The 112,653-nt window shown below is 66.0% G+C and carries 112 protein-coding genes, 1 tRNA gene and 3 pseudogenes (1 of these 116 only partly in view); 83 read left to right on the top strand and 33 right to left on the bottom strand.

Annotated features, from left to right (window positions below):
• The 3 genes in view from MELE44368_RS05535 to MELE44368_RS05525 are tightly spaced (at most 38 nt apart) and all read right to left on the bottom strand, a layout consistent with a single transcriptional unit that may run on beyond the window.
• A protein-coding gene (locus MELE44368_RS05535; protein ID WP_128107575.1) for a heavy metal translocating P-type ATPase crosses the window boundary here: on the bottom strand, positions 1-813 show its beginning. 1,410 nt of this gene lie to the left of the window's left edge; the window shows 813 of its 2,223 coding nt (coding positions 1-813); the start codon lies at positions 811-813; its stop codon lies beyond the left edge, outside the window.
• A 1-nt stretch (position 814) separates the two neighbouring features.
• On the bottom strand, positions 815-1,021 hold the full coding sequence (locus MELE44368_RS05530) for a heavy-metal-associated domain-containing protein (protein WP_128107574.1): 207 nt from the start codon (positions 1,019-1,021) through the stop codon (positions 815-817).
• Between the two features lie 38 nt (positions 1,022-1,059).
• On the bottom strand, positions 1,060-1,656 hold the full coding sequence (locus tag MELE44368_RS05525) for a class I SAM-dependent methyltransferase (RefSeq protein WP_128107573.1): 597 nt from the start codon (positions 1,654-1,656) through the stop codon (positions 1,060-1,062).
• 73 nt (positions 1,657-1,729) lie between these two features.
• On the opposite strand from MELE44368_RS05525, the gene dtd reads away from it, so the two are divergent.
• Entirely contained in the window at positions 1,730-2,164 is a 435-nt protein-coding gene (gene dtd, locus MELE44368_RS05520) for a D-aminoacyl-tRNA deacylase (RefSeq protein ID WP_128107572.1), read from the top strand.
• A 25-nt stretch (positions 2,165-2,189) separates the two neighbouring features.
• Here dtd and MELE44368_RS05515 read toward each other — a convergent pair whose 3' ends face one another.
• Complete coding sequence (locus tag MELE44368_RS05515) at positions 2,190-3,062, bottom strand: AIM24 family protein (protein WP_128107571.1); 873 nt, start codon at positions 3,060-3,062, stop codon at positions 2,190-2,192.
• 48 nt (positions 3,063-3,110) lie between these two features.
• Between MELE44368_RS05515 and MELE44368_RS05510 the strand changes: the two genes are divergently transcribed.
• Positions 3,111-3,314: a hypothetical protein gene (locus tag MELE44368_RS05510; RefSeq protein ID WP_128107570.1), complete on the top strand. Its 204-nt coding sequence runs from the start codon at positions 3,111-3,113 to the stop codon at positions 3,312-3,314.
• A gap of 98 nt (positions 3,315-3,412) precedes the next feature.
• Positions 3,413-3,985, top strand: a complete 573-nt coding sequence (locus tag MELE44368_RS05505) for an ATP-binding transcription factor AbmR (RefSeq protein ID WP_409366103.1) — start codon at positions 3,413-3,415, stop codon at positions 3,983-3,985.
• Here the strand turns inward: MELE44368_RS05505 and MELE44368_RS05500 are convergent.
• The 3 genes from MELE44368_RS05500 to MELE44368_RS05490 form a co-directional block, all read right to left on the bottom strand.
• Positions 3,982-6,144: a molybdopterin-containing oxidoreductase family protein gene (locus tag MELE44368_RS05500; protein ID WP_128107568.1), complete on the bottom strand. Its 2,163-nt coding sequence runs from the start codon at positions 6,142-6,144 to the stop codon at positions 3,982-3,984. The genes MELE44368_RS05505 and MELE44368_RS05500 overlap by 4 nt on opposite strands.
• Before the next feature lie 90 nt (positions 6,145-6,234).
• Positions 6,235-8,181, bottom strand: coding sequence for an ABC transporter ATP-binding protein (locus tag MELE44368_RS05495; protein ID WP_128107567.1), 1,947 nt, complete (start codon positions 8,179-8,181; stop codon positions 6,235-6,237).
• Positions 8,178-9,929, bottom strand: coding sequence for an ABC transporter ATP-binding protein (locus MELE44368_RS05490; protein WP_128107604.1), 1,752 nt, complete (start codon positions 9,927-9,929; stop codon positions 8,178-8,180). Before MELE44368_RS05490 ends, MELE44368_RS05495 begins: the two co-directional genes overlap by 4 nt.
• A 115-nt stretch (positions 9,930-10,044) precedes the next feature.
• Between MELE44368_RS05490 and MELE44368_RS05485 the strand changes: the two genes are divergently transcribed.
• A complete protein-coding gene (locus tag MELE44368_RS05485) occupies positions 10,045-10,611 on the top strand; it encodes a DUF3558 domain-containing protein (protein WP_128107566.1) in 567 nt (188 codons plus the stop codon).
• A complete protein-coding gene (locus tag MELE44368_RS05480; protein ID WP_128107565.1) occupies positions 10,608-11,165 on the top strand; it encodes a DUF3558 domain-containing protein in 558 nt (185 codons plus the stop codon). The genes MELE44368_RS05485 and MELE44368_RS05480 overlap by 4 nt, the downstream gene beginning before the upstream one ends.
• 44 nt (positions 11,166-11,209) lie before the next feature.
• On the opposite strand, the gene MELE44368_RS05475 is transcribed toward MELE44368_RS05480, so the two are convergent.
• Positions 11,210-11,728 carry a SixA phosphatase family protein gene (locus MELE44368_RS05475; RefSeq protein WP_128107564.1) on the bottom strand — a complete coding sequence of 173 codons (519 nt, stop codon included), beginning with the start codon at positions 11,726-11,728 and terminating at the stop codon, positions 11,210-11,212.
• A gap of 112 nt (positions 11,729-11,840) precedes the next feature.
• Here MELE44368_RS05475 and MELE44368_RS05470 point away from each other — a divergent pair, with 112 nt between their 5' ends.
• The 3 genes and pseudogenes from MELE44368_RS05470 (at position 11,841) to MELE44368_RS05460 (ending at position 16,937) form a co-directional block, all read left to right on the top strand.
• On the top strand, positions 11,841-12,989 hold the full coding sequence (locus MELE44368_RS05470) for a metallophosphoesterase family protein (RefSeq protein WP_128107563.1): 1,149 nt from the start codon (positions 11,841-11,843) through the stop codon (positions 12,987-12,989).
• Positions 12,986-15,625, top strand: a complete 2,640-nt coding sequence (locus MELE44368_RS05465; RefSeq protein WP_128107562.1) for an AAA family ATPase — start codon at positions 12,986-12,988, stop codon at positions 15,623-15,625. Before MELE44368_RS05470 ends, MELE44368_RS05465 begins: the two co-directional genes overlap by 4 nt.
• 59 nt (positions 15,626-15,684) lie before the next feature.
• Positions 15,685-16,937 (top strand): annotated as a pseudogene (locus MELE44368_RS05460) (alpha/beta hydrolase).
• Here MELE44368_RS05460 and MELE44368_RS05455 read toward each other — a convergent pair.
• From MELE44368_RS05455 to MELE44368_RS05440, 4 genes are read right to left on the bottom strand one after another with little or no spacing between them, the layout of a single operon-like run.
• Positions 16,927-18,594, bottom strand: coding sequence for an oligopeptide ABC transporter substrate-binding protein OppA (locus tag MELE44368_RS05455; RefSeq protein WP_128107561.1), 1,668 nt, complete (start codon positions 18,592-18,594; stop codon positions 16,927-16,929). The pseudogene MELE44368_RS05460 and the gene MELE44368_RS05455 sit on opposite strands and share 11 nt — an antisense overlap.
• Before the next feature lie 11 nt (positions 18,595-18,605).
• On the bottom strand, positions 18,606-20,441 hold the full coding sequence (locus MELE44368_RS05450) for an oligopeptide ABC transporter ATP-binding protein OppD (protein WP_128107560.1): 1,836 nt from the start codon (positions 20,439-20,441) through the stop codon (positions 18,606-18,608).
• Positions 20,438-21,364: an oligopeptide ABC transporter permease OppC gene (locus MELE44368_RS05445; protein ID WP_128107559.1), complete on the bottom strand. Its 927-nt coding sequence runs from the start codon at positions 21,362-21,364 to the stop codon at positions 20,438-20,440. The genes MELE44368_RS05450 and MELE44368_RS05445 overlap by 4 nt, the downstream gene beginning before the upstream one ends.
• Positions 21,361-22,338: an oligopeptide ABC transporter permease OppB gene (locus MELE44368_RS05440; RefSeq protein WP_128107558.1), complete on the bottom strand. Its 978-nt coding sequence runs from the start codon at positions 22,336-22,338 to the stop codon at positions 21,361-21,363. The genes MELE44368_RS05445 and MELE44368_RS05440 overlap by 4 nt, the downstream gene beginning before the upstream one ends.
• 111 nt (positions 22,339-22,449) lie before the next feature.
• On the opposite strand from MELE44368_RS05440, the gene MELE44368_RS05435 reads away from it, so the two are divergent.
• The 5 genes from MELE44368_RS05435 (at position 22,450) to MELE44368_RS05415 (ending at position 25,917) form a co-directional block, all read left to right on the top strand.
• Positions 22,450-22,746, top strand: a complete 297-nt coding sequence (locus MELE44368_RS05435) for a hypothetical protein (protein ID WP_241566488.1) — start codon at positions 22,450-22,452, stop codon at positions 22,744-22,746.
• A 22-nt stretch (positions 22,747-22,768) separates the two neighbouring features.
• Positions 22,769-22,999, top strand: coding sequence for a hypothetical protein (locus MELE44368_RS05430; RefSeq protein ID WP_128107557.1), 231 nt, complete (start codon positions 22,769-22,771; stop codon positions 22,997-22,999).
• Between the two features lie 124 nt (positions 23,000-23,123).
• Positions 23,124-23,828 carry a response regulator transcription factor gene (locus tag MELE44368_RS05425; protein ID WP_164890032.1) on the top strand — a complete coding sequence of 235 codons (705 nt, stop codon included), beginning with the start codon at positions 23,124-23,126 and terminating at the stop codon, positions 23,826-23,828.
• Positions 23,806-25,362: a sensor histidine kinase gene (locus MELE44368_RS05420; RefSeq protein ID WP_128107555.1), complete on the top strand. Its 1,557-nt coding sequence runs from the start codon at positions 23,806-23,808 to the stop codon at positions 25,360-25,362. The genes MELE44368_RS05425 and MELE44368_RS05420 overlap by 23 nt, the downstream gene beginning before the upstream one ends.
• A 63-nt stretch (positions 25,363-25,425) precedes the next feature.
• The gene (locus MELE44368_RS05415) at positions 25,426-25,917 is read left to right on the top strand and encodes a beta-class carbonic anhydrase (protein ID WP_128107554.1); all 492 of its coding nucleotides are present in this window, start codon (positions 25,426-25,428) and stop codon (positions 25,915-25,917) included.
• Here MELE44368_RS05415 and MELE44368_RS05410 read toward each other — a convergent pair.
• Positions 25,914-26,321: a PaaI family thioesterase gene (locus tag MELE44368_RS05410; protein ID WP_128107553.1), complete on the bottom strand. Its 408-nt coding sequence runs from the start codon at positions 26,319-26,321 to the stop codon at positions 25,914-25,916. The two genes, MELE44368_RS05415 and MELE44368_RS05410, sit on opposite strands and share 4 nt — an antisense overlap.
• 143 nt (positions 26,322-26,464) lie before the next feature.
• Here MELE44368_RS05410 and cysD point away from each other — a divergent pair, with 143 nt between their 5' ends.
• From cysD to MELE44368_RS05390, 4 genes are all read left to right on the top strand, one after another.
• Positions 26,465-27,388 (top strand): sulfate adenylyltransferase subunit CysD, encoded by a 924-nt coding sequence (gene cysD, locus MELE44368_RS05405; RefSeq protein ID WP_128107552.1) that lies wholly within the window; start codon positions 26,465-26,467, stop codon positions 27,386-27,388.
• Positions 27,388-29,280, top strand: a complete 1,893-nt coding sequence (gene cysN, locus MELE44368_RS05400; RefSeq protein WP_128107551.1) for a sulfate adenylyltransferase subunit CysN — start codon at positions 27,388-27,390, stop codon at positions 29,278-29,280. The genes cysD and cysN overlap by 1 nt, the downstream gene beginning before the upstream one ends.
• Positions 29,277-30,005, top strand: coding sequence for a 3'(2'),5'-bisphosphate nucleotidase CysQ (locus MELE44368_RS05395; RefSeq protein WP_128107550.1), 729 nt, complete (start codon positions 29,277-29,279; stop codon positions 30,003-30,005). Before cysN ends, MELE44368_RS05395 begins: the two co-directional genes overlap by 4 nt.
• Before the next feature lie 152 nt (positions 30,006-30,157).
• On the top strand, positions 30,158-30,634 hold the full coding sequence (locus MELE44368_RS05390) for an Rrf2 family transcriptional regulator (RefSeq protein WP_128107549.1): 477 nt from the start codon (positions 30,158-30,160) through the stop codon (positions 30,632-30,634).
• An 18-nt stretch (positions 30,635-30,652) separates the two neighbouring features.
• On the opposite strand, the gene MELE44368_RS05385 is transcribed toward MELE44368_RS05390, so the two are convergent.
• Complete coding sequence (locus MELE44368_RS05385) at positions 30,653-31,045, bottom strand: VOC family protein (RefSeq protein ID WP_128107548.1); 393 nt, start codon at positions 31,043-31,045, stop codon at positions 30,653-30,655.
• Positions 31,046-31,114: 69 nt separating this feature from the next.
• Here MELE44368_RS05385 and MELE44368_RS05380 point away from each other — a divergent pair, with 69 nt between their 5' ends.
• The gene (locus tag MELE44368_RS05380) at positions 31,115-31,645 is read left to right on the top strand and encodes a GNAT family N-acetyltransferase (protein WP_128107547.1); all 531 of its coding nucleotides are present in this window, start codon (positions 31,115-31,117) and stop codon (positions 31,643-31,645) included.
• Between the two features lie 10 nt (positions 31,646-31,655).
• On the opposite strand, the gene MELE44368_RS05375 is transcribed toward MELE44368_RS05380, so the two are convergent.
• The 4 genes from MELE44368_RS05375 to MELE44368_RS05360 all read right to left on the bottom strand — a co-directional run bounded on the left by MELE44368_RS05375 (position 31,656) and on the right by MELE44368_RS05360 (position 35,057).
• A complete protein-coding gene (locus MELE44368_RS05375; protein WP_128107546.1) occupies positions 31,656-32,555 on the bottom strand; it encodes a DUF4097 family beta strand repeat-containing protein in 900 nt (299 codons plus the stop codon).
• The gene (locus MELE44368_RS05370; RefSeq protein ID WP_128107545.1) at positions 32,552-33,220 is read right to left on the bottom strand and encodes a response regulator transcription factor; all 669 of its coding nucleotides are present in this window, start codon (positions 33,218-33,220) and stop codon (positions 32,552-32,554) included. Before MELE44368_RS05370 ends, MELE44368_RS05375 begins: the two co-directional genes overlap by 4 nt.
• Positions 33,208-34,518, bottom strand: coding sequence for a sensor histidine kinase (locus MELE44368_RS05365; protein WP_128107544.1), 1,311 nt, complete (start codon positions 34,516-34,518; stop codon positions 33,208-33,210). The genes MELE44368_RS05370 and MELE44368_RS05365 overlap by 13 nt, the downstream gene beginning before the upstream one ends.
• Before the next feature lie 125 nt (positions 34,519-34,643).
• Positions 34,644-35,057, bottom strand: coding sequence for a VOC family protein (locus MELE44368_RS05360; protein ID WP_128107543.1), 414 nt, complete (start codon positions 35,055-35,057; stop codon positions 34,644-34,646).
• Between the two features lie 90 nt (positions 35,058-35,147).
• Between MELE44368_RS05360 and MELE44368_RS05355 the strand changes: the two genes are divergently transcribed.
• Positions 35,148-36,029 carry an LLM class flavin-dependent oxidoreductase gene (locus tag MELE44368_RS05355; protein ID WP_128107602.1) on the top strand — a complete coding sequence of 294 codons (882 nt, stop codon included), beginning with the start codon at positions 35,148-35,150 and terminating at the stop codon, positions 36,027-36,029.
• 52 nt (positions 36,030-36,081) lie between these two features.
• Here MELE44368_RS05355 and MELE44368_RS05350 read toward each other — a convergent pair whose 3' ends face one another.
• On the bottom strand, positions 36,082-37,536 hold the full coding sequence (locus MELE44368_RS05350) for a hypothetical protein (RefSeq protein ID WP_128107542.1): 1,455 nt from the start codon (positions 37,534-37,536) through the stop codon (positions 36,082-36,084).
• Positions 37,537-38,296: 760 nt separating this feature from the next.
• Here MELE44368_RS05350 and MELE44368_RS05345 point away from each other — a divergent pair.
• The 5 genes and pseudogenes from MELE44368_RS05345 (at position 38,297) to MELE44368_RS05325 (ending at position 40,837) form a co-directional block, all read left to right on the top strand.
• Positions 38,297-38,560, top strand: coding sequence for a hypothetical protein (locus tag MELE44368_RS05345; RefSeq protein ID WP_082933190.1), 264 nt, complete (start codon positions 38,297-38,299; stop codon positions 38,558-38,560).
• Between the two features lie 66 nt (positions 38,561-38,626).
• Complete coding sequence (locus MELE44368_RS05340; protein WP_128107541.1) at positions 38,627-39,547, top strand: SDR family NAD(P)-dependent oxidoreductase; 921 nt, start codon at positions 38,627-38,629, stop codon at positions 39,545-39,547.
• Between the two features lie 49 nt (positions 39,548-39,596).
• Positions 39,597-39,956 (top strand): hypothetical protein, encoded by a 360-nt coding sequence (locus tag MELE44368_RS05335; protein WP_128107540.1) that lies wholly within the window; start codon positions 39,597-39,599, stop codon positions 39,954-39,956.
• A 116-nt stretch (positions 39,957-40,072) separates the two neighbouring features.
• Positions 40,073-40,267: pseudogene (locus tag MELE44368_RS05330) on the top strand (VOC family protein); the annotation flags it as partial.
• 102 nt (positions 40,268-40,369) lie between these two features.
• A complete protein-coding gene (locus MELE44368_RS05325) occupies positions 40,370-40,837 on the top strand; it encodes a pyridoxamine 5'-phosphate oxidase family protein (protein ID WP_206613691.1) in 468 nt (155 codons plus the stop codon).
• Positions 40,838-41,036: 199 nt separating this feature from the next.
• Here the strand turns inward: MELE44368_RS05325 and MELE44368_RS05320 are convergent, their stop codons facing one another.
• Positions 41,037-43,667: an FAD/NAD(P)-binding protein gene (locus MELE44368_RS05320; RefSeq protein WP_241566493.1), complete on the bottom strand. Its 2,631-nt coding sequence runs from the start codon at positions 43,665-43,667 to the stop codon at positions 41,037-41,039.
• Positions 43,668-43,944: 277 nt separating this feature from the next.
• Here MELE44368_RS05320 and MELE44368_RS05315 point away from each other — a divergent pair.
• From MELE44368_RS05315 to MELE44368_RS05305, 3 genes and pseudogenes are all read left to right on the top strand, one after another.
• A pseudogene (locus MELE44368_RS05315) lies at positions 43,945-44,841 on the top strand (VTC domain-containing protein).
• Positions 44,838-45,515, top strand: coding sequence for a DUF4956 domain-containing protein (locus MELE44368_RS05310; protein ID WP_128107538.1), 678 nt, complete (start codon positions 44,838-44,840; stop codon positions 45,513-45,515). Before MELE44368_RS05315 ends, MELE44368_RS05310 begins: the two are co-directional and overlap by 4 nt.
• On the top strand, positions 45,515-46,966 hold the full coding sequence (locus tag MELE44368_RS05305) for a CotH kinase family protein (RefSeq protein ID WP_128107537.1): 1,452 nt from the start codon (positions 45,515-45,517) through the stop codon (positions 46,964-46,966). Before MELE44368_RS05310 ends, MELE44368_RS05305 begins: the two co-directional genes overlap by 1 nt.
• Before the next feature lie 32 nt (positions 46,967-46,998).
• Here MELE44368_RS05305 and MELE44368_RS05300 read toward each other — a convergent pair whose 3' ends face one another.
• Positions 46,999-48,645 (bottom strand): FAD-dependent oxidoreductase, encoded by a 1,647-nt coding sequence (locus tag MELE44368_RS05300; protein WP_128107536.1) that lies wholly within the window; start codon positions 48,643-48,645, stop codon positions 46,999-47,001.
• Between the two features lie 423 nt (positions 48,646-49,068).
• On the opposite strand from MELE44368_RS05300, the gene MELE44368_RS05295 reads away from it, so the two are divergent.
• The 19 genes from MELE44368_RS05295 (at position 49,069) to MELE44368_RS05210 (ending at position 64,352) form a co-directional block, all read left to right on the top strand.
• A complete protein-coding gene (locus MELE44368_RS05295; protein ID WP_128107535.1) occupies positions 49,069-50,277 on the top strand; it encodes a tyrosine-type recombinase/integrase in 1,209 nt (402 codons plus the stop codon).
• A 176-nt stretch (positions 50,278-50,453) separates the two neighbouring features.
• Positions 50,454-50,675: a MerR family transcriptional regulator gene (locus MELE44368_RS05290; RefSeq protein ID WP_128107534.1), complete on the top strand. Its 222-nt coding sequence runs from the start codon at positions 50,454-50,456 to the stop codon at positions 50,673-50,675.
• A gap of 138 nt (positions 50,676-50,813) precedes the next feature.
• Positions 50,814-51,053: a helix-turn-helix transcriptional regulator gene (locus MELE44368_RS05285; RefSeq protein ID WP_128107533.1), complete on the top strand. Its 240-nt coding sequence runs from the start codon at positions 50,814-50,816 to the stop codon at positions 51,051-51,053.
• A gap of 113 nt (positions 51,054-51,166) precedes the next feature.
• Positions 51,167-53,251 (top strand): DNA primase family protein, encoded by a 2,085-nt coding sequence (locus tag MELE44368_RS05280; RefSeq protein ID WP_128107532.1) that lies wholly within the window; start codon positions 51,167-51,169, stop codon positions 53,249-53,251.
• Positions 53,252-53,855: 604 nt separating this feature from the next.
• The gene (locus MELE44368_RS05275) at positions 53,856-54,356 is read left to right on the top strand and encodes a hypothetical protein (protein WP_128107531.1); all 501 of its coding nucleotides are present in this window, start codon (positions 53,856-53,858) and stop codon (positions 54,354-54,356) included.
• Positions 54,353-54,898 carry a flagellar hook-length control protein gene (locus tag MELE44368_RS05270; protein WP_128107530.1) on the top strand — a complete coding sequence of 182 codons (546 nt, stop codon included), beginning with the start codon at positions 54,353-54,355 and terminating at the stop codon, positions 54,896-54,898. The genes MELE44368_RS05275 and MELE44368_RS05270 overlap by 4 nt, the downstream gene beginning before the upstream one ends.
• Before the next feature lie 139 nt (positions 54,899-55,037).
• Complete coding sequence (locus MELE44368_RS05265; protein WP_128107529.1) at positions 55,038-55,625, top strand: recombinase family protein; 588 nt, start codon at positions 55,038-55,040, stop codon at positions 55,623-55,625.
• A 109-nt stretch (positions 55,626-55,734) separates the two neighbouring features.
• Entirely contained in the window at positions 55,735-56,481 is a 747-nt protein-coding gene (locus MELE44368_RS05260) for a hypothetical protein (RefSeq protein WP_128107528.1), read from the top strand.
• 156 nt (positions 56,482-56,637) lie between these two features.
• Positions 56,638-56,919, top strand: a complete 282-nt coding sequence (locus MELE44368_RS05255; protein WP_241566487.1) for a hypothetical protein — start codon at positions 56,638-56,640, stop codon at positions 56,917-56,919.
• On the top strand, positions 56,916-57,602 hold the full coding sequence (locus tag MELE44368_RS05250) for a hypothetical protein (protein WP_128107527.1): 687 nt from the start codon (positions 56,916-56,918) through the stop codon (positions 57,600-57,602). The genes MELE44368_RS05255 and MELE44368_RS05250 overlap by 4 nt, the downstream gene beginning before the upstream one ends.
• 11 nt (positions 57,603-57,613) lie before the next feature.
• The gene (locus MELE44368_RS05245) at positions 57,614-58,420 is read left to right on the top strand and encodes a hypothetical protein (RefSeq protein WP_128107526.1); all 807 of its coding nucleotides are present in this window, start codon (positions 57,614-57,616) and stop codon (positions 58,418-58,420) included.
• Positions 58,417-58,746, top strand: coding sequence for a hypothetical protein (locus MELE44368_RS05240; protein WP_206613690.1), 330 nt, complete (start codon positions 58,417-58,419; stop codon positions 58,744-58,746). The genes MELE44368_RS05245 and MELE44368_RS05240 overlap by 4 nt, the downstream gene beginning before the upstream one ends.
• Positions 58,746-59,303: a M50 family metallopeptidase gene (locus MELE44368_RS05235; protein ID WP_128107525.1), complete on the top strand. Its 558-nt coding sequence runs from the start codon at positions 58,746-58,748 to the stop codon at positions 59,301-59,303. Before MELE44368_RS05240 ends, MELE44368_RS05235 begins: the two co-directional genes overlap by 1 nt.
• Positions 59,304-59,332: 29 nt before the next feature.
• Positions 59,333-59,596, top strand: a complete 264-nt coding sequence (locus tag MELE44368_RS05230; RefSeq protein ID WP_128107524.1) for a hypothetical protein — start codon at positions 59,333-59,335, stop codon at positions 59,594-59,596.
• A 2-nt stretch (positions 59,597-59,598) separates the two neighbouring features.
• Positions 59,599-61,143, top strand: coding sequence for a terminase large subunit domain-containing protein (locus tag MELE44368_RS05225; RefSeq protein WP_128107523.1), 1,545 nt, complete (start codon positions 59,599-59,601; stop codon positions 61,141-61,143).
• A 64-nt stretch (positions 61,144-61,207) separates the two neighbouring features.
• A complete protein-coding gene (locus tag MELE44368_RS26860) occupies positions 61,208-61,852 on the top strand; it encodes a hypothetical protein (RefSeq protein WP_206613689.1) in 645 nt (214 codons plus the stop codon).
• A gap of 3 nt (positions 61,853-61,855) precedes the next feature.
• Positions 61,856-62,530, top strand: a complete 675-nt coding sequence (locus tag MELE44368_RS26855) for a hypothetical protein (RefSeq protein ID WP_206613688.1) — start codon at positions 61,856-61,858, stop codon at positions 62,528-62,530.
• 93 nt (positions 62,531-62,623) lie between these two features.
• On the top strand, positions 62,624-63,679 hold the full coding sequence (locus MELE44368_RS05215; protein WP_128107522.1) for an HNH endonuclease: 1,056 nt from the start codon (positions 62,624-62,626) through the stop codon (positions 63,677-63,679).
• Positions 63,642-64,352, top strand: a complete 711-nt coding sequence (locus MELE44368_RS05210; RefSeq protein ID WP_128107521.1) for an 8-oxoguanine DNA glycosylase OGG fold protein — start codon at positions 63,642-63,644, stop codon at positions 64,350-64,352. Before MELE44368_RS05215 ends, MELE44368_RS05210 begins: the two co-directional genes overlap by 38 nt.
• Here the strand turns inward: MELE44368_RS05210 and MELE44368_RS26850 are convergent.
• Complete coding sequence (locus tag MELE44368_RS26850; protein WP_206613698.1) at positions 64,327-64,473, bottom strand: hypothetical protein; 147 nt, start codon at positions 64,471-64,473, stop codon at positions 64,327-64,329. The genes MELE44368_RS05210 and MELE44368_RS26850 overlap by 26 nt on opposite strands.
• A 304-nt stretch (positions 64,474-64,777) precedes the next feature.
• On the opposite strand from MELE44368_RS26850, the gene MELE44368_RS05200 reads away from it, so the two are divergent.
• Both MELE44368_RS05200 and MELE44368_RS05195 read left to right on the top strand, forming a co-directional pair.
• On the top strand, positions 64,778-65,971 hold the full coding sequence (locus tag MELE44368_RS05200; RefSeq protein WP_065121643.1) for a tyrosine-type recombinase/integrase: 1,194 nt from the start codon (positions 64,778-64,780) through the stop codon (positions 65,969-65,971).
• Positions 65,968-66,948: a hypothetical protein gene (locus MELE44368_RS05195; RefSeq protein ID WP_128107520.1), complete on the top strand. Its 981-nt coding sequence runs from the start codon at positions 65,968-65,970 to the stop codon at positions 66,946-66,948. Before MELE44368_RS05200 ends, MELE44368_RS05195 begins: the two co-directional genes overlap by 4 nt.
• Before the next feature lie 487 nt (positions 66,949-67,435).
• On the opposite strand, the gene MELE44368_RS05190 is transcribed toward MELE44368_RS05195, so the two are convergent.
• The 3 genes from MELE44368_RS05190 to MELE44368_RS05180 form a co-directional block, all read right to left on the bottom strand.
• Positions 67,436-70,069, bottom strand: coding sequence for an AICE element replication initiation protein (locus tag MELE44368_RS05190; protein WP_128107519.1), 2,634 nt, complete (start codon positions 70,067-70,069; stop codon positions 67,436-67,438).
• 79 nt (positions 70,070-70,148) lie between these two features.
• A complete protein-coding gene (locus tag MELE44368_RS05185) occupies positions 70,149-70,823 on the bottom strand; it encodes a hypothetical protein (protein ID WP_128107518.1) in 675 nt (224 codons plus the stop codon).
• Between the two features lie 328 nt (positions 70,824-71,151).
• Positions 71,152-71,424: a helix-turn-helix domain-containing protein gene (locus tag MELE44368_RS05180; protein WP_128107517.1), complete on the bottom strand. Its 273-nt coding sequence runs from the start codon at positions 71,422-71,424 to the stop codon at positions 71,152-71,154.
• A 211-nt stretch (positions 71,425-71,635) separates the two neighbouring features.
• Here MELE44368_RS05180 and MELE44368_RS05175 point away from each other — a divergent pair, with 211 nt between their 5' ends.
• The 3 genes from MELE44368_RS05175 (at position 71,636) to MELE44368_RS05165 (ending at position 75,240) form a co-directional block, all read left to right on the top strand.
• Positions 71,636-72,865 carry a hypothetical protein gene (locus tag MELE44368_RS05175; protein WP_065121622.1) on the top strand — a complete coding sequence of 410 codons (1,230 nt, stop codon included), beginning with the start codon at positions 71,636-71,638 and terminating at the stop codon, positions 72,863-72,865.
• Between the two features lie 10 nt (positions 72,866-72,875).
• Positions 72,876-73,136: a hypothetical protein gene (locus MELE44368_RS05170; protein WP_065121621.1), complete on the top strand. Its 261-nt coding sequence runs from the start codon at positions 72,876-72,878 to the stop codon at positions 73,134-73,136.
• Positions 73,137-73,839: 703 nt separating this feature from the next.
• Positions 73,840-75,240, top strand: a complete 1,401-nt coding sequence (locus tag MELE44368_RS05165; RefSeq protein WP_128107516.1) for a hypothetical protein — start codon at positions 73,840-73,842, stop codon at positions 75,238-75,240.
• Between the two features lie 226 nt (positions 75,241-75,466).
• Here MELE44368_RS05165 and MELE44368_RS05160 read toward each other — a convergent pair whose 3' ends face one another.
• The 3 genes from MELE44368_RS05160 to MELE44368_RS05150 form a co-directional block, all read right to left on the bottom strand.
• Positions 75,467-76,288, bottom strand: a complete 822-nt coding sequence (locus MELE44368_RS05160; protein WP_128107515.1) for a hypothetical protein — start codon at positions 76,286-76,288, stop codon at positions 75,467-75,469.
• Positions 76,285-76,908, bottom strand: a complete 624-nt coding sequence (locus tag MELE44368_RS05155; RefSeq protein WP_128107514.1) for a hypothetical protein — start codon at positions 76,906-76,908, stop codon at positions 76,285-76,287. The genes MELE44368_RS05160 and MELE44368_RS05155 overlap by 4 nt, the downstream gene beginning before the upstream one ends.
• An 86-nt stretch (positions 76,909-76,994) precedes the next feature.
• Positions 76,995-77,204, bottom strand: a complete 210-nt coding sequence (locus MELE44368_RS05150; RefSeq protein ID WP_081282411.1) for a helix-turn-helix domain-containing protein — start codon at positions 77,202-77,204, stop codon at positions 76,995-76,997.
• Between the two features lie 461 nt (positions 77,205-77,665).
• Here MELE44368_RS05150 and MELE44368_RS05145 point away from each other — a divergent pair, with 461 nt between their 5' ends.
• The 9 genes from MELE44368_RS05145 (at position 77,666) to MELE44368_RS05115 (ending at position 84,304) form a co-directional block, all read left to right on the top strand.
• Positions 77,666-78,802 (top strand): tyrosine-type recombinase/integrase, encoded by a 1,137-nt coding sequence (locus MELE44368_RS05145; RefSeq protein WP_128107513.1) that lies wholly within the window; start codon positions 77,666-77,668, stop codon positions 78,800-78,802.
• 151 nt (positions 78,803-78,953) lie between these two features.
• Positions 78,954-79,157, top strand: a complete 204-nt coding sequence (locus MELE44368_RS05140; protein ID WP_128107512.1) for a helix-turn-helix domain-containing protein — start codon at positions 78,954-78,956, stop codon at positions 79,155-79,157.
• Positions 79,154-79,348: a DUF6011 domain-containing protein gene (locus tag MELE44368_RS27480; RefSeq protein ID WP_409366100.1), complete on the top strand. Its 195-nt coding sequence runs from the start codon at positions 79,154-79,156 to the stop codon at positions 79,346-79,348. Before MELE44368_RS05140 ends, MELE44368_RS27480 begins: the two co-directional genes overlap by 4 nt.
• The gene (locus MELE44368_RS05135; RefSeq protein ID WP_128107511.1) at positions 79,345-80,916 is read left to right on the top strand and encodes an AAA family ATPase; all 1,572 of its coding nucleotides are present in this window, start codon (positions 79,345-79,347) and stop codon (positions 80,914-80,916) included. Before MELE44368_RS27480 ends, MELE44368_RS05135 begins: the two co-directional genes overlap by 4 nt.
• 99 nt (positions 80,917-81,015) lie before the next feature.
• On the top strand, positions 81,016-81,207 hold the full coding sequence (locus tag MELE44368_RS05130) for a hypothetical protein (RefSeq protein ID WP_128107510.1): 192 nt from the start codon (positions 81,016-81,018) through the stop codon (positions 81,205-81,207).
• Between the two features lie 216 nt (positions 81,208-81,423).
• On the top strand, positions 81,424-81,693 hold the full coding sequence (locus tag MELE44368_RS05125) for a hypothetical protein (protein ID WP_128107509.1): 270 nt from the start codon (positions 81,424-81,426) through the stop codon (positions 81,691-81,693).
• Positions 81,686-81,856: a hypothetical protein gene (locus MELE44368_RS26555; protein ID WP_164890031.1), complete on the top strand. Its 171-nt coding sequence runs from the start codon at positions 81,686-81,688 to the stop codon at positions 81,854-81,856. The genes MELE44368_RS05125 and MELE44368_RS26555 overlap by 8 nt, the downstream gene beginning before the upstream one ends.
• A 177-nt stretch (positions 81,857-82,033) precedes the next feature.
• Positions 82,034-83,743, top strand: coding sequence for an HK97 family phage prohead protease (locus tag MELE44368_RS05120; RefSeq protein ID WP_128107508.1), 1,710 nt, complete (start codon positions 82,034-82,036; stop codon positions 83,741-83,743).
• A gap of 84 nt (positions 83,744-83,827) precedes the next feature.
• Positions 83,828-84,304 (top strand): phage terminase small subunit P27 family, encoded by a 477-nt coding sequence (locus MELE44368_RS05115; RefSeq protein WP_128107507.1) that lies wholly within the window; start codon positions 83,828-83,830, stop codon positions 84,302-84,304.
• A gap of 743 nt (positions 84,305-85,047) precedes the next feature.
• Here MELE44368_RS05115 and MELE44368_RS05110 read toward each other — a convergent pair.
• The 3 genes from MELE44368_RS05110 to MELE44368_RS05100 form a co-directional block, all read right to left on the bottom strand.
• Positions 85,048-85,521 carry a hypothetical protein gene (locus tag MELE44368_RS05110; RefSeq protein ID WP_241566486.1) on the bottom strand — a complete coding sequence of 158 codons (474 nt, stop codon included), beginning with the start codon at positions 85,519-85,521 and terminating at the stop codon, positions 85,048-85,050.
• A gap of 167 nt (positions 85,522-85,688) precedes the next feature.
• Positions 85,689-86,240, bottom strand: a complete 552-nt coding sequence (locus MELE44368_RS05105; protein ID WP_206613687.1) for an ImmA/IrrE family metallo-endopeptidase — start codon at positions 86,238-86,240, stop codon at positions 85,689-85,691.
• A gap of 236 nt (positions 86,241-86,476) precedes the next feature.
• Positions 86,477-86,552: transfer RNA gene (locus MELE44368_RS05100), tRNA-Arg, on the bottom strand.
• Between the two features lie 102 nt (positions 86,553-86,654).
• Between MELE44368_RS05100 and argS the strand changes: the two genes are divergently transcribed.
• The 6 genes from argS (at position 86,655) to rho (ending at position 95,269) form a co-directional block, all read left to right on the top strand.
• Positions 86,655-88,307 carry an arginine--tRNA ligase gene (gene argS, locus MELE44368_RS05095; RefSeq protein ID WP_128107506.1) on the top strand — a complete coding sequence of 551 codons (1,653 nt, stop codon included), beginning with the start codon at positions 86,655-86,657 and terminating at the stop codon, positions 88,305-88,307.
• On the top strand, positions 88,304-89,722 hold the full coding sequence (gene lysA / locus MELE44368_RS05090) for a diaminopimelate decarboxylase (RefSeq protein WP_128107505.1): 1,419 nt from the start codon (positions 88,304-88,306) through the stop codon (positions 89,720-89,722). The genes argS and lysA overlap by 4 nt, the downstream gene beginning before the upstream one ends.
• Before the next feature lie 3 nt (positions 89,723-89,725).
• The gene (locus MELE44368_RS05085; protein WP_128107504.1) at positions 89,726-91,054 is read left to right on the top strand and encodes a homoserine dehydrogenase; all 1,329 of its coding nucleotides are present in this window, start codon (positions 89,726-89,728) and stop codon (positions 91,052-91,054) included.
• The gene (gene thrC, locus MELE44368_RS05080) at positions 91,047-92,132 is read left to right on the top strand and encodes a threonine synthase (RefSeq protein WP_128107503.1); all 1,086 of its coding nucleotides are present in this window, start codon (positions 91,047-91,049) and stop codon (positions 92,130-92,132) included. The genes MELE44368_RS05085 and thrC overlap by 8 nt, the downstream gene beginning before the upstream one ends.
• Positions 92,133-92,146: 14 nt before the next feature.
• On the top strand, positions 92,147-93,091 hold the full coding sequence (thrB, locus tag MELE44368_RS05075) for a homoserine kinase (RefSeq protein ID WP_128107502.1): 945 nt from the start codon (positions 92,147-92,149) through the stop codon (positions 93,089-93,091).
• Between the two features lie 276 nt (positions 93,092-93,367).
• Positions 93,368-95,269, top strand: coding sequence for a transcription termination factor Rho (gene rho, locus MELE44368_RS05070; RefSeq protein ID WP_128107501.1), 1,902 nt, complete (start codon positions 93,368-93,370; stop codon positions 95,267-95,269).
• A 52-nt stretch (positions 95,270-95,321) separates the two neighbouring features.
• Here the strand turns inward: rho and MELE44368_RS05065 are convergent, their stop codons facing one another.
• Complete coding sequence (locus MELE44368_RS05065) at positions 95,322-95,966, bottom strand: TetR/AcrR family transcriptional regulator (protein ID WP_164890030.1); 645 nt, start codon at positions 95,964-95,966, stop codon at positions 95,322-95,324.
• 58 nt (positions 95,967-96,024) lie between these two features.
• On the opposite strand from MELE44368_RS05065, the gene fadD1 reads away from it, so the two are divergent.
• From fadD1 to MELE44368_RS04985, 16 genes are all read left to right on the top strand, one after another.
• A complete protein-coding gene (gene fadD1 / locus MELE44368_RS05060) occupies positions 96,025-97,602 on the top strand; it encodes a fatty-acid--CoA ligase FadD1 (protein ID WP_128107499.1) in 1,578 nt (525 codons plus the stop codon).
• 137 nt (positions 97,603-97,739) lie between these two features.
• Positions 97,740-97,979, top strand: coding sequence for a 50S ribosomal protein L31 (rpmE, locus tag MELE44368_RS05055; protein ID WP_046752801.1), 240 nt, complete (start codon positions 97,740-97,742; stop codon positions 97,977-97,979).
• Between the two features lie 90 nt (positions 97,980-98,069).
• Positions 98,070-99,131, top strand: a complete 1,062-nt coding sequence (gene prfA / locus MELE44368_RS05050; protein ID WP_128107598.1) for a peptide chain release factor 1 — start codon at positions 98,070-98,072, stop codon at positions 99,129-99,131.
• Entirely contained in the window at positions 99,128-100,051 is a 924-nt protein-coding gene (gene prmC, locus MELE44368_RS05045) for a peptide chain release factor N(5)-glutamine methyltransferase (RefSeq protein ID WP_128107498.1), read from the top strand. Before prfA ends, prmC begins: the two co-directional genes overlap by 4 nt.
• Complete coding sequence (locus tag MELE44368_RS05040) at positions 100,035-100,688, top strand: L-threonylcarbamoyladenylate synthase (RefSeq protein WP_128107497.1); 654 nt, start codon at positions 100,035-100,037, stop codon at positions 100,686-100,688. Before prmC ends, MELE44368_RS05040 begins: the two co-directional genes overlap by 17 nt.
• Before the next feature lie 29 nt (positions 100,689-100,717).
• Positions 100,718-101,908, top strand: a complete 1,191-nt coding sequence (locus MELE44368_RS05035) for a glycosyltransferase family 4 protein (protein WP_128107496.1) — start codon at positions 100,718-100,720, stop codon at positions 101,906-101,908.
• Positions 101,909-102,152: 244 nt separating this feature from the next.
• Complete coding sequence (locus MELE44368_RS05030; RefSeq protein ID WP_128107495.1) at positions 102,153-102,602, top strand: ATP synthase subunit I; 450 nt, start codon at positions 102,153-102,155, stop codon at positions 102,600-102,602.
• The gene (atpB, locus tag MELE44368_RS05025; protein ID WP_128107494.1) at positions 102,599-103,354 is read left to right on the top strand and encodes a F0F1 ATP synthase subunit A; all 756 of its coding nucleotides are present in this window, start codon (positions 102,599-102,601) and stop codon (positions 103,352-103,354) included. The genes MELE44368_RS05030 and atpB overlap by 4 nt, the downstream gene beginning before the upstream one ends.
• A 59-nt stretch (positions 103,355-103,413) precedes the next feature.
• Positions 103,414-103,659: a F0F1 ATP synthase subunit C gene (locus MELE44368_RS05020; RefSeq protein ID WP_046752794.1), complete on the top strand. Its 246-nt coding sequence runs from the start codon at positions 103,414-103,416 to the stop codon at positions 103,657-103,659.
• 8 nt (positions 103,660-103,667) lie between these two features.
• Positions 103,668-104,183, top strand: a complete 516-nt coding sequence (locus tag MELE44368_RS05015; protein ID WP_128107493.1) for a F0F1 ATP synthase subunit B — start codon at positions 103,668-103,670, stop codon at positions 104,181-104,183.
• Positions 104,184-104,186: 3 nt separating this feature from the next.
• The gene (locus tag MELE44368_RS05010; RefSeq protein ID WP_128107492.1) at positions 104,187-105,518 is read left to right on the top strand and encodes a F0F1 ATP synthase subunit B/delta; all 1,332 of its coding nucleotides are present in this window, start codon (positions 104,187-104,189) and stop codon (positions 105,516-105,518) included.
• Between the two features lie 44 nt (positions 105,519-105,562).
• Entirely contained in the window at positions 105,563-107,215 is a 1,653-nt protein-coding gene (gene atpA / locus MELE44368_RS05005) for a F0F1 ATP synthase subunit alpha (protein ID WP_128107491.1), read from the top strand.
• Positions 107,216-107,236: 21 nt separating this feature from the next.
• The gene (locus MELE44368_RS05000; RefSeq protein ID WP_128107490.1) at positions 107,237-108,160 is read left to right on the top strand and encodes a F0F1 ATP synthase subunit gamma; all 924 of its coding nucleotides are present in this window, start codon (positions 107,237-107,239) and stop codon (positions 108,158-108,160) included.
• A 24-nt stretch (positions 108,161-108,184) separates the two neighbouring features.
• Positions 108,185-109,711 (top strand): F0F1 ATP synthase subunit beta, encoded by a 1,527-nt coding sequence (atpD, locus tag MELE44368_RS04995; protein WP_128107489.1) that lies wholly within the window; start codon positions 108,185-108,187, stop codon positions 109,709-109,711.
• 2 nt (positions 109,712-109,713) lie between these two features.
• Positions 109,714-110,079, top strand: coding sequence for a F0F1 ATP synthase subunit epsilon (locus MELE44368_RS04990; protein ID WP_128107488.1), 366 nt, complete (start codon positions 109,714-109,716; stop codon positions 110,077-110,079).
• An 11-nt stretch (positions 110,080-110,090) separates the two neighbouring features.
• On the top strand, positions 110,091-110,537 hold the full coding sequence (locus tag MELE44368_RS04985) for a DUF2550 domain-containing protein (protein ID WP_164890028.1): 447 nt from the start codon (positions 110,091-110,093) through the stop codon (positions 110,535-110,537).
• Here the strand turns inward: MELE44368_RS04985 and MELE44368_RS04980 are convergent.
• The gene (locus MELE44368_RS04980) at positions 110,534-111,112 is read right to left on the bottom strand and encodes a cob(I)yrinic acid a,c-diamide adenosyltransferase (protein ID WP_128107487.1); all 579 of its coding nucleotides are present in this window, start codon (positions 111,110-111,112) and stop codon (positions 110,534-110,536) included. The genes MELE44368_RS04985 and MELE44368_RS04980 overlap by 4 nt on opposite strands.
• Positions 111,113-111,181: 69 nt before the next feature.
• On the opposite strand from MELE44368_RS04980, the gene murA reads away from it, so the two are divergent.
• Positions 111,182-112,435 (top strand): UDP-N-acetylglucosamine 1-carboxyvinyltransferase, encoded by a 1,254-nt coding sequence (gene murA, locus MELE44368_RS04975; protein ID WP_128107486.1) that lies wholly within the window; start codon positions 111,182-111,184, stop codon positions 112,433-112,435.
• Positions 112,436-112,653 lie beyond the last annotated feature (218 nt).

Here is a 112,653-nt window from a genome sequence, read left to right as displayed (position 1 = left end):
CACAACAACGCCATCCGTGGCGATCTTCTCTCCGGGGCGGACCACGAACTGGTCGCCGACGGTCAGCTGATCGAGTGGAATACGTTGTTCGGCACCGTTTCTGAGTACGACGACGTCCTTGGCGCCCAGTTCCAGCAGCGCACGCAGCGCGGCACCGGCGCGGCGTTTGGCGCGGGCTTCGAAGTATCGTCCGGCCAGCACGAACGTGGTCACCCCGGCGGCCACTTCGAGGTAGATGTTGCCGGAGCCGTCGGTGCGGCTGATCGTCAGCTCGAACGGATGGGTCATGCCCGTGACGCCCGCTGTGCCCCAGAACAGCGCGTAGATCGACCACCCGAACGCCGCGAGGGTGCCCATCGAGATCAGCGTGTCCATCGTCGCCGTGCGGTGTCGCAGGTTCACCCACGCCGCGTGGTGGAACGGCCAGCCGGCCCACACCACCACCGGCGCCGCCAACGTCAACGACAACCACTGCCAGTTCGGGAACTGCAGAGCGGGCACCATCGCCATCGCGATCACCGGAACCGTCAGCGCCAGCGCGATCAGCAGCCGGCGCCGCAATGAGGCGGCGGGCTCGTCCTCGGCTGGTTCGGCGGAGGTGTCGTGGGTGGGCAGATGCGCTTGGTATCCGGCCTTTTCGACCGTGCCGACCAACTCCTCCGGGGTGACGTCGTCGCCGTAGGTGACCCGCGCCTTCTCGGTCGCGAAGTTGACGGTCGCGGTCACGCCGTCAATCTTGTTGAGCTTTCTCTCGATCCGGTTCGCGCACGACGCACACGTCATCCCGTCGATCGACAGCTCGATCGTCGACATGTCAGCTCGCCAGCTGGTAGCCGGCGTCTTCGACCGCGCTCTGGATCACGGCGGGGTCCACCGGGTTCTCGCTGTCGATCGTCACCGCGCCGCTGGCGACGTCGACCTGGACGTCCCGAACACCCGCGATCTCGCCGATCTCCTCGCGCAGCGACGCGGCGCAGTGTGCGCAGGTCATCCCGGTGACGGTGATGGTCGTTGTGGTCATGGTCGCCAGGATACTGATACCCCCATGGGGTATGCAAATCAGGTCTTGCGTGCCGCCCCCACGAACAACATCCCGCCGAGGCGGCGCTCGAGACTTCCGCTGCCATGCAAGCCGTGCCGACTCAGCTCGGCAGCGAATTCCTCGGCTTCGAAGCGGTTTTCGCGCGGGTGGACGGTCAGCGTTCGGAACACCAGGCTCTCCAGTGTGCGTCGGGGGATTTCTTCGAAGAGCAACAACCCGTCCGGCCGCAGCACCCGAGCGATCTCGGCGAGCGCCTGCTGCCAATCGGGGACGTGGTGGATGATGCCGAAGTCCACGACCGTGTCGATCGAGCCCGACGGGGCCGCGATGCTGCAGACGTCCCCGACCGAGAGTGACACCGGACGTCCGCGCAGGCGTCGGCGTGCCGACTCGACCATGGACTCGTCGAGATCGAAGGCCGTTACCCGCTCGGCGCCCAATCGGTCCAGGATCACCTGTGAACCCACGCCTCGGCCACAGCCGACCTCTAGGACGTGCTGTCCGCAGAGGTCGCCGCCGGCGAGCCGTCGAAACCAGGCCGCCTCGCGGGTGTGCTGGTGCGCGGCGCGTAGCGGGTTGTTCATCGCTGCACGTTCGATGGCGTTGAGCTTCATGCGACCGAACAGTACCCCCATGGGGTATGTGGCGGAAGGTCTACGTCGCCGCCTACGTGGCACCATCTGGGGCATGCGTGTCCTGGTGCAACGGGTGCTCTCGGCGGCGGTGAAGGTCGACGGCGAGGTGGTCGGGGCCGTCTCGCGGCCCGATGGCCAGAGCCTGCTCGCCCTCGTCGGGGTCACCCACGACGACGACGAGGCCAAGGCTCGGCGTCTCGCCGAAAAGCTCTGGCAGCTGCGCATTCTCGACGACGAGAAATCCGCGTCCGATGTCGGTGCGCCGATCCTGGTCATCAGCCAGTTCACCCTCTACGCCAACACCGCCAAGGGACGTCGCCCCGCCTGGAACGCCGCGGCGCCCCGCTCCGTCGCCGAGCCGCTGGTCGAGGCGTTCGCCGACGCGTTGCGGAAGCTGGGCGCCGAGGTGGCGACCGGGGTGTTCGGTGCGCACATGCACGTTGAACTCGTCAACGACGGTCCGGTCACGTTGCTGCTGGAGCTGTGACCCCTGGCTCTTACTGGGCCGGCTCTTATTGGGACGAGGTCACCGCGACGCCCTCCGAGGGCTGCACGATCACGAAACCCGGCCCGGAGAAGGCCACCTGAACGGCCTCACCGGAGCCGCGGCCGATGAGTGCGCCCGCCTTGAAGCTCATCTTGAGCTGGGTCTGCAGGTTCGCCGACCACGCCACCACCGCGTTGGTGTCGGCGAACGTCGGCGCCTCGGCGGCGTTGAGCACCACCGGCGGACCGTCGGTCGTCAGCGCGACCCACCCGGTGCCGCGCAGCGTGGTGTTGAACAGCCCGCCCGTCGCGATGCTGCCGCCTTTGACCCGTTCGATATTCCAGTCCAGGCTCGACGAGAACGCCAGCACGTTCTTGCCGCTGATCGACAGGCCGGCGTTGGTGAGGTTGAGCAGGTGCACGTCGGCGGCCCGGTCGGCGAGGAAGACATCGCCCTGGCCCTGGCAGCGCATCAACGGCAGACCCTCGCCGGTCAGTGCCTTCTTGAGGAACTTCGACGCCCCGCCGCCCTCGAACGCGAAGTCGACATTGCCCTGGTAGGCGACCATGGATCCCTGCCGGGCCAGGAATGGTTCGCCGAGGCGTACCCGCAGCATCTTGGTGTTCTGGTTCGCGATCGCCTTGGCCTCTTTCTCGCTGAACCGGCCGTCGACCAGCTCACCCGAGATGCCCTCGAACCCATGGCCGACGGGCGGGGCCGCGGGCCCGGGTTGCGCTGGGCCGCGCTGTGGTTGGCTCGGTGGCGCACCGCCCATCGGCGCCCGGCCGACCTGGCCCTGATGGGACACCTGGTCGGTCCAGCGCTGGCCGTCCCACCAGCGGTAGTCGAAACGGCCCTCGGGGTCGGGTCGCCAGCTTCCGGGGTTTGGTGCTGTCATGGCAACAAACTAGGGCAACCGCAGGGGGTGCACTGGCATCCTGGGCACATGGCGAAGGAAATCGACCGGACACGCGCGCGAAGCGCTGTCGCGGTGATCAAGCAGCACCCGCTCATGGTGTTGTTCGCGGTGTCGCCGGTGCTCGTCGCGCTGAGCCTGGTGTGGTGGTTGGTCAGCCCGGGCCTGGCCATCCTGTTGTTCATCGTGGCGGTGGTCGGTGGCGGCGCCGTCGTGCTGCGCAAACGCAACTAGGTCTCGGGCGCCGGCCGGCCGGACCACCATGCTGCTACCTCGGCGTTATGCCGACGGCTGAAACATGCCCACCAGCGATGTAACGGTGTAATCATGTAATCATGAGGCACCATTTCCACGGCCGTCGACGCCCCGGCGGCTGGCAACAGACACAGCAGCCCGACGCGAGCGACGCCGCCGACTGGTTCGCCGGTCGCCTGCCCGAGGCCTGGTTCAACGGCGACCCGACGGTCATCGTCGACCGCGAAGAGATCACCGTCATCGGCCGGCTGCCCGCGCCACAGGGCTCCGACACCTCGGAAAGTGAGGCCCACGCCTCCGGCCGGGTGGCCCGCTTCCGGGAGGAGACGCGGTCGGAGCGCATGCGCATCGCCGACGAAGCCGAGGCGCGCTATGGGCGCAAGGTGGCGTGGGGAGTCGAGATCGGCTCCGACGGCGACGCCGAACGGATCATGTTCACCCACCTCGCCGTGCCGGTGATGACCCGGCTGCGGCAACCGGAACGCCAAGTGCTCGACACGTTGGTCGACGCCGGGGTGGCGCGGTCCCGGTCGGATGCGCTGGCGTGGTCGGTCCGGCTGGTCGGCGAGCACGCCGAGGAATGGTTGGGCAAGCTGCGCGAAGCCATGCGCAACGTCGACGATCTACGCGCCGAGGGGCCGCAACTCTAAACCCGCTCGATTCCCACGTACGACGAACTCAACGGCGCGGTCTGTGACAGCGGGTCCACCGACCCGCCCGCGATGAGCAGGTTGCGGTTCACCCCATAGGACACCGGCTCGGCGTCACCGCGCGGGTCGAAAACGCGTGAGCCCCAACCGTGGTCGACGATCACGACACCTTGACGCGGCGAGTCGTTCACCACCGCCCTCAGTTCGATCGCGCCGACAGGTGAAAACACCCGCACCAGATCGCCGTCGCTGACACCCAGATCGGCGGCGTCCTTGGGATGGATGACGACGTCATTGCCCTTGCCGCCCGGATGCAGCCCGGGCAGCTCGTTGAGCCACGAGTTCATCGAATGTCTGCGACGCCGGTTGCCCAGTTGGTACGGATAGCCCAGAGGCGCCGCGGGGTGCGGTTGGGCAAGCAACTCCCGGGCCCACTCGACGAATTCCGGTGGTGCGGCATGCACCTTCTTGTCGGCGGTGCGCAGCGCTTCCTTGAAGTGGCCGAACTCTCTCGGGCCCAACACCATACCGTGCGGATGTGAGACGACGTCGCGCCACTTGATCCTGCGGCCGTTGAACTTTCGGCCGGTCGCGACCACCAGGCGGTCGATCCAGTGCGGACCGAACTCCAGCGCGGGCCTACCGGTGAGTCGGGCCAGCCTGCGGGTGGCCTTGATGAACCCGTTGAGTCCCTTGGCGCGGAACAGCGGCGCGTTCATGGCGATCGCGAGGTCGGTGAAGATCCGCCACTCCTGCCGCGCGCCCGGCGGCGGTTCCACGGCCCTGGCCCCGTACTGCAGATACGGCTCGTCGTGCATGTTGCTGGTGAACGCCAACAGGTCGTCGCGCTCGAGCCAGTGCACCGCGGGCAGCAGCCAGTGCGCATGCCGATGGCTCTCGCGCTGCACGAAATCGATGGCCACCAACAGATCCAGCTGCGCCAGCGCGTTGTCCAGCCGGTCCCCGTCCGGCCCGGACACCACCGGGTTTCCGCAGCTGATCACCAGTGCGCGGATCTGGCCGCGGCCGGGAGTCGTTATCTCGTCGGGTAATTCGGACAATGCGTGGGCGCCGGCGACCATCTCGCGCCCGAGCAGCCGGCTGCGGTGCGGCTTGGCCTTGACCATGCCCGCCATCCGGATGGCGTCGACATAGCCCGGCTCGTACCTGCGGCCGCCGGGACGGTCCATCCGCCCGGTGATCACGTTGAGCACGTGGCCGAGCCATTCGGCGGCGGTGCCCGCCAGATGCATCGACACCCCGGTGCGGGTCACCACCATCGCCCCGGTCGCGGCGGCGAACTCCCGGGCCACCTGCTCGATCAGCGACCGGGGGATATCGCAGCGCGCGGCCAGGTCGTCGAGGTCCGCGTCGGCGACCAGCGCGCGCAAATCGTCGACCCCCGTGGCGAGTTCGGTGCAGTCCCGGTGATGCTCGAGACCCTCGTCGAGGACGACCTTGACCATCGCCAGTAGCAGCGCCCAGTCCTGGCCGGGCCGCACCGCCAGATGCAGGTCGGCTTTCTCTGCGCTCTCGGTGCGCAGCGGGTCGACGATCACGATCTTGGCGCCCTGCTTCTGTCGGGCCAACGCGCGCCGCCACCCGTTGGGCACGGTTTCCAGCCAATTCCACGCGCTCACTGCGGGATTGGTGCCGACCAGCAGGAAGTAGTCGCAGTTGTCGATATCGGACACCGGTGCCATCAACAGCGACCCGTACATCGCCGACGCCACCACGTGCATGGCGTTCTGGTCGATCGAGCCGACGAAGTACCGGCTGTGGGTGCCGATCGCGTCCAGCCAGCCGTTCATGAAGATGACGTTGGACGACGAGAAGCCCGCCGGGTTGCCGTAGTAGATGCCGACCGCGTCAGGGCCGCCGGCCTCGATGAGCGCGTTCATCCTGGCGGCGATGTCGCTGATCGCCTCGTCCCAGGTGGCCTCGACGTAGCTGTCGCCGACGCGGCGCATCGGGTGCAGGATGCGCCGCGGATGTTCGACGAGCTCGTTCGCGGTGCGGCCCTTGGCGCAGAAGTCCTGCCACGAATGCGGGTTCTGCTTGTCCGGGGCGATCTTGGTGACCCGGTTGCCGTCAACCGTGACTTCCAGGCCGCACGCCGCCAGGCAGTACCGGCAGAACGTGTACACCGTTTCGCTCATGCCGCCATCCTGCCGGACTTCTCCCGCGAGCAGACGTGAAAACCCCTAAAATCGGCTGCTTTTAGGGGTTTTCACGTCTGCTCGCGCACTCTAGACCTGCGTCATCGCCCAATAAGCGCCGCGCTTAGCGAGCAACTCGGTGTGGCTGCCGCGCTCGACGATCCGGCCCGCCTCCATCACCACGATCAGGTCGGCGTCTCGGATCGTCGAGAGCCGATGGGCGATAATGAAACTCGTCCGGTCACGACGCAGCTCAGCCATCGCCTGTTGGATCAACAACTCGGTGCGGGTGTCGACCGAACTGGTCGCCTCGTCGAGCACGAGCAGGCGCGGTTGCGCCAGCACCGCCCTGGCGATGGTGATGAGCTGCTTCTCGCCCGCGCTGATGTTGCCGCCGTCGTCGCTGACCCTGGTCTGATACCCGTCGGGCAGCGTGTGCACGAACCTGTCGACGTAGGCGGCTTTGGCGGCCGCGATCACCTCGTCCTCGTCGGCGTCGGGGCGGCCGTAGGCGATGTTCTCGTAGATGGTGCCGTTGAACAGCCAGGTGTCCTGCAGCACCATGCCGATCCGGGAGCGCAGCGAGGCCCTGCTCACCGTCGCGATGTCAACCCCGTCGACGAGGATGCGGCCGGAATCGACCTCGTAGAAGCGCATCAACAGGTTCACCAACGTCGTCTTGCCGGCGCCGGTCGGCCCGACGATCGCCACGGTGGTGCCCGGTTCGGCCACCAGCGAGACGTCCTCGATCACCGGGACGCCGGGGCGGTAGCTGAAGTTGACGTGCTCGAACTCCACCCGGCCCGTCAGGACGCGCGAACGTTCCTTACCGCTCGAGATTTCCGCAAGTTCTCGCGCGGTAAGGAACGTTCGGCCCTCGCCGTCCGCGGGCTCCTCCTCGGCGTCCAGCAACTCGAAAACCCGCTCTGCGCTGGCGATACCGGACTGCAGCGTGTTGTACATCCCCGCGACCTGGGTCAACGGCTGGTTGAACTGACGGACGTACTGAATGAACGCCTGGATGTTGCCCAGGGTGATCTGGCCGGTCGCCACCTGCAGGCCGCCGACCACCGCGACCGCGACATAGCTGAGGTTGCCGATGAACGTGGTCGCCGGGGAGACCAGCCCGGAGAAGAACTGTGCGCCGATACTGGCCCTGTACACGTCGTCGTTGAGCTCACCGAACTGTTCGGTGGCCTTGGCGCGGTGGCCGAAGGTCTTGACGATGGTGAAGCCGCTGTAGGTCTCTTCGATGTGGGCGTTGAGCCGGCCGGTGTTCGCCCACTGTGCGACGAACATCCGCTGGGACCGCCGCGCGATCGCCCGCGTGGCCCACAGCGACAACGGCACGGTGATGACGGTGAGCAAGGTCAACAGCGGGGAGATGGTCAGCATCATGACCAGCACCGCGAACACGGTCAACACCGACGTCATGAGCTGGCTGATCGTCATCGACAGCGATGTCTGGATGTTGTCGACGTCGTTGGTGACCCGGCTGAGCACCTCACCGCGCTGACGGGAGTCGAAGTAGGACAACGGCATCCGATGCAGCTTGTTCTCGACATCGGAACGCAACGCCACCATCGTCCGCTGCACGGCGACGTTGAGCAGCCGGTACTGCAGCCAAACCAGAAGGGCGGCAATCAGATACAACCCGAGGGCGAGCAGCAGTGTACGGCCGACGGCGCTGAAGTCGACGCCGCGGCCCGGTACGACGTCCATGCCCGACAGCAGGTCGGCGAACGTGTTGTCGCCGCGGGCGCGGGCCGCGTCGATGGCCTGCTGCTTGGTCAGGCCGGCGGGCAGCTGCCGTCCGATCACGCCGTTGAACAACAAGTCGGTGGCGTGCCCGAGGATCCGCGGCCCGATCACGCTGATCGCGATGCCGCCCACACCGAGCAGGATCACCGTCAGCGCCAGGGCGCGTTGTGGGGTCAGCCGCTTGACCAATCGCAATGCCGAACCGGTGAAGTCGCGTGAGCGCTCGGTCGGGGCCTGCACCACGCCCCGGATCGGCCGCGCCGTCGGCGCGCTCATCGCATGCCTCCGACACCGGCGCCCAGCGACTGCGAGTCGGCGAATTCCGCGTACTCGGCGCATTGGGTCAACAGCGCTTCGTGGGTGCCGACGCCGACGACGCGGCCGTCGTCGACGACGACGATCTGGTCTGCCTGTGCGACGGTGGAAATCCGTTGCGACACCAGAAGAACCGTCGCGTCTGCCGACACCTCGCGCAGCGCGGTCCGCACCCGCACGTCGGTGTGCACGTCGAGCGCCGAGAACGCGTCGTCGAACAGGTAGATCGCGGGACGGCGGATGACCGCACGCGCGATGGCCAGGCGCTGCCGTTGACCACCGGAGAAGTTGATGCCGCCCTGGGCGACCCGCATCGCCAACCCGTCGGGGTCGGCGCGGACGAAGTCGTCGGCGGCCGCCACCCGCAGCGCTTCCCACATCTCGTCTTCGGTGGCGACCTGCCCCGGGCGCGCGCCGAGCTGCAGGTTGTCGGCCACCGTTCCGGAGAACAGGTAGCCGCGTTGGGGCACGAGGCCGATCGTCGACCACAGCTGCTCGGGGTCGTAGTCGCGCACGTCGACGCCGTCGATGCGCACCGAACCCCCGGTCACGTCGTACAGCCGGCAAATCAACGCCAGCAGCGTCGACTTACCCGAGCCGGTGGACCCGACCACGGCAGTGGTGGTTCCGGGCCGCGCCGTCAACGAAACATCCTGCAGCACCGGGCGTTCCGCTCCGGGATATTGGAAGGTCGCGCACTGCAACCGGATCTCGCCGTCGATGGTGGCCGGCCGGACCGGATCCGGCGGGCTGGCGATCTGCGGCTGGGTGGACAACACCTCGGTGATCCGCTCGGCGCACACCGAGGCGCGCGGAATGATGACGAGGATGAACGTCGCCAACAGTACCGCCATGAGGATCTGCATGAAGTAGGAGAGAAACGCGATCAGCGCGCCCACCTGCATCTGCCCGGCGTCGATGCGCAGACCGCCGAACCAGATCAGCGCGACGCTGGAGACGTTGATCACCAGCGTCGTCACGGGCAGCATCAGCGCCTGCCAGCGGCCGGCGTCCAACGCGGTGTCGGCCAGTGCGTGGTTGGCCTCCGCGAAGCGGTTGCGCTCGAAGCCTTCCCGCGCGAACGCGCGGATCACCCGGATACCGGCGAGCTGGTCGCGCATCACCCGGTTGATGCCGTCGATCTGGCGCTGGATCCGCCGGAAGATCGGCAGCAGACGCGACACGATCCAGTAATTGGCCAGGGCCAAAACGGGCACCGCGACCGCCAACAGCCACGACAGGCCGACGTCCATGTGCATCGCCATGACGATGCCGCCGACCGACATGATCGGTGCGGTGATCAGCATGGTGCATGTCAGCTGCACCAGCACCTGGATTTGCTGGACGTCGTTGGTCGTACGGGTCAACAGCGACGGCGCCCCGAACCGCGCGGTCTCCTCGGCCGAGAACCCGGTCACGTGGTGAAACATCGCCGAGCGCAGATCCCGGCCGAACCCCATGCCCGCCCGCGAGCCGAAGAACACCGCGCCCACCGCGCAGAGCACCTGCAGGGCGGTGACGGCCAGCATCACCCCACCCAGTTCGACGATGGTGCCCAGGTCGCCCTTGGCGACCCCGTCGTCGATGATGGCCGCGTTGACGGTGGGCAGGTACAGCGAGGCCAGCGTGCTGATCAGCTGAAGCAGCGCCACGACGGCCAGCAGCCCTCGATACGGCCGCGCATACTGCCGCAGCAGCGCCCACAACATCTCGCTACTGTCGCACACCGGCCGCGGTCAGCGTCTGTTGCGAAACACCTGTGAACCCGATAACGGCGCAGGTCACTGGGGATGTCGGTGGTTGACCTCATGAGCTGCCGCTACAGTGCATGACGTGACTCCCACCACGCGCGCGACCTTCCTGCGGCTTGCTGTGGCGGCCGCGGTCATCAGCCCGCTGGTTGCCGCATGCTCGGATTCGGAGCCGACCAACCCCGAGGTGCCGCAGACGACCGCGCCGACGGAGAACGTCTCACATGGTCCGTTCTTCCCGCAGTGCGGCGGTGTCAGCGATGAGGAGATCGGCGCGCAGACCCGCGTGCCCGGCCTGGTCAACACAGCCAAGACCTCGGTGGGCTGCCAGTGGTTGGCCGGCGGCAGCATCCTCGGGCCGCACTTCTCGTTCACCTGGTTCCGCGGCAGCCCCATCGGCCGGGAGCGCAAGACCGAGGAGCTCACGCGAGCGAGCGTGGAGGACATCAACATCGAGGGTTACGACGGGTTCATCGCGGTGGGCGAGGACCCGATTCTGGGCAACAACCTCTGCGAGATCGGCATCCAGTTCGATGACGACTTCATCGAGTGGTCGGTCAGCTACGTGCAGAAGCCGTTCCCCGACCCGTGCGATGTCGCCAAGGAACTGACCCGCCAATCGATTGTGAACTCCGAATGAGACGCAGCCCATTCCGTCGCGCCGCCGCTGCCGCAATCGTGGCGCTGGCCGGATTCTCGTTGCTGGCCGGGTGCACCCAGACCGTCGAGGGCACCGCCGCCAAGTCCGGCTCGGGCGGCGCCCCGAGGAACGACGACTCCGAGCGGCAGTACCCGAACCTGCTCAAGGAGTGCGACGTGTTGACCGAGGACATCCTCGCGGAGACCGTCGGCGCCGATCCGCTGGACATCCAGAGCACCTTCGTCGGCGCGGTGTGCCGCTGGCAGGCCGCCAACCCGTCGGGGCTCGTCGACATCACCCGGTTCTGGTTCGAACAGGGCAATCTGGACAACGAGCGTCAGACGGCGCAACGGCTCGGCTACCGGATCGAGGACCGGCGGGTGGCGGGCATCCAGTCGATCGTGATGCGCCCGGATGACCCGAACGGCGCGTGCGGGGTGGCCAGCGATGCGGCGGGCGTCGTCGGGTGGTGGGTGAACCCGCAGTCGCCGGGCATCAACGCATGCGAGATGGCGCTGAAGCTGATGGAGCTGACACTGGCAACCCGCGCCTGATCAGCGATTTGTGTGCGCTTGGTTGCGGTGAGCCACACAAGTCGCTAGCGCGCGACGTGGAAGGTCACCAGCGTCGCGCCGCCGAGCGTCAGGTCGGCCCACGGCAGGGAAGTGCGCAGCACCGCGATCGCCGACGTCGGGAACTTGATGGAGATCTGCTCGGCCGCATCGCCGTTGCTGCTTTCGTCGTCGGCCAGCCCCAGCGCGACCGAAGAAATCGCGGGTTCGTGCCCGACCACGAGCAGGGTGCGCACCTCTGAGGGGAACCGCGACGACGTCCGGTTGATCTCGTCGATCACGGTGCCCGGCACCGCTTCATAGAGCCGGTCGACGTACTCGACGGGCGCCTCGATACCGGTGCGCTCCAGCGTCTGGCGGGTGCGCACGGCAGTCGAGCACAGCACCGCGTCCACCGCGGGTGCATGCGCGCGCAACCAGTCGCCGGCCAGCGCCGCCTCACGCACCCCTCGCGGCGCCAACGGTCGCTCGTGGTCGCTTACCCCGGGTGGGTAGTCCGACTTGCCGTGGCGAAGCAGGAGCAGCGTGCGGGACAAGTCGCTCACGGTGTCACCGTAGGGCACCAGGCGTCATGGCGCGCCGCGCCTCACCGAACTTGTCGGTGCTCGGTCCTACACTCGCGATGCCCGGGAAAGAAACGAGCAGAAGGGGGCCGGGATGCGTTTCGTGCACACCGCCGACTGGCAGCTCGGCATGACCCGTTATTTCCTCAACGGTGAGGCACAGCCCCGGTATTCGGCTGCCCGCCGTGACGCGGTGGCCGGTCTCAAGCAGGTGGCCGCCGACAGCGGCGCGGAGTTCGTGGTGGTCGCGGGGGACGTGTTCGAGCACAACCAACTCGCGCCCCGGGATGTCAGCCAGTCGCTGGAAGCCATGCGCGCCATCGGTATTCCGGTGTACCTGCTGCCGGGCAACCACGACCCGCTGGACGCGTCGTCGGTGTACAGCAGCGCCCTGTTCACCGCCGAATGCCCGGACAACGTCACGGTCCTGGACCGCGCGGGCGTGCACGACATAAGGCCCGGCCTGCAGCTGGTGGCGGCGCCGTGGACCTCCAAGGCGCCACTGACCGATCCCGTCGCCGACGTGCTCGCCGACCTGCCCGCCGACGGGACGACCAGGATCGTCGTCGGGCACGGCGGAGTCGATATCTTCGTGCCGGACAAGGACCGCCCGTCGCTGATCCGGCTGGCGGCCTTGGAGGAGGCTGTCGACCGTGGGGCCGTGCACTATGTGGCGTTGGGCGACAAGCACTCTCGCATGCAAGTGGGGTCCACCGGCCGGATCTGGTATTCGGGGTCGCCGGAAGTCACCAATTACGACGACATCGAACCCGATCCCGGGCACGTGCTGGTGGTCGAGGTCGACGAGCACGATCCGGCACATCAGGTCCGTGTCGAACCGCACAAGGTCGGTCGCTGGCGGTTCGTGACCTTGCGCCGGTCGGTGGACAGCAACCGCGACGTCGCCGACCTCGACATCAACCTCGACCTGATGCCCGACAAGGACCGCACCGTGGTGCGTCTCGCGCTGACCGGATCGCTGACGGTCACCGACAAGGCCGCGCTCGACGCCTGCCTGGACAAGTACGCCCGGCTGTTCGCGGCGTTGCGGGTGGACGACAAGCAGTCCGACATCGCGGTGATGCCCGCCGACGGGGAGTTCGACGACCTCGGCATCGGCGGCTTCGCGGCGTCGGCGGTCGACGAGTTGGTCACCGCGGCACGCGCCGACGGTGACGAGGCCGATGACGCGCGTGCTGCGTTGGCGCTGCTGCTGCGTCTTGCCGACAGGGGGGTGGCATGAAACTGCACAGGCTGGTGCTGACGAACTACCGCGGGATCACCCACCGCGAGATCGAGTTTCCCGACCACGGCGTCGTGGTGGTCAGCGGGGCGAACGAAGTCGGCAAGTCCTCGATGATCGAGGCGCTGGACCTGCTGCTGGAGGCCAAGGACCGGTCGGGCAAGAAGGAGGTCAAGCAGGTCAAGCCGACGCACGCCGACGTCGGCGCCGAGATCACCGCCGAAATATCCACCGGCCCTTACCGTTTCGAGTACCGCAAACGGTTCCACAGGCGCTGCGAGACCGCGCTGACCATTCTGGCTCCGCACCGTGAACAACTCACCGGCGACGAAGCGCACGACCGGGTGCGGGCCATGTTGGCCGAGACCGTCGACACCGGGCTGTGGCAGGCGCATCGTGTGCTGCAGTCGACATCGACCGCGGCGGTGGACCTTTCGGGCTGTGACGCGCTGTCGCGGGCGCTGGACGTCGCCGCCGGTGAGGCGCAGCCCGAAGGCTCACCGGCGCAGACGGGCGCCGAGGCGCTGCTGGTCGACCGGATCGAGGCGGAGTACCTGCGCTACTTCACCCGCACGGGCAGGCCCACCGGCGAGTGGGCGGCGGCCGCCGGCCGGTTGCGCGCCGCCGAGGAGGCGTTGGCGCGTTCGGCGGCCGCCGTCGCCGAGGTCGACGACGCGGTGCGCCGCCATGCGGAGCTGACCGAGAACCTCGGACAAGTGGCCGCGGAACGCGCGGAGGCGTCGAAGCGGCTGGCCGCGGCGCAGGAGGCCGCCGACACCGTCGCCGCGCTGACGCGGCAACTCAAGGAAGCCGAACTGGTGGCCGCGGCCGCCGAGGCCGGGCACAAGGCCGCGGTCGCCGCGGTCACGGAACGACGCCGGCTGCGTGCCGACATCGACGAGCGGGCCGCCGCGATCGCCGAACTGCAGGCCGCGGTCACCGAGGCCGCCGACGAGCACGACACCGCCGCGGAGGTGTCGCACGCCGCGGAGGCGGCGGCCGAAGAGGCCAGGGCCGCGGTGGAGACCGCCAGGCAGCGTGTCGAGGCCGCCAGGCAGGTCGCACAGCGGCTGGCCGATCGCGACGAGGCGGATCGGCTCGCGGCGCGGCTGGCCAAGATCGACGCGGCCGACCGCGACCTCGAGCGGGTGCACACCGAACTCGCGGAGATCACGCTGACCGACGTGCACATGCGCGCCATCGAGGCCGCCGAGAGCGCCATGCAACGGGCGGCGGCCCAGGCCGAGCTGATGTCGGCGCGGGTTGAGCTCACGTCGGTCGGCGATATCGAGGTGCGGGTCGACGGTGAACCGGTCGGATTGCAGGCCGGTGTGACCTGGTCGTCGAGCTTCGGCGCGCAGACCGACATCGAACTGCCGGGAATCCTCACCGCGCGGGTGGTTCCCGGCGCGACGGCAACCGAGACCCGCGCGAAACTGGTTGCCGCTCAGGAGGTCCTGGCTGAAGCGTTGGGCCAGGCCGGGGCCGCCGACGTCGCCGCGGCGCGGGTGCTGCATCAGCGGCGCCGGGAGCTGACCGCCGAGCGGGACCGGTTGCGCGCCACTGCGGACGCGCTGACCGGTGAGGACACCGTCGACGAGCTGAGGTCGCGGCTCGCCGAGCTCGGCGAGCCCCCCGGCATCGACGCGGACGCCCCCCGTGACGCCGCGCAGGCCCGCGCCGACCTCGCCGACGCGTCGGCCGCCTATCAACAGGCCGTCGCGCAGTGCGAGACACACCGCAAGGTCGCCGAGGAAGCGGCCAAGCGGCTGGGGGAGCGCGCGCTGCGGGCCACGGCCCTACGTGAAAAGCTCACCACCGTCGAGGGCGAAATCGCCGCCGCGCGTGCGCGATTGGCTGAGCAGCGGGCGGCGGCCTCCGATGACGAACTGGCACTGAACGCCGAGACACACGGTGAGGAGGCGCACCGGGCGGCCGCGCTCGTCGCCGAGTTGGGCCAGGAGTTGGCAGGCGCCGCGCCCGACGTCGTCGCGGCGACACTGCGTGACGCCGCACAGCAGGCCGACGAGTTGGCGGCTCGTCACGACGAGACGGCCGACGCCCTGCGGGAGGTGTCCACCCGACTGAAGGTGTACGGCACCGAGGGCCGGAAGGGCCAGCTCGACGAGGCGGAAACCGAACACGAACATGCCCAGGAGGAGTACGCGCGGGTACGTCGGCGGGCGCGTGCCGCGCAGCTGCTGCGTTCTGTGGTCACCCGACACCGTGACGCCACCCGGCTTCGTTACGTCGAGCCGTTCCGCAACGAGGTGGAGCGGCTGGGTCGCATCGTGTTTGGCGACACCTTCGAGGTCGAGATCGACAGTGCGCTGCGCATCTGCAGCCGCACACTGGCGGGCCGCACCGTGCCGTACGAGTCGCTGTCCGGGGGCGCCAAGGAGCAGTTGGGCATCGTCGCGCGGCTGGCCAGCGCGGCGCTGGTGGCCAAGGAGGACACCGTTCCGGTCGTGATCGACGACGCGTTGGGCTTCACCGACGCCGATCGGCTCGCCAAGATGGGCGCGGTGTTCAACGCGGTCGGCGGCGACGGCCAGGTGATCGTGCTGACCTGTAACGCGCAGCGGTACGCCGGCATCGACGGCGCCCAGCACATCGAGTTGGCGGCCTCGGCGTAACGCGTCACGCTGACGACGACCCACCACACGGCGAGTCGCAACCGGGCACAATGAGGGCAATGGCCAAGAACGCGAAGCGTCGCCGCGTCCACGACAAGCTCGCGGCGCTGCCCGGCGTGCGTCCCGTCCGCCGTCCGGTGACTCCCGGCTCCGACGACGGCTTCGACCTGTACTACGTGCGCGCCGGGCGCAAGTCCAGGCATCCGCTGCTGCTCATCCCCGGCGGGCCCGGCGCCGCCTCGGTGGCGCTGTACCGGGGTTTCCGGCGCCGCGCGGCGGCCGCCGGGTTGGACGTGATCATGGTCGAGCACCGCGGCGTCGGGATGTCTCGCCACGACGACTCCGGCGCGGACCTCCCGCCCGACGCGGTCACCATCGAGCAGGTCGTCGACGACCTCGCCGCCGTGCTCGACGACGCCGGCGTCGAGAAGGCCGTCGTCTACGGCACCTCCTACGGAAGCTACGTGGCCGGTGGTTTCGGCGTGCGCCATCCCGACCGGGTGCACGCGATGGTGCTGGACTCACCGGTGCTGTCGGCAGCCGACATCCACGCCGTACGGGACGCCACCCGACGGCTGTTGTGGCACGGGGCCGACCCGGAGACAGCCGACCTGGCGCCGAAGGTGCGCCGCCTGGTCGACGACGGTGTCTTGACGCCGGCCGCCACCAACCTCGCCACCGCGGTCTACGGGTTCGCCGGTCCCGACCTGCTGAGCCGTCAGCTCGACCTGCTGCTCACCGGCCGGCGGTATCTGTGGTCCGCTATGGACCGGGCCGGCCGATTCGTGTTCGACCGCAAGGCGCCCTATCGCAACGAACCGGACCTGGTGGGCCGGATCGCCTACCGCGAGCTCAACTACGGCGCCGACCCGGACGGTCTGCCCCTGAACCCGCCGTCGCGTACCGCGAAAGTTCGCTGAACCCAACCGACTTCGTCGCCGAACCATACGACCTGGCCAGCGAAATGCCGAACTTTCGCTGGCCCACCGTCGTGGTCTCCGGCGGCCGCGACCTGGTCACCCCGCCGGAGGTGGCCCGCCGCGTCGCATCGTTGATACCGGATGCGGTGCTGGTCGCGTTGCCGACCGCGGGGCACAGCATCGTGGACTTTCGGGAGCGCGCGGCACTGGACATCGTCGGCGCGCTCTACGCGGGCAAGGCGGCCGGACTGCCCGCCCGTTCGGCGGCGTTGGACTCCCGGCCCGCCGGGCTGGCGATCCGCGCCTTGAGGTGGGGCGTCGCGGCGGCGACGACGCTGGAAGCGGCGCTGCCCGTCGGGGTTTCGCGAACCACGCAGCGCGCTACTTCATGAAGCCGATCTCGGTGTAGTCGGCATCGGCCAGGCCGAACGCCCCGAAATTGGCCAAATTGCTTCGCACAGCGATGTTTCCGGTCGACTGAGTCAACGGCAGGCTGAACACCTCTTCGAACAGCATCTTGTCCAACTCGTTGGCCAGCGTGCGCGCCTTGTCCGGATCCAACTCGGAAACGGTCTCTTCGATCTTGGCGTCGATCTCGGGGCTGCTGATCCGGCCGAAGTTGCTCTCGGCACCCGTGCGATAGATCTGGGTCAGGCTCGCCAGCGGGAACGCATCACCGCTCCAAGCGAATTGGGCGATGTCGAAGTTGCCGACCGTGATGAAGTCGGTGAAGAAACCGGCGGCCGGCCTGACATCGAGTTCCAGCTTCACCCCGATCTGGGCCAGATTGTTCTGTGCGATCTGCCCGTACTGCCGAGTGCTGAGGGAGTCGAAGAGGACGTCACGGATCACCAGCTGGCGGCCGTCCTTCTCGCGGAACTGCCCGTTGAGCCGCCAACCCAGCCCGTCGAGTTCCTGCCTGGCCTGGTCGGGGTTGAACGCGACGACGCCGCTGTTGTCCTGGTAACCCTTCTGGCCCGCAACGAAGATGTGGTTGTTCAGCGGTACGGGGTTGTCGGCCAACCCGCGCATGGTCACCGCGGCGATCGTGTTGCGGTCGATGCCTTTCGCGATGGCCCGGCGCAGCGCCGGGTCCTCCAGGATCTTGCCGGGCGCACCGTTGAACGTGAAGTGGTACCAGGCCAGGCCAGGTGCGCGTCGGATGCTGATGTCGGCGGTGCGCCGGGCGATCTCCATCTCGTCGAGCGTGGCGAGGCCGCTGGCGTCGATGGTGTTGTTCTGTAACGCGGGGATGCGTGCGGCGTCGTCGAGCACGAGGAAGGTGATGCGGTCCAGTAGTGGCGGCTCGCCCCACCATTTCGGGTTGCGTGTCAACGTGATCCGTTTGGCGCCGCGGTCGAGTTCGGAGATCATGAACGGTCCCGCCGACGGGCCGGGCTGCTCGAGCTGACCTTGGTTGAACACTTCCGGGTTCGCCGTCGTACTCTTCGGCGTCAGCACGGTGGACCCCGCGAACATGCCCTTCCAGTCGGCCCACGGCTCGGCGAAGGTGATCACCGCCTGACGGTCATCGACGCCGCGTTCGACGGAGGCGACGCGGTCACTGCCGTTGGTCGCGGCGATGCCGAACTGGTCGTTCTTGCCGCTGGTGGCCTCGATCTGGGATTTGAGGTCTTCCCAAGTGATCGGTGTGCCGTCGCTCCACACCGCCTCGGGGTTGATCGTGTAGGTGACGACCTGCGGGTCGGTACTCGTCAACTCGACGCTGGTGAAGTAGTCGGTGTTGACGGTCGCGGATCCGTCGGCGGCGATCCGGAACGCGCGCGGCATCGTCGGGCGCATCAGCGCGGCGACATCGCCGGTGTTGCCGTCAATGTGCAACGAGTTGAAGTTCGGCGGGAAGTCGTTCAGCGCCAGCCGGAGATTGCCGCCTTCGCGCAGGTTCTCGCGCGGTTGCGGGTTGATGTCGTTGGTGGTGCCGACTTCTGCGGCCCCACCGGCCGACGGGGCTTCCTCGTTGCCGCCGGTACAACCAGACAGCACCAACACGGTTGCCAGGGTCGCCGCAGCGAAGCGTCGGGTCTTCATGCCGATCGACTCTAGCCGCGATTCACCTCGGGCTGCGGAACCGCGGCAAGCAGCCTGCGGGTGTAGTCGTGGCTGGGGTTGTTGAACACCTGATCGCCGTCGCCCTGCTCAACGATGGTGCCCTTGTACATCACGGCGACCCGATGGGCGAGGTGTCGCACCACGGACAGGTCGTGCGACACGAACAGGTACGACAACCCGAAGCGGTCCTGCAGGTCCAGCAGCAGGTTGATGATCCCGGCCTGGATCGACACGTCCAGCGCCGACACCGGTTCGTCGAGGGCGAGAATCTTGGGCTGCAGGGCCAGCGCCCGCGCGATCCCGATGCGCTGCTTTTGCCCGCCGGAGAACTCCGCCGGATACCGGGCGGCGTCCTGCGCCCGCAACCCGACGATGTCGAGCAGTTCGCGGACCCGGTCCTCGGTGCGCGGCTTATCGAAGCCGTTGGCCCGCAGCGGCTCTGCCAGCACGTCGAACACCGGCAGCCGCGGATCCAGCGAGGCGACCGGATCCTGGAACACCACCTGGAGGTCCCCCCGCAACGCCCGTCGGGCCCGACGATCCAGCGAGGCGACGTCGGCCCCGAGCACCTCGATCGAACCCGATTGCGGCGGAGCCAGTTCCAAAATCTCGTGCAGGGTGGTCGACTTGCCCGAGCCGGATTCGCCGACGATGCCCAGCGTGCGCCCGCGCTGCAGTTCGAAGCTGATGCCGTCGACCGCACGCACCTCGCCGACCTGCCGCCGGAACACCACCCCCTTGGTCAGCTTGTAGGTCTTGACCAGGTTCTGCACCCGCAGCACGACGGGCAGATCGTCGGCGGGCTGCGCCGGAGGCGGCTCGGTGGAAACGCCGTAGAGTTCGGCGGCGCTGCGCCCGACGACGTGTTCGGTGCGGATGCACGCCGCCGCATGAGACGGTCCCACCTCCACCAGTTCCGGCTCGGCGGCGCTGCACTCGTCGATGGCCAACGGGCAACGCGGGGTGAACGGACAGCCGGGCGGCAGTGCGACCAGTGACGGCGGCGCCCCGGGTATCGGAACCAGACGCGCGCCCTGGGCGGCGTCCAGCCGCGGCACCGAGCCCAGCAGCCCGACGGTGTAGGGCATCCGGCGGTCGCGGTACAACTCATCGACGGGAGCCACCTCGACGGCTCTGCCCGCATACATCACCAGCGCGCGGTCGGCGAACTCGGCGACCACGCCCAGGTCGTGGGTGATGATCAGCACGCCGGCGCCGGTGACGTCTCGGGCGGTCTCGAGCACCTCGAGGATCTGCTGCTGCACCGTGACGTCCAGCGCGGTGGTCGGTTCGTCGCAGATCAGCAGATCGGGGTCGTTGGCGATCGCGATCGCGATGACCACCCGCTGGCGCTCGCCGCCGGAGAGCTCGTGAGGAAACGAGCGCGACCGCTGTTCGGGTTGGGCGATGCCGACCAGTTCGAGCAACTCGACCGCGCGGGCGTGGGCGGCGCGGCGGGTGGTGCCGCGCTGGTGGATGGTGATCGCTTCGGCGATCTGGTCGCCGACGGTGTAGACCGGGGTGAGCGCCGACATCGGATCCTGAAACACCGTGCCGATGGTCTTGCCGCGGATCGTCGACATGCGCGCGTCGGAGAGGCCGATCAGCTCGGCATCGTGCAGCCGGATCGACCCGGTCACCTCGGCGTAGTCGGGCAGCAGCCCGACGACGGCCATCGCGGTGGCCGACTTGCCCGCACCCGACTCACCGACGAGAGCCACGACTTCACCCGGGTCGACGTGAAAGTTCATGCCGCGCACCGCGTTCACCGCCGCCGTGTCGGTGGGAAACGTGACCGTCAGGTCCCGGACCCGCAGCAGGCTCATTTCCGTCGGCCCCTTCGCAGGGGCTTGGCGCTGGGATCCAGCGCGTCGCGCAGCCCGTCACCGACGAGGTTGGCGCACAAGATGATCAGCACCAGGACACCCGCGGGAAACAGGAACAGCCACGGGAAGGTGGTCGCGGACTTGGTGCCGTCAGCGATCAGCGTTCCCAGTGACACGTCGGGCGGCTGAATGCCGAAACCCAGAAAGCTCAGCCCGGTTTCGGCCAGCACGGCCACCCCCACGTTCAACGCGGTGTCGATGATGATGATCGACGCGACGTTGGGCAGGATGTGGCGAAGGATGATGCGTCGGTTGCGCACACCCATATACCGTGCCGCGGCTACGAATTCGCGGTCACGAAGGCTCATCGTCAGACCCCGCACGATGCGCGAGCTGATCATCCAGCTGAACACCGCCAGCAGCGCGATCATCCAGACGATGTCACCCCGGGTGCGCTGCACCACGATCGTGATCAGCAGGAAGCTCGGCACCACCAGCATCAGGTCGACGAGCCACATCAGGCTGCGGTCACGCCAGCCGCCGAAGTAGCCGCTGATCGTGCCGACGGTCGCGGCGATCACCGTGGAGATGAACGCCACGCAGACCCCGATGAGCATGGACTTCTGCATGCCGCGCAGCGTCTGCGCCAGCAGGTCCTGGCCCAGCGCGTTGGTGCCGAACCAGTGCTCGGTGCTCGGTGGCTGCCGCAGCGCGTAGTAGTCCAGGTCGTGGTAGGTGTACGGAAGCAAAGGCGGCAGCGCGTAACAGCCGATGAACAGCAGCACGAGCAGCACCAGCGAGGCCACGGCGGCCTTGTTGCGCAGGAACCGGCGCCACACCAGCACCCGCCGCGACGCGAACTTGTGGGCGTCCACGCCCGACTTGGCGGTGGTCGACGACGATTCGGCGACGGATTCGGTCATCGCACCCGCACCCTCGGATCCAGGGCGGCCAGGATGACGTCGGACAGCACCCCGGCGACCAGAACGATGATTCCGGCGAACACGGTGATCGCGACGGTGATGTTGGTGTCCTGGGTGTTGACGCCGTGCACGAACCATTCACCGATGCCGTGCCAGCCGAAGATCATCTCGACGAACACCGCGCCGGTGAACAGCCCCGCCACGCTGTAGGCGAACAGGGTGGCCATCGGGATCAGCGCGGTGCGCAGCCCGTGCTTGAACAGCGCGCGCTGCCGGCTGAGCCCCTTGGCGCGGGCGGTGCGGATGAAATCCTGACCCAGCACGTCGAGCATCGCGTTGCGTTGGTAGCGGCTGTAGCCGGCGATTGCGGTGAGCGCCAACGTGACCGAGGGCAGCACCAGATGCTGCAGCCGGTCCAGTATCTGGTTCCACGTGCCGACGACCGGGTTGGGCGACGTCTCGCCGATGTATTCGAACAGCTGAAATCCCAGCAGGCTGTTGATCCGCTCCGCCGAGAGCATCAGCAGCGGCGCCAACACGAACGTCGGCGTGCTGATCAGCAGAAACGACAGCAGTGTGATGACGCGGTCGCTCATCTGGTACTGCCGGATCGCGCTCCAGGCGCCCGCGACGACGCCGATCGCCGCACCGAAGACCGAACCGATGACCACCAACCGCAGGCTGACCCCGATCCGCCGCCACAGTTCCTCCGACACCGGTTGCCCGCCGATGGTGGTGCCGAAGTCACCACGGACGGCCCCGGACGCCCAGTGCACATAGCGCACGGGAATGGGCTTGTCGAGGTTGAGCTCGAGCCGCTTGTTGTCGATCACGGCCTGCGGCGGTCGCGGGTTGCGCTGCAGCAGGTTCTCCAGCGGGTTGAAGGCCACGGACGCCAGCCCGAACGTCAGAAACGACGCCAGGACCAGCAACACGACGTAGTTGAGCAGCCGGCGGGCCAGATACCGCGTCATGCGGTCGGTCCATCGGTCCGCGTCATGACGCACAGGTTAAGAGATGGTCGCGGCGCTGGACGCGCGACGCGGCCTGATGTCGCCCATAGGCGCGTTTCAGGCGCGACCGAGGTGGCTACCCAAGCACCGGCAGAAGGAGTGATCACGCTGAACCGGACACGGGTCAAGATGCTCGCGGCGACCGTCGGCGCCGGCGCCGTGCTGGTGATGGCGGGCATCACCGCCGTAACCGGTACCAGCCTCGCCCAGGAAGACGACGCGCCGCGGCCGCCCGGGCCGGTGACCACCTCCGAGATCACCACGGGTGAGACAATCACCGAAACTGTGTTGCCCGAGGCGCCGGAGACGTCGGCGGCCACACCGCCGATCACGACGACGCCGACCCCCATTCCCACTGGCGAAGCGTAGTAGTCGAACGGAGTGAGCAACGGTGAAGACCCAGTTGAAGCGCATATTCGCAGGTGTCGGCGTCGGCGCCGTCATCGCCATCGGGGCACTCGGCGCGGTGTTCGCCCCGGTCCCCGACGGTATGGGGACCGTCAGCCAGGAGCCTGACATGACTCTGGGCGAGACCACGACCTCGACGACGGCGGACACCGAACTCGAGACGCCCGTGGCGACGCCCGAGGTCACCGCCGAGCCTGCGCCCACCGCCGACTAAGGCGCCGATCGCCCGGCTACACAGCTGACGCACAGGAATCGCACAGCACACGCTAAGACCGGCGCGAATAATGGCCGTTATGGGGCGATCCTCCGTCAGCGAGCAGGAACCCGCGCGCGTCGTCATGCGCCGGGCTGACGGAAAACCCATCCACGTGCTGGTGGTCGACGACGAGCCGGTGCTGGCCGAACTGGTGTCGATGGCGCTGCGCTACGAGGGCTGGGAGATCGCGACCGCCTGCGACGGCGCGTCGGCGATCGCGTCGGCCCGTCAGACGCCCCCCGACGTGGTCGTGCTCGACGTGATGCTGCCCGACATGAGCGGTCTGGACGTCCTGCACAAGCTGCGTGAGCAGATTCCCGGGCTGCCCTTACTGTTGCTGACCGCGAAGGACTCGGTCGAGGACCGCATCGCGGGCCTGACCGCGGGCGGCGACGACTACGTGACCAAACCGTTCAGCATCGAAGAGGTGGTGCTGCGGATGCGGGCCCTGCTGCGCCGCACCGGGGTCGCCAGTGAAACGGGTGGGGCCAAGATCGTCGTCGGGGATCTGGTGCTCGACGAGGACAGCCATGAGGTGACGCGCGGCGGTGAGTTGATTTCGTTGACCGCCACGGAGTTCGAACTGCTGCGGTTCCTGATGCGCAACGCCAAGCGGGTGCTGTCCAAGGCGCAGATTCTCGACCGGGTGTGGAGCTATGACTTCGGCGGTCGGTCCAACATCGTCGAGCTGTACATCTCGTATCTGCGCAAGAAGATCGACAGCGGGCGCGAGCCGATGATCCACACCTTGCGCGGTGCCGGGTATGTCCTCAAACCCGCGCGGTGAGCGACGGTTGATGCGGCTTCGTTCGCCGCGGACGTGGTCGCTGCGGTCCCGGTTGTTGGCCGCCCAGATTTCGCTGCTGGCCGTGGTGTGCGCGGCCATCGGGCTGGGCACCGTCGTTGCGCTGCAACACTTTCTGACCAACCAGCTCGACGCACAGCTGGCTGAGACCGGACGGCGCTCGGCGGGCATCTTCCAGCTCGGACCTCCGCCGCCGCGAGGGTTTCCCCATCCGCCGGGGTTTCCACGGCGGATGATCATCCACGACGACCGTGGCCCGGGTCCCGCGTTTCTCAACGCGCCCGGCCAGGCCGCACGCACCGTCGGCGCCGTCGTCGCACGTGGCGCGCCGGTCGACGCGGCTGTCATCACCGCGGACGGCACACGAGCCGAAATCAGTACGGAGGCAGCGCGACAACTCGCGCGGATCACCCCCGAGGCCGCGCCGACCACCGTGGAGCTCGACGGGCTCGGGCGCTACCGTGTCGTCGCTGTGTCCGCGCACCGGCCCGGTGAGACGATCGTGACCGGCCTGCCCACCTCGGACGTCGACTCCACGCTGCTGACCGTGACGTTGATCTTCTGCGTGGTCGGGGCTGTTGCGTTGGTCGGCGCCGCCACGGCGGGTGTGTTGATCATCCGGCGCCAACTCGCGCCGCTGGCACGGGTTTCCGAGGCTGCCACACAGGTCGCCGACCTCGAGCTGGATCGTGGCGAAGTCCGGCTTCCGACGCCGATCGTGGAGGTCGACCCGGGCGGCGCGCACACCGAAGTCGGCCAACTCGGTACCGCGCTCAACCGCATGCTCGACCGCATCGCGGGCGCGTTGAGAGCGCGGCACGCCAGCGAAACACGTGTCCGACAGTTCGTCGCCGACGCCAGCCACGAACTGCGCACGCCGCTTGCCGCCATCCGTGGGTATACCGAACTGGCACAACGCAAACGCGACGACGTGCCCGAGGACGTCGCGCACGCCATGGGCCGGGTGGCCTCGGAGACCGAGCGGATGACCCGGTTGGTGGAGGACATGCTGTTGCTGGCGCGTCTCGACACCGGCCGGCCGTTGCAGCGTGAGCCGGTCGACCTGTCGCGGTTGGTCCTCGACGCGGTGAGCGACGCTCACGCCGCGGGTCCCGCGCACCGATGGTCGCTGGATCTTCCCGAACAGCCGGTCGTCGTGGTCGGCGACGAGGCCCGGCTGCACCAGGTGCTCGCGAACCTGCTTGCCAACGCGCGCATTCACACGCCGCCCGGCACCTCGGTCGCGGTCTCGCTGGCGGTGGCCGTCGACGGCGCCGCGGTCCTGTCGGTGCGCGACGACGGGCCCGGCATCCCAGATTGGTTGCTGCCGGAGGTGTTTGAACGTTTCGCGCGCGGTGATTCGTCGCGATCGCGCCGGGGCGGAAGCACCGGACTCGGGCTGTCGCTCGTGGCCGCCGTCGTCAAGGCCCACCAGGGCACCATCGATGTCACGAGCAGAAGCGGCAGAACGGAGTTCGTCGTGACATTGCCGAGTACACCGTTGCGTTCAGGGTGAGTCGCGCTCGCGCAGGGATTCCGCCTCGTTGCTACGATTTACTGCGCATCCAAGGAGGTGTCAATGTCCGTAACCGACGAGTATCTGAAGAACAACGAGAAGTACGCGAGCACATTTCGCGGCCCGTTGCCTATGCCGCCCAGCAAGCACGTGGCGATCGTTGCCTGTATGGATGCTCGCCTGGACATCTACGGCATGCTCGGTATCAGCGACGGGGAAGCGCATGTCATCCGCAATGCCGGCGGCGTGATCACCGCCGACGAGATCCGCTCCCTGGCGATCAGCCAGCGTCTGCTCGGCACCAAGGAGATCATGCTGATCCACCACACCGATTGCGGGATGCGGACGTTCAAAGACGACGAGTTCCAGAAAGCGATCTACGAAGAGACCGGCATCAAGCCGGACTGGGTGCCTGAGGCGTTCTCCGACCCCGCGGAGGACGTCCGGCAGTCCATGCGCCGGATCGAGGCAAGCCCGTTCGTCACCAAGCACGAGTCGCTGCGCGGTTTCGTCTTCGACAACGACACCGGCAAGCTCACCGAGGTCACCCGCTAGCCGATCTTGTACGTCGCGATCGCCTTCGCGACGGCGGCGCCCTCGGCGGTGACGACATCGACGTCGCAGTGGACCAATGTGCGTCCGCGCCGCAGCACGCGTCCGATCGCGATCACATCGCACGCCTGCGCGGGCGCCAGGTAGTGCACCGACATCGAGGTCGTCACCCCGCGCAGTGAGTCGGGCACCTCGGCCTGTGCCCACGCCGCCGCCATCACGGTGACGTCGGCCAGCGCGGCGATCGCACCGCCGTGGACCATATCGCCGACCGTGACGTTGGACCGGTCCCACGGCAGCCGTAGCCGCACCTCCTCGCCGTCGAGCACCTCGGCCACGATTCCGAGTTTGGCGACGAACGGGGACGGGGGGATGAACTGAGCCATGACGTCTGCGCTGGTGGACATGGTTCCAGTGTCTCCAGTGCCCGACGCCGATCAATTACCTCTCAGGTAAGAGCCCTCGACGTTGACATCGCAACCGTCCCGCTGGTTTCATAGTCGGGTATAGCAATTAATCTGGTCATATCTGCCAACTTTACGAGGAAAAGATGGCCGTCGTCGAGCACGCCCCCACGAGCCGTTACGAGCTCAGCCACCTGCGCGCCCTGGAAGCCGAGGCAATTCACATCTTCCGGGAGGTGGCCGCGGAGTTCGAACGGCCGGTGCTGCTGTTCTCCGGCGGCAAGGACTCCATCGTGATGCTGTACCTGGCGCTGAAGGCGTTCCGGCCCGGCCGGCTGCCGTTTCCGGTGATGCACGTCGACACCGGCCACAACTTCGACGAGGTGCTGCAGACCCGCGACGAACTGGTCGCCGAACACGGGGTGCGGCTGATCGTGGCCAAGGTGCAGGACGACATCGACGCCGGCCGCGTGGTGGAGTCGTTCCCGTCGCGCAACCCCATCCAGACCGTCACGCTGCTGCGCGCCATCCGGGAGAACAAGTTCGACGCCGCGTTCGGCGGCGCCCGCCGCGACGAGGAGAAGGCGCGCGCCAAGGAGCGGGTGTTCAGCTTCCGTGATGAGTTCGGCCAGTGGGACCCGAAGGCGCAGCGGCCCGAACTGTGGAACCTCTACAATGGCCGCCACCACAAGGGCGAGCACATCCGGGTGTTCCCGCTGTCGAATTGGACCGAGTTCGACATCTGGTCCTACATCGGCGCCGAGAACATCAAGCTGCCGTCGATCTATTACGCGCACCGCCGCCAAGTGTTCGAGCGCGACGGGATGCTGCTGGCCGTGCACAAGTACATGCAGCCGCGCGAGGGTGAGCAGATCGTGGAGAAGACCGTGCGGTTCCGCACCGTCGGCGACGTCACCTGCACCGGTTGCGTGGAATCGCGTGCGGCGACGGTGTCGGAGGTCATCGCGGAGACCGCGGTGTCCCGGCTCACCGAGCGCGGAGCGACGCGCGCCGACGACCGCATCTCCGAAGCAGGCATGGAGGACCGCAAGCGGGAGGGTTACTTCTGATGACCAGTACTGACGCACGCGTGGCCGAGTCCACCGTCGCGCTGCCGTCGGCCACCCTGCTGCGGATCGCCACGGCCGGATCCGTCGACGACGGCAAGTCCACGCTCATCGGCCGGCTGCTGTTCGACTCCAAGGCCGTCATGGAAGACCAATTGGCCTCCGTCGAGCGCACTTCCAGGGAACGCGGCCACGACTACACCGACCTCGCGCTGGTGACCGACGGCCTGCGTGCCGAGCGTGAGCAGGGCATCACCATCGACGTCGCCTACCGGTATTTCGCGACGCCCACACGCAAGTTCATCATCGCCGATACCCCGGGCCACATCCAGTACACCCGCAACATGGTCACCGGGACGTCGACGGCGCAGCTGGCGATCGTGCTGGTCGACGCCCGTCACGGCCTGCTCGAGCAGTCCCGCCGGCACGCGTTCCTGGCATCGCTGCTGGGCATCCGCCACATCGTGCTGGCGGTGAACAAGATGGACCTGATCGATTGGGACAAAGAGAAATTCGACAAGATCCGCGAGGACTTCCACGAGTTCGCCGCCCGGCTGGACGTCCACGACGTCACGACGATCCCGCTGTCGGCGCTGCACGGCGACAACGTCGTCACCAAGTCCGAGAACACACCGTGGTATGAGGGCCCTTCGCTGCTGACCCATCTGGAAGAGGTGTACATCGCCGGCGACCGCAACCTCGTCGACGTGCGCTTCCCGGTCCAGTACGTGATCCGTCCGCACACCCTCGATCATCAGGACCATCGCAGCTACGCGGGCACCGTGGCCAGCGGGGTGATGAAGGTCGGCGACGAGGTGGTGGTGCTGCCGTCGGGGAAGTCGTCGCGCATCGCGGCGATCGAGGGTCCCGGGGGGCCGATCGAGGAAGCGTTTCCGCCGATGGCGGTTTCGGTCAGCCTCACCGACGACCTCGACATCTCGCGCGGTGACCTGATCGCGCGGCCGAACAATCAGCCAAGGGTGGCACAGGAATTCGACGCTACCGTGTGTTGGATGGCCGACCAGTCGTCGCTGGAGCCGGGCCGCGACTACGTCATCAAGCACACCACCCGCACGACGCGGGTCAAGGTGACAGCGCTGGACTATCGGCTCGATGTCAACACGCTGCATCGGGACAAGTCCGCGACTGCGCTGAAACTCAATGAGCTGGGCCGCATTTCGCTACGCACCCATGTACCGTTGCTGCTCGACGAATACAGCCGCAACTCGACCACCGGATCGTTCATCCTGATCGATCCGGTCAACAACGGCACGGTCGCGGCGGGCATGGTGCTGCCGCAGGTCGGAACGCGCACCTCCAGCCCGAACACCGTGCGCCACGAGTCGCTGTGCACGGCGGCCGACCGGCTCTCCACGGGGCGCACCGTGTGGTTCACCGGATTGTCGGGTTCGGGCAAGTCGTCGATCGCCATGCGCGTCGAGCAGAAGCTGCTCGAAAAGGGCATCCCGGCATACGTTCTCGACGGCGACAACCTGCGCCACGGGCTCAACGCCGACCTCGGGTTCTCGATGGCCGACCGTGCCGAGAACCAGCGCAGGCTGGCCCACGTCGCGGCGATCCTGGCCGAGTCCGGCCAGGTGGTGCTGGTGCCCGCGATCAGCCCGCTGGAGGAGCACCGCGCGCTGGCCCGACGGGTGACCAACGAAGCGGGGCTGGAGTTCTTCGAGGTGTTCTGCGACACGCCGCTCGAGGACTGCGAGCGGCGCGACCCGAAAGGCCTGTACGCCAAGGCCCGTGCGGGCGAGATCACGCACTTCACCGGGATCGACAGCCCGTACCAGAAGCCGAAGAGCCCTGACCTGCGGCTCACCCCCGAGCAGAGCGTCGACGAACACGCCGACATGGTGATCGAACTGCTGGAAAGCCGGCAGTGAGCGACCACGAGGTCGCCGCGCGGCTGGCGACCGAGGCGGGCAAGCTGCTGCTGGAGGTGCGCGCCGAACTCGCCGAGGCCAGCCAGGCCGAGCGTAAGGATGCGGGCGACAAGCGCTCCCACGACTTCTTGATGGCTGCGCTGGCCGCCGAACGGCCCGGTGACGCGGTGCTGTCGGAGGAGGGCGCCGACGACGCGGTCCGGTTGCGCACGGAGCGGGTGTGGATCGTCGACCCGCTCGACGGCACCCGCGAGTTCTCCGAGCCCGGCCGCGACGACTGGGCGGTGCACGTGGCGCTGTGGCAATCCGGCGCGCTGGTCGCGGGCGCGGTTGCCCTTCCGGCGCAAGGGATCACACTGGCCACGCCGACGGTGAGCCCACCGCCGGGCGCGCCGGCCAAGCCGCGGATCGTGGTGTCGCGCACCCGGCCACCGGCGATCGCGTTGGCCGTGCGCGACGCGCTCGACGGCGAACTGGTCGAGATGGGTTCGGCCGGGGCCAAAGTCGCATCGGTGGTGCAGGGGATCTCCGACGTCTACGTGCACGCCGGGGGGCAGTATGAGTGGGACTCCGCCGCGCCGGTCGCGGTGGCCCGCGCCGCTGGGCTGCACACGTCGCGCATCGACGGATCGCCGTTGCTCTACAACCAGGCCGACCCGAAGCTACCCGATCTGGTGGTGTGCCGCCCTGAGCTGGCCGACGCAGTCCTGGCGGTCACCGCCTGACGTCATCCTCCGCCGAACTTTGCGCGAACTTTGCGCGAACTTCCCGCCGAAATGTCCCTTTGGGCGGAAAAGTGCGAGTAAATCCGTCCAAAACGTCGATTTCGGCGTCGTGGTGCCGAAAATTCGGCCGTCTCGCCGACTAGCCTGGCCTGATGCGGATGTCGGCCAAGGCGGAGTACGCCGTGCGGGCGATGGTCCAGCTGGCCACCGCCGAGGACGGCGCGGTGGTCAAGACCGAGGACCTGGCGAAGGCGCAGGGCATCCCGCCGCAGTTCCTTGTCGACATCCTCTCCGCCCTGCGCACCGACCGGCTCGTGCGCAGCCACCGCGGCCGCGAAGGCGGATACGAGCTGGCCCGGTCGGCCGACGAGATCAGCATCGCCGACGTGCTGCGTTGCATCGACGGGCCGCTGGCCAGCGTGCGCGACATCGGTCTCGGCGACCTGCCGTACTCCGGGCCGACCGCAAAGTTGACCGACGTGTGGCGCGCGCTGCGGGCCAGCATGCGATGGGTCCTCGAGGAGACCAGCCTCGCCGACGTCGCCGCGGGCAAGCTGCCCGATCACGTCAACAAGCTCGCCGATGACTACCGCCGCCAGGAGTCCAGCCGCGGGCACTCGCTGGACTAACGCGTCAGGCGTCGCGGATCAACCCGCGCCCGAACCGTACGGCCGGGTGAGGATCTCCAGGTAGTGGCCGGAGGGGTCGAGGAAGTAGACACCGCGACCGCCGTCGTTGCGGTTGATCTCCCCGGGCCGGGTCTGCCGAGGATCGGCCCAGTGCTCCATACCGCGCCGCTGGATGCGCCCGTAGATCTCGGTGAACTCGTCCTCGGAGACCAGAAACGCGTAGTGCTGCGGGCAAATCTCTTGCCCCTCGGGCATATCGGCGTAGTCGAGGCTGACGCCATGGTTGAGCGTCACCGCCATGAAATGACCGAACGGTTGCGGAGCGGGCAGGCCGAACAACTCGGTGAGAAAGTTCGCCGATTCCGTCTTGTCCTTGGCGGCGACGATGGTGTGGTTGAACGTGATAGCCATACGGATGCAGTCAACCACCGCGACATGCGCAGCGCCACAGTGCGCGGACAACGGTGCGAAAATATGCGCATGGCAGATCCGGAGTTGTTGAGCGGACCGCGGGTCAGGCTGCGCCCACCGACGATCGAGGACGCCGAACCGCTGTTCGAACGCATCGCCTCCGACCCGGAAGTGCCTCGCTACATGGCGTGGCGTCCGCACCACGACGTCGCCGAGACCCGCCGCGTGATCACCGAGGTGTTCAACGCCGGTGGCGAAACCACGTGGCTCATCGACCTGCACGACGGCGGCGGCCCGATCGGCGCGTGCGGCTGGCACCGGCCCCAGCCGCACATCATCGAGTTCGGCTACTACCTGGGGCGGCCCTGGTGGGGAAAGGGCTTCATGTCCGAGGCGGTGGCGCTGCTCATCGGCGAGGCCCACCGCGACCCTGCCGCATACCGCATGTCGGCGCACTGCCACGTCGACAACGTGGCGTCCGCGCGGCTCCTGCAACGCAGCGGGCTCACGTTTGAAGGACGGTTGGCTCGATATGCCGTGCTGCCCAACCTCAGCGACGAGCCCCAGGACTGCCTGCTGTTCGCCAAGGCGCTGCGGTGACGCCGCAGAGCTAGTCCAAGTCGTCGATGACGACGTCGCCGGTATCGGAACGGGCGGTGATCACTGCCGTCGCCGCGTCACGCTCGGAGGTTCGCGGCACCCGCACCACGGCATCTCCGCGCTCGCGCCCGGTGCTGGCGTCGACCAGGTACCGCCCGTGCGTGGGCAACGCGACCAGGACGTCACCCTCCTGGCTGCTGACGTCGACGGTGCGCGGAGCGGCATCGGCGAAGTCGACTTTGATGTCGCCGGTAACCGTTGTGGCGGTGAATGATTCGGATACGCTGATCGGGTCGCGGGTCACCACCTCACCGTGGACGTTGTGGATTTCGACACGTCGCGCGGCGCCGTTGAGCACGACGGCACCACGTTCGGTGCGCGCGGTGAGCTGGTCGAGATCGGCCTGGGTGAAGACCACACCGGTCTCCTGCTGCGTGGTGACCGTGAGCCGGCGCGCCAGTTCGGGCGGCAGCACGACGGTGATCTCGCCGGCGCGCGTCCACTGCAGAAACTCCGACGGCTCACCGTTGATGCTGACTCGCGCCCCCGCCTCATCGGCGCTGACCGACAACGGGTTTGCACCGGCCGAGATCGAGTTGACCATGCGCAGGTCGGCCCGTGGCTCGCGGGCTTCGCGATCGGTGGTGATGCGAATGGCTATCGGCACCGATCCCGAGTCGACCACCAGCGACCGCATCGCCGCCGGCAGCGGTTTGGAATCGGTGATGATCCGGAAGTTGCTGATGCCCCAGGCCAACACAGCCATCGTGACGAGCGCCCCGACCGTCAGCGTCGCAGCGGCGATCACCAGGACTGCGCGCATCGCGGTGCGGCCACCCCCGGACAACGACGGGGGCGGATCGGAATGGGGAGCCCGCGGCGCCGGTGGCGGGGGAGCGATGGTGGTCATGGTGAGAATCCTTCCGGCGGTTCAGATTCCAGATAGCGCAGCACCGCCAGTACCCGGCGGTTCTCGCTTTCGTCGGGAACGAGGCCCAGTTTGGTGAAGATCGACGCGATGTGCTTCTCTGCCGAGCCGATCGAGACGTGCAGCGCGGCGGCGATCGCGGAGTTCGTCTTGCCCTCCGCCATCAACTGCAGCACCTCGTGCTCGCGAGGGGTGAGCTGGTCCAGTGCGCTGCGGCGGCGGGAGCGCACAAGAATCTGCGAGACCACCTCGGGATCGAGTACGGTGCCGCCGGCGCCGACCACCTCCACGGCGTCGAGAAAGGCAGGCACGTCGGCCACCCGGTCTTTGAGCAGGTAACCGAAACCCTTTGTATCCGAGGCGATCAGGTCTGCCGCGTAGCGCTCTTCGACATAGTGCGAGAGCACCAGCACCGCCGACTCCGGGTTCTGGCTGCGCAACAGCGCCGCGGCCCGGATGCCTTCATCGGTGAACGTGGGTGGCATCCGGACGTCGACGATCGCCAGGTCCGGTCGCTGCTCGTTCACCAGCCGCAGCAGGTTGCCGGCGTCCGCTACACCGGCGACGACCTCGTGCCCGGAGTCGGTGAGGATGCGTTCGATTCCGGCTCTCAGCAGCGCGGAATCCTCCGCGATCACGATGCGCATGGCAACACCGCTGTCACGATGGTCGGTCCTGCGGCGGGGCTGGAAACAGAGAAGGTGCCGCGGGCTGCGCGCACGCGCTCCTCCAACCCGCGCAGCCCGGTCGCGTCGTCGTCGTCGGTGATCTGCGCGCCGCCGCGCCCGTCGTCGAACACCGTCACCGACAGCTGGTTCGACGACTCGTCGAAGCGGACGGTGACGATGGCCTGGGTGGCGTGTGCGTGTTTGGCCACGTTGGTGAGCGCCTCGGCGACAACAAAATACGCGCAGGCTTCGGCTTCCTCAGGCAGCCGACGCGGCAGGTGGATGTTGAGCGCGGTGGGCACCGGGGATCGCTGCACCACCGAGGACAGCGCCGCGTCCAGCCCGCGGTCGGACAGAATCGTCGGTGCGATACCGCGTACGACGTTGCGCAATTCGACCAGCGCGTTCTTGGCGTCGTCATGCGCCTCGGCGATCAGCGTCTTGGCCGCGGGCAGATCGGTGTCGAGTTTGGTCTGCGCCAGCCCGATCGTCATCGCCAGCGACACCAGCCGGGGTTGCACGCTGTCGTGCAGGTCGCGTTCGATGCGGTGGCGCTCGGTCTGCGCCGACGACACCGCGCCCGCCCGCGCGTCGGCCAGGGCGCTGACCTGGTGCTGCAGCGCCGCCGTGGACGATGGGGACAGAAGCCACCGGTCGATCGAGGCGTCCAGCGCCGGGGCGAAGATCAGGATCGCCGCCGCCGCTGCCGCCGCGATCACGGCCAGCACCCACGCCAGCGGCACCGACAGGAACGGCACCCCGGCGTCGTCGTCGCTCTGCCCGATGGCGATCGCGCCGGCCGGGCCCACGAACGCGAACAGCAGCAGCCCGAACGCAATGCCGGTCGCCAGCATGTCGTAGGTCATCCTCAGGTAGTGGTGGGCGGTGGCCTTCCACAGGCGGGCGCCGCTGATGTCCAGCCATAGCTGGTGCAGCCAGCGCTGAATGCCCTCGTACGGCGACATCCGTCGCGGCGGCACCCCGATCCCCATGCCGAACACCGCTTCACTGCGGATCCGCTCGACCCATTCGACGCCGCGCATCAGATAGACGAAAACCACGACGGCAATGGCGAATCCGATACCGCTGGGAATCGACGAGATGCCGAGAATCAGGATCCCCAACGGGATCCAGAACCACACCAGGGCCAGCGCCGCACCGGTGATCATCGACGCCGTGGGCACGACGCCGATATGGCGCCTCGGCGCCGCGGGCCCGTTCTCGTGGGCGCCGACCGGCGCGGTGGCCTCGGAGCTCGTATCGGTGACTGCGACCATGCCCCCAACCTATGGATTTCGGGCGGCGGACAACACAGCGATTTCCGTAGAACCGGCTGGGGGATAACCCCACCCCCGCGATTCGGCGCGCCGATGCGCCCTCGGGGTCGATGAGCGCGCCGAAATCACTTCGGAGCGGTGAGCTCCAGCGCGATGTTGTCGGGATCGCGGAACTCCAGAATGTACATTGGCCCGATGTCCTTGATCGGCTCGCGGATGATGCCGAGTGCGTCCAGATGATCGGCTGCCGCGTCCAATTCGGCCTTGCTGTCCAAGCGGAACGCCAGGTGATCAAGGCCGGTGCGATCCTCGTCGAACCGGTCTGACCCGACCGGACGCAACCCGACCAGCATGCCGCCGAGGTCATAGATCACGCCGCCGAACAGGAAGCTGAGCGCCTCACGAGTGGCTTCGTCGGCCTTGTGGGGAAGCTCGAAGAGCACACCCCAGCCGAACACGCTTTCGTAGAACTGCCGGGACCGCTCGATGTCGGTGACGGTGAGCCGGACGTGCGCGATGGACCGAGTATTGATCGCCATAGCCGCCATGCTGCCAGCGGGCACGGTTTGTCGAGGTCAATCCCGGGCATCGCGGCCGGCCGTGCCAGAATCGCCGTCGTGCAGATCGGGATGACCATGCCGGTGATGGAAGCCGACCTCGACGCCGGCACGCTCAAGGCGTGGGCTCGGGCCGTCGACGACGGACCGTTCTCGTCACTGTGCTGGGGCGAGCGCATCGCCTTCGACAATCCCGAGAGCCTCACGTTGCTGGGCGCGCTCACGGCCTGGACCGACCGGGTGCGGTTGGTGACGACCGTGGTGGTGCCGCAGTTGCACGACCCGGTCATGCTCGCCAAGCAACTGGCGACCGGTGACATGCTGTGCGACGGCCGCTTGACAGTCGGTATCGGTGTCGGCGGCCGGCACGAGGACTACCACGCCGTCGGGGCGGACCCGGCGACGCAGACCATGCGGGAGATGGCCGACCGCGTCGCGGTGATGCAACGTGTCTGGGCCGGCGAGAAGGTGACCGACTCCGTCGTCGCGGTCGGGCCGCCACCGGTTCAGGCCGGCGGACCGCGACTTCTGGTGGGCACCATCGGGCCGAAGACCGTGCGCAGCGCCGCCCGGTGGGCCGACGGGATGGCGGGCACCACCCTGGATCTCGACGTCGCGAAGCAGAACGAACTGTTCGATGTCGCACGCCAGGCGTGGGCCGAGGCCGGAAAACCCGACCCACACCTGGCCACGTCGTTCTGGTTCGCCATCGGCGACGGCGACGGCCCGCGGGCTCAAGTGCACCGGCACCTGTGCCGGTACATGAACTGGATCCCGGCCGACTACGTCGATGCGATGGCGCCCAGCACAGGCTGGGCCGGCACCGACGACGAGCTGGCCGAGGTGCTGCGCAGGTTCCGCGACATCGGAACCGACGAAATCCACTTGATCCCAACGAGCTCCGACCTCGACCAGCTACGGCGGGTCGCTGACGTGGTGAAGGAATTCGGGTAGACCGGCAACCCCGAAAGGACGCCGGCCTACGCCGCGGTTGATGGGTGAGCGGCTAGTCAGTGCTCGAGCCGCCGCCGGAACCGCTATCGGAGCCTGGGCCCGTGTCGGTGCCTGCGTCGGTGTCGGTGCCTGCGTCCGTGGCGGCGCCGTCGTCCTCAGTTTCGGACGCACCGGCGGTGGATCCCTCTGCCTCGACGGTGTCTGAGTAATCAGTGAGATCCTCCTCATCGTCGGTGTCGACGACGACGACGTCGTCCTCCTCACCACCGGTGCCCAGGTCGCTCGAGGCGTCGTCGACGCCGGCAGCGTCGCCCTCGGCAGCAGCGCCAAGGCTGTCACCGTCGCCAGGACCGCCCAAACCCGTTTCGACAGAACCGTTGTCGACGCTCACCGCGAACGTTCGCGCCCCGAACCCGGGAAGGTCTTCGGGGCCGGGAGCCGCCGAGCGGAACGAGGTGTCGGCCGCCGCCGTGGCAGCGGGTGCGATTCCACCGATGATCGAGGTCACCGCGTCGGTGATGGCGTTGTTGAGAAATGCGCCGACCTCGGTGGCGGCGGTGACGAAGCCATCGAACAGCTCGGCGCCCGCGTCGGCGAGGCCGGTGAGCACTTCGGCGCCGACGGCGACGGCCGCCGCCGCTTGCGCCAACCCGAAGTTGCCGAGCCCCGCGACCTGCGCGGTGGCGAACACCACCAGTTCGGCCAGCGAGTCGACGACGAATGCCCCGAGCTCGACGCCGGCGGCGGTGAGGCCCGCGACGGTGGCGGCGCCTGCCGCGACGAGACCGACAAACGCTTCGGCACCGGACTCCAAACCGGCCGCCGCTGCGGCGATGCCGAAGTTCACCAACCCCGCGCCTTGGGTCACCAGAAATTCCAGTGGAGCCGCCAAGGGCGCCGGCAGGACCGAATTCAAGCCGAACACCACGAGTTCGACGACGTTGTTGTTGAGGAACGTGGCGCTTTCGGCTGCCGCGGCGACCAGGCCGATAAACGCGTTCGCGCCCGCAGCGACCAGTTCGACCAGGGTGGCGCCGGCGTCTGCCAGGGCGACGGCCGCCTGCGCGACGGCGAAGTTCACCAGGCCGGCGGCCTGGGTCACGCCGAAGATGACGAGCTCGGCCAGCTGGGTGCTGAAGTAGGCGCCGGCTTCCGCGGCCGCCGCCACCAGCGCGGTGACTGTGGCGGGCCCGGCCGCGATCAGCGCCGCGAACTGGTCGGCGCCGAAGGTGAGGCCCTCCGCGACGGTGATCAGACCGGCGTTGATCAGCTCGGAGGTCTGCGTGATCAGGAACGTCAGCGCCGATGCGGCGTCGGCGGGATCAATCAACGTCGGGATCGGGCCGATGTCGGCGAGGGCGGCCAACAACTCGTTGTCGGCCGCAAGGGAAGGCACGGACGGGATCGCGATGTCGGGCGCGGGCGCCGCGATCGGGCTGGCGATCAGGGCGGTGGCGCCGACGATGGCGACCCCGGTGGTGACGAGTGGGCGAGCTGCGAGTTCCATGGGATGTTCCTAGGGTGAGGTGGGCCGAATAGCGAACGTGGTATGAGCTCAGTAGCCACCGCTCAGCAAATCCAAACAAATTTATTGACGCGAATTTCTCGGGGATGGACCGACGGGAAAAGGGTGCTTCGTCGGCCCATCAAGATTGATTGCATCCAAACGATCTTCAAGCGTAAAAGGGTTCGAATTACCGCGCGAATCCATCTGCTCCCCGCGCGTGAACTTACTTGCTGTCGTCGATGAAGGAGCCGGAAAAGCCAGTCGAAACTGACGACGACGTAAACCTCGGGCTTGCGCGGATTTGCTGTGTGTGACCACTGCATTTCAGGGTGGGTGACCGTCCCGGCAGTGGAGTGTCAGAGCCGTGGCAATCGGCAGGTGGCGGCGGCGCCAGCCGACAGGCGCACGGTGGGTAGCGGGGCTAATATCTGGCCTACAATCGTGCAATCAAGATCTGGCACGAATGCGCCATACGCCGACAGATCGGCCGGTGGAGTGATCGCATGGCGAGGTATCGACGCCTTCGAATGCCGCAGTCAAAAATCTGTTTCCCGTACGCGTGAGCAATCACGCGGGTCAGTCAATACCTGACGCTTGGCGAACTGGGACCCGCTCGCCTGGGTTCGCGGCGGTCGATAACGCGGTGGACCGGTGGAACGATAGAGGTATCGGAGGCGTTATGTGGTCTTGCCGGGTTGAGCCCAAGACCGGCGGGCCGTTTCCTGATAGCGGCTGGGCAACCAGCCGATTGGAGTTCCCGATGAGCAGAAAAACACTGAAAACGATTGCCGCTGGGGTCGCACTCACCGGTGCGCTGGGTCTCGCGTCCGTCGGCCTCGGCACGGGTCAGGCCCAAGCCCATGACGACTGGTGGTGGCATCCGCACCCGCCGGGGCCAGGCCATCATGTCCTTCCGCCGCCGGGGCACATCGGGCATCTGCCGTTCGTCCCGCCCCCCGGACACATCGCGAAAATTCCGGGTGTGCCGCCGCCAGGCCACTGGGACAAGCCCTGGAAGTGGTGACGTAGCCCCGTTCCCGCAGATGGCCGCCTCGCATCAGCGGGGCGGCCATCTGGTTAATCTGCCAGCGTGTCTACGAAGTGGTCGCCGACCCGACTCGGCAATCTGAGCGGCAAGCGCATCATCGTCACCGGCGCCACCAACGGCGTGGGTCTGGCCACCGCCACGACCCTCGCCCGCGCGGGAGCGCACGTGATACTGGCGGTCCGAAACCTCGAGCTCGGTGCGCAGCGGGCGGCCGAGATGGGCGGCGACACCTCGGTCGTCAAACTCGACCTCGCCGATCAGTCGTCGGTGCGCGCGTTTCCCGACCTGTTCGGCGGCGAGGTCGACATCCTGATCAACAACGCCGGCCTGGTGGCCGAGCGGCGAAGCGACACGGTGGACGGCTTCGAAATCACCTTGGGCACAAACTTTCTCGGCCCCTTCGCGCTGACCAACCTGCTATTTGAGCGGGTCCGGTCAAAGATCATCAACGTCGGCTCCGACGCGCACAAGATGGCCAGCATCGCGTTCGACGATCCGCATCTGCGCACCCGCAAGTGGTCGGCGTTTCCCGCCTACGCGCGCTCGAAACTGGCCGTGATGCTGTGGGGGCTGGAACTCGATCGGCGGTTGCGCGAAGCAGGCTCGCCGGTGTCGAGCTACCTGACGCACCCGGGCTGGGTGGCGTCGAACCTGTCCAACGTGTCGGACACGCGGCTGATGGCGGCGGCTCACACGGTGGTCAAGGCGGTGGCCGTGGTGCTGGCGAACGATCTCGACGCCGGCGCCGCACCGACGCTGTACTGCATCAGCGAACCGATCCCGCCGGGCAGTTACGTGGGCATCGACAGCAGGCTCGGGTTGAAGGGCGGCCCGACGCTGAGCGGGCGTGCGGCCGTCGCCTGCGATTACGAAGACGCCAAGAGGTTGTGGGAATTCGCCGCGCGCGAGACCCGCACCAGCCTGCCACTGGCAGCCGGTGCAGCGCCGGGAGCCGATGGCTGAAGCGCCTCGTTTACGCTGACGTCGATCGCAACCAGCAAAGGAGACGAGGATGGCGTGGTTCCTGGCACTGCAGGGGTCGGCCCACCAAACTCATCAGTCATCGGCATATGAGCTTCAGGACTCAGTGGATATCGACAAGCTCGCCCAGGAACTGTCCAGCGCGGTGACGCTGGACCGAGTCGTTCCCGTTGCGGCGATGCTGCCGCAGTCCAAGGGGCGCCGTCAAAAGGTGACGCTGTATGTCCGGCCGGCGGCGTGGGGAATGTGGACCTTCTACCAGATATCTGAGGAAGACCAGCGTCAGCTCATCAAGGAGAACCCCTTGCTCAACGCGCTCGCCCAAGGCGTCGCGCAACGAGTACAGGGAAACCCCGGACAGAACCCACTATTCGGCCAACAGCTCAGCTGATGTGCCGATTTCTGTGCTAGCGCCCGCTATGGCTGTTGCGCGGCGTGGCGGTGGCAGCAGCCCTCAGTGCAATCTCGCACGTAGCAACCGAAACGCGGTACGGAAACCCCGGATCCAAACGTTTGGAGAGTGCCGGAGCCACCGTGGTCCAGGCGGCCGAGGACCAGTTCTGGGGTGACCGTTACGGGGTGTTGCGGGATCCGTTCGGCCATCAGTGGTCGCCGGCCGAGACCGTGCGCGAGGTCGACATGGACGAGGTGCGGGCCCAGATGGCGAGCGGCGGCCAGCCTGCTACGGCCGTAAGACCCTAAGAGGTGGTCCGGATGGCTCTGTCCGGCCGTCCCGGCACGGATCACCATCAAAGGCAAACCGCTCGGCCGATGCGGTGAGCACTAAGAGAGGGGTCGCCGACCATGCTCGGAACACTCGCGCCAGACGAAATCGAGGAACTGCTGAGCACCGAGGCCGTCGGGCGCATCGGGTGCATTCACGAGGGACGCCCGTATGTGGTGCCGGTCTGCTACGTGTACCAGGACGGCGCCGTCTACGGGCACACCACCGAGGGCATGAAATGGCAGGCGATGAGAGCCCATCCCGACGTGTGCTTCGAGGTAGAGCACGTCGACACTCTGAACGACTGGCGCAGCGTGATCGCCTGGGGCCGTGTCGAGGAACTCGATGGCGCGGACGCCGAGCACGGCTTGCGACTGCTCATCGACCGGCTGATGCCGCTGCTGCGCCCGGTGGGTCCGGCACAACGCCGCCCGCGCACGGCACTGCGGGACATGCCGCGGTGTATCGCATCCGGCTCAGCGAGAAGACCGGACGGTACGAAAGCCCGGATGCCGGTGCCCCCGCCGCGACGTGATTTCGGTAGGTAGGCCTGCAGCCGCGACACCGGCAGTCTGTTCGCGGTGGTGATGTCGCTCAGCGCGGCGATGCTCGCGGGTTTCGGAATGCGTTCCAGTTCCGGGGTTTCGGGGTCGGAACCGTACAGCCGAACTTCAGCTCGTAGCCTTCGGTCCACGCCAGATTGGTTCGGGAACCGTGCGTTGGAGCACAGTGACGGCGATCGGGTTGTCAGTTCACGGCGCCGCGGGTCACCTGCGGCACCGTCGCCGCGCGGTGCCGTGACAGCAGGCGCGCCGCCTGACCAGGCGCGCCGAGTTGAAGCATCGCGGCCAGCGCCGTTTCCAGGACCACTTCTTGTTGCACACGACTACCGCCGATGGACGCCAACCCGGGAAGCGATTCGAGGAGGTAATCGAGGGCGGTGCGCGGCTCGCCGGCCGTCAGCGCGATGAGGCCTTCGCCGATGAGCCGCAACGTCATTGCCTGCGCGTCTGTCGCGCCCGGAACGCGGATCGCGCGGATCGCGGCCGGATCGTTGGCTGCGGCCAGGAAAAGCAGCGCGTGAAAGGCGATGAACGGTGTTCTGGGTGCGTAGGCGAGCGAGCCGACCTCGGCGAGCACGGGCATCGGGTCGGGCGGGGTGACCCAGTCCGGGTGTAGCCGCGCCCGCCATGCGAGTGAACCGGCATCGACGAGGCAGCGGACGTCTTTGGAGTGGGGCGGTGCGAGAAATGCGGCGTACCGGCGTGCAGCGGCGGCGGCATCCCCCATGGCGAGCTCGTGCAGCGCGGCGTGCCATTGGAAGTGCGGGACGTATCGCTGTGTGCTGCCGTCGGTGGAGATCCAGTTGGTCAGCCAGGTGAGCCCGGCTCCGTGGGCGTCCGTCTCGTAGTGCACGTGGGAAAGCGCATGTGCCGCATTGCCGTTGCCCGGATCGAGTTCGAGCGCGGCGTCGGCCAGGTCGGCGGCGTCGTACCAGAGGCCCTGCTCGGTGCGGCCGTAGGCGCGTAAACCGAGATACCACGGTGCCTCGCCGTGCACACCCGTGAATTGCTCGACGTACTGCCATGCGTCGGGCAGCGCGTCACCAGCGCCTGCAAAGGCGATCGACGGCGCCAGCACGAGTAATGCGACGGCGTCGTCCGGGACGCGACCGAGATGGTCAATGAGGGCCGCGGTGCCCGTCGTGTTGCCCTTCTCGCACCACGTTGCGATGGCCTCTACGTGGCTGCGGTCCTCGTCGCTTCCGTACCTCAGCGCCGAACGCGCTCGAGCGAGATGGCCGGTGACCGCGTCGGGACCGCCGGCGCGATCAGGCCGTTCGGTGGCGATCATGGCCAGCGCGACGTGTGCCCGAGCGTGGTTCGGGTCTTCTACGACCGCGGCGGCGAACGCCGCGGCTGCGCCGTCCTGCACGGCCAGCAGGCGACGCACACCCTCGGCATATGAGGCTGCCGCACCGGTCAACTCCGGCGCGGTCCTGATCAGTGTGGGCGCTCGCATGCGACGTTCGCGTACGTTGTTGCCGAGCAACGCCGCGACGGCAGCTGCCTGAGCGCGGATCTCGGGTATCGCAGTGCTCTCCCACGACTCGCCTTGACGGATCGATCCGAGACACACGACGTTGGTCGCCGTGTTCCCGTCCGCGTCGATGAGGTAGCCCTCCGGGTCGACTCGCACACCGATCCCGCTCGGGTGCAGCGAGGCAAGGCCTTTGGCCAGCAGATTGGCCCATAGTGGGCATCGGTGCAGCGACCGCCGATCCCACGTGGTGCCGGTTGCCACCACCACCGCGGCCGCGCGCCGACGCACCGATCGGTCGGTGGTTGTCACCACCAGTTCCACGCCACCGCCGCGCAGCGACACGTCGGCGACCTCCCCGGCCTCGATGGCCAGTTGTCCACGGTCGATGGCTGCATAGACCGCGTCGGCGACGGTGGGTGGCATGCGATGGCGCAGGACCTCCCACTGCCGCAGATCTTCACGCACGAACCGGCGCTGGTCCTCCCAGCCGAGTGACCGCCACAGCCGCGGCGTATGCGGTCGGACCGCATCGATCACCTGTCGCCAGTCCAAACCGGCGGCTCGCGCCTGCGCCAGATCCGCGGCGAGCGCCGCGCGCAACTGCGCAAGGGAAACCGTCGCCGGCAACGCATCGAGATGGGGCAACTCGCACGGCGCGCCGGTAGCACGGAATCGGCGTGGAAGCTCACCGTGCCGCGACAGCAGCGTGACCTCGGCGCCGCGCGCCATAAGGTGTAGCGCGACGTCGACGCCGGTGAGCCCGGAGCCGATCACCAAGGCGCTGCGCGGCCGGCGCGCGCTGAGCGCCGCCAACGCGCCTGGCGCCCAGGGGTCCACCACAACCTTGCCCTCGGTTTCTGCGGCCAGTACCGGGGCGAAGGCCCGTCCCAGCGAATCGGGCAGGCCGCCTTCCGGGCGTCCCGACGCGACGACGACGTGGTCGGCCACCGGCGAACGTCCATCGTCGAGCAGCAGGCGCACTGGCGCGCCCGGCTCCACATCGACCACTGTGGCCGTTTCGATCCGCACGTCGGCGGCGGCGAGTTGGTCCTGCAGGTAGCGGCCATAAGCCAGCCGTGGCGCGAAGCCTTCGAATGACGTGACAGCCCGTTGTTCTAGCCAGCGGCAGAAGTGGTCGGGATCCCCTGGCCACGCTGACATGCGCTGAGCAGGGACATTCAACAGATGGGTGGGGTCATCAGTGCCGTACGCTGCTCCGGTCCCGGGGCGTCCGGACGCGTCGAACAGCGTGATTTGCGCTTCAGGCTGACATCGGCGCAGGTGCGCCGCAGCGAGCACACCTGCGGCGCCACCGCCCACGATCGCGACGCGCATCACGGACGGGATGCTATGTCCCCGGGTTGACGCCACCGGTGAGATTCCGGTCTCGGCGGCGCTGCGCCGGAGGACGAACGCCGACGTATCGCCCCATGGACGGTCGTTTTGTTCACTCTGATTTCAACCGGCCGGGCAGTGGCGTTGCTCACGACGCCCGGCGGCAATCCGCAGCTCAGCGGGCCGTAACCGAGTCCGCACACAGCGGGCACATAGGTTCATCCTGTTAGCTCTACTAGTCATCGAAATCGAGACGGCAGAGAAGACGGGATCGGGCGTGTTCGGACGGCTGCGGCGCAGGCGCCCCGAGGTGGCGACCGACACGGACGCCGGGGCGACCGCCTTCGAGGACGTGCCCACCCGGCCCGCCGGGTACGCACAGACGGCGAGCAAGATGCACGCCTTCAACCGGTACGAGATCAAATACCTGGTCGACGAGCTGCGCGTCCCGGAGTTGCGCGCCGAACTCGCCCGGCACATGGACACCGAATCCGTACTCGCCGCACGGCGGCTACCCGGTCACCTCGGTCTATTACGACACCGCCGACCTGCGGTTCTACTGGGAGAAGATTGAGGGCCTGCGGTTCCGGCGCACCTGCGGGTGCGGCTGTACGGCGCACCCGAGGCTTCCACCGACGAGACCCCGGTGCAGATCGAGATCAAGCAGCGGGTCAACCGGGTGACCCAGAAACGGCGCATCGAACTGCCCTACGCGGTGGCGCTGAACTGGCTGGACCACCGGATCGAACCGGACTGCGCGCCGGCCCAGCAGGGATTCGTCAACGAGGTGAGCACCCTGGTGCAGAACCTGGATCTGCGTCCCGTCGTCACCACCGGCTACCTGCGCGAGGCCTTCATCGGCCGGGACGCCGACCTAGGGCTGCGGGTGACCATCGACCACAAGGTGCACGGCCGCGACCGCGACTTCCGGTTCGACTCCGGCGCCGAGAACCGCTTCATCATCCCGCCCAAGCTGGCGGTCGTGGAGGTCAAGGCCAACCAACGGGTGCCCTACTGGATCACCGACCTGCTGGCCCGCACCGACATGTCCGTGGTGCGGATCTCGAAGTACTGCTAATCGGTGCAGGCCTTCGGCCTGGCCCCGCGCTCCACGCTGGGCGCCCCGGAACTTGCGATGCCCGACCCGCTAGTTCGATCAGGAGATCACCAATGACCATCAATCTGCAGGACCTCAGCGGAATCTTCAGCACCTTCGATGTGATCGCGTCGCTGGCGTTGTCGTTGGTGCTGTCGATGATCATCGGCTGGGTCTACCGCTACACCCACAAGAACGTCTCCTACAGCCAGTCCTATGTGCAGACCCTGGTGCTGGTCGGGATGGTGGTGTCGGTGATCATGCTGGTCGTCGGCTCCAACATCGCCCGCGCCTTCGCCTTGGTCGGTGCGCTGTCGGTGATCCGATTCCGCAACGCCATCAAGGAAACCCGCGACGTCGGGTTCGTCTTCTTGGTGATGGCGATCGGCATGACGACCGGCACCCGGTTCTACGCGCTGGCCGTCGCCGCGACCATCGCCATCTGCCTGGTGCTGGTGATCATGAACAAGTTCAACATGTTCAAGCTGGACGTCAAGCGCCAGGTGGTCAAGGTGCAGGTGCCGCCGGACCCCGAGTTCACCGACCGCGTCGAGGACACCCTGATCCAGTTCTGCTCCGAATTCGAGCTGGTCTCAACCGAATCAGTGCGTAGCGGGGCGCTGAACGAGCTGTACTACACCGCCCAGCTGAAGAAGAACAAGAAGAGCAGCGAGCTGATCGCGGCGCTGAGCGCGGTGAACACCGGCCAGCGGGTGACCGTGCTGACCGGCTACGACCAGACCGACATCTGATGCGGTTGCCGCGCCGGCTGTGCCAGCACTGGAAGTGGGTGGCCGGGTTCGTCGCCTTCGTCGCCGTGGTGGCACTGGTGTTCGGCGAGGCCCGGATCCGTCCCTACATCACCGGTGACCCGACGGTGATCACCTCGGTGATCACCGAGAACATCGCCGGCACAGTCGATCTGTTCGATCCCACGGTTCCGCACGAGCTGACCATCGAGCTCAGCGAGGCCGAGTACGACGATATCGTCGCCCAATTCAAGGCCGACGGCGACAAGAAGTGGGTGAGTGCCGACGTCACCATCGACGGCACCGCCATCGGCGATGTCGCCGTGCGGATCAAGGGCAATTCGACGTTGATGGGCCTGCGCGGCATCTACTTCGGAGCCAAGCCGGGGGAGGGGCGCACCGGCTCCGGTGGCCCCGGCCCCGGACCCGGCGGGCCCCCGGGTGGCGGGCCGCCGCGGGAGTTCCCGGGAATGGCCAAGGTGTCCGCGGACGACCCGACGTCGCTGCCGCTGCTGGTCAGTTTCGACGAGAACGCCGAGGGCCGTGGCTATCAAGGTCGGACCGAGCTCTCGGTGCGCCCCGGCGCACCGGTGCTCAACGAGGCGCTGTCGCTGACCGCGATGACGGGCCAGCCCACCCAGCGCTACAGCTACGTCACCTATTCGATCAACGGCAACACCACCACCCGGTTGGTGCTCGAGCATCCCGATGAGGGCTACGCCAACGGCCTGTTGGACTCCGACGGCTATCTGTACAAGGCCCGAGTCAAGTCCAAGTTGGAGTACCGTGGGCCCGACCAGTCGGCGTATGCCGAGCAGTTCAAGCAGATCAACGCCGCCGACACCGGGAACCTGCAGCCGCTGATCAACTTCCTGGAGTGGCTGAACGGCGCCGACGACGAGGAATTCGCCCGCGGCCTAGGTGAGTGGGTGGACCTCGAATCGCTGGCGTGCTACGCCGCCACCCAGAACCTGTTGGTCAACGCCGACGACATGGCCGGTCCGGGCCAGAACTACTACCTCTGGTACGACCTGGCCGACCGGAGGTTCCGGGTGCTGTCCTGGGACCTGAATATGGCCATGATGATGGCCGATCCCGGCCTCGGCCCGCACGACAAGCTGGAGCTGAAACCGCCGCCGGGCTTCGAACCGCCCACCGGGATGGGCCCCGCCGGACGGGATGCAGCCCGGCGGCAACATCCTCAAGGAACGGTTCCTGGCCGCGCGGCCTTCAAAGAGGTCTACGACACCGCGTACCGGGAGCTCTATGACGCCATCTACGCCGACGGGCAGGCGCTCGCGCTGCTGGACGACATCGCCGAGACGGTGCCGGTGACCGCCGGACTCAGTACCGAAAAGATTGCCGAGCAACGGAATACGCTGCACAAGTGGCTGTCCGCCCGGGCCGCGGCACTGGCCCGGGCGCGCTCAACCGTCGCCGGGGGAGGGCGTTGAGGAGATCCCCGATGTGCTTCAGCGTGCACAACTCAGGCCTTCATGATGTCTCGGCCCGCCACGTATCCCAGTTGGATCCCCTTCATATTGGCAATGCCACTCTGGTAGCCGACGACGTCGGAACGGGCTGCTGCGTTTCCGGCCGCATAGAGGCCGGGCACCGTTCCTCCGCGGGCGTTCAGCACCCGTCCCGCGGCGTCCACCTTCAGTCCCGCGCTGACGATCGACGTGCCGACCGGGGTGAGTTTGATGGCATAGAACGGACCTTCGGTGAGCGGTCCTAGCAGCGGGTTCGGCTGAACTCTCAAGTCCCCCATATACATCCGGCTCCATGGGATGGTCCCCCGCCCGAAGTCCTCGTCAACGCCCTGAGCGCAGAAGGCGTTGAAGCGCTCCACCGTCTCAACGAGTCCGGAAGCGTCGATCCCCGCGGCGACGGCCAACTCCGGCAGATCCTTGCCCACGTTGCCCACTCCCCCGGGGAGGGCTTCTCCCGGCCTGAGCGTCTGGTAGGTCTGAAAGCCGTAGTTACGCAGGTACTTAGCATCGAAGACCAGCCACGCCGGACTGTTGCTCATCCTCTGCTCGCCGCCGTCGAAGTTGTTGTATGCGCCGTTGACATCCGGGTAGAATGACTCGTCGGCAAATCGCTTCCCCCGGGCGTTGACGATGATCGCGCCGGGGCGCAGCGAGGCCATATTCTCGTAGAGAGGCTTCCCGTCATATTCGGCGCCGGGAACCTGGAAGCCCAGGTTCAACGGTGTACTCGAAGGCCGTCCAGAATCCACCCAGCCGCCGATCTCGCTGGCCATCATCAGATGGTCGCCCTCGATAGTTCGCGGCGCCATGCTCGGCAACGACGGCTTGTGCTCGAACGTCTGGACGAACCCGGGGTTCCAGTCGTATCCACCGGTTGCGAGCAGCACAGCGCGGGTGGGGATCACCGCGGAACCCTGCGGATCTTCGACCTCGACCCCCGCAACTCGCCCTTCGCCATCCGTGACGATCCGGACGGCGCGCGTGTCGGTGCGAAGTTGGACTCCCCTCGCGGCGGCAGCGGCGACAAGGCTGGCGGCAAGGGCCGCCCCACCGCACAGTTCATCGCGCTTTTGGTGAATCCTGATGGCTTCTTCGATTTTGCTTGCATCGAGGTCAGCCTCGACGACGTCTGCGGTGTTGATCAGATCGGTGCCATACGGATTTACTTTCCTGAACTTCTCCGCCAGCGGGCCAAGTTGCTCCCGGTCATACGTCGCGACCTCCAAGTACCGGCCCTCCGCCTTGGATCCAGTCCCCTTCGGGTACCAGTAGTCGGGGTGACGCCGAATGACGGAGAGCTGAATTCCGATCTTCTGGTACAGGAAGTCGATGGCTTCCGACCCATCTTCGATATAGCGCCGGCGCAACTCGCGGTCACCCAGGTCGCCCGCCAGGAAGTCGAGATAGGCGACCGCGTCATCCACGCTGTCTGCGATCCCGGCCTCGGCAGCAAGCGAGTTCGCCCCCAACCAGATCTGACCGACCGACAGGGCCGTCACGCCACCTAGACACGAGTCCTTCTCCACGACGATCGCGCGGCCGCCGTGTTCAGCCACCGTGATCGCGGCGGTGAGGCCGCCAGCACCTGAGCCCACTGCCACCAGATCGTATGGTTCGACGGTTGTTGCACTCTCCAGCATCTTCCACCTTCCGTCCCAGACCAGCCGACTTTGGCCGGACCCGAGGCCGAAACTAACCTACTGAGTAGCATGTATTGGGATTTTCGGCAGATTGGTCCCAAATCTGGTGACGACGACGCCTGACGAGGGCGAATAAAGAATCCGACGTGACAGCGAACGACCGAGATGGTTGAAGGATGGCTGTGCCCCCGCCGCCATGGCGGTGGGAAGTGGCCTACCTCGCCTCGTCACGGCCGGTTTTCGGTGTTGTGCCCCCGGCAGGATTCGAAGTAGCTGACGGCTACAATCGTTTGTGCAGCGTGAGCAGCAAAAAGCGGCTCTGAGCTGCGTGAGCAGCAGAAATAACCCTTGAGGCTGTGTGAGGTTCTGTGCTGATGGTTTAGATTCGCTATTGCCCGCTTGTTGCCCAAATAGGAGACGGCCATGCCACGTCCGAAGTCGCCCACGAAGCCCGTCGGCGAGCGCACCCGGCGTCAGTTCGGGCGACTGCGTCAGCGGGCGAGCGGGCGGTGGCAAGCCGGGTATCTGCACAACGGGGTCGTCTACAACGCGCCCGCGACGTTTCCGACGAAGTCGAGCGCGGTCGCGTGGCTTGAGGACGAGCGCGAGCTGATCGAGCTGGACCGGCGCAATCCCGGCACCTGGGCACCGCCCGCTGAGCGTGCCGCCCGCCGACAGGCCGAGAAGCTGACGCTGCACAGCTACAGCACGACATGGCTCGACAACAAGACGAAGCTGGCCCGGCGCACGCGCGATCTCTATCAGTCCCAGCTCGACAGCCTGATCATTCCGGCGCTCGGCGATCACGCACTGGCCGAGATCACGCCCGAGACCGTGCGGACGTGGTTCGCCGGGCTGGGCAGCGAGCACGAATCGCGCAACGCCAAGGCTTACGCTTTGCTCAACGCAATCTTCAACACCGCCGTCGCCGACGAGCTGGTCGAGCGCAACCCTTGCCGGATCAAGGGCGCAGCGCAGGTGAAGCAGACGAAGCGCAGCGTCGTGCTGCTCGACGCCGCCGCGCTCACCGAGCTGGCCGACAAGATGCCCGACGATTTACGACTGACGGTGGTGCTCGCGGGGTGGTGCGGGCTGCGCAAGGGCGAGATATTCGCGCTGCGCCGCTGCGACGTCGCCGTAGACGGCTCGATGGTGCGCGTCGAGCGAGCGGTGACGTACCGGGATGGCCGTTACGAAGTCGGGCCGACCAAAACGCCCGAGTCGCGCCGGGCGGTGGCGGTGCCGCCGCATGTGCGGCCCGCCGTCGTGGAGCATCTACAGCGCCACGTCGCGGACGCCGATGACGCGCTGCTATTCACCGAGCCGAGCACCGGGTCGTTCGCGGGCGAGAAGCGGTTCCGCTCGGCGTGGGAAGCTGCGCGTGACGCAATCGGCAAACCGCAGTTGCACTTCCACGATCTGCGGCACTGCGCAGGCGTGCTCTACGCCCAGACCGGCGCGACGCTGCGCGAGCTAATGGCCCGGTTGGGCCACACGTCGCCCAACACGGCCATGCGGTATCAGCACGTCGCCGAAGGGCGTGCGGCTGCGCTCGCCGACCGACTGTCGGCGTTGGCCGCGCTGGATGACCGTGCGCCGAAAGATGTTGGTAGTTCGCCGACTTCGTCGTAGTTGTGAATTGGGGCTCAATAGCAGCGGTTCTCGCTGATCTGGTGATAGCTATACGCAGCCGTGCTCTGCCTACGCTATGCTGGTCGCTACGGTCATAGCCCCCGACCAACTCACACTCACAATCGCACTCATACTCACACGCCGTGGGGATCGTCACCAGACGACGGAGTAACACAGTGAGTGCCAGGTCAACCGCCACACCACATTTCATTTCGCTGAAAGACGCCGCCGTGCGCACCGGCTTCTCGGTGTTCTCGCTTCGCGAGAAGGTCGCCAGCGGCGAGCTGCCCGCCTACCGCATCAGCGACAAGCCCGGCAGCGCGATCCGCGTGAAGATCGCCGACGTCGATGCGTTGTTCAAACCGGTCATCCTCGCTGAGATCGAGGCTGCGCGATGAGTAGGCGGTTTCGTCGATAGAACGCCGAATCATGCACGCGCACAACAAATGCGACTGCGTCGCAGAACTGCCGGCTCTGCACACTCGCCGCGTAACGTCGAGACACAGGCCAACATTTGCAGGAAGTGAGGCGCACCGATGACCGCAGTCACCTTCGCCAACCCCGACGCGATCTTCACCGCCAAGGACATCGCGGCGTACCGGCACGTCTCCGAGAACGCCCTCGCTGTCGAACGCCATCGCGGCGACGGCCCCCGCTATCTCAAGCTCGGCGGTCGGGTGTTCTACCGGGCCGCTGACCTTGAGGCGTGGATCGCCGAGAACACGATCACGCCGCCGAGATCGGCTGAGCAGCAAGCGAAAGCGACTGTCACCTAGATGCAGCAATGCCGCCCGCTTGCGCGAGCGGCATCACCGATCACCGAGAGCGACTCCGAGCCAGAGAGTCGGCCCCTCCGAGGGCCGAGAGAAACCCGACCGAAGGGAACACCGTGAAGAATACCAGCGACGTCGGCACCGATCAGATGACCGCCGCTCACATCAGCGGCACATACGCAGTCGCGCAGAGCGGCAGCAATTGGGCCGTGCGCGTGCGCGATCTGCTCGGCGACGACGTCGGCGGCATCGTTGTCGAGTGGCACCGCAACACCCTCGGCCACGGTCGCGACCCGATCGACCCCGCGACAGGCAAGCAGACGACCAACCCGTATGTCGATGAGTTGCTGGCGATCCCGGTCACCGAGCACGCGATCGTTGAGAAGCTGGCCGAAGTCGGCGTCAGCATCCCCACGCGACAGCAGATGCGTGAGTTCGCCGAGGCCGACCTGCGCAACGGCGGCGACGGCATCGACCCCGAGGTCGAGCTGGCACGCGCCGCGCTGGTGGCTGACCCCGACCTCAACGCTGCCGCTGGCGCGGGCGACAAACGCATCAACGGCGTGCCCGAGTCGGTGTTCGATCTGCTTGAACCCCACGAACAGCAGAAGGTGATTGCGGGCGATGTCATCGCGCCGCCGCAGTCGCCCACAGCGGTTGCCCGCTGGCTGGTCCGCACTAAGTACACCCACCGCCTGCCGCTGCCCGATGGCTACGAAAGCAACAAGCGCCGCCGCCGCCGCGCCTACATGCGCACGCTGATCCGCGTCGACCAGACGTGGTATCACTACACCCGGCTCACCGCGACCGACCCGCCGCGTTGGGTCCCCCGCACCGACCCCGAGTGGATGCGTGCGCAACTGCGCGGCGTGCTCGGCAGGCTGTGGTACGTCAAGACGCGCCAGCTCAAGGGCGGCGACGAATACTCGCTCAAATGGTGGAATCCCGATACCCGCACGCTGGCGAATGTTGAGGATGCGCTGGCCGACGAACTTAACGTCGGGACGGGCACCCGCGCCCGAGAACTGCCCGACCGATGGGGCCAGCAGCACAACGTCTACAGCGGCGGCACCTGGGCGCTGGTGCGCAAAGGCGTGCTCGACGTCGAGTCTGGCCGTCTGCTGCCGAACACCCCGCTGTGGTTCAGCCTGAGCCGGATCGAGGCTGACTACGACCACGCCGCCGACCCCACCACCGCACACGACTGGCTGCGTGTGCTCGACGCGCAGTGGCACGACGACCCCGGCGCGATCGCCTGCCTTCAACAGTGGTTCGGCTATGTGCTGTCGGGGCGCACCGACCTGCACAAGTTCATGTGGGTCTTCGGCCCGCCCGGCAGCGCGAAGTCGCTCGTCACGGCAGTGCTTGAGGCTCTGGTCGGCGTTGTCACCGAGCTTGGCCTCGACGCGCTCAACAGCCAGTTTGGGCTGCAACATCCCTACGAGACGGGCGCGACGCTGGCGGTGATGAGCGACATGCGGTTCGGCACTCGCGACTCCAATCTGGCGACGAGCCGCCTGCTGGCGATCATCGGCGGCGACACCGTCGACATCCCGCGCAAGTACAAAGGTTCGGTCAAAGACCACCTGCCAGTGCGGTTTCACGGCAGCGCCAACGAGATGCCGAAGCTGTCCGATCACGCGGGTGCGCTGGTCGACCGGATGCTGATCTTGGAGACATCGCGGTCGTTCAAGCGCGGGGCCGAGGGCACCGATCCCGGCCTCGCCAAGCGGATTATCGCCAACGAGCTGGGACTGGTGCTGCGCTGGGCCGTCGAGGGTCTGGCGAAGCTCAACGCCGCAGACGGTCAGTTCACCTTGAGCAAGAACGCCGACGAGCTGTACGACGACGCTGCCGTCGCCATGTCCAACGTGCGCCAGTTCGTCGCCGAGTGCTGCGAGATCGGCACCGCCGAGGACTGCGTCGATCAGGATGCGCTGTTTCGCGTGTGGGGGAAGTGGGCGGCTGAGAACAAGTCGGGTGAGCGCACCAGCAAGGCGGCTTTCCGGCGGTCGCTCAAGTCGATCGGCGATGGTCAGATCAAGCCGGGCCAGAAGTTCAAAGGGCCGCGTGTGGTGTGGGGGATCAAGCGTGCCGAGACGCGCTACGCCGACCGCGACCGTTTCGGCCAGACCGTCGAGCGCACCGTCAGCACCGAGATCGCCGACGGTGATCCGTGGGGCCGCGACGGCGCGGCCTGACACGCGACTGACGGGGACGCGCCCCGCGTCCTACACATGGGCGCGGGGCGCACTCATATCTCGGTCGAGACGCCGTGACACCGTGCCGGGCGAAGTCGGTTATGACCCTGTTGTGGCGGTCAGTTATGCGCTCGGGCAGGCGGTTATAACCGATCAGCAGGGGCGGTGCGGATGTGCGGTGCAGGCGCTGAGCCGGGCAGAACGGCGACAGTGTCGGCGCCGTTCACGCGCTCAAAGCGGTTATATGCGGCACATAACCGGGTCATAACCACCTCGGCGACGCGACACCGGGGGATGTGGCGCGGTGACTGTAAGTGCTGGCTGTGTGGTGTTTTCGGACTCCCTTTCACCTACCCAAAACACACATAACAGACATAACAGCAGAAACTAGGTTGACGGGGAGAAGGGGGAGAAATCTCTATATAGAGAACGCTTTCCGTGTGTTCTGCGCGTTGTGCCGGTTATGAGCCGCTGTCCCGCAGCTCCCCCTCACCCGCACCGCGCCTGATCCCTCGGCGTCGCTCCCGCTCCGTTTCCGAAACATGGCCTGCCGCAACCGAGTTCACCGACTCTGTCGGCACGAAATGTTTGGTACAAGATAGGTATGCCCGGTCCAACCAAGGGTCTGTCCCGAGCCGACAGCCGCGCCCGAGCCGCCGAGGCGTTCTCGCTGCGCTCGGCGCACTGGTCGTGGCGCGAGATCATGCGCAGACTCGACTACAGGTCGGTCGGTGCCGCTCAGGCGGCAGTCAAGGCGCACGTCGCCCGCGAGTGCCGCGACCCCGCCGAGGTCACTCACCGCGAGCAAGTCGAGAGTGTGCGGCTGCGCCAACGGGTGCTCGGTGAGCGGTTCGCCGCAGCCTTCATCGACACCGACGACGACAAGCTGGTCGCGCTCAACCGCGAGCTGGCCCGCAACGGTGACCAGCTCGCCAAGCTGACGGGCACCTATGCGCCCGAGCGCGGCCAGCTCGACGTCAACGTGAGCGCCGACCCGACCGCGATCATCGCCCGCGCCGAGGCCGACCTGCTCGCCTCGCTCAACGAACGGCGGCAGCAGTCGCTGCCCGCCGCACCGATCCTCGACGCGGAGGTAGTCGAATGACGCGCACCGTCAACAACGAAGCCGACATCGTCACGGCGGCGATGTCGGTCGCCCGCGACGCCGCCGAGGGCAAGATCGACCCGGCGGCGTTGGAACAGCAGGCCGTGACCGAGCTGGGCCGGCTGTTCAGCGACGTTGTCGGACAAGACGACCCGCTGTGGCCGTTGCAGCTCGACGTCGCCCGGCAGGTGCTCGCACTCGGCGGCGTGAGCGCCGACGAACTCAACGAGTGGGCTGCGGCGCTGCGTCACCGCGACGCTGAGCCGTCGAGCACGGCTGACCCTGCCACTGACCCGCCCGAGGCCGTTTCGGCCGTCAGCGAGGCGCTCAGCCCCGAAAGCGACGCGCTCGACGCCGACCCCGACGTCGACATCGACCAGCCGGGCGACGTGGAGACGCAGCCCGCGCTCGACGCATCGAGGACCGACGACGGCTGCGGCTGCGCGGGCACCGCCCCGGCGACGGTCACGCTCGCCGACGGCCGACAGGTTCCGGCGCACCGCGTCGCGGCGCGTGGTCGCGGACTGCCGACGGTCTACTGAGCCGAGGCTGTCTCAATTCTTTAGTTCCGCGACACAGGTCGGAGTCACGTTTGGGTGCAACATTCTCCGTAGTCGTGAGTCTCGAAAGTTGTCGCGTATTAAAACAATGTCTCATCGACTTATGAGATAGACTCGGCGCATGACGACCGCGACAGCATCAGCCGCCGGTCAGCTACTCGGCTACGCCCGAGTCAGCACCGGCCACCAGTCCCTCGACGCGCAGACCGACGCGCTCAACGCCGTAGGCGTCGACCGCATGTGGAGCGACAAGCTCACCGGCACATCGACCCGCGAGCAGCGGCCCGGCCTGGCCGCGCTGCTCGATCACGCCCGGCCCGGCGACACGATCGTCGTCGCCGGGATCGACAGGCTCGGGCGCAACGCCGCCGAGGTCATGCTGACGATTCGCGATCTCAACGAGCGCGGCATCGTCATCCGCTCACTGCGCGAGGGCATCGACACGTCGAACGCGACCGGGCGCATGATCGCGGGCGTGCTCGCCTCGCTCGCCGAGCTTGAGCTTGAGCTTGGCCGCGAGCGCCGGGCAGCGGCCAAGGCGTCGCGCAAAGCCCGCGACCTGCCAATCGGCAGACCGCGCAAGCTGACGCCGGGACAGATCAGGCAAGCCGAGACGCTGCGGGCCAACGGCGAGCCGATGCCGGTGATCGCCGAGACGCTCGGCGTCAGCCGGGCGACGCTGTATCGCACGCTCGCCGAGAAAAGCTGACGTTCCCGCCCAATTGAGCAAGTGAGTTTCCCGACGCCGTCGGGTTGTCTTGTGATAACCACGAATGATGTTCAGACATGCGGTCGTCCTCGGTGCGGCCCTTGCCACGGTGCTGGTCGGCTGTTCCAGCGACGAAGATGAGCACCGGAACAGTCCTTGGTTACAGCAGTGGAAGTCCGAGCAAGCCGACATGTTGAAGTCAGCACCCGCGATGGTTGCTCTATACACCGCGATTGACGACATGGAGTTGGTTCCCGCCAGCGCGTCAACCGACGATGTCTCCGATCGGTTTGCCGGGCCGCTGATGGCATGTGCGTTCAATCCGAAGGCCGTGAACGCTGACACCCTCGACACACTCGGTCTCACCGATGAACAGGAAGACAAGCTGCTGCCGAAGTACGAGGCCGCGTGCGCTGAGATGCCCATGGTGGCTGCGAGGGGCATGGCAGAAGGCTCGGACAGCACTAGCGCCGCGCCCGAACCGGGACCGCAATCACCCACAGTGAAGGGTCTGCACCTGCCGAGCGGGTCGATCTTGAGGGCCACCAAGAACTCCGAGGACGGCGACGGCGGCGACGTCATGGAGATGTGGGACGTTCCGCTGAGCTTCGATGACGCCGAACGGTATGTGAACACGGAATGGGATTTCGACTCGATCAGCGGTATGGACCGCCGGTATTCGGGCGACGAGGAAGGTATAGCCGAGGATGGGGCGAGGTTCCGCAAGTGGGAATGGGTGAACGACACCGCACCTGCGCGAGCAATCTTGGTCAGCCTCTACGACAGCGATGACCCCAACCGCAGCCAAATCATTCTCGGCGACTTCACCGATCAGGACGGCGACGGCTCGGTGTGATTCGAGTCCGCCCACAGATCGCGTCTACAGCTTGTGCGCGACAACATGAATCGACCTGCGCCGACCGCAGTCACTAATACGACGCTGTCGGCGAAATACTCTGTGCTGCAACCTCTCTCGTAAGCGGCTTGCACGCTAAAGTGCCATACTGGCGGCATGACGCAAGCAGCCACTGACAGCAGCACAGTCGAGCAGGGACGCGAGCCGCCGCGCCTGCGATGGAGCGACCGCACGATGGAATCGTGGCGTGCCCGGCTCGGCGTTCTGGCCTCGCGTGGCGAGACCAGCGGGCCGCGTGTCGATGAGTGCCGGGCTGCGCTCAGCTTCTGGCGTATGCACGCGACGCTCGTCCGAGAGTTGCACATCAGCGACGACGAGGCGCACAGCCTGCTGACCGTGATCGAGCAGCATGGCAACCGCGAGGCGGTTGCCCGGTGACGATCGCGGCCCGCAACAACACGCCTGCCGCCGGGGCCGGGCAGCGCCCGCAGCCCGCGCCGGTCCACTCGCAGGACGAGCAGCGGCGGCGTCGCCGGGTGTATCTGCCCAACCACTACACCGGCACGTTCGACGTCGCTGCCGAGGTCGCGGCGATCTGCGAGCCGCTGGCCCGCCGGGTCGCCGATCTGCCGCGACCGGGCGCGTGCTGGCGCGAAGTCGACGCGCTGGTCGCCGCTGCCCATGAGCTTGCCCATGTCGCCGTCGGACTGATCGCCGAGCGCGACGCCCGGCGCAAGACCGCGCACCTGTCCTACGACAAGCGGGGCCGCTCGGTTCGCGCACTGGTCGACCTCGCCGAGCGGCCCGCGCTGCCCGAGATCGGCGACCACGCGCTCGCGTCGGGAGACTGGCCCGCGACGCTGGTCGCGCTGGTGCAGCCGCACACCGCGCCGCTGAGCGACGTTCTGGCCCAAGCGATGCCGCCGGGCAGCACTCGCGGCACACGAACGGCGTCCGAGCGCGTGGAAGCGGCGCTGCGTGTCCTTGACGCCGCCGCGCTGTCGCTCGACCGGCTGCTCGACCGCGCCGACCGCAGCCGGGCCGAGCGCAGCCGCCCCGCCCCGATGACCGACACCGACAAGGCTCGCGCCGAACTGGCGGCGCTGGGCATCGACGCATAGGAGACGCCGCGATGACAGCCCCGACCCCGACCATCTACACCGACATGCTGCCGGTGCGCTTCGACGCGCCGCTGCTCAACCCCGCGCCTAACGGGCTGTTCGCGGCGACGCAGTGGGCCGATGAGACCGGGCCGCTGCGCTGGCTCGATTCCGGCGTCGAGGTGCGCAGCGCGGGCAACTACGGCGGCGAAGACGCTTCCGGCGTCTGGGATGCCGAGTGGTGCCCGCCGCCCGACCCGGCGACGGTCGGCCAGCGCAAGGAAGGCGACCGGCCCGACAACCTCGACCCGTTCGCGCCGATGACCGTGTGGGCTTACGACCAGTGCGACCTGACCGCGCCCTCGCAGGCCGAGGTGCGCCAGCGGGCACAACAGATTCTGCGGCTGCAAGAGCAGACCGCCGTCGAGCGCGAGTTCGCCGCCCGGCTGCTCACCGAGGCAGCGGCGCTGCCCGGCGGCATCGAGACGGCGGTGACGCTGCGGCTCGCCGTGGGCTACATCGAGGGCGTGCTCGCGCAGACCAATACGACCGGGTTCATCCACGTCGGGGCGCAGTGGGTCGCCACCGACCCCGACCTGTTCAAGCGCAACGGCGCGGTGCTCAAGTCGCCGGGAGGGCACACCGTCGTCGTCGGCGGCGGGTACGTGGACGGCCTCGGCGACACCCTCGTCGCGACGAGCCAGCCCTACGGGTGGCGTGATCAGCCGACGCTGCGCAAGGCGATTGACGAGCGGCACAACACGTTCGCCGCGATCGCCGAGCGTTCGTTCGTCGTCGGCGTCGAGGCGGTCGTCGCCGCTGTGACGGTGACGCCATGACCGCCGCACTCGCCGACACCGTCGCCGTCTGCTGGGATTGCGGCGGTCCCTGCCTGACCTACAAGGGCAGCAAGCACGGCTGGCGGTGCCGAGCCTGCGTCGACCGTTATCTCGATAAGGCTGCGGCCAAGGCCGACGCCTACGACCGCAGGAACCGAGAGCAGCGGATCGCCAAGGGCCGCAACACCATGACGGCCTACCCCGGCGGCGGCACCGATATGACTCCGATCAGTGCTGCCGATGGTCGGCGTCGGGACGGCGGCATGGGTGCGGGTCTCGCCGTCTCGACGCCGATCTTCTACGACAACCGAGAGGACACCGATTGATGACACTGCGTCTGACCGACCTGACCCCACACGAACGGCAACACCTTGAAACCTGCGTGCATGAGGCCGGGCACGCGGTCGCGGCGGCGCTGCTCGGCGGTCGCATCCACACCGCTGCCGTCGCCGACAGCCGAGTGTGGGGCGTGACTGGCAAGACCGTGCATGACGACGTGCCCGACGGCAGTTGGGCGTCGACCGTCTACGCGGGTCCGTGGGCGCAGGCGCGGTGGCGGGCCGGTAAGCGGCCCACGCAGCGCGAAATCTACGACGTGCTCGCCACGGCAGCCCAGCACGACGACCGCGCACTGCTCGCCAGCGGCGGGACGCAGGCCGTCGATCAGCGGCTCACCGGCCTGCTGACGCGCTGCTGGCCCGGCGTTGTGCGCGTGGCGCAGAAGCTGCACCGCGACGGCGAGGCGACCCACGCCGACGTCTGTGCGGCGCTGGGCATCACCGACGGCGGCGGGCCGGGCAGCGTGCAACTCGCCAACATCCGCGCTGGGTTGCGGGACGTGCCGCCCGTCGAGCCGCGCCGAAAGCGCAAGCACATCGCCTGACGCCGGGCAACACCGAGAGACGAGCCACAATGACGATCACCGACCGCCGCCCCGAGAGCATCGAGTTTCTGCCCGACTACTGCCCGCGCTGCAATCCGCTCGGTCTCTGGGCCGACAGCCGGGTTCGCCTGGCCTCGCTGACCGAGCCGACCTCGGTCACCTGGCGCGGCGGCAAGTACGTCATCTGCCGGTATCAATGCGACGGCTGCGGGCACCAGTGGCGGCGAGCCGATCTGTGGACCGCAGCCGAAGCCGGATTCAACCCCAAGCAACACCGACAAAGGGCTGCGTGACCATGACCGCCGACCCCATCACCACGCTGACCGCCGCCCGCGCCCTGCGGGCGGTGCGGGCACAACGCCGACCGTCCTCGCCCGCCGAGCTGGCGTGCCGGCTCGATCCGAAATTCGTTGTTACACCGACTATTCGGCTGCTGAGTGATCTTGCGGTGCGCTCGGTGACCGAGCCGGATCACCGCGACATCGTGTCGACGCCGCCGCGCACCGGCAAGTCTCGGCTGCTGGCGATCTGGACCGTGGTCTGGGCGCTGATGCGCGACCCCAACATGCAAATCATGGTCGTCAGCTACAGCGACGAGCTGGCGCAGGAACACAGCCGCGAAGCGCGTCGGATCATCAACGAGCACAGCGAGTTCCTCGGCATCCGGCTGTCGCCCGACAAGACGGCGGTGAGTCGCTGGCGGGTCGACGGGCACGCAGGCGGGCTGCTCGCGACCGGCATCAACAGCGGGGCGACCGGATTCGGTGCCAGCGGGCTGATGATCATTGACGACCCGGTGAAGGACGCCGCCGAGGCCGACAGCGCCGCGCACCGCCGTCGGGTGGTCAACGAGTACCGCTCGACGCTGGCGACCCGGCTGCATCCCGGCGCGTCGGTGCTTCTGGTGATGACGCGCTGGCATGAGCGCGATCTTGCGGGGGAACTGCTCGACAGCGAGCCGGAAGTGTGGCGACACACGAACATTCCCGCCGTCGCCGAGGCGGGCATCCCCGACGCGCTGGGCCGCGCACCCGGCGTCGCGATGACCTCGGCGCTGGGCTTCACCGCCGATCACTACGCGGCTGCGCGTCGCACATCGGGCGAACGGGCGTGGTTCGCTCTGTACGAGGGCGTTCCCGCCGCGCCCGAGGGCGGGCTGATCAAACGCGAGTGGCTCGACCAGTGGCGGCTACCGGCAGCGCCGAGTGCGCCCAGCATGACCGTGGTGGGCGTCGACCCGAGCGACAGCGGCTCGGGTGATGCCTGCGGGATCGTGGCCGCGTCGCTGACCCGCGACGGCGTCGTGGCGGTGATCGCCGACGTCAGTGCGCCGATGACCTCGGACGCCTGGGCGCGGGCGGCTGTCGAGCTGGCGGTCGACGTCGGGGCGTCGGAGATCGCCGTCGAGAGTTTCGCCGCCCGCGAGACGTATCAGCGGGTGGTCAACGACGCGCTGCGCCGCTACAAGCTCGACCGGCCCGTTCGCGTCACCGCATGGCCCCCGAAGGGCAGCGGTCGCGGCGGCGGCGACGCGATCGCCCGCAGCTCGGCGCTGCTGCAAGCCCTTGAGACGGGCACCGTGCGGATCGCGGGTCATCTGCCCTCCCTTGAGCAAGCTGCGGTGCATTGGCAGCAACATCAGCATCAGCCCGACGCGCTGGCCGCGCTGGTGGTCGCCCACGACGTAGTCACGCACGCAGCGGGGCAGCAGTGGACACTAGTCAGTCCTCTCGACTTGGAACGCCGACTCGGCGTACGCCGCATCGCACCACCCGATTGGATGGCGCGTCGTATCGCCAATTGCCCGGCGGCGCGGGCTGGCCGCGGAGGTTGGTCTTGATGGGTCGACGTGGTGTGCGTGTCGTGCCGCCCCAAGACAGCGCCGCGAGTGAACGATGGTGTGCATGGCGAAGGTGTTCAAGACTTCAGAGGTGTTCGGCATCAGCAGGGATGAGCCGCTCAACTACTCGTACCGGCCGAGCGTAGATGATGAACTTGTCGAAAATCTGACGCGCGATAAGCACTTGGTTATTTACGGCAGCTCCAAGCAAGGCAAGACCTCGCTCCGCAAGCACCATCTAAAACCGGACGAATACACCGTACTCACATGCGCCAATTCTTGGACCCTAGCCCAGCTAATGGCCTCCCTGCTGAAGCAGGTGGGGTATACGGTCGAACAGACGACCAAGAAGGCGATATCAGGCGAAGTAAAGATCAGTGCAAAAGCAAAGCTGAAGGCCGCTTTTCTCGGAAGCGGTGCAGAGACCGAAATCGGTGCTGATGCCGTCGCTTCCAAAAGCAGTGAGACTACCGAAGTCGCCTTAGAACTCGATCCAGCAGATGTCAACGACATAATCACGGCCTTGAATAAGGTGGGCTTCAAAGGATGGATTGTTCTAGAAGACTTCCATTACCTGCCCGACGAAACACAGCGGCAATTCGCTGTGAGTCTCAAGGCTTTCCACGAAAACTCGAAGTATACATTCATAATTGTCGGAGTATGGCTCCAAGAGAATCGGCTGATTCAGTACAACGGTGATCTGACCTGACGAGTGACGACAATAAATGCCGACAAATGGACCAAGGACGAACTGCTGGAAGCGGTATCCAAGGGTGAAGCCATGCTCAATGTCGAGTTTAGTGACGACTTCAAGAACGAGCTGATCGAAGAGTCCTACGACAGCATTTACGTTGTCCAGGAGACGTGCTACACGGCACTGACCGAGGCCGGAGTGTTCGAAACGCTGCGAGACCATCGAAGGGTGTCGCCCAATGCCAAGGCTCTCATAAAGAGTGTCGTGGACAAACAGTCGGCACGATACATGGAGTTCCTCGTCAGTTTCGCTCAGGGCTTTGGCGCCACCGAGCTACAGATGTACCGCTGGCTCTTACTGCCGATAGTCATGACGCCGGTCACGAGCCACGAAAAGGGTCTTGAGTTGCGCCATATCAATCGGATGCTCAAGAAGTATCACCCGCGTGGAGGAAGTCTGAACCCTGGCAACATCTCACAGGCTTTGTCGGCGTTTGCCAATCTTCAGGTTCAACACCGGATGACCCCCATCGTGTTCGATTACGATCAATCACATCGTCGTCTGAACGTGGTCGATAGAAGCTTTTTGATTTGGCTCAATCAGCAAGACAAGAAGGAGCTGCTCGAAAGTATCGACCTTCCAACCGAAATCGCTGATACCTGGGCCGAAGCTGAAGAAGAAGAAGAAGAGTAAGCGACTCACGCTCTAATCGTTGGACCGACGCTCGACTCATCATGTTTCGTATGTAGGAGGTTGCTGTCGGACACCCGCGCTATCGTCTGCGGCATGGCACTGGCGGACCTGACCGCAGCAGCGGTGAACGCAGCGATCGACGAGTACGACGAGGTGGGCCGTGACGCTTTCCTCGTCAAGTACGGCTTCGGTCCGGCCAAGGACTACTTCGTGATCCGTGATGGCAAGCAGTACGACTCGAAAGCGATCGCTGGCGCAGCGCATAGCTACTTGCCGGGTGGTCAACCGCTCCATGCGGACGAGTTCAGCGGTGGAGAAGCAACCGTCGTGCGGCAACTGCGTCAACTCGGCTTTCACGTTCCGCCGAAACGATCGCCGCCCTGGGTCCGCGACGAGGTGATCCTCGCGTGCGATCTCGTTGCGCAGAACGCCTGGCAGTACATGACAGCCGAAGACCCGCGAGTCATCGAGCTATCAGCCCTACTGCAACGATTGCCGTTTCACCCGATCGAGGTCCGGAGTGACACCTTCCGCAACCCAAACGGAGTCGCTCGGAAGACAGTGGATATCGCTACCCACCACCCTGACTACACCGGGCAACCTACCAAGGGCGGCGCTATAGACGAGGAAGTGCTTCAAGAGTTTCTTGACGACCCGGCCTACATGCATGGGATCGCCGAGGAACTGCGGCGAGCCATCGCAAACGACAGCGTCGAGCAGCTCGTAACGCCAATAGACGAGGAGGACGACGAGGCACACGAGGGGCGCTTGCTTCAACGGCGGCACTTCGTGCGGGAGCGCGATAAGAACCTGCGGCGTAAGAAGATTGCCGACTTCCTCAAGAAACATCCACGCGTCGGGTGCGAAGTATGTGGTTTCGACTTCGAGGCAATCTATGGCGAACGGGGTCGCGAGTACATCGAAGTCCACCACACCCTGCCGCTGCACGCTTCTGGTGAGACGAAAACAAAGCTGAGCGATCTGATACTGCTTTGCGCCAACTGTCACCGGATGGTTCACCGCAGTGCGCCCTGGCTCACACCGGACGAGTTGCGCGGGCTGCTGGACCAATCAACCGCTGCTACCGACCTAGCGGTGCTTTTGCGCCGAGATGTCCGTGCGTCCGCGCACACTCAAGTGCATGACTGATGCGGGCGAAGCCATCACCGACGCGGGGGAGGTACGGCCCTACGACAATTGGGCGAAGTATCGGTCGGCGTGGTGGACGCGCTACTTCACCGGAGACTTGGCGTACTTCTGGCCGTTGCAGCTCGACCAGTCCGAGCCAGACTCGGGCGGTTATCGCTGGATTTCGCGGAGCGGCGTATTCGACATCGCAGCCATCGAATCCGAACATCGCGAGCTTCACACCGCCGTCGCCGCCTATGTGTGGGGCGTCGGCTTCACCGCTCGCATGTCCATTGGCCGACTGGTCCGCGCCTTCACTGCGAACGCCGACACCGTGGAGATGAATCTGCGCCGGGCGGCGGCGATCCTCGCCGACGACGGGCCAGTGGCGGCCTACGAGTCAATGCTGGCGGGTGGCTCTAATCAGACGAAATTCATGGGTCCGGCGTACTTCACGAAGTACCTATTCTTCACCGGCTACCGCGACGCGGGTGCCGAGCTGCGCCCCCTGATTCTCGATAGGCGGGTGGCTACCGCACTGCGCGAACGCGGCGTGTTCGGCCCGAAGGCAGGCAACGCCGACTGGCCCAGCGAGCTTTACCGCCGCTACCTGACCTACTGCCACGAACAGAACCCGAACGACCCTGCGGCAGTCGAGGCCGATCTGTTCAACGAGGGTCGCGGTTTCGATTAAGGGGCGGCTGCATCGCTACGGGGCGCAGCAGTTCGCGGAGACGGGCGCGTTGCTCGGGGGTGAGCGGCGGGGCGGCATCCACGATCTTCTTGAGGTAGTCGTGGTAGTCGTCCGATGTCATGGCTAGACCCCTTATCGCCCGTAAATTGCCCGCCAACGAGAAAAATGTGCGTTGAACTGGTGCCCCCGGCAGGATTCGAACCTGCGGCGACGCGAAATGCGGATTGGCACTCTGAACAGCCAGAGTAGTCGAAAACTGTTGTGGCTCTGTGGCATAGATCCGAGCTGGACGCACCATTTGATACCAACTGATACCAACGGCTCTACCCAACGCATCCGATGTTGGTAGTATGAATGTGCAAATCCCGCTGGTAGGGAAGTACCCCGGCAGGAATCACAGCGGAAACCGATTGGAATTGCACGCCATGGCAGCCAGAAAAGGACACCGAAGCTGGGGTTACGTCGTCCAGTTGCCGAACAAGTCCAAGCGATTTGAAGCCAGCTACATCGGGCCGGACAAAAAGCGCCACTACGCGCCACAGACTTTCACCGTGAAGACGACCGCCGAAGGCTGGCTTGCCAACGAGCGTGCATTCTTAGAGCGCACGATCATGACCGGCGAAACGTGGACCTCACCGAAACAACGCGCAGCCACGCAGCAGGCGCAATCGATCACGCTCGAAGACTTCGCAAAGACATGGATCGAACAGCGCAACATCAAACCGCGGACCCGTCTGGAATACGAATCGCTATCCGAGCACGAAATTCTGCCGGAACTGGGACCGATTGCGCTGCGATCCCTGACAAGCGAAGTGATTCGCGGGTGGCACGCTGGCCTGCCCGCCGACACGCCACGGCGCAACAGCGCGGCATACGGGTTGCTTCACGCGATTTTGAAGACGGCGCTTGAAGATGAATTGATCGACCGCAACCCGTGCCAAATCAAGCGGGCCATGAGTTCCAACCGCAAGCGCGAGCCGGTGATTCTGGAAGTGAGCGAGATTGCCGCGCTGGCTGACGCAATCGGGGAGCGTTGGCGCGCGCTGGTGCTGCTCTCGGCGTGGTGCGGATTGCGCTGGGGTGAGGTCGCCGAATTGCGGCGCAGCGATTTCGGGCCTGGCTGCGAAACGGTGACGGTTTCCCGTGCGGTCAACCATCGCAGTGGGACATGCACGATTGACACGACCAAGAGCGATAAGGCGCGACTGGTGGTGATCCCTCCGCACATACGAGCTGACATCAAAGCGCACTTGGACACTCATACGAAAGCCGGTGCCGATGCGCCGCTGTTCGTTCCGGTGCGTGGGGGCTGCCACTTGGATAACAAGACTTTCGCCGATTCGTATTTGAAACCGGCTCTCAAATCAATCGGGCGTGAGTCGGCCACGCATCACCACTTGCGACACTTCGCGGGAACCATGACGGCGCGCGTCGGTGGATCGATTTCGGAGACAATGGCTCGCCTTGGTCATTCCACGTCGCGAGCGTCGCTGATGTATCAGGCTGCCGTCAGTGAGCGCCAGGCCGTCATCGCCCAAGCGCTGTCAACACTTGCGACGACGACAAAGCCCGTTGCTGATGCGGTGGCCGATGCAATCGAAACGGAGCCGCAAACTTGACGCTCATCGTTTCGGCTGTCGTCGGCAATTGGGCAATCCATGCGAGTGACCGGCTCGTCGGCAAAAAGCGGACGCCCGCAGCTGAGCCAATCGAGCACGACGCGCACAGTAATAAGACCGTCATCGTTTGTGCCCGCGAGTGCTGGGTCGTCATGGGTTACACGGGACTGGCATACCTTGCCGGTAGGCCGACCGATCAACTCATTGCGGAAGCGGTCAGTGGTTACGATGACCTGTCAGACGCAGCATTCACGTATTGGCAACCGCCGACTGATCTGCACTATCGCGAGATTCGTGATCGCGTCGAGGCGAAGCTAGGAAGCGCCTACGCAACGCTTCCGAAATCGGTTGCGAGTAGATACGCGACGACCGTTTTAGGCGCTGGCATACAGCGTAAGGGCGGCAAAGTTCACAAAGTGATGTTCCGAACGACTGCGCGTGGAGACTCCGTGGCGAGTGCAGAGTTAGGGCCAACTGTTGACGATTTCAGAGCCTTTCGCGTTTATGCCGTGGGAATGACACACCGACCGACACTCGACCGGGCACAGGACCGAATAAGAGCACTTCACTGCCCGCCTGAAGAACTCGCAGACACTGTGCGCGATATCTTGAAAGATGCTGTTCTAGAAACCCATTCGCTTGTACCAGCATCTGTGGGCGAAGACGTGATGACGGTTGTGCTGGACAATCAAAATCGCAACGTGCGAACGGCGCTGCATGTTGCCGATCCGGCACGGCAGGCCGCACTGCACCAACAGGCGATGGCTGACGGAGACGAACAGTTCGCGAGCCTATTGACCATATCGACGCCCTTTGCGCTGACACCCGGAATGATCTACGGACCGTCCGTGGCTAATCCGGGAGGGTGGATCATGAACAATGGAATCACCTTTGAATTCAGCGGTTTCGACAATGACCCTCCACGGTGGCAAGGAAACGCATTCTTTGCTGCGCAGCCTCGTAAGCCAAAACCGTGAGGCACCGGAGCCGCGAAAACCGGCCACGGTAGTCGCCACCCCGCAGGATCAACAACTGCCGGATTAAGGCACGTATTCGCAGGTCAGCGACATACTATACCTATGGGTGTCGGATGCGTGTCGGATGCCATCGCGGTGTTCATCTGAAATAGCCTGTGCCACAACAGATTTCACACCCGTTCTCGAAGGCGTAGCCGTTTGCGTACGGCCACCGGAGTGTGTGCGTCGTTTTTCAGCGGCGAACCGGGCCGGGGGGCGGGGGACCGTTGACCATGGGTGCGCACGTCCATGGGTGGCGTTATGGGATGGAGTGACGACCGTCAGACAGGGATACCGGGAACTTAATCCCTGTCTGATTTCCTTAACCTCGACTGCGGGGTTCGCTTGTTCCTTTCCTACCCATGTTCCTATCCCTCTCACCGACTCAAAGACATCAAGTAGAGACAGGGAATATTTGCCTTGTTTCCCTGTCGGTTAGATGAGCTAATCAGCCGGCAGGAGGTCGCAGGGTCCATCGCATCACGCAGGCCAGATTGCGCGCGCCGTCGTCATCGACGTGCCAACCCATCGAGCGCAGTCCAGGCGCATTGCGTTTGAGTGCACTGGTGACCGATCTCGGGGAACGCGGCCAATCGCGCGGTGTCGTGGCGCTCATCGCGACAATCGGCCATCGCTGGTTCACGTCGTTCAAAATCTCGGCTGCGGTCTTGCCTGCCTTGCCGGTGTCGTAGCGCAGATCGATCGCGGCCTGAATGAACGAACTTGTCGACGTGCTCTCCCGCAGTCCGCTTCTGATGCGCTCGCGATACCGTGCCATGCCGGTGCTGCCGGTGATGTGATCCACGCAGGCGAGTACGCGCCCGAAGTCAGCCATGCGGGGCAATGGTGCGGTGTCTGCCAGGTCGGGAAGCATCTTGTGGACCTTCGACGCAAGGTCGAGCAGGCCACCGAACACAACCGGCCAATCGGTCTGCCATGCGGCGTTCAAGTCGGCTTCGGCCTTACGCTTCTCAATGGTGTGCAGCTCGAACGAAATCAATCGGTCTGCGAAGTCGCCGCGCAATCCACCGAGTTCGATGCCGTTGAAGATCACCGACCGGCGAAACTTGATCACCGACAATCCATCATTGGTGTAAAGCGTGCGCGTGGCGCTGCCGCTTCCGGTGGACGCGCGGCAAAACGCATCCGAGAGCCAATCGGGAACGTTGGACATGTTGTCCAGCCCTACGGCCCAACTACCCCCGGCGATGCTCAGCCAGCGTTCTAGATCGGTTGGCGGGCCATGCATCTCGTCAAGCGTCGACGGATCAATCAGTGAAAGGAAACGCTTTGAAGTCGATGACTTGGCCGTGCCGTGTTCGCCGGTGAATCCGGTAATCGGTTTGGCCGTGCCCGGTTGAATCAGCGCATCAATCGCAATCGCCAACGCTAGCGGTCGATCCTCGGCGGCGATGTTGAGATAAGACCACAGTCGATCCACGTCGCCGCCCTGCTTGGGCTCAGGCATCGCCGCTGTCAGCTCGGTTCGCCGGAATTTGTAGCGCGATTCGTAGACGACCCGCCAAGCACCGCCGCTGATTTCGATGACGCGGTTATCGGGGTCGGCCATGTCGATATGAATTCTGCTGACGTCTCCGGCTATTCGAATGTGCAGTGGCTCGGGGATTTGTTCTAGCGCCATGCCTTCCAACACACCCATAGCCGCCAACACCGCTGATTGTGTCGGGGCGGCGTCAAACCGTTTGAAGTAGTCGCGCGCAATCGCTTGACGCAAACCCAGCTTGGTCCCGCGCAGATCCATCACCACATGCGGCGTGTCAGGGTGAAAGCCGAACGGTCGGCCATCGGTGCTCACGCCGAGCCGGTAGGACTCTAGGGCGATGTCCACCAGTCGTGATGCTTGGCTGCGTTGTGCGGGCTGGTCGTGGTCGTGGTCACCAAGTTCGTTGCGTGCGGCATCTTTCGTCTTCGTCGCGGCCTTCGCGAGACCAAAACCGAAGGCATCGGGCAATTCACCGGGCGGCACAACGTTAACCGGTTCACGCGTCGCGCGCAGATGACGAAACGTCGTCTCTAGAACGTCCCTGGCGTGATTGAAGTCGTCTTCTGTAATGCAGCCGCCGAACTTCGCGCAATACAACCGGGTGGCCTGAGCCAACAGCCATTGGTGGCGTCCGGTGCCGAGTTGGATGGTGTCGGGGTCGGCCCATCCGCGAATCATCGCCTGCGCGTAGGCGCATGTTTCGCCAGCGAAGCGCCACGAATCCGGGTCGCTTTTGCGTGCGTTGTCGCGGGGATAGTCGGCAATCTCGCGGATGCCGTGGGCGTCAAGACGCTTGTCGATTTCAGCCAGCGTGAGCGGCCTGCCTCCGTTGGCAACGCAGGTGACTGGTATCGCTCGACCTCCGGTGGCTTCGGGCTTGTGGTTGAAAGTTCCCGGTGCTCGCAGCACCCGCGCTGGATCGAATGCGGAATCGACCTGCGCGCCGCGTTGCCTCGCGACGAGCTTCACCAACCGCTTCCATCGGTTCAACAGGTGCGAAAGGTCGATGTCGTCCGAGCCGTCCACATGGCCGTCAGTGACCGGCCAGTAGGGATGTAAACCGCCGCTACCGCTGTAGGTGATCGCTGCTGGCCCGGTGCCCATAATCACCGACAAGTCGTCAATGATCGCGTTCGCCACGTCGGTGCTGGTGCATGCGCCGTCTTTGACGTCTAGATCGGCATACAGCGACGACAGGCGCGTTACGTCTGCGGTGCTGCCACGCCCAGCATTCTTGCGAGCTGGCCCGCGCGTTGGATTGACGCCAAACCATATGTCAGCGCCACCGGGCAGGCTCGCCAACGTGGCCGCTGCATCGGAAGCGTCACACACCCGCGAGTTGAACCGGCCATCGGGACCGAGCTTGTACCCGAAGGCCACGAACTCGCCTGTGGTGAAGCCGAGCACCCGCAGCAACCCGGCGAGGTCGAGCGGTGGCTGGTGCTCAGAGGTCTCGCCGCCGAATATTGGCCACGCGGCGAAGGCGCGCGCTCTGGCGTCGCTGCACACCAACCGCAGCACCGGCCTTGGTGTTTCCATCGTTTCGGAATCGAGGTTGTCGGTGCTGGGGGTTATCATGGTGTGGTCTCTCTGAACTCGAAGCTGTTGACTGGGACATGACCCGCTCGGAGTAGTCACCGGGCGGGTTCTCCCACTTTCAGCCGTCGTCGTCGTCATCGGCGCAGATCGTTTTGCATGAAGGATCGTCGGTTGATTCGTCGGTGGCCGGCGTCTCGATCACTCGCCACGACAACGTCCCGAATCCATCCGAATAGCCCTGCTCTACGATGCATTTCGCAGGATCGACCGCGTTTTGCCCGAGAAACGCTCCCAAACACCAGCAGCAGACCCGCATCAGGATCACCAGATCGCCGCGCGCTACGGGAATCGTGAGAAAGTTCTGTGCGAAAAAGTCGCGCTCAAGTTGCCTGTTGGGACCGTCCGCCCGTCTCACGGTTTGCAGGCAATGCGCGAACCAATCGACACAACTCGCGTGCCGTTTACGGTCGATGACCACCGGCCCGTTGATCTGCAAATCGCAGTGGATTTCGTTTGCGACGGCCGCGTAAGCATGATCAAGGTCGTCGGCGCTGTGCATCACCCATGGTTCATGCGGTCGGCATGTGGCAAGGATCGCCGGAAGATCGGGAGCGGTCGCAAACCGAAACGCTTCGGCGGCTTGATCGGCGGGACGACGCAACGCATCGGCCACCGGAGTCAGCAGTTGAATCCAGCGCCGTTCGGGATTGGTTTCATAGAAACGTTCTTCTACCGCTTCGGTACCGACCCACGACCGCAGTACGTCTTGCACCTGTTGTTCGGTGGCAATCATGGGCGTGGCATCCGGTGGGCTGTCGATGCAATGACGTGTTGCGTCGTGTATGCGCTGCCTGATTGCGGGGTCAAGCGGTGTGGTGACTTCGGCTAGGTGTGGTCTGCGACTCATGGGATTTCGCCCTTTCGTAGTGGTGGTGTGTCGTGGCTGCAAATCGTCTGTGCGTAAATAGCTTTCATATGCATTGGTATCGCGTCAGATTCAGCCAGTGCCTTAGTGACAGCGGCGAAGCGCGCGGCGTCTTCGCGTTGTATCTGCGCAAGCTCACGGCGAGCGCGCGACTGTCTCGCTCGCGCCTGCGAGTCGGTGACACCGCGAATCGTTGTCATGCGCTGGCCGTGCGGTTGTCGATTTTTCGCACGAGCTTGTCAACGTCGTTGGGATCGAACTTGAGTAGCCGCAACCCGACTTGATGCGCCGGAATCAAGCCGAGCGCGACGTACTTGCGCAAAGTGTTCGGCGAGATTCGCAAGCGATTCGCGGCGTCTTTGGTGGAAATCAATTCAGCGACAGAATCAACAGGATCAGCGTCGGTAGTTGCTGCGGGCCGGTCATGTTGAGAATCGCTGCGCGTCAACGGGGATGATGTGCGAGACATGCGGTGTCACCCTTCTATGGACCATTGGTGGAGGTTCCCGGTGAACACCCGCACGGCTCGCGACCGGCTGTGTCCCAGAATAGCACAATGACGAGCGCGCGCGAACGGTTCAGCATGTGCGGTGTGGTCCGACATTCCGTCTATACCAACAGCATTCGGGGACTCAGACGGCGTAGAATCGAGGCCAAGTCTGCACCGATTGGGGTCACTGATGAACACGACGACACTGCGCGACAACGCCAAGGCTGCTGCTCTGGCCGCATGGCCGATCTACGGGGCCACCGTGCCCACCGGTCAGTACGGCATCACCACGACTGGCGAAGTCGCGCCGGTTCTTTCGACGCTGCGCGACGGTACTGATCTGGCCGCAGTGTGGACGGAATTCTCTGAGGTTCTGGACATCTGGAACAAAGACAGGCGCAAGCTCACCGATCTGTTGGCGTTCCGCACGGTCAACGCAGGCGAAGCGGTACCGCAGAACATCACTCCGGCGCTATTCGAACAGGCAACTGAAATCGGTGTCCCGCAAGCTGCTGGCACGCCCGGTGATTCGCTGATGCTGGGATACCAGTTCACCGACTACGACATCGCGACTCGCCTCACGCGGCTTTTCCTGCGCGGTGCTGACGTTCGTCAGGTCCGCGCGATCATGGACAATATTCTGACCGGCGACACCACATTGACGACCGGTGAAATCCTCAAGTCAATCTTCGGCAAGACGCGGCGAAAGAATCCCGAAGGATTCACCGTCTATGACCTTTACGACGGTGTTGCCCCGGGACCCCCGCCGTACCTTGGTCGGCAATTTCCCACAGAGGAAACGCATTACATCACAAGCGCCACCGAGCAAGTGGACGCAGGGGACGCCGAGCATCTGATTCGGTTGGTGACTCGCAAGGGTTTCAGCAAGGAGACCGGGGCGACGTTGCTTCTGTTGTGCAATCCCGATGAGGCTGAGCACGTGATGAGTTGGCGGGCCAATCAGCCGTCGCGTCCGCCCGAAGGCGCAGAGACCATCGATGATGTTCCCGTGGCGCGCTGGGATTTCGTACCGAGCGAGTCGCAACCGCCGTATCTGTCGGGTGACGGTGGCGAGTTGATCGGTGAACCGGTGCCCGGTTCGTTCCACGACATCCCCGTTCTCGGCTCGTACGGCGAAGCTCTGGTGATTCAAAGCGATTACGTGCCATCGGGTTACATCGCGGCTGTTGCGACTTACGGGCCGAATTCCGACCGTAATGTCGTTGGTTTCCGTGAGTGGCCCGACGCTTCGCAACAGGGTTTGCGTCTGATGCCCGGTAACTGGTCGGGTGTCCCGCTGGTGGAATCGTTCGCAACACGCGGATTCGGTACCGGCGTGCGTCGTCGTGGCGGTGCTGCGGTGTGTCAGATCACGACCGAACCGGCGTACACCGCGCCCGCTTTCATCACGCACCGGTAGGGATCGAACTATGACCGCGCTCCCTCCGTGGGTTGAATCCGCGATGTTGGACGCCCAGCGCGATCCCCGACCGGTTGCGCCTGATGCGCTTGCGGTCGGGCTCGGTGCCGCGATGCGCGGCGAACCTCGGCGCGTGGGTGACGGCGAGTTGTCGGGTGGCCCAGGTCAGCCGCGTCACTACAACCCGATCACATCCGGCGAAACGCGCGTGAAGGTGAATCGGGGCACCGTGGGCAAGCCTGACGGGCCGTCGATCAAGCTCGCTGACTGAGAGGCAACCATGGCTACGAAAAAGCAGAAGGCCGCGAGAGCGAAATTCGCCCGTCAGGCTAGGGCGAAGGGTTCGAGCAGGGTCGGCAAGGCTGCAGCGAGCCGTACGCGGCGCAAAAAGAGGCGGTAGCCGTGGCGCGCCGTCGTCCTGGTCGTCGCAGAGGAAAACGCGTTTACCGTCGTGACGCGCGGGGTCGTTTTGCGCCGACCGGCGGTGTTGCATCCGACCACGACAAGCGCAAACGCAAGCGCCGTCGTGTGGCTGTGGCCGGTTCAGCGGTCGCGGTCGGGGCGGTGGCAGGCAGTCAGGTTCGACCGACCTCGCGCACGCGTACGGGGGTTCAGCGCCGCCGCATCGTGTCCCGCCATGTCGAGCTAGCCCGCACCGATCATGAGCGACTGACCTCGATCCGGGCTCGCGCGTTCCCTACGTCGACCGGGCCGAAGTTCGACGCCAGGACCGCGAGGGCCGAAGGCCGCGCGTTGACGAAGGGGTACCGGAAGGGTGTCAGATCAGTGCGGAAAGCGGCTCGAAACTCTCGATGACACGGTGACCGACAAAGCCGAAATGATGCGACGGGTGTCTGTGTCCATTCGTACGATGGCTTGTCGTGAAGCGATACGTCGCTGGCGAGCCCTACTCAGCCAGAAGAGTCACTGCCTTCCAACGAAGGATCGAGCGGCTAGCCCGTCGCGTGCACATGGTGGACCTGCTCGCCGAGGGTCCCGATGCTTTTATCGGCTTTCAGGACGATCTCGCTCGTCTGCAAGCAGAGATTCAAAGAGATATCGGTGAGCTAAAGAAAACGGTGCGAAAGGACAAAAAAGCAATACCAGCGCTGGATTGGTTGCGTCGGCTGCGCTGGTATTCGCGGTGTTTAGGAGACGCGCTGGCCTGGGAGGTGCTTCTCTTCGATAGGAAGACGATAGCCGCATTAATGACGGGCACCAGACAGCCTATTGCGGCGATAACTACAAGCCACCAGGCCGTTGTTTCAATGGCCGGATACTTGCTGAGTCAGCAGTTCGGCGTCCCGATCATTCACGACATAACCAATTGGTTGCGCATTGGCGACATCACTTTTATGCAGCCAAAGAAAGAGGGAAAGTCGTGGGGCTTCCAAACGGTTGAATTGAAGAGCTCGGTCAATGATAGCGAGACGTTGGATGACGGCGTTATTCAGGCCAACGTCACTGTCAACGTGTACAGCAACGAACCCATGGATCTCTTAAAGGGACTCGAAAATACACCCAAGGCTGAGGCAGCTGCATCGACCACGCCCGAAAATCTCGGTGCGACTGTGCCTGCTAAACAAGATCGCCGTCTCAAGAAGCAATTTCAGCGGCTCGACAAAATGATCGCGCAGCGGGACATGAAAGACAACGCGATTACCACGGTTGACGGCATTCCGAACGTCGTTTTTCGACTGCCCCACGAGGATACGCACCACTGGGCAGACCTTCGACGCGCAATTCGAAATGCTCGGCGCGATGGTTGCGCGTTCTTTTCAATCGATCACTTCATCGGTTACACGATATTCTATCGAAAGGAAGGTGTCACCGAAGAACACATTTCGAAATTCCGCGAGCCGATGGTCGAACATGTTCAAAATGATCTGCTAGCGCACGGAGGGGGCGGCTTTCTGCTAGTTCGCGAGCTGCCCATGGCGGAAGAGTACGACGTAGAAGGTTTCCCTTTCATGCGCTTCTTTAGCTACAAGATTCCGCAAAATGCAATCGCCGACCTCCTGCGGAATCGTCTGCTTATGGTAGCGACGGTTAATTACGGCCTATTGGATGCTGCATTGGCCGAACGGGGCTTTAACGTCACGGGAATGAATGGCGAACCAAGAGACGACGCTTATCCCTATTCTTGTAAAGTTGCTTGGCCTACAGGCGAGACTTTTCGCCTCGGCATGCCGTCAAGTCAGGTGTCTCGCGAGGTTGAACGAGCCCTATACGAGTTCTCAGGCCTCGACGACGTCGTTCAAAAGGTGGCTTCAGTGCAACTTCTGCCAGACCTCATTTCCTACGCAGACTTTGAAGCTTCGCTTGAAGCTCAGGCAGCCCACGGCGAAGCTGTGCAGCAGAACAAACCGGTTTAATCTAACGTCGGCACCATGACGACGAACACAGCGACTCAGCCGGTCATGGCACACGGAATTACGCCCGGTGCGCAGTTGCTCGATACCGACGAACACGGCACCGAAACAACGTGGCGGGTGCACAGCGTCTCTCGGCATCCGCACCACTTGGATCGTGTGTTGCTCTGGGCCGAGGACGGAACCGGTCGGGTAGTCGACGCACACATTAGCGATTGGGTGCGCCGCGTCATCGAGAACTAACGCCACGCGGTAACGCTCGCTGCGGTCGGTGCAAGCGTGCGTGACCGGCAGCGCCCATGTTGTTGATGCGAGCCGCACGGATCACGGCTTCATCGAGCGTCAGAAGTTCGTCAGGTGGCGGGTCGGTCGCTCCGAACGGGCTCAGCGTGTCGGCTAACGGATCGTAAAGCGGTGGACGCTCGCCTGACTGCGCTTCGTCGCCGTCTGGTGAGTTAGATCGACCGTTGCCGTAACCCGGCGCTACGGGCGAATCGCAGTCCGTTTGGTCTGGTTCTACGTCGATCACTTCGGCGTCCATCGGTTGCGTTGGGTCGGTGACCGGCAACGCTTTCGGTGGATCGTCGGGAATGCCTTGGGAGCGGCGCCATTCGGCGCGGCTGCCGCCAACAAGGCTCGCGCTGTCCAACATGCGTTCGTACGGCTTGGCCGTGACTTCAACATCGACAGCGGTTCTCGCCGAGACTCCGGCACGGTCCAAGGCGTCTTTGATCGCGTTGATTCGAACGTGTTCGGGCACGTTGCCGTCGGTTGCCATCTTGAGCAATTCGCGGGCCATCCGGTCAGCGGCTTCCTCAAGACGCTTGCGCGCTGCGCGCTTGGCCTGGGGAGCACGACCACCGTGAGAGCCACAGACCCGTTGGCCGTCCATCGCAGCTTTCCCGCAGCGTTGGCCGGTGCGCGAGCTGTGCGCGGTGCAACGCTGTGTCGTCGGACTTGCCACGGTGGCCCACCAGTCTTCGGACCATTTCGCGGGAACCTTCGCTGTTTTTGTGGCTGTCGTGTGGGGCGTCGTCGCTTCGGTCGTCATGTTGAAATCAATTCGCGGTCGTTGTGTCCGTTGCGGTTGGCGCGGTCTCGCCGCGATTGCTCCGCGTTGGCGGCTTTGCAGCGGTCACACTTGCAGCCGTATTGATAGCCGGTGACTGTGCCGTGTCGTGGATCGTCGGGGTTGTCGTCTAGTTCTCGTTTGCGCCTCTCGGCGCGGTGCTTTCTAGCTTCGTTGGCTTCGGTGCGTCCGGGACTAGCGAGCCGATCCGCATGCTCTTGGGTGTCGGCTAAGACGCGACCGATCAACCCGTGCCAGTTACTTGCGGCGATCAACTCGGGTTGATTGCGCAGAAGCCACGCCGTGCATTGCAGTAGGTCGCTTTCTGTGGGTATTTTTCGCGCTGAGATTCGAAAATCATTCGGCTTGGCGTCGGCATCGCAGTCGGGATGCAAGATCTTCCAGTAAACGCGCAGAGTAGCGGGGTTAATTGCTTCCTGATCGCCGACCGCAATTGCACTCCGCGCCACGGCCTCGCGATTAAGCTTGATGTATCCATCGCTTCTAACCCGTTTGTCGCACTCATCGCAGCGTAATGCCAGCGCATTAGGACCGGTCGGAATACGTGCTCCCATAGCTCTCAATTCTCCCAGATATTGCATTTCCGCGCCGCGAACAACACGCGTCGTCTACCCGCTCCCTAGGGGGTTGCCCGTCGTTACTGCAGGCCAGAGTGCCGATATTGCGCTTACCGCCTGGCCTTGCCCTCCACGAAACGATCAAGCTCGGCACGGTCGAATTTAAGTAACTTCGGTCCCATCCGATGAACTTTTAGGCGTCCATCTGCAATGTAATTACGAACCGTGTTGACTGATACGCCGAGATATTCGGCGGCTTGCGACGTGGAAAGCCAACGGGGCGTGTGTGTGGAAACTGTGGCGGAATCGAGACGCGACAAGAGACACCTTCTCAGAAGAATTCGACTGCAATTCAGGTGCGTTTATACTGAGCCGCCATCAGTGTCTATGTCTGTCGCCAACCGGGGTTGGCACCTATCAATATACCGGTATGTTAGTGCCAAATGCCCCATGCGCTATTCACGTGGTGGCAAGCGCGCGGAGGCTCAGTGGGCGCGGACAAGCTGCGCGAGCCCAGCAAACGAGCGGAGCAGGCACGCATCAGACGCGGATCAGACAAATTCGCGAGAGGTTCGCTAAAACCACCTCTGAGCTGCGGTGATATGGGTGCCCCCGGCAGGATTCGAATTAGCCGTCACGGTCGATGGCGGATCTGTCTGGTACCAGCGTGAATTAGCCTGTTACCTCGTGTGATTCGCACTCTACGATACGATCAGAAGCAAGCACAAGAATGCACACGAATACACTCAGATAGCGCGCAGATAGCACGACTTGGAGGGTTGTGGCAGGCGTCAAAGGCCGACGCGGATGGGGCTGGGTCCGCCGACTACCCAGCAAGCGATACCAGGCGTCCTACATCGGGCCCGACCTCGTCCGCCACAAAGCCCCGACCACGTTCAGCACTCGCATGGACGCCGAAGGCTGGCTAGCACGAGAACGCCGCTCGATCGAGCTGGAGACGTGGGAACCGCCGGCGCAGCGCGCGGCCGAGGTCGTCGCCCAGGCCATCACCGTCGGCGAGTACGCCGAGCGATGGATCGACAACCGCAACATCAAACCGCGCACCCGATCGGCCTACCGCGACACTCTCCGACTGCACATCCGGCCCAAGCTCGGCAAGGTCGCGATGAAGAACCTCACCGGCGAAGCCGTGCGCGCCTGGTACACCAGCCTCGGAAACGACCATCCGCGCCGCAACAGCCACGCCTACGGCCTTCTGCACGCCATCTGCTCGACGGCCGTCGCCGACGAACTGATTGCGGCCAACCCTTGCAACATCCCGCGCGTGATGAATCCGCCACGCAAGCGCGATCCGGTCATCCTGTCAGTGCCCGAGGTCGCCGCGCTCGCCGACGCGATCCGCCCCGAGCGACTCAAGGCTCTCGTGCTGCTGTGCGCCTGGTGTGGTGTGCGCTGGGGTGAAGTGTCCGAGCTTCGCCGCAAGGACGTGGGGGAGGACTGCGAAGTGCTCTACGTCGCACGCGCTGTTACCCGTCGCGACGGCGTCTATCGTGTGGACACACCGAAGTCGGGCAAGGGCCGCCCAGTCGTCATCCCGCCGCACATCCGCGACGACGTCCGTGAGCACCTGGCCTCCAACGTCGGCAAGAGTCCGGAGTCCCTTCTGTTCCCCGCGGCCCGCGGCGGCCACATGAACGATCGAGTGTTCAGCCGCGAGTATTTCGCCGACGCGCTCGCCGCGATCGGACGCGAAGGTGTGCGCGTGCACGATCTGCGTCATTTCGCCGGGACTCAGACAGCGCGCGTGGGCAATCTCGTCGAGACGATGGGTCGCCTCGGTCACAGCACCGTGAAGGCGTCGCTGATCTATCAGCAGATCGTGTCTGGCCGCGATGCGGCGATCGCCGATGCGCTTTCGAAGCTCGCAGAAGGCGACACGCGGCCCGACGCGCCGTAGCGTTTCTAAGAAATTTCGCGCCGATTCGAAACCTAGAGATACCTGGAAGGGACCTGGAGAGACGCGGGCGAACACGGTCAGACACGTTCTATAAGAAGGCCCGATCTTCAATCGTTCAGTGTGTCAACAACTTTGACTACCGTTGGCAGGCATGAGCAAACACACGCAATCAGAACCAGCGCGTGACTTCACTCTCGATGAGGCCGCCAACGAGCTGCAAATCCACAAAGTGACGGTGCGCCGCTGGATCGCCAACGGCACCCTTCCGGCATACCGCATCAAGGGATCTCGCGTCGTCCGGATCCGCCGAGCCGACCTCGAGGCTCTCAAGCAGCCGATCGGCGGTGCGGCATGAAACGAAGAAGCCCGGGCCAACATGCCCGGGCAGCCTCGACGACGCCAATCGCTACCGCCCAATATATCGGCCGCTGCCAACACTGCAGACGAAGGCTGTCGGCCAAGCGGAGCGTGTTGCGATGCGCCGGCCCCGTCTGCTGGCGACGACACAACCACGGCGTTGAACACCGTGGTCCCAGAGCCGCATGACCGAGTACAAAGGCCCCCTCGACAAGCACGGCATCCCCAGCAACATAGAAGAACGCTTTCGGTACTTCGGCCTCCTTCCGCAGAAAGACACCCGAACATTCCTTCAGCGCATCCAGGACCGCCAGCGAATGCCCGAGAGCGCCGCCGTACTACTCGACGACGCCTACGTCGCCGCCGCGCACCGAGCCGAGATCGAACAACTCTCCCGCTGCCCCAACGGCCAACGCAACCACACCCTCAATGTCGCCGCGCTCAAACTCGCCAGGCTACCGATCGACCGAGACATGTTGCGCTCCGATCTCATCAACGCCTGCCACGCCAACAACCTTGTCCACGACGACGGCATCCGCTCGGTCGAAGCCACCATCAACTCCGCCTTCACCAAAGCCGACCACGACGGACCCCGCGACCTGCCCGACCGCCACGACAACGTCCAGGAGGTCAGCGCTTTTTCGTGCGGTCACGAAAAAGATGCCGACGAGATAATCGGAATCGATCTCCACGAACGCAAGATCGAGATCGAGCTCGAGCAACTGCGGATCCGCGACGAAGCCCGACGACGATTCGCCAACGAACAGAAACCCGCTGTCATCTATCCGACAGGCGTCACCCTCGGCGAACTGCTCGCACAACCCGACGAAGACGCCGCCTACCGCATCGAAGGACTATTGCCGACCGGCGGCCGCGTCCTGCTCGCCGCACAATTCAAGGCCGGCAAGACAACACTGGTCGCCAACCTCGCGAGAGCACTAGCAGACGGCACGCCATTCCTCAACCGGTTCACCACGACACCAGGCCGTGTCGTGCTCATCGACGACGAAATGGACCCGCGTCAACTCTGGCGCCAACTCCGTGACCAAGGCGTCAACAACGTCAACAACGTCACGGTGTTCAACCTGCGCGGCCGCGTCCACACATTCGACCTACTCGACGCCGACACCCGCGCATGGTGGGCCGACCAACTGCGCGGAGTCGACGTGCTCATTGTCGACTGCCTGCGACCACTCCTCGACTCGCTCGGCCTGGACGAAAGCCACGACGCCGGCCGCTTTCTCATCGCACTCGACCAACTCCTCGACGAAGCCGAAATCAGCGAAGCCATACTCGTACACCACATGGGACACGTTGGCGAACGATCACGCGGCGACTCCCGCCTCCTCGACTGGCCAGACGCCATCTGGAAGATCGTCCGAGAAGACGAAACACCCGAAGCGGACCGGTACTTCTCCGCCTATGGCCGCGACGTTCACATCCACGAAGGCAAGCTCGACTACACCCACGCCACGCGCTCGCTAATCTACCTCGACACCAGCCGCAACGAATCCGCCGGGCGCGCGGCACTACCAGACATCGCCGACATCCTCACGGCCGGCGACGGCCTCAGCTTCCGCTCACTGCAAGATGGACTCGTCAGCCGCGGACATCCCCGAAAGACAGCCAGAGAAGCGATCAGAGTCGCTATCGCCGACCGCATGGTCTACACGACCGCGGGCCCTCGCAACGCAACCCTTCACCACCTGAATCCATCGAGTGTGCCGGAGTGTGCCGCCAGTGTGCCAGCACAGTGAAAGTGAGTGTGCCAGTGTGTGTATAAGGCACACTGGCACACACACTGGCCGCAGAACGACCGTCACTGTGCCACGGCACAGTCAGCCCGGCGGTGGCCCATGAACCGCCGTGAGCGCCGCCAACACGTGCCCGCCAACGTGCGAGCCCTGGCCGCAGCCAAACGCTGCCCCGACTGCCTCAGCACCGTCGACCCCATCCAGATGCGCCCAGGCCTCTGGATCGTCGAAGTCCGCCACGACCAGACCTGCCCGACACTGGCGAACCTGCGAGCCCGAGGTTTGGCGCCGTGACGACGGGGTCTTGGGGCCTTGGGCCTGCGTCACCCAGAGGGTGCTGCAGGGGGTGTTGCTTTCTGCGCAACGCCCGCCCATGACCTACCGCAGGTCAGAGGGTATAGAGGGGGGCAAAATCTCTGTGACCAGCTCAAACGCCCCGCGCCGCGGTGCGCTTGCTTTCACGCGCTCAAGTTTTGAACCCGTTTTCCGACACCGAGGAGGCAACTCGACATGTCCCAGCCTGACGACGACCGGATACCCGCCGCAGATCAGCGGCGACTCGCTCAAATCCTGCTGGCGGCGTTCGATGGCGACCGTGAGGCCACGGACAAGGCCGGCGACGAGATCGAGGCCACGCCGGGCGGTTGGCATGGCGCGTTCAGTGCGCTTGCCGGCGTCTACGTGAACCTGCTTGTGACGGTGGCGGGTGAAGCGAACGCCCGCAAGACGTTGCAGATGGCTGCGCTCGATGCGTCGTTGCACGAGTCTGATGATGAGTGAGCCGGTGGACCAGGACGCCGCCGAGGAGCAGCGGTCGCGCATGGTGGAAGTGCCGATTCGGCGGGGTGAAGGCCCGTTTGACCGGCCGGAGTACGCCGAGGTTCCCGAGGACACCGCAGCGCAGTGGAGCGACCGTGTGTGGCACGACAGGCCGCCGCGATGAACGCGTGTCGTCGGCATCGGGTGCTATCGTTGCGGTCGGAGAGTCAGCCAGCGTGGCGGCCGGGCCCGAATTGCGCCCCGCCAGCCAGCCCGCAAGACGATCCAGCGAGCACCGCCAGCGTTCGCGGCCGTGTCTCGTTGTTGATCCCTCCAATTCCATTGTCCGAGAGGGCAGCTCATGCAACGTAAGTCTGTTGCGTTGTCGATCAAGGCGGCCGACGACTCTACCGGCACGTTTACCGGTTTGGCGTCGGTGTTCGACAACCTCGACGCGCACGGCGACATTGTGCGCCGTGGCGCATTCACTAAGTCGTTGGCTGGCGGGCAGCCGATTCCGCTGCTGTGGGAACACAAGGCAGACGACCCACGCAACTACGTCGGCGACGTCATCGAAGCCGCCGAGACAGCCGAGGGTTTGCAGATCACCGGCAAGTTCGACCTCGATACCGAGCACGGCGCGGCCGCGTACCGAAACGTCAAGGGCCGCCGCATCGGCGGCTTGAGCATCGGCTATGCCATCCGCAACTCGACCAAGACGGCCGCCGGCCACGAGCTGACCGACCTCGAGCTGATCGAGGTCTCCGTCGTGGCCCGCGGCGCCAACGACCGCGCTCGCATCGGCGCGGTCAAGACGGCGGCCCGGTCCACAACTCACATTCGCTCGGCGCTGGCGCGCGCCGCCGCCGAGCGCTACCAGAAAGAGAACACCATGGCGACCAGCGCTCGACTCGACACCCTGACCAAGGACCGCGACAGCCAGCTCGCTCTCGTCAAGACGATCCTCGACACCGCCGATGGACTGCAGCGCGATCTGACTGCCGAGGAAGCCGAACGCGTGGAGGAAGCCACCGAGAAGGCGAAGGGCCTCGACGCCGCGATCGCCCGCGAGAAGGCCGACCTCGACGTCAAGGCCCAGGCGAAGGCGCTCGCCGCCAGTATTGGCGGGCCGCCCGACGATGCGGCCGGTGGCGACGAGCCCGCGGCCACGCAGCACCTTGCGTTGACCGGCAAGCATGCCAAGGCGTTGGCGCGCAAGGTCATCGGCAAGGGTGGTGTGAAGGCGCTACTGGCGAACGGCGCTGTCAGCACGGGTGTCGTGATGCTGCCCGAGGTTCAGCAGATGGGCAAGCCTCCGGTGTCGATCCTCGACGTGCTGCCGGCGCGCGTGGTCGCGCCGAACTACTCGTTCCTGCGGCAGACGGTGCGCACGAACAACGCTGCGCCGGTCGCCGAGGGCGGCACCAAACCCACATCGGTCTACACCGTCGATGACGTGCCCTCGAAGCTTGAAGTCATCGCCCACGTCAGCGAGCAGATCGGGCACTACACCCTCAGCGACAACGCGAATCTGGAGATGTTCGTCGAGTCCGAGATGCTGTATGGGTTGCGTGTGGCGGTCGAGGACCAGGTGCTCAACGGCGACGGCACCCCGCCGAACCTGACAGGGATCCTCACCACGTCGGGCATCCAAGCGCAGACGTTCGACACCGACATCCTGACATCGGTGCGCAAGGGCATCACGAAGCTAGAGAGCCAAGGGCTCTCGGCCGATGTGCTGATCCTGTCGGCGGCCGACTGGGAGGCGATCGAGCTCAGTGCAGCCACAACGAACGCGGTCGACTATCGCGGTGTGCCGATTGATCGCACGGCGCGGCGGTTGTGGGGTGTGCAGGCGGTCGTGTCCACGGTGCTGCCCGCGGACACCGCCGTCCTGCTCGAACGCAACAGTGTCAGCGTCGACCACGACGGCATGATCGACACCCGCTGGTCGGACGCGGTGGGCTCTGACTTCACCGCGAACTATGTGCGGTGCCGTACGGAAGGCCGTTTCGGGCTGTCCGTGTACCGGCCGCTCGGGGTTGTTGAGGTCGCGACCGCCGGCGAGTGATGACCGTGCGGCGGGCCGCGTGGGTGACCTCCTCGTCGGACACCCCGGCCCGCCGCCCCCGCCGGGGGAACAGGAGTAAGCAACGTGGGAGAGCGAGGACCAGCAGCACGACCGGCCAAACTGCTGCTGCTCAACGGCCGCAGCGAGGGCCGCGACAGCGGCGGCCGACCCGTCGCACCGCCGCCACCGTTCCGCCGTGAGGCACCCAACCCGCCGACCTGGCTGTCACGCGAAGCCAAAGCCGAATGGCGGCGCGTGGTGCCCGGCCTCGAGCGCCTGGACGTCATCAAGCCCGAGGACCGCGCCACGCTCACCGCCTACTGCGAGGCGTGGTCACGGTTCGTCGAGGCCACACTCCAATACCGGCGTGAGGGTGCGGTTCTGGTCAACGAGGACAGCGGCCGGCGCTATCAGCATCCAGCGTTGCGGATCGCCCACGACGCCGCGCGGCAGATGCTCTTGTTCGCCCACGAGTTCGGGCTGACTGCGTCCGCTGAGTCGCGCATCAACGCCGCGAACCTGACCGCGGGCGACGACGAAAACAACCCATTCAGCGGATAAGACGCCGTATATCAGAGGGTTTCGTTATCAGGCGAAGCTCACCTTCGCTCGACCGCGCCCATCGATTGCCGTCGACGTCGGTAAATCCCAACCATCCGACGAGGTCCAATTCCTCATGCCCCGGCCACGAATTCACGCCAGAGCCCTCAGACACGTTCCTCTCATGCGGTAGGCGGATTCCGTCTGCGGAGAAGAACTTGACGCCGGCAGTGCGAGACTCCTTCTCCGGCTTCACAATCTGAAGTGACTCCGAATCATCGGGCAGCACTGCTACTGCAGTGGCGTCGGAGCGCATCTCGCAGGCGATAACAGTCACGTCGAGAATCGGCCTCTCACTGTGATTCACCAGCCACATCAGATACGCCGGGTGTGTGTCGTATTAGTCCTCTTCCAGGTTTTTCGGTCTACACCGAAAAACACAGGTGGAAGGCCACAGACTGACTATCGCCTGACCCGCTACGCGGCCTATCTGACCCTCGATGATCCGATCGACAAGCTTCGACTTTTTCGCCGTACCTGTCCTCGACTTTCCCTCTGAGGCTGGCATTGGGAGGGTAACTGGCGGTCATTCCCGCGAAAATCAACTTCGCTTCGGCTTCATTCGCGGCAAGTCGTTCGCGCGCCCGTTCTTTGCGGTCCCTGGTCGCAATGTATAGCGCGGCGAGCGCAGCGCCGATCGAACCGATCGCGGCAAGAGCGCTGACCACGAGACCCCAATCAACGGTGCACATTCGATAGTCCGGTCAGCCCTTATCGGACTTGTACCACTTGCCGATCGACGGGGATTCATCACTCCGCACGGATAGATGGGTTGCACCTTCATAGCGGCCTGCGCTTTGCCCTCGGGCAGCGCGGCCCGTCACGCCCCAGCTCCAGCCCTTCAAACAGAACGATTCGCCCGTCGCCTTGTCCCTGATCGTCAGTTCCTCGCTGTCGAACTCGATCGAATTGTCGTCAAGGTCGAGCCGCCACAGCGGCAGCTGTGCAAGCTGATCGAGGAATGCGCGTACTTCGTCGGCCGTGTCGAACGTCGGGCCACTGGCGACTGGCTGATCGATGCGGTGCACCGTGAGCCGGCGGTATGTCGGCCCCTCGGCGCCAAGCGTGCCCCCGGCGGCGAACGTCACCGCATACCCCAATGGCTGTGACAGCTCGTTCAGTTGGTGGGCCTCGCCCCCGGCGTCTGCCATACCTTGCAACGTCTCGCGATCGCTCATGTGCCACAGTGTTGCAGGCCCGATCGTCCTTCATTGCGGAAACGGTCATGGGCCTGCATGGGCGAGACGACCACGCAGCAGCTGGGGGCTCTGGCCGTCGTGGTAGACGGCCGGGTACAGCAGTCGGCCCCGCCGCAGTGGACGGGGCCGATGTAGGGGGTCGGATCTTAAATCGCTAGGCCCGCGAGAATTCGCCCCAGACGTCTCTCGCGTCGCTTGAGCTGAAGGACGTCGACACCCAGGCCGGCGAGCTCCTTGCGCTCCACAGCATCCAACGTCGTGAGGCGCGCGTGAAGCATCGGCACATCGACCCACAGATGCCTAGCCCACGCCCGCGACGCCTGGCGGGCATAACGAGCCGCGATCCGTCCCAGATCCTCTGTACGGATTAGCCGTCGCGATGCGATCTCGTCGACGACACGCTCCTCTGCGGCGGCCATCGCAGGGTCGGACGGGACCGGGCCACGTTCGATGTGCACGATCTCATGCGCGAGGGTGCTCCGACGTTCGGCCTGGTTGAGTTTCCTGCACAGCCAGATCTTTCGGCCAAGATGCAAGCCCATCGAGTGATCGGGCAGGCGGTAGGCGTCGGTGACGAGGACGTCGGGGTGGTAGGCCTCGAGGTAAGCCCACGGGTTCCACGGAGGCGGGGCGTTGTCGTCCCAGCCGGCCAGCGTGGCTGAAGTGAGTAGGGCGAGTTCTTCTGTTTTTGTGCGCACTGAGCTAAGCTCCTGATGTCTGAGAGTGAAGCCCCTGGCAGGGGGCGGAGTTCCGAGAGGGCGGTTCCCTGGCAGGGGAGCCGCCTTCAGTCATTTCAGGGTGTTGGCATCTGGGCCACGCCTTGAACGCGAAAGGACCACCAGTTGCGTGGCTGGTGGTCCTCGGGACCTGGCGGGAGGGAATCGCACGGGGATAGCACGCGACCCTCTGATTGGGGTGTTTGTGCTGGTCAAGATGGTGCCCCCGGCAGGATTCGAACCTGCGGCCTTCTGCTCCGGAGGCAGACGCTCTATCCCCTGAGCTACGGGGGCGCACATGACATGCTGCGCCGATGGGCCAGCACAGCGTAACGCATCGCGGGCAAGGGAAACGGATTCGGGGGCTGACCACCTCAGACCATAGGATGGACCACCGTGACCCCCGCTGACCTCGCCGAGCTGCTCAAGACCACCACCGCCGCGGTGCTGGCCGAGCGTGGCCTGGACACTTCCGCCCTGCCGGCCACCGTCACGGTCGAGCGTCCGCGCAACCCCGAGCACGGCGACTACGCCACCAACCTCGCCCTGCAGCTCGGCAAGAGGGTTGGGGTCAACCCGCGTGAGCTGGCCGGGTGGCTGGCCACCGCGCTCGCCGCCCACGACGGCATCGCCGCCGCCGACGTCGCCGGGCCCGGGTTCGTCAACCTGCGCCTGGAAACGTCCGCGCAGAACACCATCGTCAGCAACGTGCTGGCCGCCGGGGCGCGCTACGGGCATTCCGACGCGCTCAAGGGCCAGCGGATCAACCTCGAGTTCGTCTCGGCGAACCCCACCGGGCCGATCCACATCGGCGGCACCCGGTGGGCCGCGGTTGGCGACGCGCTGGGCCGGCTGCTGTCCACCCAGGGCGCCGATGTCACCCGCGAGTACTACTTCAACGACCACGGCGCCCAGATCGACCGGTTCACCAACTCGTTGATCGCCGCCGCCAAGGGCGAGCCCACGCCCGAGGACGGGTACGCAGGCGACTACATCAAGGACATCGCCGCGCAGGTGCTCACCAAGGAGCCCGACGCGCTGAGCCTGCCGGATGACCAGATGCGCGAGACGTTCCGCGCGATCGGCGTCGACCTGATGTTCAGTCACATCAAGCAGTCGCTGCACGACTTCGGCACCGACTTCGACGTCTACACCCACGAAGACTCGATGCACACCTCCGGCCGCGTCGAGCAGGCCATCGCCAGGCTCCGCGAGGCGGGCAGCATCTACGAAAAGGACGGCGCGGTCTGGCTGCGCACCACCGACTACGGCGACGACAAGGACCGGGTCGTCATCAAGAGCGACGGCGCCCCGGCCTACATCGCCGCCGACATCGCCTACTACCTCGACAAGCGTGAGCGCGGGTTCGACCTGTGCATCTACATGCTCGGCGCCGACCATCACGGCTACATCGCCCGGCTCAAGGCCGTCGCCGCGGCGCTCGGTGAGGACCCCGCCACCGTCGAGGTGCTCATCGGGCAGATGGTCAACCTGGTCCGCGACGGCCAGCCGGTGCGGATGAGCAAGCGGGCGGGCACGGTGATCACGCTCGACGACCTCGTCGAGGCCATCGGCGTCGACGCCGCGCGCTATTCCCTGATCCGGTCGTCGGTGGACACCCCGATCGACATCGACCTCGAGCTGTGGTCCTCGGCGTCCAACGAAAACCCGGTCTATTACGTGCAATACGCCCACGCGCGGCTGTGTGCCCTGGCCCGCAACGCCGTCGAGCTCGGTGTCTCCGCCGACACCTCGCACCTGGAACTGCTGACCCATGACAAGGAAGGCACGCTGATCCGCAACATCGGCGAGTTCCCGCGCGTGCTGAAAACCGCTGCGACCCTGCGTGAACCGCATCGGGTGTCGCGCTATCTCGAGGACCTGGCAGGCGACTACCACCGGTTCTACGACTCCTGCCGGGTGCTGCCGCAAGGAGAGGAAGCGCCGAACGAGTTGCACGGGGCCCGGCTGGCGCTGTGCCAGGCCACCCGCCAGGTCATCGCCAACGGCCTCGGCATCCTCGGCGTCACCGCACCGGAGCGCATGTGATCGCCCATCCCGCCGGACCCCGCCATGCCGAAGAGGTGCACCACGGCGGCGCCCCGCCACGGCCGCAGACCTCGGATGAACTTCTCATGCTCGCACCGAATGTGTGGCCCCGCAACGCTGTTCGCGGCGCCGACGGCGTGGTGTCCATCGCGGGGGTGCCGGTCACCGACATCGCCGCGGAGTTCGGCACGCCGGTCTTCGTGATCGACGAGGACGACTTCCGTTCCCGCTGCCGCGAGATGGCGGCAGCCTTCGGCGGGGGAGAGAACGTGCGCTACGCCGCCAAGGCGTTCCTGTGCACCGAGATCGCCCGCTGGGTCGACGAGGAAGGTCTTGCGCTCGACGTCGCCAGCGGCGGTGAGCTCGCCGTCGCCCTGCACGCGGGCTTTCCCGCCGAGCGGATCGCGTTGCACGGCAACAACAAATCCATCGATGAGCTGACCGCCGCCGTCAAGGCCGGCGTCGGACACATCGTCGTGGACTCGATGATCGAGATCGACCGCCTCGACGAGATCGCCGGTGCGGCAGGCGTCGTACAGGATGTCCTGGTGCGGGTCACCGTCGGCGTCGAAGCCCACACCCACGAATTCATCTCGACCGCGCACGAAGACCAGAAGTTCGGCCTGTCGTTGGCGACCGGCGCGGCGATGGAGGCGGTGCGCCGGGTTTTCGCCACCGACCATCTGCGGCTGGTCGGCCTGCACAGCCACATCGGCTCCCAGATCTTCGACGTCGCAGGCTTCGAACTGGCCGCGCACCGCGTCATCGGGCTGCTGCGTGACGTCGTCGCCGAGTTCGGCGTCGACAAGACGTCACAGATGTCGACCGTCGACCTCGGTGGGGGATTGGGTATCTCGTATCTGCCGCACGACGACCCGCCGCCGGTGGCCGAACTCGCCGCCAAACTGAGCGCCATTGTCCGCGACGAGTCAGCGGCAGTCGGGCTGCCCACCCCCCGGTTGGTCGTCGAACCCGGCCGCGCGATCGCCGGCCCCGGCACCATCACCCTGTATCGGGTGGGCACGGTCAAGGACGTCGCCGTCGCATCCGACAAGTACCGCCGCTACGTCAGCGTCGACGGCGGGATGAGCGACAACATCCGCACGTCGCTCTACGACGCCGAATACGACGCCCGACTCGTGTCCCGGACCAGCGACTCCGCACCGACGCTCGGGCGGATTGTCGGAAAGCACTGCGAGAGCGGCGATATCGTGGTACGCGATACGTGGGTGCCCGAAGACATCGAACCGGGCGACCTCCTCGGGGTGGCGGCCACCGGCGCATATTGCTATTCGATGTCGAGCCGATACAACCTGATCGGTCGCCCCGCCGTGGTGGCCGTGCGCGACGGGCGGGCCCGCCTGATCCTGCGCCGGGAGACGGTCGACGATCTACTGAGCCTGGAAGTGAGGTAAGCGATGACCAGCCACGAAAAGCCCATCGGGGTAGCGGTCCTCGGACTCGGCAACGTCGCCAGCCAGGTCGTGCGCATCATCGAGGACAGCGCCGACGATCTCGCCGCCCGCATCGGGGCTCCGCTGGTCCTGCGCGGCGTCGGTGTCCGCCGCGTGGCTGACGGCCGCGGGCTGCCCATCGACATGCTCACCGACAACATCGAAGAACTCGTCTCCCGTGACGACGTCGACATCGTCGTCGAGTTGATGGGGCCCGTCGAGCCCGCGCGCAAGGCCATCCTGTCGGCGCTGGAACAAGGGAAATCGGTGGTCACCGCCAACAAGGCGCTGATGGCCGTTTCGACCGGTGAACTCGCCCAAGCGGCCGAACACGCGCATGTGGACTTGTATTTCGAAGCGGCGGTAGCAGGCGCGATCCCCGTCATCCGGCCGCTGACCCAGTCGCTGGCCGGGGACACCGTGCTGCGGGTGGCGGGCATAGTCAACGGCACCACCAACTACATCCTGTCCGAGATGGACAGCACGGGCGTCGATTACGAGAGCGCCCTCGCCGACGCCAGCGCGCTGGGCTACGCGGAAGCCGATCCCACCGCCGACGTGGAGGGTTACGACGCCGCCGCCAAGGCCGCGATCCTGGCCTCGATCGCCTTCCACACCCGCGTCACCGCCGACGACGTCTACCGCGAAGGCATCACCAAGGTCACCCCCGCCGACTTCGCGTCGGCGCGCGCGCTCGGCTGCACCATCAAGCTGCTCGCGATATGTGAGCGGTTGACTTCCGACGAAGGCCAGCAACGGGTTTCAGCCCGCGTCTATCCCGCCCTGGTGCCGTTGGATCACCCGCTCGCCGCCGTCAACGGCGCGTTCAACGCGGTGTTCGTGGAGGCGGAGGCCGCCGGGCAGCTGATGTTCTACGGCCAGGGCGCGGGCGGAGCCCCCACCGCCTCGGCGGTGATGGGCGACGTCGTGATGGCCGCGCGCAACCGGGTGCAAGGCGGGCGCGGCCCGCGCGAATCCAAGTACGCCAAGCTGCCGATCTCGCCGATCGGATTCATTCCGACCCGCTATTACGTCAACATGAACGTCGCTGACCTGCCCGGCGTGTTGTCCGCTGTCGCAGCCGAATTCGCCAAGCGAGAGGTCAGCATCGCCGTCGTGCGGCAGGAGGAGATCGTCGACGACGGCGGCCAACGCTGCGGCGCCCGCATCGTCGTCGTCACCCACCAAGCCACCGACGCGGCGCTGTCGGAGACCGTCGCCGCGCTCGCCGACCTCGACGTGGTGCAGAGCATCAACAGCGTGCTGCGCATGGAAGGGACCACGAATGAGTAGCGCACCGCCCACGGCCGTGCACCAGCCCTGGCCCGGGTTGATCGCCGCCTACCGCGACCGGCTCCCGGTGCAGGACGGCTGGACCCCGATCACGCTGCGTGAGGGCGGCACCCCGCTGCTGCCGGCGCCCCGGCTCTCCGAATACACCGGCTGCACCGTGCATCTGAAGGTCGAGGGGCTCAACCCGACCGGCTCGTTCAAGGACCGCGGCATGACCATGGCCGTCACCGAGGCGGTGTCCCGCGGGCAACAGGCCGTGCTGTGCGCGTCCACCGGCAACACCTCGGCGTCGGCGGCCGCTTATGCCGCACGCGCAGGCATCACCTGCGCCGTCCTGGTTCCGCAGGGCAAGATCGCCATGGGCAAGCTGGCACAGGCTGTCATGCACGGCGCCAAGATCATCCAGATCGACGGCAACTTCGACGACTGCCTGGAACTCGCCCGCAAGCTCACCGCCGACTTCCCGACCATCTCGCTGGTCAACTCCGTCAACCCGTTCCGCATCGAGGGGCAGAAGACCGCCGCGTTCGAGATCGCCGACGCATTGGGAACCGCGCCCGACGTGCACGCGCTGCCCGTCGGCAACGCCGGCAACATCACCGCGTACTGGAAGGGCTACAGGGAATACCACCGCGACGGCTTGTCGGACCGGCTGCCCCGGATGCTGGGCACCCAGGCCGCGGGCGCAGCCCCGTTGGTGCACGGTGCGCCGGTGCGCGACCCAGAAACCATCGCCACCGCGATCCGGATCGGCTCGCCGGCGTCCTGGGACACCGCCGTCGAGGCCCAACAGCAGTCCGGGGGCCGCTTCCTTGCCGCCACCGACGAAGAGATCCTGGCCGCATATCACCTGGTGGCGCGCACGGAGGGGGTCTTCGTCGAGCCCGCATCCGCGGCCAGCATCGCAGGGCTGCTCAAGTCCGTCGAGGACGGCTGGGTCGCCAAGGGCTCCACGGTGGTGTGCACCGTCACCGGCAACGGGCTCAAGGACCCCGACACCGCGCTGAAAGGCATGCCGACCGTCACGCCCCTGCCCGTCGATCCCATGGCAGTGGTCGAGAAGCTCGGCCTGGTTTAGCAGGTGACATCCCAGTGACGACGACGTTGCCGGCCGGGCTGACGGCGACCGCCGTGGTCGCCGCGTCCAGCGCCAACCTCGGGCCCGGTTTCGACAGCCTCGGCCTCGCGCTGGGTCTGTACGACGAGGTCGTCGTGGAGACAATCGCATCCGGGCTCAGCGTCGAGGTCGAAGGCGAAGGATCCGGCCAGGTCCCGCTGGACGCATCGCATCTGGTAGTGCGCGCGGTCGAGCGCGGATTGCAGGCGGCCAAGGTCTCCGTTCCGGGCATGATCGTGCGCTGCCGCAACGACATTCCACACTCCCGCGGACTTGGCTCGTCGGCCGCGGCGGTCGTCGGGGGGCTGGCGGCAGTCAACGGCCTTGTCAGCCAAGCAGGTTCGACACCGCTGACCGAAGACCAGCTGGTTCAGCTGTCCTCGGAGTTCGAGGGCCATCCCGACAATGCGTCGGCTGCCGTGCTCGGCGGCGCGGTGGTGTCGTGGACCGAGGCCGACCAGCGCCGGCCGCGATACCGGGCCGTGCCGCTGCGGCTGCACCGCGACATCCACCTGTTCACCGCGATTCCCCAGCAGCGCTCGTCGACCGCCGAAACCCGGGTGCTGCTTCCCGAGCGGATCGACCACACCGACGCACGGTTCAACGTCAGCCGCGCCGCGCTTCTGGTGGTCGCGCTCACCGAACGGCCCGATCTGCTGATGACGGCCACCGAGGACGTCATGCACCAACCCCAGCGGGCCGATGCCATGCCGGCATCCGCGGAATACCTGCAGGTGCTGCGGCGTTATGGCATTGCAGCGGTGCTTTCCGGGGCCGGACCATCGATTCTGGCGCTGTGTACACAGCCGGAGTTGCCGGCAGAAGCCCTGGAATTCGGCGCCGCGTCCGGGTTCACCGTCAGTGAGATGACAGTTGGTGACGGTGTCCGCTGGACGTCGGGCGTGGCCGTTCGGAGTTAGTGCGCAACACGGGTTGCACGCGTGTTTTCTTGCTTCCAGCTTCGATGCGCGTTATTCTCGCTTCTGTCCAGCAATTGCAGGGTCTCTGCCTGCGCCGACACTAGGACACCACTCATTTTCCCCGTGATTTACCCATGGGCTGACGGTTCGTCGTATACCGGCGAATCCCGGCAATCACCGTTGCACACGCAATGGTGCGGCCCACGCGTTGAGCTGATCAGCTGAACGCAACTAATCCCCGCATGACTCGAACAGCGAGGGAGAGAAAGGACATCCGTGACCGATACGGACCTCATCACGGCTGATGGCAGCAGCGACGATGCCGCGCTGCCGAACACCGTGAATTCAAACACCCCCGCGGCAGTTGATGCGCCTGACAGCGCGTCCGCCGTGGAAGCTGCGCCTGCCGCCGATGCCGCATCCGGCACCCGGAGTGGCTCGCTGTCCAGCATGGTGCTGCCCGAACTACGCGCTCTGGCCAAAGAGATCGGCATCGACGGCGCGTCGGGAATGCGCAAGAGCGAACTTGTGGCCGCGATACGTGATCGTCGCGGCGAGTCCAACGGCCGCGTCGGGGCCGGCAACGACGCCCCGGGCGCCGCCGAGAAGACAGCCGAGAAGGCCGACACCGGCGACAACGCCGGCCGGAGCGACGACAGCGACCAGCCGGCGCGTCAACGCCGTGAACGTCGCGGCGCCAACCGCGGCGCGGGTGCGCCGACCGGAGCCGAGCAGAGCGCTCAGGACACCAAGTCCGAGACCAAGCAGGACACCAAGCCGGACAGCAAGCCGGACAGCACCAGCAAGCAGGACGCCAAGCAGGACAGCAAGTCCGACACCAAGACCGACCAGGACACCAGGTCGGACTCCAAGTCTGACGGTGATCAGCAGGGCGGCCAGCAGAACCGCGGTGGCTCCAACGACGACGACGGCGATAGCCGTGGCGGCCGACGGGGTCGCCGGTTCCGTGACCGCCGGCGCCGGGAACGCGGTGGCGGCGACGGCGACACCGAGCTTCGCGAGGACGACGTCCTACAGCCCGTCGCGGGCATCCTCGACGTGCTCGACAACTACGCGTTCGTGCGGACCTCGGGCTATCTCGCAGGCCCCAACGACGTGTACGTCTCCATGAACATGGTGCGCAAGAACGGCCTGCGCCGCGGCGACGCGGTCACCGGTGCCGTCCGCGTGCCCAAAGAAGGCGAAGGCGGCGGCCAGAACTCGCGGCAGAAGTTCAACCCGCTGGTGCGGCTGGACACGGTCAACGGCAAGCCCGTCGAGGAGGCCAAGAATCGGCCGGAGTTCAACAAGCTCACGCCGCTCTACCCGAACGAGCGGCTGCGGCTGGAGACCACGCCCGACCGGCTGAGCACACGCGTCATCGACCTGATCATGCCGATCGGCAAGGGCCAGCGTGCGCTGATCGTGTCGCCGCCGAAGGCCGGTAAGACCACGATCCTGCAGGACATCGCCAACGCGATCACGACCAACAACCCGGAATGCCACCTGATGGTGGTGCTCGTCGACGAGCGTCCGGAGGAGGTCACCGACATGCAGCGCTCGGTCAAGGGTGAGGTCATCGCCTCGACCTTCGACCGGCCGCCGTCAGACCACACCCAGGCCGCCGAGCTGGCGATCGAGCGGGCCAAGCGGCTGGTCGAGCAGGGCAAGGACGTCGTCGTCCTGCTCGACTCGATCACCCGGCTGGGCCGCGCGTACAACAACGCCTCACCGGCATCCGGGCGCATCCTGTCCGGTGGTGTCGACTCGACCGCGCTGTACCCGCCGAAGCGGTTCCTCGGCGCCGCCCGCAACATCGAAGAGGGCGGCTCCCTGACGATCATCGCCACCGCGATGGTGGAGACCGGTTCCACCGGTGACACGGTGATCTTCGAGGAGTTCAAGGGCACCGGCAACGCCGAGCTCAAGCTCGACCGCAAGATCGCCGAACGGCGGGTCTTCCCGGCCGTCGACGTCAACCCGTCCGGCACCCGCAAGGACGAGCTGCTGCTCTCGCCGGACGAGTTCGCGGTCGTGCACAAGCTGCGCCGCGTGCTGTCCGGTCTCGACCCGCATCAGGCCATCGATCTGCTGATGAGCCAGCTGCGCAAGACCAAGAACAACTACGAGTTCCTGGTGCAGGTCTCCAAGACCGCTCCCGGCGTCGACAACGAATAACGGGCGACTTCGGCGTCGTTCGTCACGCTCAGCGTGACGAACCGCGCCGAAATCACACCGCGGCGGGGTCGGCCCGCAACCCGGGCATGACGTAGCGGCGCACATGCGCCAACACCGCGTCGTCGTCGCTGGGATCCAGCGTGTTCCCGGGCACGGTGGCAAGCGAAATCAGCACTCGCGCAACCCATTCCGATGCTTCGGCGATGTCGACGTCGGCGTGGATCTCGCCGTTGTCGCGCGCCGCGATGAGGTAACGCGACCAGAAGTCGGCCAGGTCAGGCACCAGTCCCTGCACGCCGGCGCCCGCGCAGGCGGCGAACTCGTCGGGTTCGTCGATCCGCAGCTTCATCAGCAGCGCGCCGGGGTCGTCGTAGGCACTGCGGCCATGCCGGATGCCCGCGACGATCTGGCGGTCCAGCCCCTCGACCCGTTCGAGCATGGCGTGCGCCTCGGACCAAAAGGCGTCGTTGAGCCGGACGATCGCCGCGCCCAACAGCGTGACTTTGTCCGGGAAGTGCCGGTATAACCAACCCCGTGATATCCCGGCGACCTCTGCCACCTCGGACACCGTCGTCGCCCGAATACCCTTGGCGCGCAGACAGACTTCCGCCGCGTCGATCAACCGATCACGGACGTTCTTGGTCGCGGTGCTGGTGGTCACCGATCGCCCTCTCGTCGTTTCCGCGCTGCTGCGCATCACGACATTCTGACATGGTAGACACAATCACAAATCTGTTCACTGTCGAGAGGTGACCATGGCGGACACACTCCAGCAGCTACTTCGTGAGCGCGCCGAGCAGGACACCGTCGCGGTGAAGCATGAGGACCGCACGTGGACGTGGCGCGAGCACGTGGCCGACGCCGGGGCGCGGGCCGCCGCTCTGATCGGCGCGGCGGACCCGGGCCGTCCGCTGCACGTCGGTGTGCTGCTCGGCAACACCCCGGAGATGCTGACCGCACTGGCCGCCGCGGCGCTGGGCGGCTACGTGCTGTGCGGAATCAACACCACCCGCCGCGGCGAGGCGCTCGCCCGCGACATCGCCAAGGTCGAATGCCAGTTCCTCATCACCGACGCGGAGCACCGGCAACTGCTCGACGGCCTCGACCTTCCGGGCGTCACCGTGTTCGACGCCGCCGATCCCCGGTGGGTTCAGCTGCAGAAGGCCGCGCCACCGCTGACCCCCACGCGCGAGGCCGCCCCCGACGACACGTTCATGATGATCTTCACCTCGGGTACCAGCGGAAACCCCAAGGCCGTCCAGGTGGCCAACTCGATGGTGCTGTTCGCGGGAACCGCGCTGGTCGACAAGTTCGGCCTGACCTCGCAAGACACCTGCTACCTGTCGATGCCGCTGTTCCACTCGAACGCCGTGGTCGGCGGCTGGGCGCCCGCGCTGGTGGCCGGCGCGGCGATGGTGCCCGCGAAGTTCTCCGCGTCGCGCTTCCTGTCCGACATCCGTCAGCACGGCGCGACCTACATGAACTACGTCGGAAAGCCGCTGGCCTACGTGCTGGCCACCCCGGAGCGGCCCGACGACGGCGACAACCCGCTGCGCGTGGCGTTCGGAAACGAAGCCACCGACCGCGACATCGAAGAGTTCGGCAGGCGATTCGGCGTCACCGTCGACGACGGATTCGGGTCCACCGAGAACGCGGTGATCATCACCCGAACGCCCGATACCCCCAAAGGCTCTGTCGGCAAAGGCTTTCCGGGTGTGGCGATCTACGACAGCGAAACCGTGACGGAGTGCCCGCCGGCCGTGTTCGACGCCAACGGTGCGTTGCTCAACGCCGACGAAGCGATCGGCGAGCTGGTCAACACCTCGGGCACCGGCTTCTTCTCGGGCTACTACAACGACGAGGAGGCCAACGCCGAACGAACCCGCCACGGCATGTACTGGTCGGGGGATTTGGCCTACCGCGACGCCGACGGCTTCATCTACCTCGCCGGGCGTACCGCCGACTGGATGCGCGTGGACGGTGAGAACATGACCACCGCGCCGATCGAGCGCATCCTGCTGCGGCTGGCGCCGATCAACCGGGTCGCGGTCTACCCGGTTCCCGACGAACTGGTCGGCGACCAGGTGATGGCGGCGATCGTGCTGCAGGACGACGCCGACCTCACCCCGCAGGCGTTCGAGGAGTTCCTGGCCGCCCAGAGCGACCTGTCGCCGAAGGCGTGGCCGCGCTACGTCTGGATCGCCGACGACCTGCCGAGCACCGCGACCAACAAAATCCTGAAGCGCGACCTGATCGCGCGAGGCACCGACCCCGACGGGCGCAGATTGTGGCGGCGCGACGGCACCAGGTTCCATCCGTACCCTGCGGAATAACGTCGCCGGGGCAGGTGTTTAGGCTGCTGGCGGTCCAACTGGCATAATGGAGCGTCGACCCTCGGTTCCGGTTCACGCTCACACCTTCACTGAAATTGCTGAAGGGGCGACCCGGGTCCACGATCGAAGAGGAAACCATGAAGACGGGTATTCACCCTGATTACGTCGAGACCACGGTGCACTGTGGCTGTGGCAACACGTTCACCACGCGAAGCACCAAGAAGAGCGGGCAGATCCATGTCGAGGTCTGCTCACAGTGCCATCCGTTCTACACCGGCAAGCAGAAGATCCTCGACAGCGGCGGCCGCGTTGCCCGCTTCGAGAAGCGCTACGGCAAGCGCAACAAGGCCGGCGAGAACAACTCAGCCGACAAATAGCTGCCTTTCCGGCGCCCGTTCTTGCCGCCCAGGCGGCCAGGCCGGGCGCCGGTCTGCGTGTGAGGGAAGGACGTCGACGTGACGGACAACATGACGGCGATTGATGCCGTGTTGGCCGAGCACGCCGAACTCGAACGTCAGCTGTCCGACCCCAACCTGCACGCCGACGCGGCCCAGGCCCGCAAGGTGGGGCGGCGGTTCGCCCAGGTGTCACCGATCGTGGCCACCTACCGCAAGCTGGAGGCCGCCCGTGGTGACCTGGAGGCCGCCCGCGAGCTCGCCGCCGACGACTCGTCGTTCGCGGCGGAGGTCGAAGAGCTCACCGCCACGGTGGCCGAACTCGAGACCCACCTCACCGACCTGCTGGCGCCTCGGGACCCGCACGACCCCGACGACATCGTGCTGGAGGTCAAATCCGGCGAAGGCGGCGAGGAGTCCGCGCTGTTCGCCGCGGACCTGGCCCGCATGTACATCCGCTACGCCGAGCGGCGCGGCTGGACGGTCACCGTGCTCGACGAGACCTTCTCCGACCTGGGCGGCTACAAGGACGCGACGCTGTCGATCCGCAGCAAGGGCGACTCGGCCGACGGGGTCTGGTCGCGGCTGAAGTTCGAAGGTGGCGTGCACCGGGTGCAGCGCGTGCCGGTGACCGAGTCGCAGGGCCGTGTGCACACGTCGGCGGCCGGCGTGCTGGTCTACCCCGAACCCGAGGAGATCGAAGAGGTCCAGATCGACGAGTCCGATCTGCGCATCGACGTCTACCGGTCGTCGGGGAAGGGCGGCCAGGGCGTCAACACCACCGACTCCGCGGTCCGCATCACGCACCTGCCCACCGGCATCGTCGTCACCTGCCAGAACGAACGCTCGCAGTTGCAGAACAAGGCGCGGGCGCTGCAGGTGCTGGCCGCGCGGCTGAAGGCCATGGCCGAAGAGCAGGCCCAGGCCGACGCATCGGCCGACCGCGCCAGCCAGATCCGCACCGTCGACCGCAGCGAGCGCATCCGCACCTACAACTTCCCCGAGAACCGGATCGCCGACCACCGGATCAACTACAAGGCGCACAACCTCGATCAGGTACTCGACGGCGACCTCGATCCGCTGTTCGACGCGTTGGCCGCCGCCGACAGGCAAGCCAGGCTTCAGACGACATGATGCTCCGCGAGGTGATCGACGCCGCCGAGGCGGCACTCGCCGACGCCGGAGTCGCATCGCCGCGGGCCGACGCGGAACTCCTTGCCGCCCATGCCGCCGGCACCGACCGGGGTCGGCTGGCGCTCACCCGACCCGACGCGGCGTTCGTCGACCGCTACCGCGGGCTCGTCGCCCGACGCGCCGAGCGGGTGCCGTTGCAGCACATCATCGGCAGCGCGGCGTTCGGGCCGGTCACCGTCAGCGTCGGGCCCGGTGTGTTCATTCCGCGGCCGGAAACCGAGGCGCTGCTGGAATGGGCTGTGGCGCAACTCTTGTTGCGCGAACGTTCCGTACCGCTCGAATTTCCGGGCGAAATTCGAGCGGTAAGGAACGTTCGGCCCCCGGTGATCGTCGATCTCTGCACCGGCTCCGGTGCCTTGGCGCTGGCGCTCGCGAAGGCCGTGCCCGGCGCGCGCGTCATCGCCGTCGACGACTCCGAGGCCGCGCTGCACTACGCCCGACGCAACCTCGCAGGCACCGACGTCGAACTGGTCCGCGCCGACGTGACCCAGCCCGGGCTGCTGCCCGAACTCGATGGCCAGGTCGACCTCGTGGTGGCCAACCCCCCGTACATCCCCGAAGGGGCTGAACTGGAACCCGAAGTGGCCGAACATGATCCAGCGCATGCGCTGTTCGGCGGACCCGACGGGATGACGGTCATCGACGCCGTGGTCGGCCTCGCCGGGCGGTGGCTGCGCGACGGCGGCCGGTGCGCGGTGGAACACGACGACACCACATCGGCGCGCACTGTCGGCGCGTTCAGCAGGACCGGGCAGTTCGACGCCGTCACCGCCCGGCGCGACCTGGCCGGACGGCCCCGGTTCGTCACCGCGACCCGCAACCGCAGGCAGGAAGGGACCGGTCATGGCCGAGCTGTTTGACTGCACCGACCCTGACCAGCGTGCGACCGGAATCGCCTCGGCCATCAGCGCTCTGAAGGGCGGTCAGCTGGTCGTGATGCCCACCGACACGGTGTACGGCATCGGCGCCGACGCGTTCGACAATCAGGCCGTCGCCGCCTTGTTGGCCGCCAAGGGCCGCGGGCGCGACATGCCTGTCCCGGTGCTGGTCGGGTCGTGGCACACGATCGAGGGGCTGGTGTACAACGTGCCGGCCGCCGCGCGTGAACTCATCCGCGCGTTCTGGCCGGGGGCGCTGAGCCTCGTGGTGCGCCAAGCCCCGTCGCTGCAATGGGATCTGGGCGACGCCCACGGCACCGTCATGCTGCGGATGCCGCTGCATCCGGTGGCCATCGAACTGCTGCGCGAGGTCGGCCCGATGGCGGTGTCGAGCGCGAACACCTCGGGCCGGCCCCCTGCCGTGACAATCCAGGAAGCGCGCGACCAACTCGGCGAGCGCGTGCAGGTCTACCTCGACGCCGGCCCGTCCGCCCAGCAGACCGCCTCGACCATCGTCGACCTCACCGGAGCGAGCCCGCGGGTGCTGCGCCAAGGGCCGGTCACGGTGGAGGCCGTCGCCAAAGTTCTCGACACAGACCCCGCCGCACTGACGGAATGAGCTGAGCCGACGTGGCATACGGTGCATCGATGGGCTACGCGACGGACACCGTGCTCGCGCTCAACGAGCGTGGCGCCGGCGTCCCGCTTCGCGAACTGGCCCTCGTCGGGCTGACCGCGGCGATCATCACCTACTTCGCGACCGGCTGGGTGCGGGTGCTGGCCCGGCGGTTCGGCGCCGTGGCCTACCCGCGCGAGCGTGACGTCCATCTGCAGCCGACCCCGCGGATGGGCGGGCTGGCGATGTACGTCGGGGTGGTCGCCGCCGTCCTGCTCGCATCGCAACTTCCCGCGCTGACGCGGGGATTCGTCTACTCGTCGGGGATGCCCGCGGTGGTGGTGGCCGGTGGGCTGATCATGGCCATCGGCCTGATCGACGACCGTTGGGGCCTGGACGCGCTGACGAAGTTCGCCGGCCAGATCACCGCGGCCAGCGTGCTGGTCACCATGGGCGTCGCGTGGAGCGTGCTGTACATCCCGATCGGCGGTGTCGGCACCATCGTGCTCGACCAGGTGTCGTCGATCCTGCTCACGCTTGCGCTGACCGTGGCGATCGTCAACGCCATGAACTTCGTCGACGGGCTCGACGGGCTGGCCGCCGGCCTGGGGCTGATCACCGCGTCGGCCATCTGCATCTTCTCGATCGGATTGCTGCGCGATCACGGCGGCGACGTGCTGTTCTATCCGCCCGCAGTCATTTCGGTGGTGCTCGCCGGGGCCTGTCTCGGCTTCCTGCCCCACAACTTCCACCCCGCCAAGATCTTCATGGGCGACTCGGGCTCGATGCTGATCGGCTTGATGCTCGCCGCGGCGTCGACCACGGCGGCGGGCCCCATCTCGCAGACGGCTTACGGGGCGCGCGACGTGTTCGCGCTGCTGTCACCGTTCCTGTTGGTCGTGGCGGTTTTGTTCGTGCCCGCGTTGGACATGCTGCTGGCGATCGTGCGCCGAACTCGCGCGGGCCGCAGCCCGTTCAGCCCGGACAAGATGCACCTGCACCACCGGCTGCTTCAGATTGGCCATTCGCATCGCCGGGTCGTGCTGCTGATCTACCTCTGGGTCGGCATCGTCGCCTTGGGCGCGGCCAGCACGATTTTCTTCGATCCGCGCTACAGCGGGGTGGTCATGCTGGCGGCGATTCTGGTCGCGATCGTCGTCACGGTGATCCCACTTCTGCGCCGTCGAAACGGCCAGTGGACCGAGGTATACGACGGTAAGTAGTAGGCCCCGTTTTATGCCTGCGACCATGTGTTAGGGTGAAAAATCAGAACCCGAAAAACCTCGCGGGTTGCCGGCCCCGGACCCGTCGGTTCACGGCCGAGCGGACCGGTAAAACGACCGACAAAGGGAGCTGCCGCTTGGGTGATTCCAGTGCGCCGGACACGCTCCGATACGCTCATGGCGCCAAGCACTGGAACGTTGGATCATTCGGCAACTTCTGTGACCGCGGGATCGAGGTGAATCTGTGACGACGCCAGCGCACGACGCGCCGTTGGTGCTTCCCTCGATTGCGTTCCGGCCGGTGCGCCTGGCAGCAATCTGCGCGGTGCTCGCGGGGCTCGGCACGCTGGCGGCGGCGCTTCTGGGTCACGTGATGGTCGGGGTGTTCTTCGGAATCGGCCTCGCGCTCGGTCTGGTGAACGCCCTCCTGGTGCGACGGTCGGTCACCAACATCACGTCGCAGCCCCATCCGCTGAAAAGCAAGATGGCGCTGAATTCCGCGACCCGCCTGATGATCTTGACCATCATCGGGCTCGCCATCGCGTTCATCTTCCGGCCCGCTGGTCTCGGTGTCGTCTTCGGCATGGCCCTGTTCCAAATGCTGCTCGTCTTCACGACCACGCTGCCCGTGGCGAAGAAACTGCGGGCAGGCGGTACCGCTGACGGATTCGAAGGGGAACCCACACAGCAATGACCCAGAACATCCTCGCCGCCGACTCCGGGATCCACGTCGGCACGCACACCACCGCCAAATGGTTCGGGCTGACGGTCAATACCGACACGATGTTGTCGGCCACCATCGCCGCAGTGATCGTGCTGGCGCTGGCGTTCTACCTGCGCGCCAAGGTCACCTCCACGGGCGTCCCCACCGGTGTGCAGTTGTTCTGGGAAGGCATCACGATCCAGGCGCGCAACCAGATCGAGTCGGCGATCGGCATGCGCATCGCGCCGTTCGTGCTGCCGCTCGCGGTGACGCTGTTCGCCTACATCCTCATCGCCAACTGGCTGTCGGTGTTTCCGTGGCAGTACTCGAACGAGACCGGCATCCACGAGCTGCTCAAGCCGGCTGCCGCCGACATCAACTTCGTGCTGGCGCTTGGCCTTTTCGTGTTCATCTGCTATCACGCCGCGGGCTTCTGGCGCCGCGGTATCGTCGGGCATCCGCTGCGGCTGCTCAAGGGGCACGTCGCCTTCCTGGCGCCGATCAACCTCGTCGAAGAGATCGCCAAGCCGATCTCCCTGTCCCTGCGACTTTTCGGCAACGTCTTCGCCGGCGGCATCATGGTCACGATCATCGCGCTGTTCCCCGCCTACATCATGTGGGCGCCCAACGCGCTGTGGAAGTCTTTCGAACTGTTCATCGGTGCCATCCAGGCGTTCATCTTCGCGCTGCTGACGATCCTGTACTTCGGTCAGTCCATGGAGCTCGAAGACGAACACCACTAACCCGTAAACGCTCGACAACCTGGTAGGACCGCTACCAGTTATCAAGGAGGATAAAAGGAATGGATCCCACTATCGCTGCTGGCGCACTCATTGGCGGCGGTCTTCTCTTGGGTGGCGGCGCTGTCGGTGCCGCTATCGGTGACGGTGTCGTCGGCAGTGCTTTGGTCAACGGCGTAGCGCGGCAGCCGGAGGCTCAGGGCAGGCTCTTCGTGCCGTTCTTCATCACCGTTGGTCTGGTGGAGGCCATGTACTTCATCAACCTGGCCTTCATGGCGCTGTTCGTCTTCGCCACCCCGGTCGGCTAGTCGACGCCATGGCAGACCTCAGCACTACCGTTCTGGCGGCAGAGGAAGGCGGCGGCAACTTCCTGCTGCCAAACGGCACCTTCTTCTTCGTGCTGATCCTCTTCCTGATCGTGCTCGGCGTGATCAGCAAATGGGTTGTGCCGCCGATCAGCAAGGTGCTGCACGAGCGCGAGGCCATGGTCGCCAAGACCGTCGAAGACAACCGGCGCGCAGCACAACTGCGCGCCGCCGCCGAAGCCGATTACCTCAAGGTGATGGGTGAGGCGCGTCGGGAAGCGACCGACATTCGCGAAGAGGCCCGCGCCGAGGGTCGCCAGATCGTCGAGGATGCGCGCGCCCGCGCCCACGCTGAAGTCTCGACGTTGCTCCAGCAGGCCAACTCCGAACTGACCGAGCAGTCGCGCGCTCTGACCGCCGAACTGCAGACGTCAGTGGAGACGTTGGCGGCAAGCCTGGCCAGCCGTGTGCTCGGGGTCGACGTGACCACGCGCACGGTCCCGGCCACGACGGGTCAAGGACGGTAACCAGTGTCGACGTTCATCGGACAGCTGATCGGCTTCATCATCATCGTCTTCGGCATCACGAAGTGGGTGGCGCCGATGGTGCGCCGGATGATGCAGCAGCAGCAGGAGAACGTGCGCATCCAGCTCGCCGAGCACGCCGAGGCCGAGAAGAAGGTCGCTGAAGCTGATTCCGAGCACGCCAAGGCGTTGGAAGAAGCCAAGGCGGAGGCGGCCAAGGTGATCGAGGAGGCTCGGCACGACGCCGAGAAGATCGCCGAGCAGCTACGTAACCAGGCTGACGTCGAGCTTGAGCGCATCAAGACCCAAGGCGCACAACAGATTCAGTTGCTACGCCAACAGCTCATCCGGGAGCTGCGGCAAAGCCTCGGCGCTGAATCCGTGCACCGCGCCGGTGATCTGGTGCGCGATTTCGTCTCCGATCCGTCCGAGCAGGGCGCAACGGTCGACCGCTTCCTTGCCGAACTAGACGAAATGGCGCCGTCCAGCACCGTCTTCACCGATGCCGCGACGGCCAAACTGCGTGCGGCCAGCCGGGAGTCGATCACCAAGGTGGTCGAGCGGTTCGATGAGACGGTCGCAGGCAGCGACGCCGACACGCTGACCGGTGTGGCCGACGACCTGGTTTCGGTCGTGAAACTGCTTCGCGCCGAAGCCGTGCTGGCCAGGCACCTTGCCGATCCGTCGGCAGACGCCGGTCTCAAGACCGGGCTGGCCGAGCGACTGCTGTCCGGCAAGGTGTCGGACGCCGCGCTGGACATCGTCAAAACCGCTGTGTCACAACGTTGGTCGTCGACCTCGGATCTCGCTCACGGTTTGCAGCACATCGCCAGGCTGGCCCTGTTGGTCCGCGCCGAACGCGAGGGCCAGATCGAGGACGTCGAAGACCAGCTCTTCCGGTTCAGTCGCGTTCTGGACGCCGAACCGAGGTTGATCAACCTGCTCAGCGACTTCACCACGCCCGCGGATGGGCGGATCAAGCTGCTGAACGACGTGCTGCGTGGCCGGGCCAGCAAGAACACCGCCGACCTGCTGCGCCAGACGGTCGAACTGCTGCACGGCGAGCGAGCCGACGAGGTGGTCCGCGACCTGGCGAACCTCGCGGTGTCCCGCCGCGGTGAGGTCGTCGCGCACGTGCGTGCTGCCGCCGAACTCGGCGACGCCCAACGCAACCGGCTCACCGAGCTGCTCACCCGCATCTACGCCCATCCCGTCTCGCTTCAGCTCGACGTGGACCCGGCGCTGATCGGCGGTTTGACGATCGCCGTCGGCGACGAGGTGATCGACGGATCGCTGGCGTCGAAGCTGGCGGCGGCCGAAAGCCACCTGCCCGACTGACCCGATAACACCCAAAGACCCAGGAAAAAGGAAGACGAAAAGCCATGGCAGAGTTGACGATCTCAGCGAATGAGATCCAAGGTGCGATCGAGGAGTACGTAGCCGGGTTCGAGGCCGAAACCGAGCGTGAAGAGATCGGTACGGTCATCGACGCCGGCGACGGTATCGCACACGTCGAGGGACTGCCGTCCGTCATGACCCAGGAACTGCTGGAGTTCCCCGGCGGTGTGCTCGGGGTCGCGCTCAACCTCGACGAGCACAGCATCGGTGCCGTCATCCTCGGTGACTTCGAGCGGATCGAAGAGGGCCAGCAGGTGAAGCGGACCGGCAACGTGCTGTCGGTGCCGGTCGGCGACGGCTTCCTTGGCCGGGTGGTCAATCCGCTGGGCCAGCCCATCGACGGTCGCGGTGACATCGAGACCACCGAGCGGCGCGCGCTGGAGTTGCAGGCGCCCTCCGTGGTGCAGCGCCAGAGCGTGAGCGAGCCGCTGCAGACCGGCATCAAGGCGATCGACTCCCAGACCCCGATCGGTCGCGGCCAGCGCCAGCTGATCATCGGTGACCGCAAGACCGGCAAGACCGCGGTCTGCGTGGACACGATCCTCAACCAGCGGCAGAACTGGGAGACCGGGGATCCGGCCAAGCAGGTGCGTTGCGTGTACGTGGCCGTCGGCCAGAAGGGCACCACGATCGCCAGCGTGCGCCGCACCCTCGAAGAGGGCGGGGCGATGGACTACACCACCATCGTCGCCGCGCCGGCCTCTGACTCCGCCGGGTTCAAATGGCTTGCGCCATACACGGGTTCGGCCATCGCCCAGCACTGGATGTACGGCGGCAAGCACGTGCTGATCGTGTTCGACGACCTGACCAAGCAGGCCGAGGCGTACCGCGCGATCTCGCTGCTGCTTCGTCGCCCGCCCGGCCGTGAGGCCTATCCGGGCGACGTGTTCTACCTGCACTCCCGGCTGCTGGAGCGCTGCGCCAAGCTCTCCGACGAGCTCGGTGGCGGGTCACTCACCGGGCTGCCGATCATCGAGACCAAGGCCAACGACATCTCGGCCTACATCCCGACCAACGTCATCTCGATCACCGATGGGCAGTGCTTCCTGGAGACCGACCTGTTCAACCAGGGCGTGCGGCCGGCCATCAACGTCGGTGTGTCGGTGTCCCGCGTCGGCGGTGCCGCGCAGATCAAAGCGATGAAAGAGGTGGCGGGCTCGCTTCGTCTGGATCTGTCGCAGTACCGCGAACTCGAGTCGTTCGCGGCCTTCGCCTCGGACCTCGACGAAACCTCGAAGGCTCAGCTGGACCGCGGCGCGCGGCTGGTCGAGCTGCTCAAGCAGCCGCAGAACAGCCCGATGCCGGTCGAGGAGCAGGTGGTCGCCATCTTCCTCGGCACCAAGGGCCACCTGGACTCGGTGCCGGTGGAAGACGTCCAGCGGTTCGAGCAGGAGTTCCTCGAGCACGTCAAGGCCTCACACGAGGCGATTCTCAACGACATCCGGGACACCACCAAGCTCTCCGATGAGACCGCCGAGAAGCTCGCGAACGTGGTCAACGAGTTCAAGAAGGGCTTCGCGACCACCGACGGCAGCTCCGTGGTGCCCGACGAGCACGTCGAGGCCATGGCCGAAGAGGACGTCGAAAAAGAATCGGTGAAGGTACGCAAGCCCGCACCGAAGAAGAAGAAGTCGTAGGGCTGAAGGGTCCAGTAACCAATGGCAGCAACACTGCGCGAACTGCGCGGCAGGATCCGCTCCGCGGGCTCGATCAAGAAGATCACCAAAGCCCAGGAGCTGATCGCCACCTCGCGGATCGCCAAGGCGCAGGCCCGTGTCGAGGCGGCTCGGCCGTACGACCGCGAAATCACCAACATGCTCACGGAACTGGCCAGCGCCAGCGCGCTGGATCATCCGTTGCTGGTCGCTCGTGAGAAGCCGCGACGGGCAGGCGTTCTGGTGGTGTCCTCCGACCGCGGGCTGTGCGGTGCGTACAACGCCAACGTGCTCCGCCGATCCGAGGAGCTGTTCTCCCTGCTACGCGAGGAGGGCAAGGAACCGGTCCTCTACGTGGTGGGCCGAAAAGCGCTCGGCTACTACAGCTTCCGCAACTGGAATGTGACCGAGGCGTGGACGGGTTTCTCGGAGCGCCCCGATTACGAGAACGCGAACGCGATCGCGTCGACACTGGTCGATGCGTTCATGGCCGGCGTCGACGACGAGGGCGACGATCCGGGAGCGGACGACGTGCTCGGCGTCGACGAACTGCACATCGTGTTCACCGAGTTCCGGTCGATGTTGTCGCAGACGGCCACCGCGCGCCGGATCGCGCCGATGGAGGTCGAATACAGCGAAGAGGACACCGGTCTGCACACCCTGTTCTCGTTCGAGCCCGACGCCGAAGCGCTGTTCGCCGCGCTGCTGCCGCGGTACATCTCCACCCGCATCTTCGCCGCCCTGCTCGAGGCGGCGGCGTCGGAGTCGGCATCGCGCAGGCGTGCCATGAAGTCGGCTACCGACAACGCTGACGAGCTCATCACGGATCTGACATTGCAGGCCAACCGTGAGCGCCAGGCGCAGATCACCCAGGAAATCAGCGAGATCGTCGGTGGCGCAAACGCGTTGGCCGACGCCAAGAGTTAGCACGCAGAGGAAGCGAAACCAGATATGACTGCTACCGCCGAACGCGAGACGAACAAGGCCGGCGCCGACACCAACGGACGCGTGGTGCGAGTCACCGGCCCGGTCGTCGACGTCGAGTTCCCACGCGGCGCCGTTCCGGAACTGTTCAACGCACTGCACGCCGAGATCGGCTACAAGGACCTGGCCAAGACACTGACGCTGGAGGTCGCCCAGCACCTCGGCGACAACCTGGTGCGTTGCATCTCGATGCAGCCCACCGACGGCCTGGTGCGTGGGGTCGAGGTCACCGACACCGGCGGGTCGATCTCGGTCCCGGTCGGCGACGGCGTCAAGGGGCACGTGTTCAACGCGCTCGGCGACTGCCTCGACGATCCCGGCTACGGCAAGGACTTCGAGAAGTGGTCCATCCACCGCAAGCCGCCGGCCTTCGACGAGCTGGAACCCCGCACCGAGATGCTGGAGACCGGTCTGAAGGTGGTCGACCTGCTGACGCCCTACGTGCGCGGCGGCAAGATCGCGCTGTTCGGCGGTGCCGGCGTGGGCAAGACGGTGTTGATCCAGGAGATGATCAACCGCATCGCTCGTAACTTCGGTGGTACTTCGGTGTTCGCCGGGGTGGGGGAGCGCACCCGTGAGGGCAACGACCTCTGGGTCGAGCTCGCCGAAGCGAACGTGCTCAAGGACACCGCGCTGGTGTTCGGTCAGATGGACGAGCCGCCGGGCACCCGTATGCGGGTGGCGCTGTCGGCGCTGACGATGGCCGAGTTCTTCCGCGACGAGCAGGGCCAGGACGTGCTTCTGTTCATCGACAACATCTTCCGGTTCACCCAGGCCGGCTCCGAGGTGTCGACGCTGCTTGGCCGTATGCCCTCCGCGGTGGGTTACCAGCCGACACTGGCCGACGAGATGGGTGAGCTGCAGGAGCGCATCACCTCTACCCGCGGCCGGTCCATCACCTCGATGCAGGCCGTGTACGTGCCCGCCGACGACTACACCGACCCGGCGCCGGCGACCACGTTCGCGCACCTGGACGCCACCACGGAGTTGAGCCGTGCGGTGTTCTCGAAGGGCATCTTCCCGGCGGTGGACCCGCTGGCGTCGTCCTCGACGATCCTGGACCCCAGCATCGTCGGCGACGAGCACTACCGGGTCGCCCAGGAAGTCATTCGAATCCTGCAGCGCTACAAGGACCTTCAGGACATCATCGCGATTCTGGGTATCGACGAGCTGTCCGAGGAGGACAAGCAGCTGGTCAACCGGGCGCGGCGGATCGAGCGTTTCCTCAGCCAGAACATGATGGCGGCCGAGCAGTTCACCGGCCAGCCGGGTTCGACGGTTCCGCTGAAGGAGACCATCGAGTCCTTCGACAGGCTGACCAAGGGCGACTTCGACCATCTGCCCGAGCAGGCATTCTTCCTCATCGGCGGGCTCGACGATCTCGCCAAGAAGGCCGAAAGCCTTGGCGCCAAGCTGGAAGACACAAGCGGCGACGGCGCGCCGGTCTCCAGTGACGACAGCGGCAAGGGCGACAACGGCGATAAGGCGCAATAGCCATGGCGGAGCTAGACGTCGACATCGTCGCCGTCGAACGTGAGATCTGGTCGGGCAAGGCCACCTTCGTCTTCACCCGCACCACCGCCGGTGAGATCGGGATCCTGCCCCGCCACATCCCGTTGGTCGCGCAACTGGTCGACGACGCGGTCGTGCGGGTCGAGCGCGAGGGCGAAGAGGATCTGCGCATCGCGGTCGACGGCGGGTTCATGTCGGTCACCGACGTGGGCGTGATCATTCTCGCCGAGTCCGCCGAACTCGAGTCCGAGATCGACGCCGACGCTGCGCGTCAGGACGCCGACTCCGACGATCCAGCAACAGCCGCCAGGGGACGGGCCAGACTCCGCGCCCTGGGTCAGATCGACTAGCGGGCCCGCAGATGAGCGCGTCCATGTGGATCATGGTCGCGCTGGTCGGCGTTCTCTTCGCGGTCGTCGTCGCCCTGAGCTACCGGTTGTGGAAGCTGCGCCAGGTGGGTGGCACCGCGGCGATTCTGCGTGATGTGCCCGCCGTCGGCGGTCACGGCTGGCGGCACGGCGTGATTCGGTATCGCGGTGGGGAGGCCGGGTTCTATCGGTTGTCCAGCCTGCGCTGGTGGCCGGATCGCCGGTTGAGCCGCCGAGGCTTGGAGATCGTGTCTCGACGAGCGCCCCGCGGCGACGAATTCGACATCATGACGCACGAAATCGTGGTGCTGGAGGTCCGGGACGTCAGCCCGGAACGCCGGCGGAGTTACGAGATTGCGCTGGACCGCGGGGCGTTGACTGCGTTCCTGTCCTGGGTGGAGTCGCGGCCGTCGCCCCGGGCACGCCGACGCGCACGCTAATCCGTTGCGCCACCGCCGGGTTGCCACAACACATCGCCGCCGGGGTTGGCCACCCGCGACAGTATGAACAGCAGATCCGACAGCCGGTTGAGATACTTGGCGGGAAGCACGCTGACCCCGTCACCGTGAATCTCCACGGCCTTCCACGCGGACCGCTCGGCCCGACGCACCACAGTGCGCGCCACATGCAGGAGCGCCGACAGCGGCGTACCGCCTGGCAGCACAAAGGAGTTCAGTGCCGGCAGCGGCTCGTTGAACTCGTCGCACCAGGCTTCCAACCGGTCGATATAGCTCTGCGGAACCCGCAGCGGTGGATACTTGGGGTTCTCCGCCACCGGAGTCGACAGATCCGCGCCGGCGTCGAAGAGGTCGTTCTGAATCTGCCTGAGCACGTTGAGAATCTGCTCATCGGGGTGGCCCAACGCGATCGCCACGCCGATGGCGGCATTGGCTTCGTCGCAGTCGGCGTACGCCTCGAGGCGGGCGTCATTCTTTGACACCCTGCTGAAGTCGCTCAAGCCGGTGGTTCCGTCATCGCCCGTGCGCGTATAGATGCGGGTCAGATGAACGCCCATGCCGAAACCGTACCGGAAGGACTCGGCATGGCGACTGACACCGTCTTGAGCGCTGTTTACACTGACCGCGTGAGCGAGCGTTTCGTGGTCACCGGCGGAAGCCGGTTGTCGGGCGAAGTTGCCGTCGGGGGTGCCAAGAACAGCGTCTTGAAGCTGATGGCGGCGTCGCTGTTGGCGGAGGGCACCACCACGATCACTAATTGCCCGGACATCCTCGACGTGCCGCTGATGGCGGAAGTTCTGCGGGGTCTGGGCGCCACCGTCGAACTGGACGCCGACGTGGTGCGGATCACGTCCCCCGACGAGCCCAAGTACGACGCCGACTTTGCTGCCGTTCGGCAGTTCCGCGCCTCGGTGTGCGTCCTGGGGCCTCTGGTCGGGCGGTGCAAGCGGGCCCGGGTGGCGCTGCCCGGCGGCGACGCGATCGGGTCGCGCCCCCTGGACATGCACCAGGCCGGCCTGCGCCAACTGGGGGCCCGGTGCAACATCGAGCACGGCTGCGTGGTTGCCGAGGCCGACCATCTGCGCGGCGCGGAGATCCAACTGGAGTTCCCGTCGGTCGGGGCCACCGAGAACATCCTGATGGCGGCCGTGGTCGCCGAGGGCGTGACGACCATCCACAACGCCGCACGCGAGCCCGACGTCGTCGACCTGTGCACCATGCTCAACCAGATGGGCGCCCAGATCTCGGGGGCGGGTACCCCGACGATGACGATCACCGGCGTGGACCGGCTGCATCCGACCGAACACCGGGTGATCGGGGACCGCATCGTCGCCGCGACCTGGGGCATCGCCGCGGCGATGACCCGGGGGGACATCTCGGTGGTCGGGGTCGACCCGCAGCATCTGCAGTTGGTCCTGCACAAGCTGCATGACGCCGGCGCGACCGTCACCCAGACGGACAACGGCTTCCGGGTGGTCCAGTACGAGCGGCCCAAGGCCGTCAACGTCGCCACGCTGCCGTTTCCCGGGTTCCCGACCGACCTGCAGCCGATGGCCATCGCGCTGGCGTCGATCGCCGACGGCACCTCGATGATCACCGAGAACGTGTTCGAGGCGCGGTTCCGGTTTGTCGAGGAGATGGTCCGGCTCGGTGCCGACGCCCGCACCGACGGGCATCACGCCGTGGTCCGGGGCATCCCCCAGCTCTCCAGCGCGCCGGTGTGGTCATCGGACATCCGCGCTGGTGCCGGCCTGGTCCTGGCGGGCCTGGTCGCTGACGGCGACACCGAGGTCCACGACGTGTTCCACATCGACCGGGGCTATCCGCTGTTCGTGGAGAACCTCAAGAGCCTGGGCGCCGAGATCGAGCGGGTCGCCTGAGCGCGGGCCGCTGAGCTGCCCGGCCGCGGCCGGGGAGGGGGGCGTTGGACGCGGCTGGAGGACGGGGTAGTCTTTACCCAGAAGCCAACGGCCCCAGCCAGATCGGCTGGCGGACGCGGTTTGACGTCCCTGTCCACATGGAGTACAGTGGCAGGGTTGCCTGCAGAGCGGGTGTGTTGTTTGAGAACTCAATAGTGTGTTTGGTGGTTTTTGTTTGT

Origin of the sequence: Mycolicibacterium elephantis DSM 44368 (genome assembly GCF_004014805.1) — a bacterium.
Classification (GTDB): Bacteria; Actinomycetota; Actinomycetes; order Mycobacteriales; family Mycobacteriaceae; genus Mycobacterium; species Mycobacterium elephantis.
This window is presented reverse-complemented; position numbering and strand designations above follow the sequence as displayed.

Excerpts from the sequence above, each read along its gene's own strand:
- MELE44368_RS05225 (WP_128107523.1), top strand. The coding sequence starts at position 59,599 with ATGACCGCCGACCCCATCACCACGCTGACCGCCGCCCGCGCCCTGCGG.
- MELE44368_RS05300 (WP_128107536.1), bottom strand. The coding sequence starts at position 48,645 with ATGCTGGAGAGTGCAACAACCGTCGAACCATACGATCTGGTGGCAGTG.
- MELE44368_RS05320 (WP_241566493.1), bottom strand. The coding sequence starts at position 43,667 with ATGCGCGTCGCGATCGTGGGCGGTGGCGCCGCAGGTGTGCTCGCTGCG.
- MELE44368_RS05120 (WP_128107508.1), top strand. The coding sequence starts at position 82,034 with ATGCAACGTAAGTCTGTTGCGTTGTCGATCAAGGCGGCCGACGACTCT.
- MELE44368_RS05020 (WP_046752794.1), top strand. The coding sequence starts at position 103,414 with ATGGATCCCACTATCGCTGCTGGCGCACTCATTGGCGGCGGTCTTCTC.
- MELE44368_RS05190 (WP_128107519.1), bottom strand. The coding sequence starts at position 70,069 with ATGATAACCCCCAGCACCGACAACCTCGATTCCGAAACGATGGAAACA.
- MELE44368_RS26555 (WP_164890031.1), top strand. The coding sequence starts at position 81,686 with ATGAGTGAGCCGGTGGACCAGGACGCCGCCGAGGAGCAGCGGTCGCGC.
- MELE44368_RS05270 (WP_128107530.1), top strand. The coding sequence starts at position 54,353 with ATGACGCGCACCGTCAACAACGAAGCCGACATCGTCACGGCGGCGATG.
- MELE44368_RS05420 (WP_128107555.1), top strand. The coding sequence starts at position 23,806 with ATGTCCTCAAACCCGCGCGGTGAGCGACGGTTGATGCGGCTTCGTTCG.
- MELE44368_RS05015 (WP_128107493.1), top strand. The coding sequence starts at position 103,668 with ATGGCAGACCTCAGCACTACCGTTCTGGCGGCAGAGGAAGGCGGCGGC.
- MELE44368_RS05310 (WP_128107538.1), top strand. The coding sequence starts at position 44,838 with ATGACCATCAATCTGCAGGACCTCAGCGGAATCTTCAGCACCTTCGAT.
- MELE44368_RS05040 (WP_128107497.1), top strand. The coding sequence starts at position 100,035 with ATGGCCGAGCTGTTTGACTGCACCGACCCTGACCAGCGTGCGACCGGA.
- MELE44368_RS05240 (WP_206613690.1), top strand. The coding sequence starts at position 58,417 with ATGACCGCCGCACTCGCCGACACCGTCGCCGTCTGCTGGGATTGCGGC.
- rpmE (WP_046752801.1), top strand. The coding sequence starts at position 97,740 with ATGAAGACGGGTATTCACCCTGATTACGTCGAGACCACGGTGCACTGT.
- cysD (WP_128107552.1), top strand. The coding sequence starts at position 26,465 with ATGGCCGTCGTCGAGCACGCCCCCACGAGCCGTTACGAGCTCAGCCAC.
- MELE44368_RS05180 (WP_128107517.1), bottom strand. The coding sequence starts at position 71,424 with ATGTCTCGCACATCATCCCCGTTGACGCGCAGCGATTCTCAACATGAC.
- MELE44368_RS05035 (WP_128107496.1), top strand. The coding sequence starts at position 100,718 with ATGGGCTACGCGACGGACACCGTGCTCGCGCTCAACGAGCGTGGCGCC.
- MELE44368_RS05275 (WP_128107531.1), top strand. The coding sequence starts at position 53,856 with ATGCCCGGTCCAACCAAGGGTCTGTCCCGAGCCGACAGCCGCGCCCGA.
- MELE44368_RS05390 (WP_128107549.1), top strand. The coding sequence starts at position 30,158 with ATGCGGATGTCGGCCAAGGCGGAGTACGCCGTGCGGGCGATGGTCCAG.
- MELE44368_RS05110 (WP_241566486.1), bottom strand. The coding sequence starts at position 85,521 with ATGAGCGATCGCGAGACGTTGCAAGGTATGGCAGACGCCGGGGGCGAG.
- atpD (WP_128107489.1), top strand. The coding sequence starts at position 108,185 with ATGACTGCTACCGCCGAACGCGAGACGAACAAGGCCGGCGCCGACACC.
- MELE44368_RS05160 (WP_128107515.1), bottom strand. The coding sequence starts at position 76,288 with ATGACGACCGAAGCGACGACGCCCCACACGACAGCCACAAAAACAGCG.
- fadD1 (WP_128107499.1), top strand. The coding sequence starts at position 96,025 with ATGGCGGACACACTCCAGCAGCTACTTCGTGAGCGCGCCGAGCAGGAC.
- atpA (WP_128107491.1), top strand. The coding sequence starts at position 105,563 with ATGGCAGAGTTGACGATCTCAGCGAATGAGATCCAAGGTGCGATCGAG.
- MELE44368_RS05185 (WP_128107518.1), bottom strand. The coding sequence starts at position 70,823 with ATGATTGCCACCGAACAACAGGTGCAAGACGTACTGCGGTCGTGGGTC.
- MELE44368_RS05125 (WP_128107509.1), top strand. The coding sequence starts at position 81,424 with ATGTCCCAGCCTGACGACGACCGGATACCCGCCGCAGATCAGCGGCGA.
- MELE44368_RS05355 (WP_128107602.1), top strand. The coding sequence starts at position 35,148 with ATGACCATGCCGGTGATGGAAGCCGACCTCGACGCCGGCACGCTCAAG.
- MELE44368_RS05530 (WP_128107574.1), bottom strand. The coding sequence starts at position 1,021 with ATGACCACAACGACCATCACCGTCACCGGGATGACCTGCGCACACTGC.
- MELE44368_RS05255 (WP_241566487.1), top strand. The coding sequence starts at position 56,638 with ATGACGCAAGCAGCCACTGACAGCAGCACAGTCGAGCAGGGACGCGAG.
- MELE44368_RS05170 (WP_065121621.1), top strand. The coding sequence starts at position 72,876 with ATGACCGCGCTCCCTCCGTGGGTTGAATCCGCGATGTTGGACGCCCAG.
- MELE44368_RS05345 (WP_082933190.1), top strand. The coding sequence starts at position 38,297 with ATGAGCAGAAAAACACTGAAAACGATTGCCGCTGGGGTCGCACTCACC.
- dtd (WP_128107572.1), top strand. The coding sequence starts at position 1,730 with ATGCGTGTCCTGGTGCAACGGGTGCTCTCGGCGGCGGTGAAGGTCGAC.
- MELE44368_RS05440 (WP_128107558.1), bottom strand. The coding sequence starts at position 22,338 with ATGACGCGGTATCTGGCCCGCCGGCTGCTCAACTACGTCGTGTTGCTG.
- MELE44368_RS05295 (WP_128107535.1), top strand. The coding sequence starts at position 49,069 with ATGCCACGTCCGAAGTCGCCCACGAAGCCCGTCGGCGAGCGCACCCGG.
- MELE44368_RS05450 (WP_128107560.1), bottom strand. The coding sequence starts at position 20,441 with ATGAGCCTGCTGCGGGTCCGGGACCTGACGGTCACGTTTCCCACCGAC.
- MELE44368_RS05445 (WP_128107559.1), bottom strand. The coding sequence starts at position 21,364 with ATGACCGAATCCGTCGCCGAATCGTCGTCGACCACCGCCAAGTCGGGC.
- MELE44368_RS05200 (WP_065121643.1), top strand. The coding sequence starts at position 64,778 with ATGGCAGCCAGAAAAGGACACCGAAGCTGGGGTTACGTCGTCCAGTTG.
- MELE44368_RS05375 (WP_128107546.1), bottom strand. The coding sequence starts at position 32,555 with ATGACCACCATCGCTCCCCCGCCACCGGCGCCGCGGGCTCCCCATTCC.
- MELE44368_RS05265 (WP_128107529.1), top strand. The coding sequence starts at position 55,038 with ATGACGACCGCGACAGCATCAGCCGCCGGTCAGCTACTCGGCTACGCC.
- MELE44368_RS05230 (WP_128107524.1), top strand. The coding sequence starts at position 59,333 with ATGACGATCACCGACCGCCGCCCCGAGAGCATCGAGTTTCTGCCCGAC.
- MELE44368_RS05215 (WP_128107522.1), top strand. The coding sequence starts at position 62,624 with ATGGCACTGGCGGACCTGACCGCAGCAGCGGTGAACGCAGCGATCGAC.
- MELE44368_RS26860 (WP_206613689.1), top strand. The coding sequence starts at position 61,208 with ATGGCGAAGGTGTTCAAGACTTCAGAGGTGTTCGGCATCAGCAGGGAT.
- MELE44368_RS05385 (WP_128107548.1), bottom strand. The coding sequence starts at position 31,045 with ATGGCTATCACGTTCAACCACACCATCGTCGCCGCCAAGGACAAGACG.
- MELE44368_RS05525 (WP_128107573.1), bottom strand. The coding sequence starts at position 1,656 with ATGAAGCTCAACGCCATCGAACGTGCAGCGATGAACAACCCGCTACGC.
- MELE44368_RS05425 (WP_164890032.1), top strand. The coding sequence starts at position 23,124 with ATGCGCCGGGCTGACGGAAAACCCATCCACGTGCTGGTGGTCGACGAC.
- MELE44368_RS05285 (WP_128107533.1), top strand. The coding sequence starts at position 50,814 with ATGACCGCAGTCACCTTCGCCAACCCCGACGCGATCTTCACCGCCAAG.
- MELE44368_RS05235 (WP_128107525.1), top strand. The coding sequence starts at position 58,746 with ATGACACTGCGTCTGACCGACCTGACCCCACACGAACGGCAACACCTT.
- MELE44368_RS27480 (WP_409366100.1), top strand. The coding sequence starts at position 79,154 with ATGAAACGAAGAAGCCCGGGCCAACATGCCCGGGCAGCCTCGACGACG.
- MELE44368_RS05455 (WP_128107561.1), bottom strand. The coding sequence starts at position 18,594 with ATGAAGACCCGACGCTTCGCTGCGGCGACCCTGGCAACCGTGTTGGTG.
- thrC (WP_128107503.1), top strand. The coding sequence starts at position 91,047 with ATGAGTAGCGCACCGCCCACGGCCGTGCACCAGCCCTGGCCCGGGTTG.
- MELE44368_RS05175 (WP_065121622.1), top strand. The coding sequence starts at position 71,636 with ATGAACACGACGACACTGCGCGACAACGCCAAGGCTGCTGCTCTGGCC.
- atpB (WP_128107494.1), top strand. The coding sequence starts at position 102,599 with ATGACCCAGAACATCCTCGCCGCCGACTCCGGGATCCACGTCGGCACG.
- MELE44368_RS05130 (WP_128107510.1), top strand. The coding sequence starts at position 81,016 with ATGAACCGCCGTGAGCGCCGCCAACACGTGCCCGCCAACGTGCGAGCC.
- MELE44368_RS05155 (WP_128107514.1), bottom strand. The coding sequence starts at position 76,908 with ATGCAATATCTGGGAGAATTGAGAGCTATGGGAGCACGTATTCCGACC.
- MELE44368_RS05335 (WP_128107540.1), top strand. The coding sequence starts at position 39,597 with ATGGCGTGGTTCCTGGCACTGCAGGGGTCGGCCCACCAAACTCATCAG.
- cysN (WP_128107551.1), top strand. The coding sequence starts at position 27,388 with ATGACCAGTACTGACGCACGCGTGGCCGAGTCCACCGTCGCGCTGCCG.
- MELE44368_RS05085 (WP_128107504.1), top strand. The coding sequence starts at position 89,726 with ATGACCAGCCACGAAAAGCCCATCGGGGTAGCGGTCCTCGGACTCGGC.
- MELE44368_RS05480 (WP_128107565.1), top strand. The coding sequence starts at position 10,608 with ATGAGACGCAGCCCATTCCGTCGCGCCGCCGCTGCCGCAATCGTGGCG.
- MELE44368_RS05410 (WP_128107553.1), bottom strand. The coding sequence starts at position 26,321 with ATGTCCACCAGCGCAGACGTCATGGCTCAGTTCATCCCCCCGTCCCCG.
- prfA (WP_128107598.1), top strand. The coding sequence starts at position 98,070 with ATGACGGCGATTGATGCCGTGTTGGCCGAGCACGCCGAACTCGAACGT.
- MELE44368_RS05495 (WP_128107567.1), bottom strand. The coding sequence starts at position 8,181 with ATGAGCGCGCCGACGGCGCGGCCGATCCGGGGCGTGGTGCAGGCCCCG.
- MELE44368_RS05490 (WP_128107604.1), bottom strand. The coding sequence starts at position 9,929 with ATGTTGTGGGCGCTGCTGCGGCAGTATGCGCGGCCGTATCGAGGGCTG.
- MELE44368_RS05380 (WP_128107547.1), top strand. The coding sequence starts at position 31,115 with ATGGCAGATCCGGAGTTGTTGAGCGGACCGCGGGTCAGGCTGCGCCCA.
- MELE44368_RS05065 (WP_164890030.1), bottom strand. The coding sequence starts at position 95,966 with ATGCGCAGCAGCGCGGAAACGACGAGAGGGCGATCGGTGACCACCAGC.
- MELE44368_RS05465 (WP_128107562.1), top strand. The coding sequence starts at position 12,986 with ATGAAACTGCACAGGCTGGTGCTGACGAACTACCGCGGGATCACCCAC.
- prmC (WP_128107498.1), top strand. The coding sequence starts at position 99,128 with ATGATGCTCCGCGAGGTGATCGACGCCGCCGAGGCGGCACTCGCCGAC.
- MELE44368_RS05510 (WP_128107570.1), top strand. The coding sequence starts at position 3,111 with ATGGCGAAGGAAATCGACCGGACACGCGCGCGAAGCGCTGTCGCGGTG.
- MELE44368_RS05360 (WP_128107543.1), bottom strand. The coding sequence starts at position 35,057 with ATGGCGATCAATACTCGGTCCATCGCGCACGTCCGGCTCACCGTCACC.
- MELE44368_RS05370 (WP_128107545.1), bottom strand. The coding sequence starts at position 33,220 with ATGCGCATCGTGATCGCGGAGGATTCCGCGCTGCTGAGAGCCGGAATC.
- MELE44368_RS05135 (WP_128107511.1), top strand. The coding sequence starts at position 79,345 with ATGACCGAGTACAAAGGCCCCCTCGACAAGCACGGCATCCCCAGCAAC.
- MELE44368_RS05305 (WP_128107537.1), top strand. The coding sequence starts at position 45,515 with ATGCGGTTGCCGCGCCGGCTGTGCCAGCACTGGAAGTGGGTGGCCGGG.
- MELE44368_RS05140 (WP_128107512.1), top strand. The coding sequence starts at position 78,954 with ATGAGCAAACACACGCAATCAGAACCAGCGCGTGACTTCACTCTCGAT.
- MELE44368_RS05470 (WP_128107563.1), top strand. The coding sequence starts at position 11,841 with ATGCGTTTCGTGCACACCGCCGACTGGCAGCTCGGCATGACCCGTTAT.
- MELE44368_RS05245 (WP_128107526.1), top strand. The coding sequence starts at position 57,614 with ATGACAGCCCCGACCCCGACCATCTACACCGACATGCTGCCGGTGCGC.
- MELE44368_RS05000 (WP_128107490.1), top strand. The coding sequence starts at position 107,237 with ATGGCAGCAACACTGCGCGAACTGCGCGGCAGGATCCGCTCCGCGGGC.
- MELE44368_RS05415 (WP_128107554.1), top strand. The coding sequence starts at position 25,426 with ATGTCCGTAACCGACGAGTATCTGAAGAACAACGAGAAGTACGCGAGC.
- MELE44368_RS05500 (WP_128107568.1), bottom strand. The coding sequence starts at position 6,144 with ATGAGCGAAACGGTGTACACGTTCTGCCGGTACTGCCTGGCGGCGTGC.
- MELE44368_RS05350 (WP_128107542.1), bottom strand. The coding sequence starts at position 37,536 with ATGGAACTCGCAGCTCGCCCACTCGTCACCACCGGGGTCGCCATCGTC.
- MELE44368_RS05515 (WP_128107571.1), bottom strand. The coding sequence starts at position 3,062 with ATGACAGCACCAAACCCCGGAAGCTGGCGACCCGACCCCGAGGGCCGT.
- MELE44368_RS04990 (WP_128107488.1), top strand. The coding sequence starts at position 109,714 with ATGGCGGAGCTAGACGTCGACATCGTCGCCGTCGAACGTGAGATCTGG.
- MELE44368_RS04980 (WP_128107487.1), bottom strand. The coding sequence starts at position 111,112 with ATGGGCGTTCATCTGACCCGCATCTATACGCGCACGGGCGATGACGGA.
- MELE44368_RS05325 (WP_206613691.1), top strand. The coding sequence starts at position 40,370 with ATGCTCGGAACACTCGCGCCAGACGAAATCGAGGAACTGCTGAGCACC.
- MELE44368_RS04985 (WP_164890028.1), top strand. The coding sequence starts at position 110,091 with ATGAGCGCGTCCATGTGGATCATGGTCGCGCTGGTCGGCGTTCTCTTC.
- MELE44368_RS26850 (WP_206613698.1), bottom strand. The coding sequence starts at position 64,473 with ATGACATCGGACGACTACCACGACTACCTCAAGAAGATCGTGGATGCC.
- MELE44368_RS05365 (WP_128107544.1), bottom strand. The coding sequence starts at position 34,518 with ATGGTCGCAGTCACCGATACGAGCTCCGAGGCCACCGCGCCGGTCGGC.
- MELE44368_RS05210 (WP_128107521.1), top strand. The coding sequence starts at position 63,642 with ATGTCCGTGCGTCCGCGCACACTCAAGTGCATGACTGATGCGGGCGAA.